This is a genomic window from Thalassobacillus sp. B23F22_16, assembly GCF_043496955.1.
GTDB classification, from domain to species: domain Bacteria; phylum Bacillota; class Bacilli; order Bacillales; family Halobacillaceae; genus Thalassobacillus; species Thalassobacillus devorans_A.
On sequence record NZ_JBIEKD010000014.1, the window covers coordinates 1 to 115,343 of the forward strand.

103 protein-coding genes and 1 riboswitch (1 of these 104 running past the window's edge) are annotated in these 115,343 nt (G+C 42.6%); of the genes, 13 read left to right on the plus strand and 90 right to left on the minus strand.

What is annotated here, in order from left to right:
* Positions 1–448 precede the first annotated feature (448 nt).
* The 10 genes from flgL to ACGTNI_RS12020 all read right to left on the minus strand — a co-directional run bounded on the left by flgL (position 449) and on the right by ACGTNI_RS12020 (position 9,342).
* Positions 449–1,330 carry a flagellar hook-associated protein FlgL gene (gene flgL, locus ACGTNI_RS11975; RefSeq protein ID WP_085505961.1) on the minus strand — a complete coding sequence of 294 codons (882 nt, stop codon included), beginning with the start codon at positions 1,328–1,330 and terminating at the stop codon, positions 449–451.
* Positions 1,331–1,339: 9 nt separating this feature from the next.
* Positions 1,340–2,926 carry a flagellar hook-associated protein FlgK gene (gene flgK / locus ACGTNI_RS11980; protein WP_394462683.1) on the minus strand — a complete coding sequence of 529 codons (1,587 nt, stop codon included), beginning with the start codon at positions 2,924–2,926 and terminating at the stop codon, positions 1,340–1,342.
* Positions 2,927–2,944: 18 nt separating this feature from the next.
* Positions 2,945–3,436, minus strand: coding sequence for a flagellar protein FlgN (locus ACGTNI_RS11985; RefSeq protein WP_176223924.1), 492 nt, complete (start codon positions 3,434–3,436; stop codon positions 2,945–2,947).
* A 13-nt stretch (positions 3,437–3,449) separates the two neighbouring features.
* The gene (flgM, locus tag ACGTNI_RS11990) at positions 3,450–3,716 is read right to left on the minus strand and encodes a flagellar biosynthesis anti-sigma factor FlgM (RefSeq protein ID WP_394462685.1); all 267 of its coding nucleotides are present in this window, start codon (positions 3,714–3,716) and stop codon (positions 3,450–3,452) included.
* 104 nt (positions 3,717–3,820) lie between these two features.
* A complete protein-coding gene (locus ACGTNI_RS11995; protein WP_085505965.1) occupies positions 3,821–4,081 on the minus strand; it encodes a hypothetical protein in 261 nt (86 codons plus the stop codon).
* Between the two features lie 64 nt (positions 4,082–4,145).
* Positions 4,146–4,829, minus strand: a complete 684-nt coding sequence (locus ACGTNI_RS12000) for a ComFC family protein (protein WP_085505966.1) — start codon at positions 4,827–4,829, stop codon at positions 4,146–4,148.
* Position 4,830: 1 nt separating this feature from the next.
* Positions 4,831–6,270 (minus strand): ATP-dependent helicase ComFA, encoded by a 1,440-nt coding sequence (locus tag ACGTNI_RS12005; RefSeq protein WP_394462687.1) that lies wholly within the window; start codon positions 6,268–6,270, stop codon positions 4,831–4,833.
* Positions 6,271–6,311: 41 nt separating this feature from the next.
* Entirely contained in the window at positions 6,312–7,154 is an 843-nt protein-coding gene (gene fakB, locus ACGTNI_RS12010) for a DegV family protein (protein ID WP_085505967.1), read from the minus strand.
* A gap of 194 nt (positions 7,155–7,348) precedes the next feature.
* Positions 7,349–8,029, minus strand: coding sequence for a response regulator (locus tag ACGTNI_RS12015; protein ID WP_394462689.1), 681 nt, complete (start codon positions 8,027–8,029; stop codon positions 7,349–7,351).
* A gap of 164 nt (positions 8,030–8,193) precedes the next feature.
* A complete protein-coding gene (locus ACGTNI_RS12020) occupies positions 8,194–9,342 on the minus strand; it encodes a sensor histidine kinase (protein ID WP_394462691.1) in 1,149 nt (382 codons plus the stop codon).
* Between the two features lie 159 nt (positions 9,343–9,501).
* Between ACGTNI_RS12020 and ACGTNI_RS12025 the strand changes: the two genes are divergently transcribed.
* Complete coding sequence (locus ACGTNI_RS12025) at positions 9,502–10,143, plus strand: YigZ family protein (RefSeq protein WP_085505969.1); 642 nt, start codon at positions 9,502–9,504, stop codon at positions 10,141–10,143.
* Between the two features lie 190 nt (positions 10,144–10,333).
* Here the strand turns inward: ACGTNI_RS12025 and ACGTNI_RS12030 are convergent, their stop codons facing one another.
* From ACGTNI_RS12030 to ACGTNI_RS12090, 13 genes are all read right to left on the minus strand, one after another.
* Positions 10,334–10,546 (minus strand): helix-turn-helix domain-containing protein, encoded by a 213-nt coding sequence (locus ACGTNI_RS12030; protein WP_085505970.1) that lies wholly within the window; start codon positions 10,544–10,546, stop codon positions 10,334–10,336.
* Positions 10,547–10,777: 231 nt separating this feature from the next.
* Entirely contained in the window at positions 10,778–11,269 is a 492-nt protein-coding gene (locus ACGTNI_RS12035; protein WP_085505971.1) for a hypothetical protein, read from the minus strand.
* A 299-nt stretch (positions 11,270–11,568) separates the two neighbouring features.
* On the minus strand, positions 11,569–11,730 hold the full coding sequence (locus ACGTNI_RS12040) for an anti-repressor SinI family protein (RefSeq protein WP_394462694.1): 162 nt from the start codon (positions 11,728–11,730) through the stop codon (positions 11,569–11,571).
* 26 nt (positions 11,731–11,756) lie between these two features.
* Positions 11,757–11,865, minus strand: a riboswitch (cyclic di-GMP riboswitch).
* A gap of 85 nt (positions 11,866–11,950) precedes the next feature.
* Entirely contained in the window at positions 11,951–12,244 is a 294-nt protein-coding gene (locus ACGTNI_RS12045) for a hypothetical protein (protein WP_085505973.1), read from the minus strand.
* A gap of 113 nt (positions 12,245–12,357) precedes the next feature.
* Complete coding sequence (locus ACGTNI_RS12050) at positions 12,358–14,082, minus strand: phospho-sugar mutase (RefSeq protein ID WP_394462697.1); 1,725 nt, start codon at positions 14,080–14,082, stop codon at positions 12,358–12,360.
* A 161-nt stretch (positions 14,083–14,243) separates the two neighbouring features.
* Entirely contained in the window at positions 14,244–15,200 is a 957-nt protein-coding gene (gene manA / locus ACGTNI_RS12055) for a mannose-6-phosphate isomerase, class I (RefSeq protein WP_394462699.1), read from the minus strand.
* A 176-nt stretch (positions 15,201–15,376) separates the two neighbouring features.
* Entirely contained in the window at positions 15,377–16,306 is a 930-nt protein-coding gene (locus ACGTNI_RS12060; RefSeq protein ID WP_394462701.1) for a manganese-dependent inorganic pyrophosphatase, read from the minus strand.
* Between the two features lie 275 nt (positions 16,307–16,581).
* Positions 16,582–18,357 (minus strand): AAA family ATPase, encoded by a 1,776-nt coding sequence (locus ACGTNI_RS12065; protein ID WP_394462703.1) that lies wholly within the window; start codon positions 18,355–18,357, stop codon positions 16,582–16,584.
* A gap of 234 nt (positions 18,358–18,591) precedes the next feature.
* Positions 18,592–19,458 (minus strand): ROK family protein, encoded by an 867-nt coding sequence (locus ACGTNI_RS12070; protein ID WP_394462705.1) that lies wholly within the window; start codon positions 19,456–19,458, stop codon positions 18,592–18,594.
* A gap of 28 nt (positions 19,459–19,486) precedes the next feature.
* Positions 19,487–20,944: a glycoside hydrolase family 32 protein gene (locus tag ACGTNI_RS12075; protein ID WP_394462707.1), complete on the minus strand. Its 1,458-nt coding sequence runs from the start codon at positions 20,942–20,944 to the stop codon at positions 19,487–19,489.
* Between the two features lie 76 nt (positions 20,945–21,020).
* Positions 21,021–22,418 carry a sucrose-specific PTS transporter subunit IIBC gene (locus ACGTNI_RS12080; protein WP_394462709.1) on the minus strand — a complete coding sequence of 466 codons (1,398 nt, stop codon included), beginning with the start codon at positions 22,416–22,418 and terminating at the stop codon, positions 21,021–21,023.
* A 188-nt stretch (positions 22,419–22,606) separates the two neighbouring features.
* Positions 22,607–23,596, minus strand: coding sequence for a LacI family DNA-binding transcriptional regulator (locus ACGTNI_RS12085; protein ID WP_394462711.1), 990 nt, complete (start codon positions 23,594–23,596; stop codon positions 22,607–22,609).
* A gap of 119 nt (positions 23,597–23,715) precedes the next feature.
* On the minus strand, positions 23,716–24,054 hold the full coding sequence (locus ACGTNI_RS12090; RefSeq protein ID WP_394462713.1) for a hypothetical protein: 339 nt from the start codon (positions 24,052–24,054) through the stop codon (positions 23,716–23,718).
* Between the two features lie 287 nt (positions 24,055–24,341).
* On the opposite strand from ACGTNI_RS12090, the gene ACGTNI_RS12095 reads away from it, so the two are divergent.
* Entirely contained in the window at positions 24,342–24,752 is a 411-nt protein-coding gene (locus tag ACGTNI_RS12095) for a hypothetical protein (RefSeq protein ID WP_394462715.1), read from the plus strand.
* 44 nt (positions 24,753–24,796) lie between these two features.
* Here ACGTNI_RS12095 and ACGTNI_RS12100 read toward each other — a convergent pair whose 3' ends face one another.
* From ACGTNI_RS12100 to ACGTNI_RS12120, 5 genes are all read right to left on the minus strand, one after another.
* Positions 24,797–24,955 carry an aspartyl-phosphate phosphatase Spo0E family protein gene (locus ACGTNI_RS12100; protein ID WP_085505983.1) on the minus strand — a complete coding sequence of 53 codons (159 nt, stop codon included), beginning with the start codon at positions 24,953–24,955 and terminating at the stop codon, positions 24,797–24,799.
* A gap of 40 nt (positions 24,956–24,995) precedes the next feature.
* A complete protein-coding gene (locus ACGTNI_RS12105; protein ID WP_394462717.1) occupies positions 24,996–25,718 on the minus strand; it encodes a hypothetical protein in 723 nt (240 codons plus the stop codon).
* 151 nt (positions 25,719–25,869) lie between these two features.
* Positions 25,870–27,711, minus strand: a complete 1,842-nt coding sequence (locus ACGTNI_RS12110; RefSeq protein ID WP_394462719.1) for a M6 family metalloprotease domain-containing protein — start codon at positions 27,709–27,711, stop codon at positions 25,870–25,872.
* A gap of 278 nt (positions 27,712–27,989) precedes the next feature.
* A complete protein-coding gene (locus tag ACGTNI_RS12115) occupies positions 27,990–28,352 on the minus strand; it encodes a hypothetical protein (RefSeq protein WP_394462721.1) in 363 nt (120 codons plus the stop codon).
* A 410-nt stretch (positions 28,353–28,762) separates the two neighbouring features.
* Positions 28,763–29,698, minus strand: a complete 936-nt coding sequence (locus ACGTNI_RS12120; protein ID WP_394462723.1) for an LCP family glycopolymer transferase — start codon at positions 29,696–29,698, stop codon at positions 28,763–28,765.
* A gap of 168 nt (positions 29,699–29,866) precedes the next feature.
* Here ACGTNI_RS12120 and ACGTNI_RS12125 point away from each other — a divergent pair, with 168 nt between their 5' ends.
* Positions 29,867–30,445 (plus strand): hypothetical protein, encoded by a 579-nt coding sequence (locus ACGTNI_RS12125; RefSeq protein ID WP_394462724.1) that lies wholly within the window; start codon positions 29,867–29,869, stop codon positions 30,443–30,445.
* Between the two features lie 52 nt (positions 30,446–30,497).
* On the opposite strand, the gene ACGTNI_RS12130 is transcribed toward ACGTNI_RS12125, so the two are convergent.
* The 10 genes from ACGTNI_RS12130 to ACGTNI_RS12175 form a co-directional block, all read right to left on the minus strand.
* A complete protein-coding gene (locus ACGTNI_RS12130) occupies positions 30,498–31,811 on the minus strand; it encodes a YjiH family protein (RefSeq protein WP_394462864.1) in 1,314 nt (437 codons plus the stop codon).
* A gap of 90 nt (positions 31,812–31,901) precedes the next feature.
* The gene (locus ACGTNI_RS12135) at positions 31,902–32,888 is read right to left on the minus strand and encodes an agmatinase family protein (RefSeq protein ID WP_394462726.1); all 987 of its coding nucleotides are present in this window, start codon (positions 32,886–32,888) and stop codon (positions 31,902–31,904) included.
* The gene (hutI, locus tag ACGTNI_RS12140) at positions 32,885–34,159 is read right to left on the minus strand and encodes an imidazolonepropionase (RefSeq protein WP_394462728.1); all 1,275 of its coding nucleotides are present in this window, start codon (positions 34,157–34,159) and stop codon (positions 32,885–32,887) included. Before hutI ends, ACGTNI_RS12135 begins: the two co-directional genes overlap by 4 nt.
* 16 nt (positions 34,160–34,175) lie before the next feature.
* Entirely contained in the window at positions 34,176–35,840 is a 1,665-nt protein-coding gene (hutU, locus tag ACGTNI_RS12145) for a urocanate hydratase (RefSeq protein ID WP_394462731.1), read from the minus strand.
* A 208-nt stretch (positions 35,841–36,048) separates the two neighbouring features.
* Complete coding sequence (locus ACGTNI_RS12150; RefSeq protein WP_394462733.1) at positions 36,049–37,512, minus strand: helix-turn-helix domain-containing protein; 1,464 nt, start codon at positions 37,510–37,512, stop codon at positions 36,049–36,051.
* A 136-nt stretch (positions 37,513–37,648) separates the two neighbouring features.
* A complete protein-coding gene (locus ACGTNI_RS12155) occupies positions 37,649–38,359 on the minus strand; it encodes a LutC/YkgG family protein (protein ID WP_394462735.1) in 711 nt (236 codons plus the stop codon).
* Positions 38,359–39,783: a LutB/LldF family L-lactate oxidation iron-sulfur protein gene (locus ACGTNI_RS12160; RefSeq protein ID WP_394462737.1), complete on the minus strand. Its 1,425-nt coding sequence runs from the start codon at positions 39,781–39,783 to the stop codon at positions 38,359–38,361. Before ACGTNI_RS12160 ends, ACGTNI_RS12155 begins: the two co-directional genes overlap by 1 nt.
* Before the next feature lie 21 nt (positions 39,784–39,804).
* Positions 39,805–40,518, minus strand: coding sequence for a (Fe-S)-binding protein (locus ACGTNI_RS12165; RefSeq protein ID WP_394462739.1), 714 nt, complete (start codon positions 40,516–40,518; stop codon positions 39,805–39,807).
* Positions 40,519–40,632: 114 nt separating this feature from the next.
* Entirely contained in the window at positions 40,633–41,340 is a 708-nt protein-coding gene (locus ACGTNI_RS12170; protein WP_394462741.1) for a FadR/GntR family transcriptional regulator, read from the minus strand.
* A 71-nt stretch (positions 41,341–41,411) separates the two neighbouring features.
* Positions 41,412–42,998, minus strand: a complete 1,587-nt coding sequence (locus tag ACGTNI_RS12175) for an L-lactate permease (RefSeq protein ID WP_394462743.1) — start codon at positions 42,996–42,998, stop codon at positions 41,412–41,414.
* A gap of 443 nt (positions 42,999–43,441) precedes the next feature.
* Here ACGTNI_RS12175 and ACGTNI_RS12180 point away from each other — a divergent pair, with 443 nt between their 5' ends.
* Positions 43,442–44,794, plus strand: coding sequence for a glucoamylase family protein (locus tag ACGTNI_RS12180; protein WP_394462746.1), 1,353 nt, complete (start codon positions 43,442–43,444; stop codon positions 44,792–44,794).
* Positions 44,795–44,877: 83 nt separating this feature from the next.
* Here ACGTNI_RS12180 and ACGTNI_RS12185 read toward each other — a convergent pair whose 3' ends face one another.
* From ACGTNI_RS12185 to ACGTNI_RS12240, 12 genes are all read right to left on the minus strand, one after another.
* Positions 44,878–45,861, minus strand: coding sequence for a quinone oxidoreductase family protein (locus tag ACGTNI_RS12185; RefSeq protein ID WP_394462748.1), 984 nt, complete (start codon positions 45,859–45,861; stop codon positions 44,878–44,880).
* Positions 45,862–46,562: 701 nt separating this feature from the next.
* Positions 46,563–48,179 carry a long-chain-fatty-acid--CoA ligase gene (locus ACGTNI_RS12190; protein WP_394462750.1) on the minus strand — a complete coding sequence of 539 codons (1,617 nt, stop codon included), beginning with the start codon at positions 48,177–48,179 and terminating at the stop codon, positions 46,563–46,565.
* A gap of 277 nt (positions 48,180–48,456) precedes the next feature.
* On the minus strand, positions 48,457–49,149 hold the full coding sequence (locus tag ACGTNI_RS12195; protein ID WP_394462752.1) for a YesL family protein: 693 nt from the start codon (positions 49,147–49,149) through the stop codon (positions 48,457–48,459).
* A gap of 26 nt (positions 49,150–49,175) precedes the next feature.
* A complete protein-coding gene (locus tag ACGTNI_RS12200; protein ID WP_394462754.1) occupies positions 49,176–50,144 on the minus strand; it encodes a sugar phosphate isomerase/epimerase family protein in 969 nt (322 codons plus the stop codon).
* 19 nt (positions 50,145–50,163) lie between these two features.
* The gene (locus ACGTNI_RS12205; protein ID WP_394462756.1) at positions 50,164–51,204 is read right to left on the minus strand and encodes a Gfo/Idh/MocA family protein; all 1,041 of its coding nucleotides are present in this window, start codon (positions 51,202–51,204) and stop codon (positions 50,164–50,166) included.
* A 6-nt stretch (positions 51,205–51,210) separates the two neighbouring features.
* A complete protein-coding gene (locus ACGTNI_RS12210) occupies positions 51,211–52,242 on the minus strand; it encodes a Gfo/Idh/MocA family protein (RefSeq protein ID WP_394462758.1) in 1,032 nt (343 codons plus the stop codon).
* A 21-nt stretch (positions 52,243–52,263) separates the two neighbouring features.
* Positions 52,264–52,983 (minus strand): ThuA domain-containing protein, encoded by a 720-nt coding sequence (locus tag ACGTNI_RS12215; protein WP_394462760.1) that lies wholly within the window; start codon positions 52,981–52,983, stop codon positions 52,264–52,266.
* A 63-nt stretch (positions 52,984–53,046) separates the two neighbouring features.
* Positions 53,047–54,069: a LacI family DNA-binding transcriptional regulator gene (locus ACGTNI_RS12220; protein ID WP_394462762.1), complete on the minus strand. Its 1,023-nt coding sequence runs from the start codon at positions 54,067–54,069 to the stop codon at positions 53,047–53,049.
* A gap of 20 nt (positions 54,070–54,089) precedes the next feature.
* Positions 54,090–54,911, minus strand: a complete 822-nt coding sequence (locus ACGTNI_RS12225; RefSeq protein ID WP_394462764.1) for a carbohydrate ABC transporter permease — start codon at positions 54,909–54,911, stop codon at positions 54,090–54,092.
* A complete protein-coding gene (locus ACGTNI_RS12230) occupies positions 54,911–55,771 on the minus strand; it encodes a carbohydrate ABC transporter permease (protein ID WP_062441566.1) in 861 nt (286 codons plus the stop codon). The genes ACGTNI_RS12225 and ACGTNI_RS12230 overlap by 1 nt, the downstream gene beginning before the upstream one ends.
* A 198-nt stretch (positions 55,772–55,969) precedes the next feature.
* A complete protein-coding gene (locus tag ACGTNI_RS12235) occupies positions 55,970–57,277 on the minus strand; it encodes an ABC transporter substrate-binding protein (protein WP_394462766.1) in 1,308 nt (435 codons plus the stop codon).
* A gap of 506 nt (positions 57,278–57,783) precedes the next feature.
* Entirely contained in the window at positions 57,784–58,218 is a 435-nt protein-coding gene (locus ACGTNI_RS12240) for a ferritin-like domain-containing protein (RefSeq protein WP_394462768.1), read from the minus strand.
* Between the two features lie 502 nt (positions 58,219–58,720).
* On the opposite strand from ACGTNI_RS12240, the gene ACGTNI_RS12245 reads away from it, so the two are divergent.
* Both ACGTNI_RS12245 and ACGTNI_RS12250 read left to right on the plus strand, forming a co-directional pair.
* Positions 58,721–59,962 (plus strand): dicarboxylate/amino acid:cation symporter, encoded by a 1,242-nt coding sequence (locus ACGTNI_RS12245; protein WP_394462770.1) that lies wholly within the window; start codon positions 58,721–58,723, stop codon positions 59,960–59,962.
* Positions 59,963–60,310: 348 nt separating this feature from the next.
* On the plus strand, positions 60,311–61,642 hold the full coding sequence (locus ACGTNI_RS12250) for a short-chain fatty acid transporter (protein ID WP_394462772.1): 1,332 nt from the start codon (positions 60,311–60,313) through the stop codon (positions 61,640–61,642).
* A gap of 86 nt (positions 61,643–61,728) precedes the next feature.
* Here ACGTNI_RS12250 and ACGTNI_RS12255 read toward each other — a convergent pair whose 3' ends face one another.
* Together ACGTNI_RS12255 and ACGTNI_RS12260 are read right to left on the minus strand one after the other, a co-directional pair.
* Positions 61,729–61,863 (minus strand): hypothetical protein, encoded by a 135-nt coding sequence (locus tag ACGTNI_RS12255; RefSeq protein WP_394462774.1) that lies wholly within the window; start codon positions 61,861–61,863, stop codon positions 61,729–61,731.
* 151 nt (positions 61,864–62,014) lie between these two features.
* Positions 62,015–62,206: a hypothetical protein gene (locus ACGTNI_RS12260; protein ID WP_394462776.1), complete on the minus strand. Its 192-nt coding sequence runs from the start codon at positions 62,204–62,206 to the stop codon at positions 62,015–62,017.
* Positions 62,207–62,415: 209 nt separating this feature from the next.
* On the opposite strand from ACGTNI_RS12260, the gene ACGTNI_RS12265 reads away from it, so the two are divergent.
* Positions 62,416–63,351 (plus strand): nucleoside hydrolase, encoded by a 936-nt coding sequence (locus ACGTNI_RS12265; RefSeq protein ID WP_394462778.1) that lies wholly within the window; start codon positions 62,416–62,418, stop codon positions 63,349–63,351.
* Between the two features lie 98 nt (positions 63,352–63,449).
* Here the strand turns inward: ACGTNI_RS12265 and ACGTNI_RS12270 are convergent, their stop codons facing one another.
* The 5 genes from ACGTNI_RS12270 to ACGTNI_RS12290 all read right to left on the minus strand — a co-directional run bounded on the left by ACGTNI_RS12270 (position 63,450) and on the right by ACGTNI_RS12290 (position 73,067).
* Complete coding sequence (locus ACGTNI_RS12270) at positions 63,450–68,132, minus strand: 5'-nucleotidase C-terminal domain-containing protein (protein ID WP_394462780.1); 4,683 nt, start codon at positions 68,130–68,132, stop codon at positions 63,450–63,452.
* A gap of 243 nt (positions 68,133–68,375) precedes the next feature.
* Positions 68,376–68,912, minus strand: coding sequence for a hypothetical protein (locus tag ACGTNI_RS12275; protein WP_394462782.1), 537 nt, complete (start codon positions 68,910–68,912; stop codon positions 68,376–68,378).
* A 23-nt stretch (positions 68,913–68,935) separates the two neighbouring features.
* Positions 68,936–70,564, minus strand: a complete 1,629-nt coding sequence (locus tag ACGTNI_RS12280; RefSeq protein ID WP_394462784.1) for a sodium:solute symporter family protein — start codon at positions 70,562–70,564, stop codon at positions 68,936–68,938.
* Positions 70,557–71,717 carry a glycerate kinase gene (locus tag ACGTNI_RS12285; RefSeq protein ID WP_394462786.1) on the minus strand — a complete coding sequence of 387 codons (1,161 nt, stop codon included), beginning with the start codon at positions 71,715–71,717 and terminating at the stop codon, positions 70,557–70,559. Before ACGTNI_RS12285 ends, ACGTNI_RS12280 begins: the two co-directional genes overlap by 8 nt.
* Before the next feature lie 153 nt (positions 71,718–71,870).
* Positions 71,871–73,067: a CdaR family transcriptional regulator gene (locus tag ACGTNI_RS12290; protein WP_394462788.1), complete on the minus strand. Its 1,197-nt coding sequence runs from the start codon at positions 73,065–73,067 to the stop codon at positions 71,871–71,873.
* A 289-nt stretch (positions 73,068–73,356) separates the two neighbouring features.
* On the opposite strand from ACGTNI_RS12290, the gene ACGTNI_RS12295 reads away from it, so the two are divergent.
* From ACGTNI_RS12295 to ACGTNI_RS12310, 4 genes are all read left to right on the plus strand, one after another.
* Entirely contained in the window at positions 73,357–75,468 is a 2,112-nt protein-coding gene (locus ACGTNI_RS12295) for a BglG family transcription antiterminator (protein ID WP_394462791.1), read from the plus strand.
* 13 nt (positions 75,469–75,481) lie between these two features.
* Complete coding sequence (locus tag ACGTNI_RS12300; RefSeq protein WP_394462792.1) at positions 75,482–75,748, plus strand: PTS sugar transporter subunit IIB; 267 nt, start codon at positions 75,482–75,484, stop codon at positions 75,746–75,748.
* Positions 75,749–75,787: 39 nt separating this feature from the next.
* Complete coding sequence (gene ulaA, locus ACGTNI_RS12305) at positions 75,788–77,152, plus strand: PTS ascorbate transporter subunit IIC (protein ID WP_394462794.1); 1,365 nt, start codon at positions 75,788–75,790, stop codon at positions 77,150–77,152.
* Positions 77,153–77,314: 162 nt separating this feature from the next.
* Positions 77,315–78,169: an STAS domain-containing protein gene (locus ACGTNI_RS12310; protein WP_394462796.1), complete on the plus strand. Its 855-nt coding sequence runs from the start codon at positions 77,315–77,317 to the stop codon at positions 78,167–78,169.
* 47 nt (positions 78,170–78,216) lie between these two features.
* On the opposite strand, the gene ACGTNI_RS12315 is transcribed toward ACGTNI_RS12310, so the two are convergent.
* From ACGTNI_RS12315 to ACGTNI_RS12400, 18 genes are all read right to left on the minus strand, one after another.
* The gene (locus tag ACGTNI_RS12315) at positions 78,217–79,014 is read right to left on the minus strand and encodes a carbon-nitrogen family hydrolase (protein ID WP_394462797.1); all 798 of its coding nucleotides are present in this window, start codon (positions 79,012–79,014) and stop codon (positions 78,217–78,219) included.
* A 165-nt stretch (positions 79,015–79,179) separates the two neighbouring features.
* Positions 79,180–80,637, minus strand: coding sequence for a sodium:solute symporter family protein (locus ACGTNI_RS12320; RefSeq protein ID WP_394462799.1), 1,458 nt, complete (start codon positions 80,635–80,637; stop codon positions 79,180–79,182).
* A gap of 34 nt (positions 80,638–80,671) precedes the next feature.
* Entirely contained in the window at positions 80,672–82,291 is a 1,620-nt protein-coding gene (locus ACGTNI_RS12325) for an N-acyl-D-amino-acid deacylase family protein (RefSeq protein WP_394462801.1), read from the minus strand.
* Positions 82,284–83,498 carry a YgeY family selenium metabolism-linked hydrolase gene (locus tag ACGTNI_RS12330; RefSeq protein WP_394462802.1) on the minus strand — a complete coding sequence of 405 codons (1,215 nt, stop codon included), beginning with the start codon at positions 83,496–83,498 and terminating at the stop codon, positions 82,284–82,286. Before ACGTNI_RS12330 ends, ACGTNI_RS12325 begins: the two co-directional genes overlap by 8 nt.
* A gap of 19 nt (positions 83,499–83,517) precedes the next feature.
* Positions 83,518–84,747 (minus strand): diaminopropionate ammonia-lyase, encoded by a 1,230-nt coding sequence (dpaL, locus tag ACGTNI_RS12335; protein ID WP_394462804.1) that lies wholly within the window; start codon positions 84,745–84,747, stop codon positions 83,518–83,520.
* A gap of 11 nt (positions 84,748–84,758) precedes the next feature.
* The gene (locus tag ACGTNI_RS12340) at positions 84,759–85,136 is read right to left on the minus strand and encodes a RidA family protein (protein ID WP_394462866.1); all 378 of its coding nucleotides are present in this window, start codon (positions 85,134–85,136) and stop codon (positions 84,759–84,761) included.
* A gap of 143 nt (positions 85,137–85,279) precedes the next feature.
* Positions 85,280–87,061 (minus strand): sigma-54-dependent Fis family transcriptional regulator, encoded by a 1,782-nt coding sequence (locus ACGTNI_RS12345; protein WP_394462806.1) that lies wholly within the window; start codon positions 87,059–87,061, stop codon positions 85,280–85,282.
* A gap of 138 nt (positions 87,062–87,199) precedes the next feature.
* The gene (locus tag ACGTNI_RS12350) at positions 87,200–88,063 is read right to left on the minus strand and encodes an ATP-grasp domain-containing protein (protein WP_394462808.1); all 864 of its coding nucleotides are present in this window, start codon (positions 88,061–88,063) and stop codon (positions 87,200–87,202) included.
* Positions 88,064–88,067: 4 nt separating this feature from the next.
* Positions 88,068–88,967 carry an ATP-grasp domain-containing protein gene (locus ACGTNI_RS12355; RefSeq protein WP_394462810.1) on the minus strand — a complete coding sequence of 300 codons (900 nt, stop codon included), beginning with the start codon at positions 88,965–88,967 and terminating at the stop codon, positions 88,068–88,070.
* A 16-nt stretch (positions 88,968–88,983) separates the two neighbouring features.
* Positions 88,984–89,625, minus strand: coding sequence for a hypothetical protein (locus ACGTNI_RS12360; protein ID WP_394462812.1), 642 nt, complete (start codon positions 89,623–89,625; stop codon positions 88,984–88,986).
* 599 nt (positions 89,626–90,224) lie between these two features.
* Positions 90,225–91,010 carry an SDR family oxidoreductase gene (locus ACGTNI_RS12365; RefSeq protein ID WP_394462814.1) on the minus strand — a complete coding sequence of 262 codons (786 nt, stop codon included), beginning with the start codon at positions 91,008–91,010 and terminating at the stop codon, positions 90,225–90,227.
* A 31-nt stretch (positions 91,011–91,041) separates the two neighbouring features.
* Positions 91,042–92,043 carry a 2-hydroxyacid dehydrogenase gene (locus ACGTNI_RS12370; protein WP_394462816.1) on the minus strand — a complete coding sequence of 334 codons (1,002 nt, stop codon included), beginning with the start codon at positions 92,041–92,043 and terminating at the stop codon, positions 91,042–91,044.
* 16 nt (positions 92,044–92,059) lie between these two features.
* On the minus strand, positions 92,060–93,592 hold the full coding sequence (locus tag ACGTNI_RS12375) for a tripartite tricarboxylate transporter permease (RefSeq protein ID WP_394462818.1): 1,533 nt from the start codon (positions 93,590–93,592) through the stop codon (positions 92,060–92,062).
* A 12-nt stretch (positions 93,593–93,604) separates the two neighbouring features.
* Positions 93,605–94,078: a tripartite tricarboxylate transporter TctB family protein gene (locus ACGTNI_RS12380; protein WP_394462820.1), complete on the minus strand. Its 474-nt coding sequence runs from the start codon at positions 94,076–94,078 to the stop codon at positions 93,605–93,607.
* Between the two features lie 56 nt (positions 94,079–94,134).
* Positions 94,135–95,145, minus strand: coding sequence for a tripartite tricarboxylate transporter substrate binding protein (locus tag ACGTNI_RS12385; protein ID WP_394462822.1), 1,011 nt, complete (start codon positions 95,143–95,145; stop codon positions 94,135–94,137).
* A gap of 124 nt (positions 95,146–95,269) precedes the next feature.
* Positions 95,270–96,436 (minus strand): UxaA family hydrolase, encoded by a 1,167-nt coding sequence (locus ACGTNI_RS12390; RefSeq protein ID WP_394462824.1) that lies wholly within the window; start codon positions 96,434–96,436, stop codon positions 95,270–95,272.
* Between the two features lies 1 nt (position 96,437).
* Positions 96,438–96,737: a UxaA family hydrolase gene (locus ACGTNI_RS12395; protein ID WP_394462827.1), complete on the minus strand. Its 300-nt coding sequence runs from the start codon at positions 96,735–96,737 to the stop codon at positions 96,438–96,440.
* A 15-nt stretch (positions 96,738–96,752) separates the two neighbouring features.
* On the minus strand, positions 96,753–98,009 hold the full coding sequence (locus ACGTNI_RS12400) for a nickel pincer cofactor-dependent isomerase, group 22 (RefSeq protein WP_394462868.1): 1,257 nt from the start codon (positions 98,007–98,009) through the stop codon (positions 96,753–96,755).
* A gap of 327 nt (positions 98,010–98,336) precedes the next feature.
* Between ACGTNI_RS12400 and ACGTNI_RS12405 the strand changes: the two genes are divergently transcribed.
* Positions 98,337–100,052, plus strand: a complete 1,716-nt coding sequence (locus ACGTNI_RS12405) for a dihydroxy-acid dehydratase (RefSeq protein WP_394462829.1) — start codon at positions 98,337–98,339, stop codon at positions 100,050–100,052.
* A 247-nt stretch (positions 100,053–100,299) separates the two neighbouring features.
* Here the strand turns inward: ACGTNI_RS12405 and ACGTNI_RS12410 are convergent, their stop codons facing one another.
* The 4 genes from ACGTNI_RS12410 to ACGTNI_RS12425 are packed head-to-tail and all read right to left on the minus strand — an operon-like array spanning position 100,300 to position 103,774.
* On the minus strand, positions 100,300–101,208 hold the full coding sequence (locus ACGTNI_RS12410) for a fumarylacetoacetate hydrolase family protein (RefSeq protein WP_394462831.1): 909 nt from the start codon (positions 101,206–101,208) through the stop codon (positions 100,300–100,302).
* Positions 101,209–101,241: 33 nt separating this feature from the next.
* Positions 101,242–102,315 (minus strand): Ldh family oxidoreductase, encoded by a 1,074-nt coding sequence (locus ACGTNI_RS12415; RefSeq protein ID WP_394462833.1) that lies wholly within the window; start codon positions 102,313–102,315, stop codon positions 101,242–101,244.
* Complete coding sequence (locus ACGTNI_RS12420; protein WP_394462835.1) at positions 102,308–102,991, minus strand: RraA family protein; 684 nt, start codon at positions 102,989–102,991, stop codon at positions 102,308–102,310. Before ACGTNI_RS12420 ends, ACGTNI_RS12415 begins: the two co-directional genes overlap by 8 nt.
* Positions 102,992–103,051: 60 nt before the next feature.
* Entirely contained in the window at positions 103,052–103,774 is a 723-nt protein-coding gene (locus tag ACGTNI_RS12425; RefSeq protein ID WP_394462837.1) for a FadR/GntR family transcriptional regulator, read from the minus strand.
* A gap of 199 nt (positions 103,775–103,973) precedes the next feature.
* On the opposite strand from ACGTNI_RS12425, the gene ACGTNI_RS12430 reads away from it, so the two are divergent.
* The gene (locus tag ACGTNI_RS12430; RefSeq protein ID WP_394462839.1) at positions 103,974–104,639 is read left to right on the plus strand and encodes a FadR/GntR family transcriptional regulator; all 666 of its coding nucleotides are present in this window, start codon (positions 103,974–103,976) and stop codon (positions 104,637–104,639) included.
* On the opposite strand, the gene ACGTNI_RS12435 is transcribed toward ACGTNI_RS12430, so the two are convergent.
* The 11 genes from ACGTNI_RS12435 to ACGTNI_RS12485 form a co-directional block, all read right to left on the minus strand.
* Positions 104,592–105,548 carry a hypothetical protein gene (locus ACGTNI_RS12435; protein ID WP_394462841.1) on the minus strand — a complete coding sequence of 319 codons (957 nt, stop codon included), beginning with the start codon at positions 105,546–105,548 and terminating at the stop codon, positions 104,592–104,594. The two genes, ACGTNI_RS12430 and ACGTNI_RS12435, sit on opposite strands and share 48 nt — an antisense overlap.
* Positions 105,549–106,059: 511 nt before the next feature.
* A complete protein-coding gene (locus ACGTNI_RS12440; RefSeq protein WP_394462843.1) occupies positions 106,060–107,022 on the minus strand; it encodes a 2-hydroxyacid dehydrogenase in 963 nt (320 codons plus the stop codon).
* A 33-nt stretch (positions 107,023–107,055) separates the two neighbouring features.
* Positions 107,056–108,090 (minus strand): LacI family DNA-binding transcriptional regulator, encoded by a 1,035-nt coding sequence (locus tag ACGTNI_RS12445; RefSeq protein ID WP_394462845.1) that lies wholly within the window; start codon positions 108,088–108,090, stop codon positions 107,056–107,058.
* Positions 108,091–108,300: 210 nt separating this feature from the next.
* A complete protein-coding gene (larC, locus tag ACGTNI_RS12450; protein ID WP_394462847.1) occupies positions 108,301–109,551 on the minus strand; it encodes a nickel pincer cofactor biosynthesis protein LarC in 1,251 nt (416 codons plus the stop codon).
* A complete protein-coding gene (gene larB, locus ACGTNI_RS12455) occupies positions 109,532–110,227 on the minus strand; it encodes a nickel pincer cofactor biosynthesis protein LarB (protein WP_394462849.1) in 696 nt (231 codons plus the stop codon). The genes larC and larB overlap by 20 nt, the downstream gene beginning before the upstream one ends.
* Before the next feature lie 24 nt (positions 110,228–110,251).
* A complete protein-coding gene (locus ACGTNI_RS12460; protein ID WP_394462851.1) occupies positions 110,252–110,887 on the minus strand; it encodes an urease accessory protein UreH in 636 nt (211 codons plus the stop codon).
* Between the two features lie 2 nt (positions 110,888–110,889).
* Positions 110,890–111,705, minus strand: coding sequence for an ATP-dependent sacrificial sulfur transferase LarE (gene larE, locus ACGTNI_RS12465; protein WP_394462853.1), 816 nt, complete (start codon positions 111,703–111,705; stop codon positions 110,890–110,892).
* Between the two features lie 92 nt (positions 111,706–111,797).
* Positions 111,798–113,060 (minus strand): nickel-dependent lactate racemase, encoded by a 1,263-nt coding sequence (gene larA / locus ACGTNI_RS12470; protein ID WP_394462855.1) that lies wholly within the window; start codon positions 113,058–113,060, stop codon positions 111,798–111,800.
* Between the two features lie 135 nt (positions 113,061–113,195).
* Entirely contained in the window at positions 113,196–113,996 is an 801-nt protein-coding gene (locus ACGTNI_RS12475) for an enoyl-CoA hydratase/isomerase family protein (protein WP_394462857.1), read from the minus strand.
* Positions 113,974–115,191, minus strand: a complete 1,218-nt coding sequence (locus ACGTNI_RS12480) for a CaiB/BaiF CoA transferase family protein (protein ID WP_394462859.1) — start codon at positions 115,189–115,191, stop codon at positions 113,974–113,976. Before ACGTNI_RS12480 ends, ACGTNI_RS12475 begins: the two co-directional genes overlap by 23 nt.
* Before the next feature lie 85 nt (positions 115,192–115,276).
* Positions 115,277–115,343 carry the final stretch of a Bug family tripartite tricarboxylate transporter substrate binding protein gene (locus tag ACGTNI_RS12485; RefSeq protein WP_394462861.1) on the minus strand. The gene runs 908 nt beyond the window's last position, so the window shows 67 of its 975 coding nt (coding positions 909–975); the start codon falls outside the window, past its right edge — the gene reads right to left on this strand; its stop codon occupies positions 115,277–115,279.

Sequence of the window (115,343 nt, forward strand, 5' to 3'; positions counted from 1 at the left end):
TCGACCGCGCATGCATAATGGGTTTTTTTAGCGATATCGATACCGATCACTAAGGATTCTCCAGAGATTTGATTTATTTTAGCATTCCTATTAGAATTCAAGGGGAAGTCCTCCTTTTGATGTTTGTTTGTATTTGGTTGTACAAATGCATCATAACGGAGGGCTTTTTTTCATTCAAGACCCCTCTACTGAATCCCACAGGAATCTCCCGCGGGAGGAGGATCTAGGCAAGACCCCGCAAAGGCGAAAGCCTGAGGAGGCTTGCCAGGTCCCCCGCAGGAAAGCGAGTAGTTTCCCGACCAGCCCTGACGCCATTATGGTAAAGAACCCTTGTTATCTTGAAATCAAGTCTTCGACTTTTCGGTCCTTTGGTTGAATAACTGACTTAGGGTAATTCAACTACGTTTAACAGAGCTTTATTAAAAAAAGCTATCTAATGTCAGATAGCTTATCGTAAAAAATCCATCAAGGTTGGCTGAATGATTCGCGCGCCTACGCCAAGTGCTGCCCGATGCACACTTTCTTGAGTTTTCAAGTTTGTGATTACTTTTTCCAAATCCGCATCTTCATTATCTGATAAAATTTTCGTGGCTGTTATTTCTTGCTGAGCCAGCCGGTCTTCCACCAGTTCCACACGGTTCATCCTGGCCCCTAGATCAGCACGCTCGTCCACAATATTATTGATATGCCCATCCACTATATTAAGGTAGCTGTTTAATTCCCCCTCTTCACCAGAAGACAGTGCTTCTTCCAAGCCTTTCAGATCACGAAATAAGTCTTCTGAAAATACTCTGCCTCCGTCAACATTGGCCTTTAAAGCATTACCTTTAGAAATCTCTATGTTCACTGTCCCTTTATTTTCACTAATATCTAGTTGGCCTTCTGTCAATTGACGGATAGGGGGGGTCAAAGTGTCATTACCATTGAAAATATATTTATTGTTCACTTTTGTATTAGCGATATCAATTAGATGATCCCGCAATTGGGAGATTTCTTTTGCAATATTTTCCCGTTGTTCTTTGTCATAAGTTCCATTGCTGGCCTGGACCGTCAGTTCCCGGACACGCTGCATCGCCTGTGTCGCTTTGTCCATGGCACTATCCGAATTTTCCATCCAGTTATGTATCTCTCCAAGGTTCCGCTGAAATTGCTTCACCTCATTAAGTTGGGTACGGTAATTCATCCCCTTCATAGCGACCACAGGATCATCAGAAGGGCGCGTGATTTTTTTTCCGGTGGAAAGCTGGTCCTGAAATTTCCCCATCCGCTCATAACTGTTCCCGAGGTTCCGGAGCATGTTATTACTTAACATTCCTTGCGTAACACGCACGTTACTCACCTACCTTCCCACTAATCCCATTTGATTGATGATACGGTCAAGTATTTCATCTACGGCAGTCATATTACGCGCTGAAGCGTTGTAGGCATGCTGGTACTTGATCATGTTCGTCATTTCTTCATCAAGGAAGACGGCACTGACAGATTGCCTGCGTTGTTCAACAGATTCTTTCAAAATTGTCGAGTTATCCGTCAGACGCTTGTATTCTTGTGCCTCGACACCCATCTTTCCAATTACGCCTTCATAAAAACTTTTTAGACTTACAGCCTTACCTAGTTCAGGAAGCACTTCATCCTTCACCTCTGCCATAGCGAGCGCATTACTTCCATCGCCCCCAAAAGGCTGAAGCCGGGATGCTGCAGCAATATTATCCGTATCATCCTTGATTGCCTGATGAACATTCAGACGACCAGCTGCACCAATAGATTCATCTTCATCCTGTGTCGAGTTTTTAGTACCAAAAGTGAAGAATGATTGGGAACGGAATGCTTTATCTGCCCCATTCGCTTTTTCTTCGATATCCTTCAAGGTTGCTCCGTCTTCGTGAACTTCATTGAAACGGTTGGCGAAAGCAAAAGCCATTTTATCCAAATCCTCAGACATACCGTGCAGCATTCCCTTTAATTCCCCTGCACTATCCTGGTACCCATGTGCTTCCTTCAAGGCCAGCAGTCTCCCTTGTGATAGGAAGTCTGCTCCTTCCTTTTCATTAGCGGATGGAACAAGGGATATTCCCGCCACCACTCTACGCCCTCCGACTTCTTCAAAAGTAACCTCGAATTGTGGAGTAGATAAAGACTCTTCATTAGAGCCTCCTTTTACAATGGTTTCCCTATCCCCCCCATTTACCAAAAAGACAGTTGCCTGTCCCATTGCTGCAGCATTGGGATTGCCTTGTCCTGACTCATATTTCACCTCTATATCAATCATCAGAGACAAGTCATCAATCAGTCTGTCGCGTTCATCATATAAATCATTCGGAACATACCCATGCGGTTCTACATTACCTATCTGGCGGTTAAGCTGATCGATTTGCTTCAAGGTGGAGTTAATATCTTTGATGGTGACATTCATCTCATTCTCCAAGTCTTTTTGAATTCCTTTTAACGAGCCGGAAAGGTGATTGAATGTTTCCGCAACAGCTATCCCTCTTTGGCGGACGACCGATCTCGCTCCGGCATCTTCCGGATTGGTCGCTAAATCCTGCAGTGATTCCCAAAAACGATCCATTGTCTTTGCCAGTCCTTGTTCGCTCGGTTCGTTCATCACTTCTTCCATTTTGCCGATCGAGCCAGCCAGTGTTTCCCAATAGGCAGTTTTATTTGATTCCCCGCGATATTGAAGATCGAGAAACTGCTCACGTACTCGCTCTATCGATCCTGGCTGGACGCCACTCCCTATTTGTCCCGGAATATTCGGCCGATTTCGTGAAGCAGGAGGAAAAGGAGCCGTCTGTTCAAAATTGACTCGCTGCCTTGTATAGCCTTCTGTATTAGCATTTGCTATATTATGGCCTGTTGTATGCAGTGCGGATTGCTGTGCAAACAGCCCGCGCTTCGCTACCTCTAATCCATGGAATGTCGACATCTTATTCAGGCTCCTCTCTTACGCTTTCGAATCGAATATGGACCGTTTATCACCATGTGGTATCTCCGTTTTTTTGCCGTAGTTCATTTGGTTGATATCCGGCTGAAGCATGTCCAGGGATATGTGAATGAACTGCAAGGATTGTTTAGTCAGCTCAGCATTCAACTGTTGCTGTCCCTTTAGTGCAAAAATGAGGGAAGTCATTTCTTCCAAATTATTTTGCAATATGTCTTTTTCCTCACCATCGTCTAAGATTTCAAGCAAACGGGATGCCTGGGGGGATTCTTCTACAATATTTTTCTGTCTGTACCATTCTGCTACTGCCTGTATGCGATCATTTTCTACCTTTTCTATCGCCTGCAGGTGCTTTCTTTCTTTCGGCAGCAATTGTTGGAGTTTATCCGTGTCCCCTGCTTTTAACACCCCTGTTCGTTCTTTTGTCAGCTGCAACAGGCTTACGTGTAATTGCTTCAGTTTCTCTATCTGCTGGTTTATCTTCACGATAGACACGGCAGGAGCCCCCTTATTTCCGACTGTTCCAGAATTCAATCATTTTCTGAGCCGTTTTCTCTGCATTTACTTTATATTCTCCCTGTTCAATTGACTGTTTGATATCTGCTACCTTCTTTTCTCGCGCAGGATCCGTGCTGGCGTTTTCTTGTAAACTCTTTGCCTTATGGGAGATTTCCACCTTGTCTTCCTGCTGGAAAGATTGCTTCATCGCCGTTTGCCTATTCAAATGTTTGTGATAAGGATTCAAATTAACATGATTTGATCCGTTTATTTTCATTCTCGTTCACCTCACTCTAATGTTTGCCGTCACTTATATTTACTCTTTTTATCGTCTTATCCACTCTATAGTTTAATGCTACTTTTTTCCCTTTTTCAAGGCTCTCAGGTTTGCGACTTATGCCTATCTGATACGATTGTACGTAGCCGCTCCTCCCTGACAAACTTCATAATACGGTCATGCGCTACACCTGTTTCGGCCATTACTTCGGCGACAGAGGCTTCACGGCTTTTCCGCTTCCTGATGAAATCATAGATTTTTCTATACTCGGCTTCTTCTTCTTGAAGACATTGCTGGCATAAAGCGTGCCTGTTTTGCACGAATATCTTCCCGCATCGGCGGCAATTAGATAGTTTGTCCTCCATACAAAACCCTCCTTGCTTTCCAGTTACTTAATATATCGGCAAACCAGCCATATCCGACAACCTTTTATCCACTCCGAACCAAAGTAAAGGAATAGACGGCCGGCGCTCCTCCTTCTTTCAACAGTTTAGCCGCATGTCTCAATGTGGTGCCAGTAGTATAAATGTCATCTACCAAAAGAACAGGCTTTGAGACTTGTTCTAGGAGTTGAAATGGGTTTTCCGTATTCACTCTTTCTTTTCGGCTCTTCTTCGACTGTTTTTCTCCATGGATGCGAGTCAGCACTTCACGCACCGGGGCCTTTATTAGTGATGCTATAGCCAAAGCCTGATTAAAACCTCTCTCACCCATACGTTCTTGGCTGAGAGGAATAGGTACAAGCAAAAGATCCTGTTGACTGAAATGCAGCTGAAATACCTCCTGGAGTTCATATTTGAACATTTCTATCAATATATAGTCGCCCCTATACTTCCAACGAGCTACGATACCTTTCATCGTTTCATTATAATTAAAAACAGCTACGTTTTTTTCAAGTATCCCCCGCCATGATTCTTCACTCTCCCAGCGCTCACAATCCTGGCAGATTCCATTAACATCCATAGGGCGGGCACAAATGGAGCATTGAGGGAGGCTGATCCTTTCCAACTGAGAAAAACAGTTTTCACATATTTTCTTATCGGATGGAGGGGAGAAGAGGTTGGACCAGGTAACCTGATGTAATATTATTTCATGACAGTTTAAACAATGCATGCTACATCCTCCGTCCCAGCTTGTTCATTTTCCAAATAGTCTCCACAGCCTTCACCATCGCCTCCGTTTTACCTTGATGAAAAAATATTACTTCTCCATCCGGGTCGTCCGGGCTTCGGCCAGCACGACCGGCAATTTGAATCAAGGCTGCCTGATCAAATACATGGTGTCCGCTATCAAATACCAGGACATCAACAGAAGGAAACGTAACACCTCTTTCTAAAATTGTTGTTGTAACTAAAGTTTCATAAGATTTATCACGGAAAGATTGAATTTTTTGGCTTCGCTCAGGGTCGGAAGCATGTACGGAAGTAATGGATGGGATATAGAAGGATAAGATGTCGGTAACGATAACTGCATCTTCAATCGTAGGAACAAAGATTAATAATTGACGGTCAGCATTAACTCGTTTCTTGAGCCAATTCAGGATTTTAGGTGAAAGCTCACGATGTTTTAGGGTCTTTCTGAAGTCAAAGGCAGTGATAAATTGGGGAACAGGTAGAGGGTGTCCATGAAAACGCCGCGGTACAAATACTACCGGAAGTCGTTTACGGGCAATCTCTCGTTCGTGTTTAGGACGGGGAGTAGCTGTTAGATAAATACGGGCCGCAGTTTCTTTTGTCGCACGGTCAGCAGCATAAGTTAGCGATTTATCCTTATGAAATGGAAAAGCATCAATTTCATCGATAATCATAACATCAAATGCTCTTCCAAAGCGGAGCAGTTGGTGAGTGGTGGCAATAATGAATGGAGCACTTCCACTTTTATCATCGCTGGTGCCATGCAGTGCCTGGATCTCTACGCTCGGAAATGCCGACTGGAAACGGGGAAGCAGCTCCTGAACAACATCAGCACGAGGCGTTGCAAGGCAAACCCGCTTCCCCTGGGCAAAAGCAAGGTTTAATCCTGGAAACAGCATTTCTGTTTTGCCGGCCCCACACACCGCCCAGACTAAAAGTCGAAGGCTGTCTTTACCAATGGCAGATAGAATTTGGTTTGCAGCATGTTGTTGAGCAGGCGTCAGTTCCCCATTCCATTGGCAGGCGTCAACATGCTTTGGCCATTGGACATCAGGTCGATAAGCATATAGGTGTTCCTTTTCGGAAACACGCCCCATCATAATACAGTTCCGGCAATAGACCGCTCCATCAGGAAGGGAAGCGAACAGATGACGTTTTCGATTACCACAGCGGCGGCATTTATATCCCCACGGGTGTTTTTCGATTGCGGGAATCGTGGCGAGCAGTTCAGATGATTCCATTTGCTGAAATGATTCATTATCTAAAGGAATTTCATTGCGTAGCAATAATTTGCCAGTCAAGAAGGCAGAGAAGTGCTCATGGCGAGGATCGGGAGGGGCTGTTGCTCTTTCCAGTGAGGAAGGAATCCAGGAGAAATCGTGGAAAAATAATTCCTGGAAGTAGGAGAATAACTTATTCAATTGGGATCACTCCAGTTATAAAAGGAGGGAGAAGCCCCTCCTTATTTTTTATACCAGCCAAGTCCAAGTGCGCCTTCACCAAGGTGCGTACCGATGACTGGCCCAAAATAGCTGGTTGTTACTTCAATATTAGGGAAACGTGATTCTAAATCCTGCTTGATCTCTTCTGCATCAGCTTCACAATTACCATGGATAACCGATGCTTTTATTGTATCTCCTTTTTTAGCGTCCTCTTCAAATAACGAAATAATCCGTTTAACTGCTTTTTTTCTCGTACGGATCTTTTCAAACGGGACAATTTTTGTATCGACAAAGTGCAGCACCGGCTTCACCTGCAACAGACTTCCGACAATTTTTTGTGCGCCTGATAGCCGTCCTCCACGATAGAGATTAGTCAAGTCATCTACCATAAAATAAGCACGCATGGTCTGTTTCATTTCTTCTAATCGAGACAAAATCTGCGCCGGTGTTGCCCCGTTATCTGCCATTTCAGCTGCCTCCAGCACATAAAAACCTTGCATCATAGCACTCAATTCAGAATCAAATGGATAGACATCGATTTCCTCGACCATTTCACCTGCTGTAACAGTCCCCTGGTAGGTTCCACTGATACCACTGGAAAGATGGATAGCCACAACCGCGTCATAGTCACGGGAAAGCTCCTCCAGTTTTTCTGTCACATAACCGATGGATGGCTGCGAAGTTTTAGGTAATTCTTCACTTTGACGCATCATGTCGTAAAATTCACCAGCCTGGATATCAATTTCTTCCCGGTAGGATTCATCGTTTATGATTACATTCAATGGAACCATATGTATATGATAGGCGTTGCGCAGGCCTTCAGGTATATATGCCGTACTATCAGTCAACACCGCTGTTTTCATAGGGCATCGTGCTCCTTCTGCTTATTTCTATTGCTTGCTTTCATTTTACATGAACGACAGCCACTTTTCATCAAACTGTGCTATGGAAATAAAAATAATACTCCATGTACTACAAAAGTGAGTATCACTGTTATATCAACACGCAGATCATTTAAAAAGCCTCTGGACGAGTCGTCCAGAGGCTTTATCCACAATTAAAGTACTTCAACCCAGCCATTCTTGATAGCTGTTACTACCGCCTGCGTGCGGTCGTTTACATTCATTTTTTGCAGGATATTGCTTACATGGTTTTTAACCGTTTTTTCACTGATGTACAATGATTCAGCGACGCCCCGGTTACTTTTTCCATCAGCCAAAAGCTGTAGAACCTCGCATTCGCGACGTGTCAGCAAATGTAATGGCTTCCGGTATTCAATTGTCTGGAAGGACTGACCGTTCTCAGCAGTTTCGGAGAGGCGACGGTATTCAGCAACCAGATTGTGGGTGACCTTCGGATGAAGGTAAGAACCGCCCTCGCTTACCACTTTGATAGCTTCAATCAGAGCATCGGAATCCATCTCTTTCAACAAGTAGCCCTGTGCCCCGGTTTTCAGCGCATGGGTTACATAGTTTTCATCATCATGGATAGAGAGTACAATCACTTTCAATTCCGGGTAACGGCTGATCAGTTCGGCAGTTGCCTCAACCCCATTCATATTCGGCATATTGATATCCATCAATACAACATCAGGATCATGCTGTTCCACCAAATCCACCGCTGTATCCCCATCGTCACCTTCTGCTACAACTTCAAAGCTGGCTTCAAAGTCTAAAATTCGCTTAACGCCTTCTCGAAAAAGTTTATGGTCATCAATCAATACGATTTGTGTTGGCATTGTCCTTTTCCTCCCCATCTCATAATTTCTGGGTAAACTACGTGACTAAATTCCCTATACTTCCGCTCAAAAAACTTCAAATTGAAGTATCGAACAAAATATAAGTCTATATTCCTATATTATTATTCATTATAAATCATTTTTTAAGATTTAGGTAGTCTTGCCTAAAATTCCCTTTCCAAAGGAATCTGGATAATAACGGCTGTTCCTTCATCAATCTTAGAATCAATGGTAAGCTCGCCTTCCAGCATATCGACACGCTCCTTCATTCCTAAAAGTCCGAATGATTTATCTTTTTTTACTGCAGTGTCAAACCCCTTGCCATTGTCCTTAATGATTAAAATAGCAGCCTTCTGCTTCAACTCTACTTTTACCTGGATTTCAGTAGCCTCCGCATGCTTCACTGCATTCTGAACAGCTTCTTGCACCAGGCGAAACAACGCAACTTCATATTTGCTGTCGATACGTCTTTCTTTACCCATATTGGTAAAAGGCACCGTTAAGCTGTCGTTATATTCCTCTACCGTGTGTAAATATTTTTTCAAGGTAGGGATCAAACCCAAATCATCTAACGCCATCGGTCTCAAATCATAAATAATCCGCCGTACTTCATACAAAGCAGATCGAACCATCTGCTTTACGCTTTTGATTTCAGCCAAGGCTTCTTCAACACCGCGTTCACGGAATGTCCGGTCCACCAGGTCAGATCGGATCATTACATTGGCGAGCATTTGAGCTGGTCCGTCGTGAATTTCCCGCGAAAGTTTTCTTCGTTCATCTTCCTGAGCTTCAATTATTCGCAACCCAAACTCCTGCTTTTCTTTAGCGTCTTCCAGCGCCTCCGAGACATTGCGAAAGTCTTCATTCAGATAATTAAGAACAACCGATATCTTGCTTACCAGTCCTTCCGCCCGCTGGACAGTTGACTCCAGGCTTTTCAGCCGTCGCTCAAGATCATTCCGCCGTTCCCTCAACTGTTTTTCTTTTTCTCTCTTAACAGACAGATCCATTTGCAATTGGTGTGTCTGTTCATAAACCTCACGGATCTGGCTTTCTGAATATTGATCGAAATATTTGCTGACTTCTGATAGACGCTTTCGGGATAATCGGACCCGCTGTTCGAGCTTGTCCCCCTCATCTATGAGAGAAATGACCTGTCTTTTTGTCTCTTGCAGCTCTTTTTGAAGTATCTCAAATTCACTTCGGGACTCTTCTCCTATATGGAAGATCTCATCCTTGCTGTTCGTGACATTCTCTATCATTTCTTCAATGACATCATCAAGTGCTTTTTCCTCAATTCTCGTCTCTTTCATCGCTCGACTCCTCCATCAATATTCACATACTCATTCGAATTTCCTAAGTATTTTTGTGGGGGTGTTGCTGGAATTTATTTATTGGTCATCTTATGGTTAATTCATTTGCCGGTAGATAGAAACCCTTATATAATAAAGTTCTTAGGAGGTTTTATTACTATGTTAGAAAGCTATTATACAGTAAAAGCTGAAGGTTCTGAAGAAATAACCATCCAAAAGTCACGGTTTATTGGTTACATAAAACGTTGCGAGACAGAAGAAGCAGCCCAATTGTTTATCCAGGAGATCAAGAAAAAGCACAACGACGCTACTCATAATTGCTCTGCTTATTTAATTGGGGAACACGATTTAATTCAAAAGGCGAACGATGATGGAGAGCCAAGTGGGACTGCAGGAGTGCCAATGCTTGAAGTCTTGAAGAAAAAAGGGTTGAAAGATACTGCAGTAGTTGTAACGAGGTATTTCGGCGGCATTAAGCTCGGGGCAGGTGGTCTCATCAGAGCTTATTCCAGTACGGTTTCCGCCGCTATCGAGTCTACCGGGATAGTTAAACGACAACTGATGAAGGAAATGAAAATCACCGTAGATTATAAACTGCTAGGGAAGTTGGAGAACAGCCTTAGAAATTCAGATTACTTATTAAAAGAAATAAATTATTTGGAAAACGTGGAATTCATTGTATTTGTTGAAAATGAACTAGAAGATTCATTTTCTAAATGGGTCATTGACCTGACCAGTGATCAGGCCACTATCCAACCAGGGGAAGTTAGTTATATAGAACAAAATGTCTCCGGTAAGTAAAACTAATTACCTTTAATTTTTGACAAAATATTTCCTGGGAAATAAAACTATGGCGATAAAAACGTCAAATACTGAAGCTTATTATGATATTTACGGGAAAATGATTATTTTAACCGACAAAAAACAAGCCAGGTTCAGTAATTATACCGAGCCTGGCTTGTTCAGATCTTTATATAAATACAATGATAACTCAATCGCCTTTCCCCATTTTCCATGCTGCCAGATCATCTAAGGGAACATCCAGCGTTTCCGCTAATTTTTTCATAACAATTAAAGAAGGGTTTGTCTGGATTCCTCGTTCAATATTACTAATGTAAGACTTAGAGACACCCGAATATTTAGCTAGAGCACTTAAGGACAGGCCACGCTTCTCCCGCAACTCTTTTATACGATCCCCAACCATGAATACCCCCCTCACCATTTTTCCTGAAAGACTTTAATATTAAAAATTCCTGTTCATTATAACGAATGATACTATAAGTATATAGAATTAACTTGGAAAAGAAAATAGTCAAATTATAATTCAGAAAACATTTTTCCTTCCAATCTCTTCACTTTATGTATCTATACTTATTTTTCTAATAAATAGTATTTCCAAAGAAAGACACTCCACTAAAAAGTGGAGTGCCTTTCTTCATGCAAAATTCTTTTTATCCAATAAATCATAAAATGTGTCCCGGTCTCGATTATCCAAAGCCATATCAATCATACGACTAAAATTAAGTTGCTCTAATTCCTTGAAAAGAACATCTAATTCCATTTCTTCCTTCTGATTTTTTGTTTTCATTACTGGATCTACCTTTCGTTTATTGCTTTTGGCTTCCGGTTTTTCATTCAAATACGGACGTACAATCGAATTTAAGTGAGTCAGAAAGTCAGGCAGTTGGAGAAGATCCGTGATCGATACATAAATCATCTTTTTACCTCGTTGAAATACAAAGATATCCAAGACATTGTGTACTTTCTTTTTATCGCGATCAATAATAATTTCTTTTGCTTCAAGCGGGACAAAATGATAGAGCTCTCCATCGACATATAACGAAAAATACTGGTAGGCCAGAACGACACGGACATAGTGCTCGTCGTCTTTAACATAATAGGGCTTCAACATCTTAATAGATAACATATCTGACCACCCTCCATTTAAAATCTGAATATTCAGTATTTTATATATATTATGACGTATTTTGAAAGATATGAAAAGTAAAAAATACTGGTAGTTAGAAAAACTTGGTTTATCGCCAAATTCTTACGGCTAAGTTTTAGTTTTACTTATTTATTTATAGAGATAAAAAGACAAGCCATGTGCTCTGAAGCCAACACAGCTTGTCTTTTTACTTTATATTCTCTTGAATTGTTCCTTGCTTGTACCAGATGCTATCGTTATATGGGCTGATTTCCAGCCGATCTTTATCTAGTATTCTATCATTTGGTGAAAATCATATTTAGTGGCTTCTCCTGGGCACTTGTCTCCCGCAACTTTAAAAAATGCTCCACTTCCGCTTTCGTAATCCCTAAGGCTCGGGCTTCTTCCATCAGCACTATCCATTCCAAATCCAACCGACTGTCCAGCTGATTTCTTTTCATGAATGATCCCTCCATCACTCATCACCCTAGGCAGCCCGGCGATCGTAGCCCTTAAATATGTAGTTTTCCTCGTATGCAGGCCTTAGACCCGTAGCTTTGCGTCCTTATCTTTAGATAAGTTTGCCTTTTCAAAAGCGACTTATTAAAATATTCTGATATCTTTTATTCTACTATGGTTCCCGTCATTTATCTAGTAAAATATCATCATTTTCGTAGTTCATTAGTCCTGTTTTTCATCCGGAAACATATGGAATAAGTAGACATTTTCATGTTCTTCTGAAGAAAGCTGGAAGGATTCGATATCAACATCATCAAATTGCGTACCATCTTCCTGGATAAAACTGATGGATGTAACGAAACTATCCTCCTCGCTTGAAGGGGAAGGTGCAGGGTTTATGACTTCGATCACCCATTCGTAATCAAACCTTTCGATGCATGCTCGTTGAAAGGAAATACGTTGATCATCAAGCCGGATTTCTTTAAGTTTAAGAATATTCCTTTTGTTTTGGAGCATTTCTGTCCCTTCTTTCTTATTTCGTGATATGTTTATTTTCCCTTTTCAAGCACATCAGAAACTAATGAAAAGGGACAACGCCCTGCCAATATATGGAGGGCGTGTCCCACTCATCATAGTGCTGGTAAATAGGCGGCTAATGCTTGCTTTAATTTCTCCAGTCTTTCCAGGCTATCAGCTTTTGAAGATGACTTCACGCCGTAATAAAATTTTATTTTCGGTTCTGTGCCAGATGGACGGAGACAGAACCAGCAATCATCCTCAAGTACAAATTTCAACACATTCGATGCAGGAAGAGTAATGGTCTCTTCTACACCAGTCTTCACTATCAATCTGCGGGAAGATGCATAGTCTTCGACAGCTAGAACTTTCAAGCCGGCCACTTCGGTCAGCTTCTCCTGGCGAAAAGTATCCATGATTGCTTTGATTTTCTCTTCGCCTTGTTTTCCATCTAATTTGATAGATTGCAAATCTTCCATATAATAGCCGTGGCGTTTGTATAATGCATCCAGCGCTTGAAGCAGCGTTTTTCCTTTTACTTTCCAAAACAATGCCAATTCTGTTGCCAGTACAGCTACCTGCACGGCATCCTTATCACGAGCAAAATCTTTAGCTAGAAATCCGTAACTTTCTTCATAACCAAATAAAAATTCATATTCTCCAGTCCGTTCGAATTCTCGGATTTTCTCTCCAATAAACTTGAATCCTGTTAAAGTGTCGAGCGTTTCGATATTATAATAGGATGCAATTGCGCGACCGAATTCAGAAGTGACAATGGTTTTGATCATGATTCCATTGTCAGGAAGGTCGAGGTGCTGGGAAAGCAGGTAGTCAAGCATCAATGCCCCCAACTGGTTACCTGTCAGAACACGGTATTCTCCATGTTCATCGGGCACTGCTACTCCAAGTCTGTCCGCATCCGGATCTGTTGCGATTAATATATCGGCACCTACTTGTTTCCCTTGGGTGATTGCCATTTCGAACGCCTGATGCTCTTCAGGATTCGGTGACGCTACTGTGGAAAATTCAGGATCCGGGTCGGCCTGCTCAGCAACTACATGCACGTTTTTGAAACCGGCTTGCTCCAGTCCTTTACGTACCAATACATTTGCCGTACCGTGCAAAGGAGTGAAAACTACCTGAAAATCTTCACCGGCATCATGGGTAATATGCGGGTTCATATTGACCCCTCGAAGCTCCTTCAGGTATGCCTCATCCACTTTTTTATCAATCCATTCCAAAAGGCCGTTGGCTTCCAAATCACCTTGATCGGCTGCTTCTACCTGTAATTCATTTTCAATCTGATTCACCATTTCGATCACTGCGCCGGCTTCAGCGGGCGGCAGTTGTCCACCATCTTCATTGTAAACCTTGAACCCATTATATTCCGGAGGATTATGACTTGCCGTTATGACGATACCACCAGCCGCATATAAATAACGCACCGCATAAGACAACACCGGTGTTGGACGAAGAGAAGAAAATACATACGCTTTAATGCCATGAATGCCTAAGACTTTCGCAGTCTCTATCGCAAACTCCTTAGACATATGACGGCAATCATAGGCAATGACAATACCGTTCTCCTTCCATTCTTCACCGCGAGCTTCTATGTATCTAGCAAGACCTTCCGCTGCACGGCGGATGGTATAAATATTCATCCGGTTGGTACCAGGCCCTAATTTGCCACGCATGCCTCCTGTACCGAACTCCAAATTTTTATAAAAAGCATCTTCCAGGGATTGTTCATCTGTTTGAATCTGGTTCAATTGAGTTCGCATTTCTGCTTCTAACTTATCAAAATCGTTCCATCGTTGATATGAAGTCTGCCAGGTCATAGGATCATCCTTTTTTGTTAGAATAATATACTCCTGCTCATTATATCAGAGTCCATTCGTTTTTTTATGACATATCATGTCGAAAAGTATTAAAAAACAATTGTTATTGTGACGAAAGATCCCGAAAGCCCCGAGGTGATGGTTACACCTCGAGGTTTTTCCTATTTATTGGACCAGGAAACGACCATTTTTGCCTTTCCTTCCAGCTCGAACGGCTCCATCGTTGTCGGAAGAATGAAATGGCTCCCTTTTTTGACAGCATGACGCTGATTGCCGACTTTGACCATTCCTTTTCCTTCAATGACACTAACTAAAATATACTTTTCAAATCGAAATTCAGGAGAACGACCGTCCAGTTCCCACAGTACGACACCAAAGTAATCCGCCTTCACCAGACTCTCTTCCTTCAAGCCTTTGTCTTTGCTCGACTCACGATCCAACTGAGGATCTTCATGTGGGACAGTAGTTACTTCTAATGACTCACTTAGATGGAGCTCTCTTTTATTCCCATCAGCTCCGACACGATCATAGTCATAGACACGGTATGTGATATCCGAACTTTGTTGGGTTTCAAGAATCTGGACACCTGCTCCAATCGCGTGGATCGTACCGCTCGGAACATAAAAGAAATCACCAGGATGAACTTTTACTCTTCGCAGAAGTTTGTCCCATTCACCATTTTCTACCATCGCCTGTAATTCTTCACGGGTTGTCGCATGGTGGCCGAAGACAATTTCAGCCCCTTCCTCACAATCGATAACATACCAGCATTCTGTCTTGCCATATGCTTCGTTTTCTTTTTCCTGTGCATAAGTATCATCTGGATGTACCTGTACAGACAAGTCTTTTTTCGCATCAAGAATTTTGACCAGTAAAGGAAACTCGTCACCTGCTTGATCGCCAAACAGCTCTCTGTTCTCCTCCCACGCTTCCGTTAGCGTTTTACCTGCGAGCGGGCCGTTCATGATTTCATTCGGACCATTCGCATGGGCTGAAATTCCCCAGCATTCTCCAGTTTGATCGGAAGGAATGTCATAGTTGAACAATTCGTGCAGCTGTTTCCCTCCCCATATTCTTTCTTTGAAGACAGGCTTTAAAAAGATAGGTTCGTTATACATGAATTCTGCTCCTTTTGTCGATAAGTCATAGTATGTTAATAAGAATTTTACTACACCACAGGAATGATACAAGTCATAGATAGAAAACAAAATAAAACAGGTTAAATCGAACTTGTATTAAAATGCTTTGAAATGCAAAAAAGCTTCCCCTTCATAATGAAAGAGAAGCTGATTTTTTATGAAGACAAAGCTTCTGTCAATGGAGGTACAATTTGTTTTTTACGGGAAACAACGCCTTCGAGGACTGCTTTGTTTTCAGATAAGGTCACCTCAAAGGCTTTTTCGACAGCTGCGGACTTATCTCCCAATACAACCGCAGTAGAATCGTTTGAAAGGATGTCCGTTACGACGAATACGAACAAGTCCAGACCTTTTTCATCGATGGCTTTTTGCATTTCCGCTTCGATGTCCGCCTGGTTTTCAAGCACTTCACTCGTGTCGACCGTATTAACCTGTGCAACTTCTACGTTGGCTCCGCCCATATCAAAGTTTTTCGCATCCAGGCTGATCAACTCTGCCATTGTTTTATCGCTGATATCCGCTCCTGCTTTCAGCATGTCAAGTCCGTATTTTTCCGCATCAATTCCGGCGATTTTTTCCAATTCTTTTGCCGCTGCCACATCTTCTTCCGTGCAAGTCGGCGATTTGAATAATAGAGAATCAGAGATAATAGCAGAAACCATCAGTCCGGCCATTTGCTTGCTGACTTCAACATTATGTTCCTTATACAGTTTATTTAAAATAGTAGCGGTACAGCCTACAGGCTCTGCGCGGTAGTAAAGCGGACCTTGTGTTTCAAAGTTAGCAATCCTGTGATGATCGATGACTTCCATTACCTGTACCTGGTCGATGTCATCTACACTTTGCTGACGTTCGTTATGGTCGACAAGGATCACCTGCTCTACTTCATCTGATACCTTTTCGATAAGACGAGGGGCTTCTACACCGAACTGCTCGAGTGCGAATTGAGTTTCGCCATTCACTTCGCCCAGGCGAACCGGTTCGACTTCTTCCCCGATTTTAGACTTCAGATCAGCATAGACAATTGCTGAGGTAATGGTGTCGGTATCTGGATTTTTGTGCCCAAAAATTAACTTCTTTGCCATGATAAAACCCCTTTTTTGATGATATATGTCGCTATTATAACAAACATTTTCTCCAGAAGGGAGAGAAAAACTGAAACGAATGCCGAGGCGCTTCCATACAAAACTTTCACTAGAAACTATACCCAGGTATAATATTACTTCTTTATGGATGGTGATAAAGTATAAGCAATGGATGCGCAAAGCGAAATATATGGGAAAGGTGGGAGATGATGGAATCTCAAGATGTAAATCAGACCACTGGTGCTGCTGCGAGGCAAGATGTAGAAAGTAATAAGTTAATGGCTATCCTCGCTTATTTTATTTTCTTCTGGACCATAATCATAATGGGTTGCTCTTGTCACTTTTTCAAAACCAAACAACTGGATCAAGCGCTGAAAAAAAGGAATGGGGGTAGAGATAATGATTCTTTCCCCCGATAACAGTAAAGGAAACAAGTTATATAACAGGTAAGAACGGGTTCCAGCATCACTCGTATCCAGGCAATCCAGCATCCGGATAAACCAGCCGGACCGTGCGTCAGATGGAACGGCGTATTCTTTTTCCTCTTTGGCAGTCAAACCAGTGAAATAAGCACGTGAAACCGGTTCTTTTTTCAGATGAGGGAGCGTTTGCCGATTAATTGGTACAATTATAGAAACCCCTATCGTCTCTCCCTGTCCGCTCTTTACCAGCCTGCAGACATTGTATCCTAACCTCTTCACATAATCCGCTCCGATAAGCTCGGATTCTTTTTGATTGTGCTCGAATGATACATAGTAATTATAGGTTTGGCGGGAGTCACGGTGATAATAATGAGCAATACTCTCAGAAAATTGCTTACCCCTTCTTTCAAAGTAAGCTTCTACATCTGTAAAGTTGTGATCCCCAACCGGCTCTGTATAAACATTCGTAGTGACGGGGTCCTGAAAAAATGCTGACAGTATCATTTCTTCATCCAGGTGATAAAAAAATTCAGCAATCTCACGTTCTTCTGCCTCGTTGGAGTGGATACGCTCCATATAATAAAAAGCACTATATTTTTTTAATGCTTTATACCGATTTGGATCCCGGTTCTTTAGATCGAGCGAAATAGAAGAACGGACCAGATCATGGAGCGCCCATCCACGCTTATTTCTTCTAACAAAGGAAAGGCGAGTAAGTTTTCCAAACGTAGAAGCCGACAATTTTTCTTTTCTTACATAAGACAAAACCTCCTGATCAAAGTGCCTCAGAATCGCCGCTGCTTCCAATAGTTCTTGCAATTGCTGATCTGCGACTTCACTCATCCAGCGGTGCACCAAATAAGAAAACAACTCATTTCTTTCTTCCTGCAGCATATCACCGAAGCCTTTGTCACAGGTGCTGACACTCAAAGATAAAGTTAGTGGATGACCTTTGGTGTAATACCAATATTCCCGCATGGTATCTTCCCGGCTTATGCCTGCATTGTAAAGGTATTCACGCGTTTGTTCTTCATCAAAGGAGGAAATTTCTATTTGCTTAATCACCCTGCGCCAGGAGGGAGATTCAATCCAGGGTCCTGTCAGCGGTTGACGACCTGCCAGGATAACCGAAACGTTGCCCGGAAGTTGTCTAAGAAAAAATTCGCGAAACCACCGATCAAGGTTTTCCATCTTTTCATACGTATCAACAGCAACAATGATACGGTGGGTTTCTGCGGCTTGCTTCAATAGTCCGAAGCAATGATTCATTGTGGTTGGAGAAAAACTAACAAACTCATTTGAATAGTGGATAGCTGCTTCTAACATGGTAAGAATCTGCCCTGCGAGGATAGTGGGAGATTGAAATAAATCTTCGCTATCTAAATGCAGGTAAATCGTGTCGGCATTAGCTTTTGTTAAGCGATGAAATGCCTGCAACAGGAACGTTTTACCAACTCCACCGGTTCCATAAAAATGGAGGATTCGTTTATTAGCTTTATTGCTAGCGATAAATTCCTTAAATTCCTCTATCTCCTGTTTCCGCCCAATGAAAACATCATTCTCGATCATCATCATATGTATATCCAAACCTTCAACGGTCGTCTCTTTATCAGGTTTAGAAAAATGCATGCCCTCCTTATTTATTCGGATGTAATAACCTCATGCATCGATATTGGATAACTGGGTAGCAATGGAGTTTAAGAATGCCTGGTTGAAGATAACATCTTTTAAAACGAATAATATTGATTAGTATATTAGTTATATTTTGCCTTATCGGTATAAATTCCTGCATTTTAGTAAAATAGTTCTAGTAGATGAATTTCTCATTAAAAAAAAGCGTGGAGCCGTCTCCACGCTTTCTAATTATTTAGCAGCTAATATTAAAGCTCCTTTTATACCAGCCTCATTTGTCAAGCCAGGCGGCACGATATAGTTATCTATGCGATCGGGAGTCAATAACGGAGAGCTGACATAGCCATTCAGCATGTCCACTACATTTTTTCTGATTAAATCGAACAAGTGGGTCTGCTGCATAACCCCACCGCCCATAATCACACGTTCCGGTGACAAAATGTAAATGTAATTAACGATTGCCTGCGCTAAATAATAGGATTCAATTTCCCATACCAATTCATCGTCTGCTAAGTCTTTACCAGGTCTTCCCCAACGTTGTTCAATCGCAGGTCCTGCTGCCATTCCTTCCAGACAGTCGCCGTGATAAGGGCAAGTTCCGGCAAAATCATCTTTTTCATGCCGCCGGAGAGCAATATGGCCCATTTCCGGGTGGGACAATCCTTTGAGTGTCTCCCCATTTACAATTGCACCGGCACCTATGCCAGTACCAACCGTAATATAAAGACAGGAATTAACATCCGTCGCATTTCCCCATCGGGATTCAGATAAAGCTGCCACGTTAACGTCAGTGTCGACTACTACAGGAACCCCTGTATGCTTGCTGACTTCATCTGCCAAAGGGAAGTCAACCCAATCCGTCTTTGGAGTCTTTTGAATCGTTCCATAGGTTCCTGTTCCTTCATTCAAATCAATCGGTCCAAAGCTGCCGATTCCAACCCGTTCTATATCACTGTTTTCAAAAAACTCATAGACTTTCGGCATGGTGATTTCCGGTTTTTCTGTCGGTATAACCGTTTTCTCAAACACTTCGCCTTTTTCATCGCCAATTGCGCACACAAACTTTGTTCCACCAGCTTCGATTGCACCAAGTTTCATAGACTTCTTCCTTCCGTAAAAGTTTCTATTATTCATTATACCAGTTGCTTATATCCTGTTGGATGCAATTATCCTTCAAACCCCAGGCTGTCAGCTTGAGTTGTTCATTTCCTTTTTGTTTCACTTTCAAGAGGCGCTCCTCTGGATCAGCAAACATTCGGGTAGTGAAGACTTCTTTACCCTTGTTGATGAAAAATTCTACGGAGGAACGATCAATGAACACTTGCACATGTTTTATCCCTTCGATCAAGCGGCAGCTCCGATTTTCCATTTCCCCTGATGCTAAGTTCGGACGTTCCAAGGTTAAATACCCTTCTTCTTTACTATAGGACAAAGTAAGAAAGTCAAACAGTTTAAGCTCCAAATGATCCAGGGAGCCATCTGTTTCGATTATCAATTCGGAAGTGCGGGCGATCTCATGAGAGATTTCAGAATCAACCGCCTGCTCGAACAGTTTCTTTTCTCTCAACTGCTTCATTTCCTCGACTGGGAGCTGATAAAGGCTCCCCTGTTCCAGTCTAAGTTCCCGCGGCAACGTCAAATTATGAATCCAATGATGCTTAATAGTCGGATGATGCTCCTCACCTTGATCCGGGACACCCATCCATCCGACAAGAAGACGTCTCCCTTTCTCGTCTACCATCGACTGAGGCGCATAAAAGTCGAAACCGCGATCTAATTCGGTGAAACTCCCATGTTCCATTTTTCCATATTCATAATCAATCTTCCCAATCACATAACCTGTCTGGTACTGATTGTTAAAATCAATTCCTTGCGCCGTGACACCCTGCGGGGAAAAAATCAATACATCCTTACCATCCAGTTGAAACGCATCTGGACATTCCCACATATAACCGAGCCCGTCAACAGGACCAGCCAGTTCGCCTTTATGTGTCCATTCTTCTAAATCATCGGATTCGAAGAACGCTACTGTACCTTCTTTTCCTGAAGTTTGAGCGCCGATTACCATATACCATTTGCCCTCTTGCTTCCATACTTTAGGATCACGGAAATGAGCAGTGTACCCCTCAGGCAGTTCAACTTGAACACCTTTTTTTATAAAATCAATGCCATTATCTGATTCTGCCAGGCACTGATAAGTTTCCCGATCCCCTTTGTCATTACGTACATTTCCGGTATAAAAAACTTTTAACTTGTTATCGTGATCAATGGCGCTGCCAGAATAGCAGCCGTTTTTATCAAACCAGTCACTTGGTGTCAGTGCAATTGGCTCCAGTTCCCAGTCTACCAGGTTATCCGAGCTGTAATGCCCCCATAATTTGGCGCCATGACCAGTATGAAACGGCATCCACTGAAAATACATGTGGTACTTCCCTTGCCATTGGATCCAGCCATTCGGGTCATTCAGGAGACCGACCGGGGGAGTCATATGGAACCCCTGACGGTATGGGTCTTGTTGTGCTGTTTTCAATGATTTTTCTACCGCCTGATAGGCTTGTTGTCGCAAATCTTTGTCATTCATCATAGCTGAACTCTCCTAACCTTCCAATCTATAAATGGAAGAAGACCCAGGATACCGTGCCCCAGGTCTTCGTGTTCTATTATTTGTTGTCTACCATTTTATCGTTGAATCCAAACAGATAAGTCAATACAAACGCTGTCCCGATTGCAACGAGATTGACTAAAATGTACCCGAAAATCTGGCCATTCAAGTACAGCAACGTTCCTGGAATTACCGTAATCGCCATACCAGTTGCTTTCAATCCCATAATTGCAGCAAGGAACCCGGATACACCGCCTCCGATTAATCCCATAACAAATGGCTTCATATAGCGGAGGTTGATACCGAAGATAGCCGGCTCGGTGATACCTAAGAATGCAGACAATGCTGAAGGATAAGACAATGCCTTCAATTTCTTGGATTTCGTTTTAACACCGACAGCAAGCGCGGCCCCACCCTGTGCTGCGATTGCACCTGTAATGATCGGATTGAATGGGTTAAAACCGAGGCGTTCCAGCAATTGAATTTCCATAAAGTTAAAGATGTGATGAACCCCAGTGATAACAATAATTTGATTGAAGAAGCCAATCAGAAGGCCACTCAGTCCGAACGGCAGTTCCAATAAGAACATTGTACCTGCGAAAATCCAATTTTCTACCGAGTGGAAAACCGGACCAATCGCAAATAATGCCGCTGCGATCATAACGAGTAATACTAAGAATGGCGTAAGAATCAAATCAAGTGCTTCTGGAATTCGTTTACGCAGCGCTTTTTCAAGCTTTGCCCCTAAGATACCGGCAATGAAGGCGGGCAATACCGATCCCTGATATCCGACTACCGGGATAAAACCTAAAAACGTTAGTGGTGATGCATCACCGGATGCTACTTCCCAGGCATTCGGTAACGCCGGTGACACAAGCATCAGACCGAGCACAAGACCGATGACTGGTGTTCCCCCGAATACTCGGAACGTCGACCAGGCGACAAGTGCCGGTAAGAAGATAAAGGCCGTATCTGTCAAAACTTCTGTAAATAGAATGAAGTTTTCCGGTACGCTTTCAGGCGTTAAGCCGAATAACGAAAGAATCGCTTCCTGCATGACAAGCCCACGTAATCCCATGAAGAGACCGGTCGCTACCAGTACAGGAATGATAGGGACAAAGACATCACCAAATGTTCGAATCGCTCGCTGGAAGGCATTCCCCTGCTTGGCTGTTTCTTCCTTCATTTCTGATTTCGATGTGCCATCCACATTGTATTTCGTTATTTCTTCATAAATACGATTGACCGTACCAGTTCCAAAGATAATTTGATATTGACCAGAGTTATAGAATGCACCTTTGACCTTTTCAATTCGTTCCACAGCATCAACATCCACTTTTTCCTTATCATAGACCATTACCCGCAGCCGGGTAGCACAGTGAGCAATAGACTGAACGTTTTCTTCGCCTCCGACTGCTTCAAGCACCTCTTTGGCAATTTGATCATTACTAGCCATCGTATAAATCCTCCTTTGGTAATCCTCTTGTGTAATCGATTACACACCCAAGAAAAAAATAATAGCAACATTTAGGGAATCGATTCCATATAAGTGAAAAAATAAAAACCATGTAAGCGGTTTACATTTTTGTTAAAAAAAGAGAGAGATGTGTGTGTAATCGATTCCATATCGCTTGTTGATTTGTACTATACACTATCTCTCTTAATCAGTCTATAATTTTGCGTAATTTTTTTTCTGGTATTTTTACCCTGCAACTGTTCAAGCAGCAATTCTGCTGCTTTACTCCCGGCATCTTTGTTGAAATAATCGATAGTCGTTAATGACGGAGTAATATACTTCGACATGACTGCTGCTCCAATACCAGTAATGGCGATATCTCCCGGAATGCGGAAACCCTGTTCTTTCAAATATTCCATGGCACCTATTGCCATACGATCGGTAACCACAAATGCTGCTGTTGGCGGATTTTCTCGGTTGTTATTAATGATTTGTTTCATACTTTCGTAACCGGATTCCATACTGAAATCACCGTAACTGCACCATTTTTCTTCAACGGTAATCCCGGCTTTCTTCATCGTATCCATAAATCCTTTTTTTCGAAGCACACCAACCGCTGGATCTTCTTCCCCGACACCGATATAGGCTATTTTTTCATGGCCTTTTTGTAGAATCATAGTTGTCATATCTACCGCTGCGTGGTAATCATCATAAACGATGGAAGTGACCCCAGGAAGTTCCTGACCAAGGGAAATGAAAGGCAGTTTCGACTCCTCAATCGCATGCAGCAACCGATCGTTGACGTTCGTTGCTAATAAGATAATGCCATCAACATGGCGGCTTTGGAGCAGTCGGATATACTCAATTTCTTTATCATGATTTAATTCGGTATCTGTCAAAAGAATCTGGAAGCCTTCTTTGGAGACTACTTCATTGATGCCTCCCACCACCCGGCTGGCTGTTTCCGTACTGATTTTAGGAAGGATGACTCCGATGACACCGGAACGTTTGGTACGCAATGATTTAGCGGACACACTAGGAATATAGCCCGTTTCCTCTACTACTTTCATAACTCTTTTGCGAGCCGATTCACTGACGTACCCATTATTATTTAACACTCGACTGACCGTTGTGCGTGATACGTTTGCCATTTTTGCAATATCATTGATCGTTGTCATAAAACTTTTCCTCCATACCAATGGAATCTATGTACATATTATTGCAAATACACCCGAATGTCCATCACAACAACACACCCCGGGTCCTCCAGATTCTGGAGGACCCGGGGTGTCCAGTATTAAAAAGCAATTTTCTCTCCATCCAGCTCAATTACACGCTGGACCGGTTCCTGGAGGGGAGCACGCCCGTCCATGTATGCATCTTCCTCATACAAATTTTTAATCTTCACTTTCCCTATAAACACAGTAGACTCCCAGGTAACCATCGTAACTTCAAATTCCTCTTTATCAGCAAATAACTGCTTCGTTTCTTCCGTTACAGCAGCATGATTCACCATAACAAACCAATTCTTATTATTTTCTTCATGAACAACCAACAAGCCATGGTCAAATACTAACGGGTCTCCATTCGGCATAAGGATTGTTTGTAGTGAAAACGACAATGACATCCGTACCATCACTCCTTCTCCCTAACCATTTCGACAGATTCCGCCTAAATCCTCTCCTTCCATTTTCATATTTTCGTCTTACCTAATTTCTTAAAAAACTAATACATTTATCCCATCAATTGATACACACTGTTATGCTGATCGATAATACCATGTATATACTCAAAAAATATTCTACAATATTAATTATTTACCAGTTGTAATCTGTCGAAAAAATTAATATGACAAATATAAAAAATTCGTTTATGATAAAATAATACTATTCCATTTTAAAAAAATTATAAAGGAGCATTCAAATGGCAAAGGGTAACAAAAAATACGATTATGACCTCAACCAAGTCAAACAACTCCTCGAAGAATCAGACAAAAACTACCGCCAGATTGCTGCAGAAACAGGCTGTCCCTACTCCAATGTAGTTTACCATGGTCGAAAAATCCGTGGAAAGCGATACAAAAACAATGTACAGGAAATGGTGTCCTTCGTAACCTCTGAAGATAAGGCAAAAGTATCAAGTGACGTGCAAGTAAATACTTCAAAGGTCACTGAACAAAAACAAAACAATATCGCAACGCCTTCTTTTGAAATTACAACAGCTAATCTATCTCTTGAACAAGCAGAGGCAAAAGCGAAAAACATGATCGAAGCAGCACGCGTGCTCGGTGTCGACAAAGTAACGTTGCAGATAAGCAGCCATGATGAAAATTAGAAAACAGCCGATGGTTTAATACCGTCGGCTGTTTTCTAATGTTTTTATATTCCGTGATTCATATACTGCCATCTGTTCAACAGTTCATCCAAAGCCTGGGAAACTGAGACGAGCTGAGGGTCGGAGGGATTGTTCTTATATAGCCCGTACATCTTTTGTCTTAACTTTTCAATTTCAACTTCCAGCTCTGCTGGTGCTAACATTTCCGATCCTCCTCTTTTGAATTTCACTAATTTTTTTGAATTATTCAGCATTTTCTTCGGACTCTTCTTCTAAGTCTCCGTTTTGGTCATTCTCCCTCTTTTCTTTTTCCTTTTCATCCTCTTTATCTTTTTCCAAGTTATCTTTTTCTTCCTCAGTTAAAGGACCATCATCGACCACTGTTTCTTTTTTATCTTCTTCTTTTTGCACAGGATTTTCTTCTTTATTCCCTGTATCAGTATCTTTTTCTTCCTTATTTTCTATCTTATCTTCCTCAGTGGATTTCTTCCCATTATTTTTGCTTCTATCAGGATCTGTCGATGAGGATTTATTTGAATTACCAGAATTACTAGAACTGGCAGGTATGGAAGTCGAGCCAGAACTTGAGGTGCTCGTTTCTGAATTAGTAGTAGTGGTATTTGATTCCCATGTGGAAGTTCCATTAGACTCTTCTTCTACTATTATTTCACTCTCTTCCTCTACGCCCTCCTCCAACAGAGTATCTTCAGTTTCTAAATTTTCTCCAGAAGTTTCTTCTTCCTCATCAACAAAAAAATCTTCATCAATTATACGTGTATGTAATTCATAGTTGTATTCTTTTTCCCTATGTATATTTGCTTCACGTGGAAGTTGATAATTTGACTGGGCCGTTAGAACTGTCCGCCCATCTTGAATGCTTTTGACAATAAAGAAACTGCTAACCACCAGTCCAATTGTCAAGAAGACAGTTGCCACGATAGCAACTGTTTCTTTATTCATTTCCATTAACTTTCCACCTCCTTTTCAACTCTATTATAACCTGTCTTAATAGATAATGCTTTTATCTTATATTTCGACAGAATTATTAAAAAGTTAAGTTCCCATTCAAAATGAAAGGCCAGGCGTCAAATTCCGCCTGACCTTGATGCTGAATTATTTACTTTTTTCCTTTATCTCCCGGAAACTCATAGAAGAATTTAGCTGTAATAGAGCCATCTTCATTTTGCTGGATGTCAGTGACATGGATGCCGGAATCAGCTGGTACAGGATTATCTTCTCTCCAGAAGTAATAGGATCCTGAATGAACATTTCCTGAATTCGGAGTGATTTGATTGCCAGTAGTGAAGAAGTCAGCTTCGTCACCACGGTTGTTATTACGCTCCAGGTCATACTCTCCATCTGCCTGCAATACGGACAATCCATAATGCGTGATTAACGTTCCATCAGAAGCTGTTGCCGATTGATTGTACTGGAAGCGTTTGTTCATCCAATTTTCAACGTTGTTTGGACGTAAACCTGCTGTCTTATACTTATTGATGACATTTTCATCAACATGCCAGGCAACCAGGCCTTCCGCGTTTTCACCAACACGTGCCAGTCCTTTGTTGAAGCCTTCCTGCTGTACATTTTCAAATAGGAAATACTCGGTGCCGTTAGAGCCCGGTACGTCCATCTTTACGACATCTTCGTATTCGTTAACAGGTCCAAGTGTCAACTCCTTGACGCCATCTTCTGGTGTAACTTCTTGCGGCTCCAGCCAGCCTAAGAACATTTTAGAAAATGGATCAAAACCGGTCGGTGAATTTCCGGAATAAGCGGCATCATTTGGATAACGCATCCAGGAACCACCCGCCATCATGGAGAAGTTTCCGACGCCTTCTGAAGTGTATTCTGTGTCATAGAAGTCAGGTAACCCAAGGGCATGGCCAAATTCATGAGCGAATACCCCTGGTTGTGCCGGATAAGGTCCAGCTTCTAGTTCTTCTTTGTATGTGTCGTTTGCAAAGTCATAACCAGCTACATTTCCTCCGATTGCCGGTTCGACTGTGTAGTTGTTAACGACTACGCCATCATAAGTCAAATCTTCTTTAATAGTTTTCTCTATCCATTCATCCATAGTCAAGCCTTCTTTTTGATTTGCGGGGACCCCATCATCATAATATGGACCATAATACAATGCACTGAGCACACCCCATTTATGTGACCAAATTTGAGCAGGATCACGACTGAATTCGGCCCCTGTTCCTTCATGGACGACAAAGATATTCGGAACTTCTCCGTCTTCTGCATATTGAGAGAAGTCTACATGAGGGTCAGCTGCTTTCAAGAGATCACGCACCAATTCACCCATGTGAGCATCTGCGTTCGCATTCCCATTTACATACGTTCCGCCATTAGCATACTCACCAGTCTGATCAAGGTAATAGGAAGCTCCTCTTGGCAATTCAACCCAGCCGATATCGGTCATATCGTCATATGTAGTCAGTTCGACTTTATCATAACTGGATTCTTTATAAATGTTTTGCATGGTACTGTTTGTTGGTACTTTTTGTCCTTCAAACTCGGCATATTCCTTAAATTCTTCCAGCTCATAAGGGTTATATTCATCCCCGAAAATGAGATCATTCAAGTACTTAGCTGGCACTGGCTCATCCAGTGCCCCTTTCGGCTGGTCGCCATCCTTATATTTGGCTAACAGAACAAGCACCGGAACTTCTCCTTCTGCTTTTTCGTAAGCTACATGGTCTCCGGCAGCTTGTTCAAATTTTGAACCTTGATTGGCAAACTTTTCAGCTGGGTCATGTTTAGAAATATCGATACCAGCTTCTTTCGCCTGTTCAGCCAGTTCCGGTGTGGCCGGAACATAATGCGCTGGTTCCAGGTTATAATCATTGGATGCCTGTACATCACTTACCCCTCCGCCAGCAAGCCCTGTCGTCAGTCCAGATACTAACAACAAGGAAGCAGCAGCGGATGATAGAAATTTTTTGTTCAACATTCTTTGTTCCTCCCCCAAATTTCTAGTTGCTTCCAGTTAATTATAGAATATTCAGAAGATTTATGATACAGAATATGACAAAATAAGCATGATAGACTACCATTACTTGTTAATTCTACAAATTCCGACAATCAGTAACGGACCCTTTTATCCATAGGTTGTCAGTAGCATATCTACAATGTCCTATATTACAAACAGTTCTATAGAATCAGTTATCTAAAACAAAATACCCCCCTTAAAGAAACAATATCTTCAAGGCAGGCAAATGATTATTCCTCCTATTCTTCAATTCGATATTTTTGGTGATAATAATCTTTATTCTTGTTCCAGTCTTCCAATGTTGTTTCAAACACCTTATTATCCTGATCATCAAATACTGAAACGGTACCCTTTTGTTTTTCTACGGTATAAGACGGTGCTTCATTTGCACTTGTTTGTTGGATTGCATCCATGTCGATCTCTTCGATAGTTGCTGCCGCTCCATCCGTAGGCTTTACACTCTCTGCGGCTTCTTCTATGTACTCTTCCATCTGTTTTGTCTCTTGACTGTATGGCGTGTCCGCTCTTTTCACTTCAAACATAGCTGCGAACGTCAATCCTATCAGTAAAAAAGGTAAAGATAAAAATATTACTTTCTTCAACGGGATCTCTCCTAACTTAAAGTTGCCTGGCTAATTCCACGTTAATTATATGAGTGAAAAACAACGCCTTCAATATAATCCTGTAAAATGAATACCCCTATTACAGAATATAAATATTTCTTACTAACCTATGTAATATATTTAATATTCTCTTAATCGATTTCTGGATTTTTATTTATATTTTTTTATTTTCTGGAAGAAAGTTAGTTTATAAACCCGATTTTTTAAATATAATCTGGCTATTAATAGAAGCAGAGGCTTTTATACTACAAAAACTAATAGAATAGCTTAGCTGATCTGGATTTCTTTGCTAAGGATGAAGAAAAGCGGCGATAAGAATTCCCTTTAACTTTCGCAAACTAAAAAATCGAGCAGGAAACTCAATGAGTTTCCTGCTCGATTAAATGACTTTAAGATTGATAATCCTCTATCATTCCATTAACTTTTTGTACTTCTTCATCCGGGACAATCAAATAGTAGATTCCCCCGATGTTCGTCCCACTACCCTGCATTTGATAGGTTTCTGTATTTTTGCGGGCACTTCGATAATCGGTTCCTAGTTTTCTCATATCAGAAAAGTCCATGTTGGTACTTACATTAGAACCAAGTACGTCCATGATATCGCCAATTTTATTGACGCCGCCGATGCTGGCACCTTTTTCGATGACCCCTTCGATGACTTGACGCTGTCTTTCATTACGTCCGGCGTCCCCCTGAGGGTCATTTTTTCTCATCCTTACAAAAGAAAGAGCTTCTTTCCCACTCAAATCAAGCTGTCCTTCCGAGAACGTAATGCCGTCCTGTTTGAACGCCATATTATTATTGACGGTAATTCCTCCTACAGCATCAACAAGCTGTTCGAGGCCTTCCATATTCATCCGGACATAATAATCGAGTTCGATATCGAGGAAGTTTTCTACTGTATCAACGGACATATCACTGCCACCAAAAGCATAGGCATGGTTAATTTTATCCTCGGTACCTCTACCTACAATCTCGGTACGTGTGTCCCGTGGGATGCTGACCATTTGCATCCGGTCATTGTCCGGGTCAAGCGTCAGGACAATCATCGTATCCGAACGGCCTTTATCATAGTTTCGTTCATCGACCCCAAGTAATAATATATTAAGAGATTCTTTGCTCTCTACTTTTTTCTTTGTAAGATCATTATCAATAGAGGAAACAGGTTCATGTAAATCTTTATCGACTGTGTTTTTCACATTACTATAAATTGAAAAAGCATAGGCTCCCACTCCTATTAAAATCAGAAGCATGACCAGTAAAGTGACTTTCCACCACTTGCCTTTTTTCCGCTGCTTTTTCTTTTGATCTTTACGACTTCTCATTCGTCCACCTCATTAACTAAATATAAAACCACCATTACATTATACTTAATTAGTCGAATCTTGTAAAAGCAATAATCCATTTTCTGGAGGACCCGGGGTGTTTATTTTCTATCGAATTTACCCATACTTGTGATAATACTATTTGAGCTATGGTGGGTGGGGTGAATAATGAATAAGTTAAGAGGGATGCTGGCACTGGTATCGTTTATGGTTGTCCTTGCTTCTATTGGAACTTTACTATTATTAATGGTAAAGATGCCGGAAGAAGCAGGCAATGAGGGTCAGAACAATCTCCTGCACGAAGAAGTAAAACAGATAATTCAATGGGATGAACCAATTACAGAAAAGCCATTCAGAAGCCTTCATTACGAAGACAAAGCACTAGGGGAAGAAATTACGAAAGAAACCATTAAAGATAATTTCGAGCCGAAATTTGAAGAGTTGGAAAAGCAAGTCAACTTGCAGGTTGACCAACTCATTCAGGACGCGGTAACTGATTACCAGGAACAAATCCAAAGCGGTAAAGAAGGATCGCTTATCCAGCTCTACCAAAAATATACGAAAGCAGCGCAGGAATTGGAAGATAAGACGGATGAAGCATTTCTTCAAATCTATAACGAGTATCAAGAAGAATTGAAAGTCAACGGATATAGTACCACCGATGCTGATGATTTAAAAGCACAATACGAAGAAACAAAGGAAACCATCAGGTCCAATCTCCTACGCGAAGTCGCCAGCAGAAACTAACGCAAATACCCCGGGTCCTCCAGATTTTGGAGGGCTCCGGGGTATCTTCATTTCAAAGTAGTAAATAGGCGATTGGTGTCACGATGATGATGGTGAGAATGGTCCGTTCAATCCAGATGACAATCAGCTTCGGTATACTGACTGGAATTTGTGTGGATAGTATACATGGGATTAACGCTGAGAAAAATAGAATAGCCGAAACCGACAATGTTCCAATGACAAATTTAGTGATCATTGGCGCTTCCGTCACAAGTAGTGCGGGCAAGAACATTTCCGCTATCTCAATCGCAGAAGCTTTAGCGGCAAGCAACGGTTCCGGAACTTGCATCAATAAAGTGAATGGATAAAAGATGTAACCTAAAATATCAAATACAGGCGTAAATTCTGCCAACACTAATCCCAGCAGTCCTACTGACAGAATCGAAGGCAAGATCGCCATCGTCATGATAAAACCTTCTTTCAGATTCATCCAAATATTTTTACCTATGGATGGCGATTGTGCCGCTGCCTCCATGGCCTGAGACCAAGCGGCTTTTATTCGATTCTTTTTTATCACTTCCTCGGGATTACCTTTCCCATCTACATAGGAATCACTGATTTTGTTCAATGGCCAGATACGAACGGTAATAGCAGTCACTAAAAAAGTGACGAACAATGTAACCCAAAAGTACGTATTCCATATTTCCATTAAGCCTAGCGTTTTAGCAACAACAATCATGAATGTAGCAGATACAGTGGAAAATCCAGTCGCAATGATGGTCGCTTCTTTGACCGTATACTTCCCTTCTTTAAAAACACGATTGGTGATTAGGAGGCCAATCGAATAACTACCGACGAATGAAGCAACCGCATCAATCGCTGAACGGCCAGGTGTTTTCCAAATCGGACGCATAATAGGCTGCAGCATGACACCGATAAACTCCAGCAGACCGTAGCCGACTAGCAATGCGAGAAAGACTGCACCAATAGGGACAAGAAGTCCAACCGGGATTACCAGTTTTTCAAATAAGAACGGGCCCATGCTTGGGGCGAACAGCCAGCCGGGACCAAGATTGAAAATAAGCATAGCAGCAACGGCCACACCAAGAACTTTAAAGAAGGATAGAGTTATATTAACTGCGTCTTTATTCCAGGATTGATTATAAAAAGGGTAAGCCGCTCCTAACACGATAACTAAAAGAGCGTAATAAGGAACTAAACTGCCGAATGATGTCTGAATGAAGGTAACCATATGATCGAGTGGTATGGATGAGGTTTCATTGATGGTGATCGGGATAAAAAATGTAAATATACCAATCAAGCTGAAAAGAAAGAACTTAAGTATAGTAGTTCCACTCGGAGATTTTGGGGTCTCCTGGATATTCATATCCTTTTGAACGTTTTCCATGCCTTCAGCCTCCTATTGTGTGAATTAAATTTTGGTGAAGGAAGAGCGAGACTCACTCTCGCTCTTCCTTCACCGTTTACAATATCCCGTTAAAAAAGAAAGCATCACATGTACAGCGCTTTTCACTGCCATCTCACCAACATCCTTTCTCGGATCGAGACAGACGATATCCATTGCTTTCACTTTTGGGTGCTCACCGGCAAGCTGTACTGCTTCGAATAATTCTTCGGTATACATCCCTCCCGGCGTTGCTGCGGGCGCCGCAGGATTGTGTGAAATGTCGAGAACATCCATATCGACGGTAAGATAAATTGTATCCACCTGACCTGATAATTGCGCAAGTGCACTGGTCACCACTGCAGCCATGCCTTTTTTTCTCGCCTGCTTCATCGTCGTATAATGCAGCCCAACTTCATCAGCGTAATCTTTTAGTTCTTTGGCATTGAAAAATCCATGGAGACCGATATTATGGACATGCTTTCCTTCAATAGTTCCACTTTCAATTAAATTGCGAATCGGTGTTCCATTGGCAGGCCCCAATTCACTCAGATCCCGCAAATCGAAATGGGTATCGAATTGCAGAACCCCCACCGTTTCTTCAGGATGAGCCTCTTTCCAACCTTTCACCAGCATCGCTGTAATGGAATGATCTCCACCCATCGCAACAGGTATCGTATGCGGATGATATTTCCTCATAGCAGTCATCGCTTCACTGATCTGCTGGTGAGTGTAAGCAATATCGGTTACATGCTGTTTGACGTCACCTAAGTCAACGGCCTTCAATCGGGCAAGGTCAATAGCTTCATCTAAATTATAAGTACCGAAGGATTTCCATACTTTTCGCATCGCATCCGGGTTTTCGCTGGCAGCGGATGTACTGATTGATGATTTGGAAAGTGGCACCCCAAAAATCGTGACATCGATCTCCTTCCAATCAGGTTCTTCATCGCCAAGTGTTTCAATCCATTCATGAACTTTAAGGTCAGCCTGCTTATCCGTTTGTTTCGTCCAAACCATGCCTGGCCTGTCGAGCATTGGATAAGGATAATCCGTCATTGCAGCTGCCCTCCCACAACCAGCGGCTTGCCTGCTTTTACGACTGTATCCACATGATTCATGCCATATTGATAAGACAGCACAAGGTAATTCGGCACATCAAAAATAGTTACATCACCTTTTTTACCAGGCTCCAGGCTGCCGACCTCCCCTGCTGCTCCTATCGCATGGGCAGCATTAATCGTTGTTGCCGTTAAAACTTCTTCCGGGGTCATTCCCATTTTCAGACATCCCAGGTTCATGATGAATGGAAGCGAAATCGTTGGAGAGGACCCTGGATTGGCATCGGTCGATAAAGCGACAGCAACTCCGCCATCGATCATCTTTCTGGCCTCAGCAAACTCTGCCATCAGGAAAAACGCAGTACCTGGCAGCAAGACACCTACGACCTCTTTTTCCGCCATGTCTTTGATGCCCTGATCGGACGCTTTCAACAAATGATCGGCTGAAATCGCCCCTACTTGTGCGGCGAGTTCAGCTCCACCGTATGGTTCAATTTCATCGGCATGAATTTTCGGAATCAGGCCATGTTTATTTCCTGCTTCCAGAATTCGTTTCGATTGCTCCGGTGTGAAAACGCCTCGCTCACAAAAAACATCATTGAAGACGGCCAGTTTACGCCGGGCCACTTCCGGTATCATTTCGTTGATGACCCTGTCAACGAACGGCTCCGGATTATCTTTTTCATCCATTGGCACCGCATGGGCGCCCATAAAAGTGGAAACCACATCAATTGGATGATCTTCATCCAACTGCTTTGCTACTTCTAATTGCTTCAGTTCATGTTCCAGCGTAAGACCGTAGCCGCTTTTCGCTTCAACAGTAGTCACCCCATGCAGCAAAAACTGATCGAGCCGCTTCCTGGATTCTTCAAATAATTGTTCATGCCCGGCTGCCTGCGTTGCCCGCGTTGTTGCGTGAATACCGCCACCGGACTGCATGATTTCCATGTACGTTTTGCCTTTCAACCGCATCGCATATTCATTTTCCCTTGTACCGGCATGGACAAGGTGAGTGTGTGGGTCAATCAACCCAGGTGTGACGACCTTCCCTGTAGCATCTATATGCGAATTCGTACCGATCAAGTCTCCATAATTTTCGCTGAGTTCTTCATCAGGTCCTATTGCCACAACTTTCCCATCTTCGATATAGACAGAGCCATTTTCAATTATTTCTAACTGCGCCATCGCCTCTTGTTTCGCTGGCTGATCGTTATGACCGGCCATCGTAATCAATTGGGCTGCATTGGTAATCAATAATTTTTGTGTCATAAAGCTCTCCCTCCAGTTACTTTTTTAGCATTGGTATATGAACGCCTTTTTCTTTCGCTGTCTTTTCCGCGAGCTCATAGCCTGCGTCAACATGTCTCGCTATCCCCATTCCTGGATCTGTTGTTAATACGCGTTCCAGTCGCTTTTCTGCATCTTTTGTGCCATCAGCAACAATCACCATTCCGGCGTGAAGAGAATAACCCATTCCGACACCGCCGCCATGGTGGACACTTACCCAGCTGGCACCACCGACACTGTTGATGAGTGCATTCAGAATTGGCCAATCAGCTACAGCATCACTTCCATCTTTCATCGCTTCTGTTTCCCGGTTTGGTGAAGCGACAGAACCGGAATCAAGGTGATCCCTTCCGATGACGATCGGTGCCTTCAACTCCCCAGTCGCCACCATGTCATTGATGATTTTTCCAAATTTCGCCCGCTCTCCATAACCGAGCCAGCAAATCCGGGAAGGGAGACCCTGAAAGCTTATTTTCTCCTGTGCCATCCGGATCCAGTTGCACAAGTGTGTGTTATCACTGAACTCTTTTAAAATCACTTCATCAGTTTTATAAATGTCTTCCGGGTCACCCGATAATGCTACCCAGCGGAAAGGCCCTTTCCCTTCACAGAATTGCGGGCGGATGTAAGCAGGGACAAACCCTGGAAAATCAAAGGCATTAGTAACCCCTTCGTCCTTTGCGACCTGGCGGATATTGTTACCATAATCAAATGTGACTGCACCTTTACCCTGCATCTCAAGCATCGCTTTGACATGGGCGGCAATACTCTGTGTTGAAAGCTTGATGTACTCCTTTGCGTTTTCTCTTCTTAAACGGGCAGCCTCATCCAGCTCCATGCCCATGGGGACGTACCCATTCAACGGGTCATGTGCGGAAGTCTGATCTGTGAGTACATCTGGAATGAAGCCTTTCGCGATCATCTCCGGTAAAATTTCAGAAGCATTACCGAGAAGTCCAATGGACATGGCTTTTCCCTGGGCACGAGCTTCCTCTGCCATCCGGATCGCTTCATCAAGTTTGTCAGTTGAAGTATCCAGGTACTTCGTATCCAGGCGCCGCTGGATACGATGCGGGTCCACTTCGACAGCAATACAAACACCACCATTCAAAGTAACTGCCAGTGGCTGGGCACCACCCATGCCACCCAGTCCTGCCGTCAAAGTAATCGTGCCGGACAGCTTTCCATCAAAATGCTGGCGGGCACATTCTGCAAATGTTTCATACGTTCCCTGGACAATTCCCTGGCTGCCGATATAAATCCAGCTTCCAGCCGTCATCTGACCGAACATCATTAATCCTTTTTGATCGAGTTCATGGAAGTGATCCCAATTCGCCCAGGCAGGCACTAAATTAGAGTTGGCAATCAGCACTTTCGGGGCGTCCTTATGAGAGCGGAATACTGCAACCGGCTTTCCGGACTGGATCAGTAATGTTTCATCTTCTTCCATCGTCTTTAATGCCTCTACGATTGCATCGAAGCTCTCCCAGTTCCTTGCTGCCTTTCCAATCCCCCCGTAAACAACCAGCTCATCAGGGTTTTCTGCTACCTCTGGATGCAGGTTGTTGCTCAGCATACGCAGTGCTGCTTCCTGTATCCAGCCTTTTGTATGCAGTTCGGTTCCCCGATACTGCTTCACTCGTCCCGATTTCGTATCACTCATCTCATTCATCCCCTCCTGAATTATCTTTAATTAAAGCTTAGCAAGGAGAGGAAAAGGATAATAGATAACTAACTTTAGAATAAGGATACTTTGTTATTAAAAGGATAAATAAACATTGTTAAACGCTTTCATAAAATAGCATTAATTTTAGCTAAAGATAAAAATAACCACCCCAGGTCCTCCAGATATTGGAGGGCTCCGGGGTGGTTTATACTTTTATGTTCCGATATTCCCGTGGGGTTTTACCCGTCATTTTTTTAAAAACACGACTGAAATAATTAGGCTGGTTGAAACCGACCTCACCAGCAATTTGCTGGATATTTTCATCTGTCGATTCAAGCAATACCTTCGCCTTCTGTATGCGTACCTGTAATAAAATTTCCCGAAAAGTCTGGTTATATTTTTTGGACAATAAGTGACTGAAATAAGCAGGACTACGGTTGATATAACCAGCCACCTCACCTAGCGACAGTGCCGGATTCCTATAATGTTCTTCTATATAGGAAAGCGCAGCTTCTCCTACATTTATAATCGCCCTTTCCGATTGCTCTCTTAGTGTATGAATCAGTTCATTGATGAAAAGGACCATTTCCTGGACAATTCTGTATAAAACCGGACCATATAAAATACTACAAAACACCTGTTTATAACGAATATCCCTGTCAGGCGAGTCCAGCCCTTTGCGGATCATGAACCTACGCACTTGCGCCAGAATGCTAGTCAGCCTGGTCCGGAGTAAGCCGGGATTTGGGTAAGGGGCTCTGAAATCCAAAAACTCCCGATATAACCAGGATTTAATTTCATCTACCTGCCCATAATCCAGATGGTGGACCCAGAAACGTTGTTCATCCATCGTTAAAAACGGGTCCATATCACGCCACAGATATTTTTCTTCATACCTAAGCACTTGTTTATATCCAGTAAAAAAAGTAGCTTCCATTACCTTGCGCAGCTGTTGGTAAATACTATGGATCGATTTCCCGTTATTTTTATCATGAACAGCGACTGCCACTGGCCCACCATTGTTTCGCTCCCATTCACTTAGAAAACGCTGCGCTTGTTGAAAAGGTTCTGGTAATTGCTCGTGAAAGACAAGTGTGATTTGGTCCGTCGTCGAAAATACGGTCGGAGCATCATAAAAATCGAACTGTACAATGAAATCTCGCAAGTTATTTAGCTGCTCCCCATATTCCGGCCTTATTAAATATACCGGGTGCGGATAAGGAAGGTCGCTTTCAATAAAAAGATCTTCATAAAAGATAGTATGAGTATGTATTTTCGGGTGGCTATTATCCTCTTTAACTGCCAGCTGGCGACATCCCTGCTGAATGGTATTCTTCAAGCGGGAAGGTGATAGGGGCTTTACTAAAAGGTCGACGGCACTGATTTCAATTGCCTGCATGGCACGTTCAAATGTTGGTTCTATGGTTAAGGCAATAGTTATACCGGCATGTCGTAGAATAAACTTTTTTACGATTTCCCACTTTCCTTCAGGAATCATATCAAGTTCTATACATAATATATCCGGCTGTTCACTCTCAAGTATATTCAATGTTTCCGCTAAGTCACCGGCTTGCTTGATATCGGATATAGGAAAAGAATATTTCGATAGCAGCCATTCGATGCCGGAAAGCTCCTGGCGATCACGATCAGCAATTAACAACTGGTACATAAGCCACCCTCCTTGTCTTTAATTGTAACGTAAACACCCCGGGTCCTCCAGATATTGGAGGACCCGGGGTGTTAAAATTCAGTGTCGATTTCCCAGGAAATAAAGTATTTTTTGTTTGATTGTGTCATCCAATCATTTATTTATCTTCAACGACAATATAAGTTACTTTGATCGGTCCATGAACACCGACAATCAGGTTCATCTCAATGTCGGCACTATTGCTTGGTCCTGTGATGAAGCTGACACAGGAAGAGACTTCGTGCCCTTGCTGATTCGCTTCATGGATATGTTTTGCTGCCTGGGTTATCCGCGGGACGATTGTGCTTTTTGGAATGACGGCAATATATGTTTTAGGCAGAAGGCTGATTGATCTTCCATTGCCTTTATTATTGAACAATGTCACAGTCCCGGACTCAGCTAAGGTCACATCACTGAATGTAATGCCAACATCCGCCCGTTCTGCGAATACTTGATTCTCTTTTCCTTTTGCAGCATCCCAAATGTGAACTTCCAACCCTGTGGCATCGAGCTGCTGATATAGACTGTCCAATTGGTATTCGGAATTACGCTCATCATCAGCGGCTATAACCGCCCTTCCCTCGTAATGATCAATTGTTTCCCGTAGTACTTTATCCAAACCAGCTGCGCTCGTTTTCCGAAAATCGGTATGGATGACTTTACATTGTTTTTCTAGTACATCCACTATTTCATCCTGTGTGGCCCCTTTAAATACTTCCCATTGAGGACGGACACTCCATTCCGGACGCTCTACTCCTTCCGTCCGACGGCTTCTTCCAAGGTTCTCCGCTAAGTTATCCAGGAAAGACTCTCTATTTTGAATGGTCATCAGGATTCATCTCCCTTCTTACGGGATTTATACCACGAACGGAACGACTGCTTGCTTGGCGCCGGGAAGTCACGGACATTCGTCCAGCCTTTCATCGGTCCCGGACCATTTTCAATTTTTTCGTCCTTCGTCCATGGTTTCAAGGCGGTACGTGCCATTTTTGTACTCATCTTATAAGCGGCCGGGCTGGATCCCCATTTTGCAAAACCTTTCATGGCAAGCTTTTCACCTTTGGAGGCTTTGTTTTCCTTTTCCACGATGATTTGACGATGTCTGATCAAATGTTCATGGAGAGGTATTTTCACTGGACACGCTTCTGTACAGGCTGCACATAAAGTCGAAGCATAAGGCAGCTCTTTATGGTCGTCATACCCATCAAGCAGTGGCGTCAAAACCGCTCCGATAGGTCCAGGATAAATCGATCCATAGGAATGGCCACCGACATGGCGATACACTGGACAGGCATTGATACATGCGGCGCATCGGATACAGTGAAGAGCCGATTGGAACTCAGTTCCCAGAATTTTCGAGCGGCCATTATCTACGATTACGAGATGAAATTCTTCCGGTCCGTCCACTTCATCTTCCAAACGAGTACCGGTCAGTGAAGTGACATAACTGGTCAATTTTTGACCGACAGCAGACCTGGTCAATAAACTGACTAATACCTCAAGATCTTCCCATGTCGGTACCAATCGTTCCATCCCCATGACGCTAATCTGTGTATCGGGAAGCGATGTGACCAGGCGGGCGTTTCCTTCATTGGTTACCAGGGTTACTGCTCCTGACTCGGCTACAGCAAAATTACAGCCCGTGATCCCTATATCGGCCGACAAAAAGTCTTTCCGCAATTGTTCCCGTGCGAATAATGCAAGCTCTTCCGGTTTATCGGTTTTGTCATAGCCTTTTTTCGCAGCAAATGTCTCCCGTATTTGTTCTTTGTTTTTATGCAGGGCGGGTGTCACGATATGGGAAGGAGGATCTTCATCCAGCTGCAGAATCCACTCGCCGAGGTCTGTTTCAACTACTTCGGATCCTGCTTCTTCTAATGCCTTGTTCAAACCGATTTCTTCCGTAACCATTGACTTCGATTTTACAACTTTCTTCCCGTTCTTCTTCTTGATGACGTTCTGGATGTATTCATTCGCTTCTTCCGCAGTTTCCGCAAAGAAGACATTTCCGCCACGTTTCGAAACCTGGTCGCTCAACTGTTGAAGATAATAATCAAGATTTTCCATCGTATGGTTACGAATCTCTTCCCCAAGTGTACGCCAGTCTTCCCAGTTGCCCAGTTCTTCTGCCGCCTTCAGACGCCCACTGCGGAACCGGCCTTGCGCTGACGAGACAGCTCCTCGCATAAAGTCATTTTTGATGCCTTCCTGGATCCGGTGTTCAAACGAATTCGTGCCAATCCGGATACTCATAGAATCCCCTCCATTCTATTATTACTGATTAAGTATATTGGCGATATGCAGGACTTTGACAGACTGCCCGTTACGTGTCAGGCGACCGCCGATATTCATCAGACACCCCATATCTCCGCCGACTAAGTATTCTGCTCCTGTTTCTGTCACATGCTCTGTTTTTTCCTGTACCATCTGTTCCGAAATCACCGGGTTCTTCACAGCAAACGTTCCCCCGAATCCACAGCAGTCTTCTTTGACGGGAAGCTCGACAAACTCAAGTCCCTTCACATTTTCCAGTAATGTCATCGGAGCGTCTTTAACACCCAATAACCTGGTCATATGACAGGAAGGATGGTAAGTTACTGTTCCTTTAAATTTAGAACCGACGTCGGTCACACCCATGATATCGACCAAAAACTGGGTCAGTTCATAGGATTTCCCTGCCAGGTCATTCGCCGCTTCTTCCCATTCCGGGTCTCCTTTGAAAATGTGCGGATATTCATGAAGCATCGAGACACATGACCCCGAGGGGCCCACCACATATTCGGAATCTTGGAACGCCCGCATCATCTGTTTCATCGATTCTTTTGATTCTTTTAAATAACCACTGTTGTAAGCGGGCTGTCCACAGCAGGTCTGCAATTCAGGAAAGTCCACTTCACAGCCCATTTTTTCTAATATTTCCACCGTATCTTTTCCCACATCGCTCGACATGATATCACACAAACACGTAATGAATAAGGACACCTTCATGTCTGTCACTCCCCTATATTTAATAAAAGACGAATTAATTTCGAAACCTCCCTAACCGCCATGATAAAAAACAGGTCATCTGATGACTTATACAATAGAAAAGGCGGTATCTTTTTATTCGATATAATCCGCCAATGCCTGCTCTACGCCTACGAGATGGTCCAGCATATGCTTTTGCGCCAGATCAGTATCTCTTTGCTTGATTGCTTCGAAAATTTTCCAATGCTCTTCTAACAGCCTGGCTGTACTTTTTTCCGAATGCAGCCAATGCCTTCTCGTTTCCCTCATCGTTTCCATCATGATTTCGGAAACACTGTTCATCAGGTTGATCAGCATTTGATTATCGGTCGCACGAGCTATTGCCATATGGAACGCCAAATCAGCTTTCTCCCCAAGCTCTCCATTCCCTTTGGCTTGTTCCATTGCTTGGAGTGCTTCAACCATAGCCGATAAGTCTGCATCCTCATGTCTTTCGGCAGCAGAACTAACCGCCCCTGCTTCGAGAATCTTTCGTACTTCCAGCAGTTCTTTGACATCCTCGCGTTTCATGATAAGAGCCGCGGCCACAGGCAGTGAAAACCGGGAGGCATCAAATTCTTTGATATACGTACCTTCTCCCTGCCGCATTTCTACAAGCCCCATCGCCCGCATAGCACTGAGAGCTTCTCTGATCGCAGACCTGCCGACATCGAAGTTCTTTGCCAGTTTTTCCACCGAATCTAACTTATCACCAGGTTTCAGATCACCGTTTTTCAACATGGCAACCAATGAATCTGCTACTTCTTCATATATTTTTCGTGCACGTATCCGTTTATATTCCACTAGTTCTTCCTCCAACTGCTTAATACCTTTATTTTAATGGAAACAGAAGAAATTGGAAAGGTGAAGCTCATTTACAAAAATTGTATCAGAACAAATCCTCCGACACCGGCAAGTAAACCATATAACAGAGCCGGGCCTAAAGTCTTTCGGATAATGTCACCTTCTTTACCGGACAATCCGACGACTGCTGATGCCGCAACGACATTGTGTACACAAATCATGTTACCTGCTGCCGCACCAATCACCTGCGCCGATAGGACTACCTCAGAATTCAGTCCAGTTTGGTTAGCAATACTATATTGAATGGGCGAAAAGGTCAGTGTTGATACCGTAGCGCTCCCGGTAATAAAAGCACCTAATTCCCCAAGGAATGGGGCAACAAATATCCACATTGGACCGAACCCTTGAGCAAGTGCAAGTGCGATATATTGCGGCATGCTCAATAAATCATTCATATTCATGCCGGAATTTGTGAAAACCTGTACCAGGGCAAGCGTGGAAATTAACGCAAGTCCTGCATTTTTAATGGAATGGAGTGACTCTTTTGATGCTTTTGTAAAATTAGAAAAAGATTTCCGCTGAATCAGTACAGCTAAAATAGCGGCCAGTACCAGTACCGTTCCAGGTGAATATAAAAGCTGCCAGTCCGATGTAATACCCTCAATACCGAGTATATTGCTCCACGTAAGGTCGATCGCCCTCACCGTAAATTCTTTGACAACCGGAATAATCCGGGTAACTAACAACAATCCTACAACAACCAGATACGGAGACCACGCTGTAACCAGCCCCATCTCGGATTTCTTCTGTTCAGGTTTGAACCCTTCCTGTAAGGCATCCGTCCATTCTTCCTTCGGCAGCAGGAAACCCTTTTTAGCGGTAGCAGTAGCTACGATAAGTCCTGTCAGTGATCCTAGAATAGCAACGAATTCATGGCCGAACAGCGTAGCATACAGTAGTGCGGAAGCCGTATATGTAACTCCGATTAATAACGTCCATGGCAGCATAGCTGCAGCGTCTCCAATTCCTTTTCTTTTTCCAAAGAAAACAGTCAAAATAACAATTAGAATGAATGGAATGAAGGTCCCCGCGAACATATCCATCATAGCAATCTTAACACCGATATTTTGAAAGAACGGAATATCTGCCCCTGGTATGTTACTTAACCCTACTTGAATCGGCGTCCCTACAGCCCCAAACGAAACGCCAGGGCTATCTGCAATAAGCGCCAGGGCAGCAGCCGCCATTGGGTTGAATCCTAAGGCCACCATTAGCGGACCAGTTACTGCAGCGGGTGTACCAAATCCTGCAGCCCCTTCTATCAAAGCACCAAATAAGAAAGCGACAATGATTACCTGGACACGCATGTCACCCGAAATACTCCTAAATCCCTGGTTGATCCTATCGACCGCACCTGTATGACGAAGTGTATTCAACAGTACAATAGCCCCAAATAAAATCAATAGAATCGTAAAAGCTTTATGCGTCCCCTGTAAGATGGATGCGATGACAACTGACCCTTCCATCCCCCAAGTCGTAAGCGCTAACAAAATAACGATGATTGCACTGAAAAACATTCCTTTGAGCGCTGACATCCTTAATAACACCAGGAAAATAAATGGCGCAATGATGGCACTCAAAGCCACGAGCAGCAACATAGCTGAAAACTCCCTTCTGGTTGATTACTAGATTCATACTAAATCGTTTTCAAAAATATATAATCTTATGGTCATCTGATGACCTGTTAACTAATTTTATTCTAGACTCAGAAACACCAAAATACAAGCAATTTTTGAAAACACTTTCATTCCCTATTTTTGATCCTCGTTACTCTGATGCTGGTGGCACTATCTTATACGCCAGCCTGCTTGTAACCAGTCGAAACGTTTCGCAAACATAAAGAATAAATCATCTTCAGTAGGAAAGAATCCAAGTTCTCTTCATTACTTTCCTCACAGATTGTACCATCAATAGAACTACAACCTATTAACCATTTTGAATTTTCTGATTAATTTCCTATGAAACTCATTTACGGGTTATTTTAGATCCTGTATACTTTTAATCGAAACGTTTCACCAAACTACCTAAAGGAAGTGTTACTGTGCACAAAGTATTTTCGATTTTATTGGTGCTTTTATTAGGACTAACTGCAGCTTTACCCGCAGGAATATCTGCAAAATCCGAAAGTAAAGGAAAAGAAGCTGCTTTATCCAAACAATTGAAAGCGGTATCAAAGCAAACCTACCGTTACTTCGAAGATTTCACCAATGAAGAAACCGGGCTCACAGATGATGCTGTCAGGCTGGACGATGGCACAATTAAACCTCAAACCCATACGTCTCCCACCAATATTGGTATGTATATGATGAGTACGATTTCCGCTGAAGAAATGGGCCACATCTCAAGAGATGATGCAGTGGATAGAATTCAGACTACATTAAATACAGTAGAAGAACTGGAAACATGGAATGGGTTATTTTACAACTGGTATAACACCGAGGATGGATCCTTAATGACTGACTGGGGACAGTTCATTTCCACCGTGGATAATGGCTGGCTGTCTGCAGGCTTGATCGTCGTAGGACAAGCCTATCCAGAATTATACGAACAAACCAACAACATTGTAGAAGCGATGGACTATTCCACACTCTACACTCCGGAAGTAGGACAGATGAGAGGCGGTTATGATGTAGAAACAGAGAGCTACACCCCACACCATTACGGTGCTTTTTACACAGAACCCCGTGTCGCCAGCTACATTTCTATCGGGAAAAAAGACGTTCCAAGCGAACATTGGTGGAAGATGGAGCGAACCATGCCTGCCAGCTGGGATTGGCAATCACAGGAGCCTGAAGGCTATATGGTAACTTATGATGGTGTGGACGTATTCGAAGGGCATTATAGCTATAACGGTACGAAATATGTTCCAAGCTGGGGTGGCAGCATGTTCGAAGCATTGATGCCTCAACTTGTCCTGAAAGAAAAAGAGCTGGGTAAAAACGCCCTTGGCCTCAACAATCAACGCCATGTCGACATCCAGATCGAATATGCAAAAGAACAAGGGTATGATGCATGGGGCATGTCACCAGCAGCAACGCCTGAAGATTATTCTGAATTCGCGGCAACTCCGTTAGGTATGGATGGTTATGAAGCTGATGGCACGGTTACGCCACATGCCACTTTCCTTGCACTCGAATATGCGCCAATGGAAGCTCTTGAAAATATGAAAACACTAAGAGAATATGATATGTATGGAAAGTATGGTTTTCTTGATTCCGTCAATGTGGAGACAGGAGAAGTTACCGAGGCTTACCTGGCATTAGATCAGGGTATGACTATTGTTTCTATAGCAAATTACTTGAAGGATGGGGTCATCCGGGATTACTTCCATCAAGATGAAACCGGAAAATCGCCGGAGGAGCTACTAATAAAAGAAGAATTCTCAATTAAATAGAATGCTATTCCTTTAGCACGTTTAACAGAACCAAGTAAAAAGGCCAGAGACTCTAATTATAGAGATCCTCTGGCCTTTTTACATTATGGTTTTAAAATCAATTTTCCTTTTGTCTTTCTACCTTGCAGCTTTCGGTGTACTTCCGCAGCATCTTCGAGAGAAAATACCCCGCCGATTTCTAATCTTATTTGACCCGCTTCAATATAAGCTAGTATTTCTTTTAAACTATCAAGGAACAGGTCCGGCTTTTTCATGATTTGTGGCAGAAAAAAGCCAGTAACTGTCTGATTTTTTGCCATCAAACGAGATGGATAAAAGTGAGGCTGCTCTCCGCTTGCAACACCATAGATGACGAGTCTTCCAAAAGAGGCAAGACAATCAAGCGTCTGATGAAAAATGTCTCCTCCTGCCATTTCCAATGCGACATCCACACCTCTGCCATCATTCAGTTTGCGTACCTCTTTTTCCCATCCTGCTTTGGTATAATCGACAACCTCGTCTGCTCCGTATTCTTTCGCAAGCGCTCGTTTTTCTTCACTGCTTGCTGTTCCTATAACTCTTCCAGCACCGAAAAGCTTCGCCAGCTGAATGGCAAATAACCCGACGCCTCCAGCGGCAGCATGAATCAGAATCGTTTCTCCTTTCTCCAGCCGGCCCATCGTTTTGATAATATGATAGGCGCTCAACCCTTGGAGCGGGATGGCTGCAGCATGGTTTTCATCCACTCCATCCGGTATTGGAATAAGCCCGCGCTCATCAGCAACAGTGTATTCGGCATACCCGGTTGCCCGTTCATTCCCTATTAGCGTAACGACTCGATCGCCTTCTTTAAAATGCTGGACACCGGTTCCTACTTTTTCGATAACGCCTGCTACTTCTGATCCTGGTACATAGGGAAGTTTTGTTTCAACTACATACTGGCCTTCCCGCCTTGCCGTATCAGCGTAATTTACGCCGATGGCCTTTGTTTTTATTAATACTTCTTGCTCGCCAGGCTCTGGAATTTCCATATCAATCAGTTCCAATACTTCAGGCCCGCCGAATTCTGTGAATTGTATTGCTTTCATAATTACCTCCATATTCTCTATTACAGTTATAGCTCCCTTTAATTGAAGACTCAGTTTCGAGAGAAACTGTTTCCGTTACTGTAGTAAGTGTTTGGAGGTCCGGGAAATCACTCGCTTTCCATGGGTGTACGGTGAGCTTCCTCGGGCTAAAGCCCTGCGGGATCTCACCATGTACTATTCTCCCATTGGAGTCTCGCAATTTCCCGGACCTCCTTGCTTTGGTGAGGTAAACGGAAACGTCGATATGCAGTTCTTCAACCAAAGGAAGAGCTACTCATAAAAGCGCGTTTGTAACTTTCAACCTTGTGCATATTAGCGGAAGACCTCTACAGATATGGGAGGGTTCGTTTCTCCCATTCTTCAAATGGGGTGCTTGGTAAACTGCGAGACTCCCGCGGGAGAAGGATCTAGGCGAGATCCCACAGGGCGATAGCCCGAGGAAGCTCGCCAGTTCCCCCACAGGAAAGAAATGAATGCGTAATCGCCTTGGGAGACACGACACGCATAAGCAGAACAGCAAAAGGGAAGTGGTCTTTCTCCCGTTGATGGACTGCTTATGTCGCGAGTGTCTAGGCGATGAAGCTGGAAAGCGATTAGTTTCCCAGCCGCCCCTGACACTCTTAAGGTGAAGAACCGTAGATACCTCGAAATCAAGTCTTCGACTTTTTGGCTGAATAGGCATCTTATATTTTTTAAAGGGGCTATTGTTTCGCTTTGCTTACGGCTTCTTCCCGGATTTTCCGTCTAAGGATTTTCCCGACATTCGTTTTTGGTAGTTCACTTCTGAATTCTACGGATGAAGGAACTTTGTAGGCCGCCATATTGTCACGGCAATATGCGATTAGCTCCTCCTCTGTTGCTGATTTTCCATCTTTCAACACCACAACAACTTTCACGGTCTCCCCGCGATATTCATCCGGCACTCCAACTGCAACCGCTTCCTGCACGGCTTCGTGTTCGTAAAGGATCTCTTCAATGTTACGGGGGTAGATATTAAAGCCGCCTGCGATGATCAAATCCTTTTTCCGATCGAGGATATATAAGTATCCTTCATCATCGACACGGGCGATGTCCCCAGTGTAAAGCCAGCCGTCACGAAGGGCAAGCGTTGTTTCTTCCGGCATGTTCCAATAGCCTTTCATCACCTGAGGCCCCCGGACAATTACTTCTCCGGTTTCCCCTATCGGGACCTCGTCCACTCCGTTGCCGACATCGACAATTTTATAGTCAGTCGATGGTACACCTATTCCAACACTGCCAGGTTTTCGTTCGGCAAACATAGGATTGCAGTGAGTGACAGGGGCTGTTTCTGATAGTCCATATCCCTCATAAATACGGCCGCCTGTTTTTGCTTCAAAACTTCTCATCAATTCCTGAGGCATCGGCGCACTGCCGCTGTTACAGACGCGGATACTGTCTATGCCATATTGCTCTGCTTTCGGATGACTGGTGATGGCAACATACATGGTCGGTACACCTGGGAAGTACGTTGGCTGTTCACGCTTGATTGTTTCCAATACTTCTTCCAGCTCAAACCTTGGCAACAGAATCATACTCGAGCCAGAATGGATCGCCTGATTCATACAGACCGTCATTCCGAACACATGAAATAGAGGTATAACTGTTAGGTAACGTTCCTTTCCAGGTTCAATATCATCTTTAAAATATTCATGGGTCTGAATCACGTTAGCGACCAAATTCCGGTGAGTCAGCATCGCTCCTTTGGATCTGCCTGTTGTTCCTCCTGTATACTGAAGCACAGCGACGTCTTCCGCAGGATTGATTGCTACTTGTTTGGGAGGACCTGGCGCGGTTTGCAGGAAAGTGGTAAATTCGATTTCATCGTTTACCGGTTCATACTTTTGCGCAAAGTCTACCACGATGACTTTTTTTACTGGCGTGTTTTCTTTGATTTTTTCTAAAACAGGTACCAGCGGAGCATAAATCACAAGTGTTTCCGCTCCTGAATCCGTTAAAATATGCTCTAATTCCCGCCCCACCAGCATCGGGTTGACCTGTGTGACAACAGCTCCTGACTTTAAGGCTCCATAAAAACTAATGACATAGTGAGGACAGTTCGGCAGCATAATAGCGACCCGGTCACTTTTTTGTACTCCGCGATGCTGCAGTGACGAGGCAAAAGCCGCCACTTGCATACTTAATTCTTTATAACTGATCGTTTTGTTAAAAAAGGTGATAGCCGTGTTGTCGGGAAATTGCTCGACTGACCTTGTTAAAAACTCTGTAAGTGCTATGTCAGGAATATCAACTTCGCTCTTGATACGATCTGGATAATGCTTTTTCCATACCTTCTCCAAATATGTAACCCCCTATAATTTAGTGAAAACGCTTACAAAACAATCTGTATATACCTTCTTGCAGTTACTTCCAACTATATAATAATAGTTCAGAATATTCAATTAAAATAATCAGCATAATTGCTCGTTTACTGAGACAACTTCCACCATTAAGACCGTAACTCTCACGGTTAGGGGATTTGCTCACATAATTAGTCGGATAGGTCATACACTCACTTACAGTTTTAAAAGAAATCATAGAAAAGCTGCAGGCACTTTAAGGTAACCTGCAGCACGACTATCGTTTCAATTTTTTCGCTACTATTTTTAAATACAGCCGGTAGAAGGCAGAGAATGCCAGGAAAGCAATCAAACTTCCTGAAAACAGCGGTATGATAATCGGGAATACATTAAGACTAATATACAAAACGATGCCACTTGTTATCGAAACTGCCAGAAATAAAAGTGGACTTCCTACGGTGATGAAAAAAGCCTGGCGTAACAGCCCACGGAGTTTCATATTATAGTGAGCACTAACCGAGAAGAAATTCACGGTAAAAATAAACAGCAATATTCCCAGTACAACGAACAGATTCATAATCACCTGGTTCTTATCGGAAAAGTAATAAATATCAGCAAGCCAGACGACCCATAAGGTGACAAAAACAATGCCTGCGAGTAGGCTGGTTAGGTAATTTTCTTTATAATAGCTGATATATTTCCGAGGTTCCCTTTCCATTTCTGCCTCACGTACCCATTCCCGTGCTTTGGCGAACATCGCGTTCGTTGCCGGGAAAAACAACACGGGTATAAGCACGATAAGAGGCACCGCTAAATAAAAGAGGTCTTCTGTTTTTTCTACATATAACATGCTGATTAGAAGGAGGGCAATCGGTAAGTTGAAGACGACCCATTGTAAGTTGACGAGGGAAAATCGCATAACCCACTCGCTTACAACATAGAGTCCTCCCATAAATCCTGATGGCTTCACCTGATCTCCTCCTTCAACTCATCAACTTACGCCCACCACATATCTGCCGGCGGTTCTTCGATATTGACTGCTTTCAAATTCTTCACAGCTTGGTTGAACCCTTCATTGATCGACATGATTGGATCCTCATGCTCAATCGAGATGACATGGTCATACCCATAAGTTCTCAGCGCACTTACAATATTAGACCATTCCTGAATACCATGTCCATAACCGACAGAGCGGAAACTCCAGGCACGTGTCTGAACATCACCGTACGGCTGCATATCAGTAAGGCCATACATGTTGACGTTCTCCTGATCGATATACGTATCTTTGGCATGGAAATGATGGATAGCGCCCGCTTTGCCAAGAATTTTTACAGCGGCGACCGGATCGATTCCCTGCCACCACAAGTGACTCGGATCAAGGTTTGCCCCGACGGCATCACTCGTCTCTTCCCGAAGCTTCAGCATCGTATATGGTGTGTGCACAAGAAAGCCGGCATGCAATTCCAAACCGATTTTCACACCATGTTCTTCTGCAAACTTGCCTTGTTCCTTCCAATAAGGAATCAGCTTTTCTCTCCATTGCCATTCCAGAACATCAGAGTATTCGCCCGGCCATGGAGTGACAGGCCAGTTTGGTGTCTTATCTCCCTCTGCCCCTGCCGGTGTGCCGGAAAATGTATTGACAACCGGCACGTCCAGCAGCTTTGCCAGCTTGACCGTTTTCACAAAAATATCGTGGGATTCTTTTGCGAAATCCTCATCCGGTGATAACGGGTTGCCATGACAGCTGAATGCGCTGATCGTCAAACCGCGGGAGTGAACCTTTTCCAGATACTCTTGACGCTTATCTTCGCTTTCCAAAAGTTCATCAACATTACAATGAGCATTACCTGGATAGCCGCCGGTACCGATTTCGACAGCTTTCAAACCGGCATCTCTCACATGATCCAGCATCTCTTCAAAACTCTTATCAGAAAATAACACGGTAAATACGCCTAATTTCATGGTACTCTCCTCCATCCTGTTAAGTTAGCTTAATACTTGAACCAGTTTCACTGCTTAAATAGATCGCTTCCATCAGTTCTGTCACTTTCAATGCCTGTTCCGGCTCGACTACCAATCTGGCATCGCCGTTACAGCTCTCGATGAAATTTTTCGCCTGCAGCACACCTGGATCTGTCTCTTCTTCCGGGACTTTGACCTTGCTGTCCCATACGGCTCCATACTTGGCCTGATAAAGCTCGAATGGATAAACATCAAGACCGCCATCAACGCCTGAAATGCTTAATGACGTGTTATCTTCCTTAATATTGGCTGCCCATGATGTTTCGAACTGCATCGACATACCATTTTCAAATGTGATATAGGCGGTCACATGGTCATCGACATCAAACTTTTCATGATCAAATGGACCCCAGTCATTGACCTGGCCTGGAACTTTGCTGAGTCGATCATAAGTTTTGCCGATTACTTCGACTGGCTTTGGATTATCAAGCAGCCAAAGTGATAAATCGAGTAAATGGCAGCCAAAATCAATCAGGCTTCCGCCACCTTGCAATTCCTTATTCGTAAATACGCCCCACCCTGGTACTTTGCGGCGGCGAAGTGCCTGGACACGGGTTACCAATGGATCACCGATCTCCCCATTGGTTACGACCTCTTTTGCCAGTCGAGCCTCCGGGGTATAGCGGTAGTGATAGGCGATCGATAGCAGCCGGTCGTTCTTCTTTGCCGCTTCAAGCATGGCTGTTCCTTCCTCGGCTGTCATCGCCATCGGCTTTTCACACATCACATGGACCCCTGCTTCCAAAGCCGCAATAGAAATTTCGGCATGGAACTTGTTTGGCGTACAAATGGTGACGGCATCGACATGTTCAAACAGGTCATGGTAATCGTCTACTACATGAGGAATGCTGAATTCTTCAGCAACTTGTCTGGCACGTTCGTTATTTACATCGTGTACGGCGGTTAATTCAACTTGGTCTTGTAGTGATTGATAGGCAGGGATGTGCCGTTGTGTGGCAATCCCGCCTACTCCAATAATCCCCATTCTAAGTTTTTGCATCAGTGATCACTTCGCCAACCTGGTAATTTGTTTCGTTTCTCCTGATTCCACGGCTGCAAGGATGATTTCCAACGAACGTTTACCTTCCTCGCCATCGATCAATGGCTGTTTGTCTTCAACAATACAATCAACAAAATGATCAATCACCCCGGTATTGGTTTGACCGCCCTCTTCGTTAGACTGAATCTGGCCAAGCTCGTACTTCACTACTTCTCCATTCGTATATTGGACAACCAGTGAATAGTCAGGATCATCTTCCAAACGCAATGTCGCCTTTTCGCCATAGATGACGGTCGAATTATCTTCGTTCGCGTTATAGGCCCAGCTCGCTGTTAACGTACCCACAACCCCGGACTCGCTTCGTAAAATGCAGACCGCATTGTCATCGACGGTCACATTTTCTTTGGCATTATTTTCGACAAAGCCGGCTACTTCAACGAACTCTTCACCAAGAAGATAGCGCAGGAGATCAGCTTTATGTACTCCTAAATCCCCCATCGCACCGATGAACGCTTCATCTCTTTTGAAAAACCAGCTGTCCGCGCCATCAACACTCCAGCCTTCTGGCCCGCCATGGCCGAAAGTTGTACGGAAGCTGTAGATCTTTCCTGCTTCACCTGATTCAATCAGCTTGCGTGCACGCTCATGAGAAGAAACGAATCGCTGGTTGTGAGCGATCATCAATTTCTTTCCATTACGTTCCGCCGCTTCGATCATTTTCTCTGCTTCTTCACTGGATGTCGCCATCGGCTTTTCGCAAAGTACGTGGCAGCCTGCTTCCAATGCTGCGATCGACACCGGGGCATGTAAATAGTTCGGCAGACAAACACTGACTGCATCGATTTCTTCCTTTTCCAAAAGATCTTCATAGTTTGTGTATGATTGGGCGCCGAACGCCTCTGCTGTCACCATTGCTCGTTCTTCCACAATGTCGCATACCGCAGTAATATCTACATGTTCATTTGCTTCAAATTCCAGCAGGTGACGATTTTGTGCGATGCTTCCGCAACCGATAATTGCAACTTTCAATGTATCCATTTTTCTGCCTCCCCTGATTGATTATTTTTCAGAAATGTTTTCTAATGGCTGTGCATTACCATAAACATGCTTTGGAGTTCCCTGGTTATAAGCCCATTTCACACCATTTTGTATGACTTTTTGAATTTCTTCATTATGGTAAGTCGGATACGTTTCATGACCAGGACGGAAATAGAAAATCTTCCCGCGACCGCGTCGGAATGTCGCTCCGCTTCGGAAAACTTCTCCGCCTTCAAACCAGCTGACAAATAAAAGCTCGTCCGGTGCCGGGATATCAAAATGCTCTCCATACATCTCTTCTTTTTCCAACTCGATATACTGGCCTAATCCTTCGGTAATCGGATGGCTCGGATCAACGATCCATAACCGTTCTTTTTCATCCGCTTCACGCCATTTCAAATCGCAGGTCGTTCCCATTAGCTTTTTGAAAACTTTAGAAAAGTGGGCAGAATGCAGGACGACAAGTCCCATTCCATCCAGTACACGCTGCTTCACTTTTTCTGCGATTTCGTCTTCCACTTCGTCATGAGCTTTGTGGCCCCACCATAATAAAACGTCGGTCTCAGCCAACACGTCATCAGTCAGCCCATGCTCTTCTTCATCTAGTGTCGCAGTTTTCACCTGGTGGCCTTCTCCTTCAAGAAATCCGGCGATCGCTCCGTGGATGCCGTTTGGATAGATATCAGAAACTACCTCATTCTCCTTTTCATGACGAAACTCGTTCCAAACTAAAATATTCATTGACTTCTCTCCTTTAATTACAAAATGGCAAACGTTTTCACTTATTAAGATAAAATTTTATTTCTATTTCCTGGTCATGCAGGAAGCTCTCTCCACAATCACTGTTGGTACGATGACACTTTTTTTGAAAATCTCGTCGCTTCTAAGTTGCCCAACGAGGCAATCCGCAGACTCATATCCAAGCTGATAGGGCTGAGTATCCACTGTTGTCAGTGGCGGGTTGGCCAATCGGGAGATAATCGTATTATTGAAACTGATCACACTCATCTCTTCCGGAATTCGAATTCCTTGTTCCTGGAGCGCCAGCATAACAGTTAACGCATTAAAATCATCGGTAACTATCAATGCTGTAGGTGGTTCATCAACGCCCAGCAATTCTCCTACAACTTTTTTAGCATCACCACTGCTTAGTTGGATATTTTTATAAAACCTATTGGGAATATCGATACCGTAGGCAACAACAGCTTGTTGGAAGCCAGCTAACCGGGCGGTTGTGACCTCAAAATGAGTATCCCCGCCAATATAGCCAATCTTTTCATGACCGAGATTAATCAAAAATTCTGCTACTTCTTTACTTGCCTGCACATTATCATTGTCCACATATATAATATCGTTGGCATCTGCCGTAGGTTTCCCAATCATGACAAATGGAAAATTACGCTCGCGCAAATACGGCACTACTTGATCGTCTTCCTTTGAATAAAGAACGATCACCCCATCCACTCGTTTTCCTTGAACCATCTTGATGACATCGCGATAAATCGCATCTTCAGAATCACCTGTTGTAATATTGATACTATAATCATGTTTATGACAGGAAGCACTAATTCCTCGCAATACATCGGAAAAGAATGGATTGTCGAATGAATGGCTGGATGAACCCTTCATCACTATTCCGATCGTCTGAGTCGATTGCTGTACAAGCATCCGTCCACTGAAATTCAAATGATAGCCCATTTCCTCCATGACCTTCCGTACTTTCCGTTTCGTCTTCTCACTGATCCTTGGGCTGTCGGTAAGGACGCGTGATACCGTGGATGGCGCCACATTCGCCTGTTTCGCTACATCTTTGATTGTAACTGACACCTTCTATCCACTCCTGTCTATTATTTTACCGCGCCCTCAGACACACCATTGATAATCTGTTTTTGAGCGAAAAAGTACCCAATGATAACTGGAATGATGGCAATCGTCAGACCAGCCAGAGCCAAATGCCACTGTTTCGTATACTGACCAAAGAAATAAAACATTTTCAATGGTATCGTTGCATTTGCTTCGCTTAATACAAGGGACGGAAGCAAGTAGTCATTCCAAATCCAGATGACATTCAATATCCCGACCGTCACCGATATCGGTTTCAACAATGGGAAAATGATTTTCCAGAATAACTGGAAGCGGCTAGCTCCATCAATGATTGCCGCTTCATCTAGAGATCTCGATACACCGGTCATGGCACCATGGTATAAGAAAATAGACAAGCTGCATCCAAACCCTAAATACATGAAAATCAACCCGGTGGCATTAAGCATATCTGCCTGCCCAAAAATTGAAATCAATGGAATCATGACGGATTGGAAAGGAATCAGCATAGCTGCCACGAAGACAAAGAATAAGAAGCCGCTGAACTTACTTTTATTTCTTGCCAGTGCATAGCCAGCCATTGATGAAAAAATGATGATGATTCCTACACTAAATCCAGTGATCATTACGGAATTGAATAATGATTTCAAGAAACTGAGATCAATGAACGCCTGGATGAAGTTATCGAATTCCCAGGTTTCAGGAAGGCCAAGTACTCCGCTGAAAATATCCCGTTTCGTTTTAAAGGCATTGACGATCATGAGATAAAACGGTGCAATCCACAAAAGTCCCAGAAGGATACCGAGAATTTCGATTGAGAATAAGCTTTTCTTTTCCTGGTTTTTCATTACATCTCAACCTCTCGTTTCTTATTGTAGTAAACCTGTGTCAGCGCCACGACAGCAACAATCAAGAAGAAAATGACTGCTTTTGCCTGAGCATAGGACATTTGATTATCGGAAAAGGCAGTCCGGACAATCTCCATCGCTACCATCTGCGTGGAATTAAAAGGCCCGCCATTGGTCAGTGATAAGTTCTGATCATATATCTTGAAAGATGTCGATAAAGTCAGGAACATACTGATTGTGAAAGCTGGTGCCACAAGCGGGAAAGTAATATTTTTAAAGCGTTGAAAGCTGCTGGCACCATCGATTTTAGCTGCTTCGATCAACTCTTTCGGAATATTTTCCAGGTAGGCGATATAAATAATCATAATGTAACCAGCCATTTGCCATGACGTCAGAATGACCAGACCCCAGAAACCGGTCTCGGTCGTTGAGAGCCAGCCTTTCATACCTTCAACGCCAAGCAGATCCCCCACATCACCAAATACACTGATAAAAATAAATTGCCAGATAAAACCTAGAATCAGACCGCCTATCAGATTTGGCATGAAGAAGACAGTTCGAAGCAAGTTATTCGTTTTAATATTACGAGTAACAATCAATGCCAAAGCCAGGCCAAAAAAGTTCAACAATAACACGGAAGCTACCGCAAACTTTATCGTAAACCAGATCGAATTCATAAACTCTTTTTCCTGGAACAGATTTATGTAATGTTCCAACCCGATAAACTGTGTCGCTCTTAAACCATTCCAATCGGTAAATGAATAGAACAGACCATAAATGAATGGAATGACGACAACGATTCCTAATGCCAGGATTACAGGGGTAAGGAATAGCCAAAAAGCCGGACTGCGATTTTGCATGTGTATCTCCTCCAATAACTGAGCACGATAACCACTATTGCTATCGCTCGTGGTTTGTTGCTTCTGGTGCAGAACGGATGAATAAATGAAAACATCTCAACTATCAGGGAAATCGGTATCTGACCGATACCTGACAGAAGAGATATTTTCAGTAGTTGTCCAAAAACGAACAACCTTTATGACAGCATGATTATTTAATTACTGACGTGATTTTTCCCAATCATTACGGGCATTCTCTTCTACTTCGTCCCATGTAATATCTCCGCTTAAATATTGCTGCATATTGACTGCCAGACTTCCTTCTGTCCAGTTCGTTGGAGCACCAAGGAAGACCCAACCTAATGTATTGCCTTCCGCTGCATATTCATAAATATCTTTGGAAATTGGATCAGCGATTTCCTGATCTTCATACCCTTCATATGCAGGGATGAACTTGAACTCTTCTGTTACAAACTTTTTACCTTCCTCGGAAGTATACATCCAGTCCAGGAAGTCCTTACTTGCCTGAACGACTTCTTCTTCTGACTCTTTATTAACAGACCAGTACATTGGTACACCTACAGGAAGGCTGCCTTCATATCCTTCTACAGGAATTGGCATGATGCCTACATTATTCTCTGCCATTTCTGGATCCATTTCCAGAATAGTATTATACACCCAGTTCCCTTGCTGAATCATAGCGACGTCTCCAAGAGAGAACAATTCTTCAACTTGTTGAGAGTAATCCAGGCTCAATGTAGGTTGTACGGAATATTCGTTCTGGAGATCCAGGAAGCGTTTCATTTGATCTCCCATCGCAAATTCAACGCTATCGGCATTATAAGCTTCCATAACATCATGATTGAATTCATCTGCTAAGAATGCGTTTGCTAAATGGTTTCCGATAACCCACGTTTCTTTAGCAGGCAAAGCGAACGGAGCCTGAATACCCAGCTCATCTTTTTTGCTTTCCAATAATTCTGTTGCTTCCACTAAATCTTCATGTGTCTTAATCTCAGCTGGATCGATACCTGCTTCTTCAAAGATTTGTTTATTATAAAGGATACCGTAACCTTCCTGGTTGAACGGCAAACCAAGTGTTTCTCCATCTTTATTGACACTTGTGAGCGTGCCGTCAAGAGCTGCATTAGCAGCATCGGTGTCGGAGAGATCTGCCAGGTAGTCTTCATATTGCTCCAAGTCGGAAGGTCCGCCAATGTTAAAAATGTCCGGTTCTTCTCCGGAAGAGAACGACGTTTTCAAAGAGGAACCATAATCATTACCGCCACCGACTGTTTTGACATTAATATTTACATCAGGGTTTTCTTCTTCATACTTGTCTGTCAGCTCTTCAAATTGGTTTTTGAATTCTACTTTAAATTGGAAAATATCAATGGTTACCTGATCTCCCGAATTTTCGTCTGAATTGGAACTTGAACTGGAATCTTCACCAAAAGAACAACCAGTCAACGCAATTGTGGATGCCAATAAAGCAGAAGCTATCCCGTAAAACTTTTTCTTCTTCATACTAGACACTCCTTTTAGGATGGTTTGATTGTATGCGCTTCCACGTATCCACAAAAAAAGTCAACGAATCAGTAGATTAATAGAAACACTTGGTTTATCGCCAAGTCCTTATGGCGAAAGCCTAAGTGTTGCTTATACTTTAATCCTTCAACAAAGTTAAACTTTCATAAAGTACTAGAAAAAACACAGTGCATACGTTTGCATTCTGGTATGTAAAAAAATGCAAACCATTAAAAAGACACTCAATAAAGCTATAAACTATTCATTGCGCAATTTTTGTGAATACGTTTGCATAAAATCATTAATCAAATAATATCATGCATAAAATAGAAAAACAATAGTAATTTTCAGATAAATTGTCGAATGCCCTTGTAAAACAGGGAAGCAGATAAAGAGTCAAAACACCCCGGGACCCTCCAGATTTTGGAGGGTCCCGGGGTGAACGATCAAAGCAATAAAAAAACTCCAGCGAGTCCTTTTCAGCATTACTGGAGTTTTCTACAGTATTACTGGAGACGTGGATCTGCCAGGAGGCGATCCATTTCTTCCATATGGTGTGTTTCATCGGCGATCATATCGTCAAGCTTTACGACTAGTTCTGTAAGACCCAGATCTTCCGCTTGTTCTTTGCGGATTTCGTAACGCTTGATCGTTTCTTGCTCTGATTTACGCGCCTCTTCCAGCATCTCCTTTACATTTTCCAGCTGTTTGACTTCTGCCGGCTTGGTTGTCGGGGTTCCACCTAATGTTTTGATTTTTTCGGACAAGTACAGCGCATGTCCCTGCTCATCACCAATTTCTCCTTCAAAGAATGGTTTCAGTACAGAATAGTATAAACCATCAACTGTAGCTGCATTGAAGGTGTACATAATTGATGCTGCATACTCATGTGCCAAGTCTTCATTCAAACCGTCAATCAGTTCTTTCATTTTTGCATCCATTAAACAACATCCTTTCTAAAATAGTTGATTCGTTCATTCCATTATACCTATCCCCGTATCATCCTGTACTTAAACCTTTCTCTCTCTATGTACCATTGTAGAGAAATGTAAAACATCAAGAAGTGAGAAACATCACAGTTAGTTAGCACCTGTACCACTTTATTCTTAACTAAAACACAAATCAAATACATGAAATCTAACGGTGCACCCCATTTCCTCCAAATATTGGATAACCCGGGGTTGTTTACATTTTTTGATTCTAATTGTTAGTTCTATTACGTATTAATTACATAATTATTAAATTATTCCCACATTAATCGAAACCTTTTTACGTGCAATAATTTTTATGGTAGTTTATAAAAGGGGAAAAAGCGACCCAGCCTCGAGTTCGGTCGTTTTTATAGAAAAACACCCCTGCGAGACTGGTCTCACCCACTATCCATTCCAACCCGCAACCACAAACAATTGAATATCATCACTTAACACAGGAGGGAACAAAACTATGAAATTGACAACCAAGATTCTCATCGGTCTTCTTCTCGGTGCTGCTGTAGGTTTATTTCTGCATTTTTCCGCACCGGAGTTGTTCACTACATTAGATACCTATATCTTCAGTCCGCTCGGTACCATCTTCCTTAACCTCATCAAGATGCTCGTCGTACCGATCGTATTCTTTTCAATTACTTTAGGGGTAGCGTCACTCGGTGATCCAAAAAAGCTGGGTCGTATCGGTGGTAAGACCATCGGCTTTTTCCTTGCTACGACGACAGTTGCCATTACAATTGCTATCGCACTGGCGTACATTTTCCAGCCTGGAAGCGGCGACTTCAATACAGCTGGTGCTGAGTATGAAAGTCAGGAAGCACCAACCGTAATTGAAACATTTACAAATATCATACCGACTAACCCCATCCAGGCGATGACAGAAGCCAACATGCTTCAAATCATTGCATTTTCGATCTTTATCGGTTTCGCACTAGCCATGCTTGGCAAAAAGACAGAAAGTGTCATGAGAGTCATTGAACAGGGTAATGAAATCATGATGTTCCTGGTAAATGTAATTATGAAATTTGCACCATACGGGGCGTTCGGTTTGCTTGCATCCGCTATCGGAACCATGGGATTAGATGGTGCTGTAGCAATGCTTGCCTATATGCTCGTCGTAATTGCGGCATTATTTATCCACTTATTTGCCGTTTATGGTTCAGCAGTGTCTTTCTTAGGTAAAATGAGTCCTATCTTCTTTTTCAAGAAGTTCTTCCCGGCAGCAACCGTGGCTTTCAGTACATCTAGTTCCAGTGCCACCCTGCCAATTTCCATGAAAACAGCACAAGAAGAATTGAAAGTCCCTAAGCCTGTCAGCAGTTTCGTACAGCCATTGGGAGCTACGATCAACATGGACGGAACAGCAATTATGCAAGGGGTTGCAACCATTTTTATTGCTCAAGTCTATGCCACCGACCTGGCATTCAGTCAGCTGGTCATGGTCGTAGTCGTTGCCGTACTTGCAAGTATCGGTACAGCGGGTGTTCCAGGGGTTGGATTGATCATGCTGGCAATGGTGCTTAACCAGGTCGCACTGCCTGTGGAAGGTATTGCGTTAATCCTCGGTATCGACCGTCTCCTGGATATGGTTCGTACAGCAGTCAACGTCTATGGCGATGCTGCATGCGCAGTAGTCGTTGCAGAATCTGAGAAAAAACACGGGATACCTGAACAGCCTGCGGCTGAAGAAATTTCGTAGTACAGTTAAAGGAACAGGCAGTACGCCTGTTCCTTTTTTATGCTTTAATAACTCCATAATTACTTAAAGTAACGATAGGCTGTCGGTAAGTCAGTATGTTATTGAGACAAAGACGGTATTAGGATTAGGTATAGCCGGGAATTAAGGCTGCATGATCCATCCCCAAAAATGTATATGTTTATATTCACACATATAGAAAACCCTCTTGCTTTTTCGACAAAAGTTTAAGACACTATTATTAGTCTGAATTTTCCTTCTAATCCGAATAATGAACGGGTTTCTTTATTATTTTTAAGATAAGAAGGATACAGACTTTTGTAAACGATTACATATCAGAGGAGGATTTTTATGTTAAAAGGAGTTACTTCTTTTTTCGACCGCCTGGTACAGCGCTATCTGCCAGACGCATTCTTATTTGCTATCATACTTACACTTGTCGTATTTTTGCTGGGAATCGGAATCACCGGAAGTTCCCCTGGTGAAATGGTGCAATACTGGGGCGATGGTTTCTGGGATCTTCTGGCGTTTGCGATGCAAATGTCACTGATTGTTGTCACTGGTTACATATTAGCCAATACACCAGTTGTAAAATTCATCTTAGCAAAAATAAGCAGGCTGGCCGACTCACCTGGCAAAGCGATTGTGCTGGTCACCTTCGTCACCGCAATTGCCTGTCTGATTAATTACGGGTTCGGACTTGTTGTCGGTGCCTTGCTTGCTGTTCATGTTGCTAAGCGGGTACCGAATGTCGATTATCGCCTTCTGATGGCCAGCGCTTATGGCGGGTTCCTGCTATGGCATGGCGGCTTATCAGGGTCGATTCCCCTTACCATTGCCACAGATGACCATTTTTTAGTCGACAGTATCGGAAGTATCCCGGTTACAGAAACACTATTCAGCGGATTGAATATCACGATAGTACTTGTATTGTTGGTGTCTTTGCCCCTATTGAACTTATGGTTATTGAGAACGAGCGGGGATTTAAGCAAAAACAATCTCGACTTTTTAGAAACAGAGTCAGCTGAAGAAGAACTGGCCGCAACCGCGGTCAATGATTTGACACCAGCGGAGCGCCTGGAAAACAGCATGATCATTTCTTTATTGATTGGAATTTTAGGGTTAGCTTTCATCGTATATCATTTTATTCAAAACGGACTGGACTTGAACATTAATATAGTGAACTTCATTTTCTTGTTTCTCGGCATTATTTTTTATAAGACACCGAGAAGGTTTTTGAACAGTGTTACCGACGGTGTTAAAAATGCAGGCGGAATCATCATCCAGTTTCCCTTCTATGCAGGAATCATGGGGATGATGGTGGCTTCCGGCTTATCCGAACAGATGTCGATGTGGTTCGTAAGTATTTCCACTGAATTCACATTTCCGCTGTTTGCCTTCCTAAGTGCCGGAATCGTCAACTTCTTCGTTCCATCCGGAGGCGGACAGTGGGCTGTACAGGCTCCAATCATGATACCTGCTTCCCTGGACCTTGGAATCGATACAGCAAAAACAGCAATGGCTGTCGCCTGGGGAGACGCCTGGACAAACATGATCCAGCCATTCTGGGCATTGCCGCTCCTTGCGATTGCAGGTCTCAAAGTAAAAGATATTATGGGTTTTTGTGTGATAATCCTGTTTTGGAGCGCCATACCTATTTCCTTAGCATTGCTATTCATTTAAACAAAAAAGACCGTCACTCTTTGGAAATGCTCCAAAGTGACGGTCTTTCGTAATATATAGTATAAATGCTGGTGACTTCGAATGGTTTAGTTCTGCAAACGATACCCTTCAAGATTAGTAACAATTTGTTTGATCATTTCTTCTGACGATTGAATTTCCTTTGTTTCCGTTTTTTGAATCAAGTTTTGCAGCATTTCCGTCAGTTTCCGCTGTTCTTCCAACTACTATCCCTCCTAATCTATCAAACTTCCGTTTTGTCAATAATAAGAATATACCATAGATTAGAGAAGATTGCTGTAGTTTTTTGTAAATATTTGTTTCTATTTTGGAAATGGCACCCCGGGTCCTCCAAAATCTGGAGGACCCGGGGTGTCATTTGGTAGCTTCTTTATAGAAGTCATAACAATCGGGACATAATTCTTTCCAGTATGTTCTGCCGTCTGTCACTGTAACTACTTCTGACATATCCACGGATTCACGGCATCTCCAGCAGTTCGTCTGATAGTCATCCATCAGTTCCCGGAGTTCTTCCTCGCGTATTTCCTCTTTCAGATCTTCATACATCCCTATCTCTCCTCTACATATTTTTATGGTTCCATCTTACTCTCTGTGTACCTGCTTGGCGAAACATGATAAATACGTTTCTGTCAGGTTATTTCATCAGATAATTTAATTTTAGAGGGACGAAAAAATGAAAATTATCTTTCCTTGTATAGAAAAATATTAATCTTCTACAATTTTCTATATAATGATTAACTACAGGAGGGATAATAATGACGACACGGACCAATGTCATACTAGATTGCGACCCAGGTCATGATGATGCTATTTCTATCATCCTGGCCGCTTCTAGTAAGAAGATTAATATTGAAGCGATCACCACTGTCGCAGGTAATGTGGAAGTGGAAAAGACTACCTTGAATGCCCAGCGCATTTGCGACCTTTTGCAGTTAAATGACATCCCGCTTGCCATGGGAGCAGAACGGCCATTAGTGAAACAAAGTGAAATCGCAGAAGAAATCCACGGAGACAGCGGATTGGACGGCCCTCAGTTTCCTGACGCCCCTGTCAAAAAAGTAGAAGAGATCCATGCTGCTGATTTGATTATTGAAAAGGTTTTACATTCCGATAAACCGATCACGCTGGTACCGACGGGACCACTTACTAATATAGCTCTGGCTATGATTAAGGAACCAAAGATTATCACGAAAATAAAAGAGATTGTCCTGATGGGAGGCGGCACATTCGGTAATTGGACCCCGGCAGCAGAATTCAACATCTACGTGGATGCCGAGGCAGCCAAGGTCGTATTCGAGAGTGGCGTGCCGATCACCATGTTCGGACTCGATATTACCCATCAGGCACAGGCAACCGACAGCATCATTGAAGATTTAGCCACCATTAAAAACCCCGTCGCAGAAACCGTCGTAGAGCTGCTTAACTACTTCAAACATACATACCAGGAATACTTCGGGTTTGAGGGCGCTCCGATTCATGATGCCTGTACAGTTGCATACCTGATCGACCCGTCGATTTTTGCATTCAAACATGTGAATGTAGCGATCGAGACAAAAGGGGAATTTGCATATGGTATGACATGTGTGGATTTACTTGGGGTTACCGGTCAAGAGCCTAATGTTCATTTCGCACATGAGATAGATCAGGATAAATTCTGGAACCTATTAAAACAAGGTTTATCTTCCTATTAATATATATCACAGGAGTATAGCTCCTGTGATATTTTTTTCGAACGTAAAAACACCCCTGAGCCCTCCAAATTCTGGAGGACCCGGGGTGTTCGTGATTATTAATTTACGTCGACAATTCGTCCTTCTACCTCAGGAGCAACTGTTTCTAGAGATGTAACATGATCAATGAACATCTCATAATCGATGAAACCTGGTTCACTGACGCGGTTCTCTTCAAAAGCTTGTGCGAATACGTCATAGCCGTCGCCGCCTTTTGCCGTGAATGCGTTGGTTGCAACGTAGTAGTTTTCATCTTCGTTCAACGGTACATAAGATCCGTCTTCCTGTTCAACTTCTACATTGACAACTCGCTCACCCGCAGGCTGGCTGCTGTCATATTCGAATTGCATGCCGGCAACATGAAGGAATGCACCACTTGCATTCGGAGCCTGGCTGACACTGTGTTCCAACGCTTCCATAACTTCAGCACCAGTAAGGTTCATGATGGCCAGTGAGTTTCCGAACGGCATCGTCGTCAATACTTCACCGACTGTGATATCCCCTTCGTCAATGGAGTCACGGATACCACCACCGTTAGTTACTGCAATTGTTGTTTTCGGGTTAACGGATTTTGCTTTGGCAAGCATGCCATCGGCAATCAAATTACCCAAGTTCGTTTCGCCTGTTCTGACATCTTCACGCTCGCCATCCAAGTGTACTTCAGCTTCAGCGCCAATTGATTCGTTCTTAACTGCTTCCACTTGCTCTGCATATGGCGCAAGCATTTCTTTCACTTCTGGGTCTTCTTCCAAATCACCGATGTCCACCAATTCACCTTCGTAACTGATGACTTTACCTTTTTTATTAAATGTGACATCAAGGGTACCAAGGTTGTCGTTATATTCACCAGTCTGAACAATAACCGTTGGTTCTTCGCCTGCTTCTACAAAACGCGGCTCAATCAATTCACTGTGCGTATGACCGCCGACAATGATATCGATGCCATCTACTGTTTCAGCTAGAGTAAGATCGTTATCGTAGTCAGCATTATCATCGAGACCAAGATGTGTCAGTGCGATGATTTTGTTAACACCTTTATCTTCAAAAGCATCGACCATTTTTTCTGATTCTTCGATGTAATCTTCAAAGGTAACATCTTCTGGACTAGAGATGTCAGCTGTCTCTTCTGTTGTCAAACCAAAGATACCAACCTTTTCACCTTCCACCCGCTTGATGATACCACCATAGATATTTCCATCTTCCGCCTTATGGGTAATAACATCCTCATAGAACATACCGTCGAATAGAGCATCGTCCGAAAAGTCGACGTTCGCTGCAAGGAATGGGAATTCCGCATTTTCTACAAAGTCAGCCAATGCCTGATGGCCTTCTTCGTTAGAACCTAGATCAAATTCATGGTTACCGAATGCCATAGCATCATAACCAAAGTAGTTCATGAACTCCAGGTCTGCCTGTCCCAGAAACTCATTAAAATAAAGAGTTCCAGAGAATACATCACCTGCGCTCAGCAATAAAGAATCTGGATTTTCACTGCGATAGTCTTCAATAGCTGTTGCTGTTTTTGCAATATCATCCAGGTTTCCGTGAGTATCATTGGTGTGCATCAATGATAATTCATACTCTTTATCTTTCCCTGGCTTTTTACCTTTTCCTTTTCCAGGATGATCGTTATTGCCTTTCCCTTTCTTCTCACCTACTGTTTTCTTCGGATGGATTTGAGCGACAACCGGGTCGTGGTCGCTGGCCCGTCCATGTTCCTCAGAAAAATCAGCATTGATGTTTACGATATCGGCTTTCGTGCGGTGTGCCAGATTGTTACTGACTAAAATATGATCCAGCACTTGAGAGTTTCCTTGGTAGATATAAGTGTACCGCTCTTCTTCCGGAAGCTCTTCGATCATATTGGTCAGGATATCACCTTTTAATGTCTGAACTGGAACAGAGAATTCAAAGTCATTCAAGTCACCTAGTACGACTACGTTCGCATTAGGATCTTCATTAACTAGATCTTGTACAAAACCATTCACAACTTCTGCCTGCTGCAGACGCTGCTCTTCACTTCCAAGAACGACCGGATGCTCTGATCCGAATAACGCTCCATCGCCGCCTTTTGAATTAAAGTGGTTAGCGATTACGGTAATTTTCTCACCATTGAATTCAAATTCACCGGCAAGCACTTTACGAGAATCTTCGAAAGCTTCGTTTGTCGGATCGATGCGTCCAGGGTTCAGTGTCAAACCATTATCGTCAACCGCTACTGCTGTCGTCGCATCGCCAGCCGGTTTATCTGTCATGGAGACACGATCAGGGTTGTATAGGAAACCAACACGAATATTTCCGCCAGGCTGACCACCATCTACTTTATCTTGTGGAGCAATATCAGAAAACTCATAGCTTGGACCGCCAGCCGCTTCGATTGCTTCAATCAAAGTCTGATAGCTTTCAGAAGCATCTACCGTACCATCATCAGTCGGACCATTGTTGTCCTGTACTTCGACAAGTCCGATAATATCCGGTGTATTCAAGTTTTCTACCATTGTTTCTGCAATACGTTCCACTTTTTCTGGATTCGTTCCAGCATGGAAATTCTCCACATTGTAGGTTGCGACCGTCAATTTGGGCTTCAAGCCTTCCAACTCTGTACTATCCGGCTCTGTGCCTCCGTCCTGGATCTCAGGAAAATCACCTGTCGGACGAATTTTGAAGTTGCTGAAGTCATAGCTGACCACGCCTGTGATCGGCTCTTCAAAATAATCACCCGTTTTCGCACTGATATCAACGCCATCAACGTCAACGAGCAGGCGTTCTGGATTGTAATCATCTGGTGAAATCAACAGTCCGCCAGCTTCTGTGCGAAGTTGATCTTCACTTGTTTCCACCACTACTGGAAGCTCATCATATTTGATTGGACCAGTCGCAGTCGCATCGTTCAACTGAATCAGCATACCTTCCAGGCTCTCATAAAAGTCGAGACCATCTGTTTCAGGGTCGAAGGATGTCATCGCATCGTCTTCAATTACTTCGGTAGGCTGGATGCGATCTTCACCAATCACGACCGGATCAGGAACTTCCACACCAGACTCTACTACGGATACCTCTGATCCTTCAATTTGAGTAGTCAGTAAATCATTCGCATCAGAATAACCTTCTTCACGCCATTCCGTAACTTCACCATCAATCGCAACCAAGTCGCCGACTTCGACACCATGGTTTCGCTGATAAACATAAATACCTTCAGATGTAGCAATATCATCATCCGGGTTCACGCTTTGCATATAAAAACCATTGTTACCATTTACTTTTGTCACAACGCCTTCCACACCGGAAACGGCACTGCCTTCATAAGGAGAGGTGTGACCGGCACCCTGGATGTCGTGAATTTCCACTTCATCCGCTGGCTTCAAAATCGTGTAGTCGAATGTGGCGACTTCACTTGTTTCACCGTTGTCACGAGCGGCAACCGCTTTGATTGTCGTATCTTCTGTAATTTCAATTGCTCCGTCATAAAGCTCACTATCAGTAGTAGGTTCAGAACCATCGATAGTATAATAGATTTCTGCGCCTTCTTCATAAGTCTTCAATTCTACTTCTGTACCTTCAAAAACCTGGCCGGAAGCAGGGGTTGCTTTTACAGAGAAAAGGACATCGATAACGTCTTCCCCAGAACGAGGAACCAGCTTATACTCATTAAAACTATAATCTACTACACCTTGTACTAATTCATAGGTTTCTCCAACTTCTAATAAATCCTCATCGTTAGGAGTGATGGTGAACGTACCATTTTCATCCTGTGCTGTGAAATCGCCATAACCGTTTACATCTGTGATTTCAACGTTTTCTGTAGAAACAAATTCACCTTCAATGTTTTCTCCATTTTCCGCTGAGAAAGCATTGGATGTTACGGATTGTGCCTCAGGTACTCCGACACCTTCATTTACAACTTCTACGGTTGATGAAGATGCTAGAATCTGCTGCATGCCATAGTAAGAAGAAAATTCACCTTGTGCTTCTACCTCATCACCCGGCTGTACATTCAGACCTGGTGCACGGACAATGATTCCTGCTGTTTCATCTTGTATGTAAAGGTTCGTTTGTCCGCCTGCTTCAAATGCTGCAGTCGCAACACCTTGTACTTTTACATCTGTTCCTTCTTCAGCCTGGCGTGCTTCTTCAATGGTTTGAAGTTCTACCGGCTCAACCTCAGGCATTTCATAGGAACCAAGGTAGTCAAAAGTATCACGTGGATATGCATCCCATTCTGCGCTTGCGTCAAAACCATCACTCGGATCAGTGTCTCCGCTTGTCACATCGTCACTGCGGACAAGTGTTACGTCTTTCGCATATTCGGCATCGTTGCCAACCTGACCAAATGAATCCACAACCTCTTCCTGTTTTTTCAGGACAAGAGCGTCATTGCCATTAAACCCAGTGACACTATGGATCACATCTGCTTTAGCTTTTAGCTCTTCGCCAGCCTGGCTGTCAACAATAACTAATACTTCGCCACTGGCTAATGTACCTTCAGGAGTAAACGTGGATTGGGTGTAATCATTCCCATTGGAGTACAATTCCAACGTATACTCTGATAAATCTATCTCACTGCCTGTACCATTGTAGAGTTCAACTGCTTTATTGTAGCTGCTTCCCTCTACATATTCAGAAATAATCAAATCATTCATGTGCTCATCCGCATGTACCGGTGCGACCGGTGCCAAAAGTCCGAGCAGCAATACAGCAATCAAACTCAATGCCTGAATCCGATTACTTACGACCTTTTTCATCTGCATACCCTCCATTAATGATTTATGGTCATACGTCTAACGATTCTAGTATAAAGAAAATCTTACAAAATGAGTATATATATGACAAATTTCTATGAAAACGGTTCCATGATACTAGGACGATGAAACCAAACAACTATACCCTCATGGAGCATTTGGTCTATGAACTGCTTACCATTTTCTTGCAGAGTAACCCAACTAAAAACCCCGTCCCTCCACTGCAGGAAGGACCGGGATTAGAATTTAAATAGACGTTGTGAGCTGCAACAAAATCGTTTTTTTAATAGGTAGGTCTATTTTACCTGTGACGGCATCGACACAAAGAATATCATACTCTTTCCCTTTTAAATAACCAACCCAATAAGGCATATATAATATCCATGGAGTATGAACCTCGACATCAATAGACTTTCGCTGCTTCTCTTTGCTAAAAGCCTCCCAGTAGATCGCTTTGTGAGCAGCCTCTCGATTTTCTGGCTCATTTAATGGAAGGCAATTTAATCCTTCTTCTACTGGATGAATCGGATATTCAGCTGGGAGGATGGCGGATATTCCCGTAATCGGTTCCATAGCAAGTTTCCCCTCTACTCCCCCCTTTAGTGAGGCACTCTCTAAGTGATAGGGGTAGCACCAAAACGGAAGGTAAACAAGTTCGATTGATTTTAACGAAGCTTTCTTATGACCAAATAATTTCATTATAACACCTGAGCTGTGTTGATGAATGGCGTTTATTGCCTTGTTTTCATTGATTTCCGGCTTGATATAGGATTGTTGATTCATGGCTCACCCGCCTCTTCATTTAATTATAACGACTGTAAGAACAACAGGAATAGAAGAGCTACAACGAAGTATCCTAACAATAGATATGGCCACTTGCTTGTTTTACGTTCTTCCTCCACTTCTATTTCCACTGTGGCTGCTGCCTCGGAACGCGCAGCCAGTGCCTTTTGAATATCAGCTTTCCGATCCTGCATCGTCAATCCACTCAATTTTTCCCGGATAGGCTTTTTACCCAATAGACTGATCATATAGCCTACAATAACAGCAACTAACGCGCCGACAAAATTATTATATAACCAGGAAATATCCAGGAAACGTTCCGTAGCCCAAACTGCAATCATACCAGCTACAATCCCTGAGAAAGCACCTGTTCCATTACTCCTTCTTGTGAAAATGGCGAGCAGGAATACACCAAGTAAAGCTCCGTAGAAATAAGATCCAATTTTATTTACAGCTTCAATTACCGGGCCGAGGTTAGAAGCAAAGAAGGCAAAGATTGTTGCGTACACACCCCAGAAAACGGAAGCCCAGCGTGAAGCTTTCAAATAATGTTTCTGTGATCCATTTTTCTTAAAGAACTTACTGTAAAAATCACGGACCGTGACGGCAGATAAAGAGTTCAAGGCTGAATCAAGACTGGACATTGCTGCTGCAAATACACCTGCAATGATCAGCCCGGAAACACCCGCAGGCAGTTCATTCACCACGAACAGTGGGAACAATTCATTCATATTGTCGACATTCGGATCTCCTGCATGCTGATAAAACGAGAATAGCAGAATACCAACAAACAAGAAGAGAAGCATTTGCGGAATCATCAGAAACCCGCCGAGCATCAGGGAAAGTTTACTTTCCCGAACGGATTTACTCGTCAAGACACGTTGAATCTGACTCTGGTCCGTTCCAAAATAGGCAACGTGAAGGAAGAAACCGCCTATTACACCAGCCCAAATGCTATACTCTACCGATAGGTCAAAAGAAAAGTCCAGCGAATTCAACATCCCCTCAGCAGAAGCTGTGGAGATGACCTCTCCCCAGCCACCGGGAACATTGGCAAAAATAACACCTATACTGATCGCTGCACCAAGCCATAGAACGAACATTTGAATCACATCTGTCCAGATAACCGCGCTGATACCACCAAGTACTGTGTAAGCAACAGAAATGACTGCCATTAAAATAATAGTAATAGTCAAATCCCAGCCTGTTACTACGGATAAGACGAGTGCCGGAGCGTATAATACTACCCCAGTCGCAAGCCCCCGCGCTACCAGGAATAAGACAGAAGCTAATGTTCTGGTTTTTACATCAAATCTTTTTTCTAAGTATTCATAAGCCGTGTATACTTCCGTCCGGTAAAAAAACGGAACAATCGTAGCAATTAAAAACGCCATTGCTAATGGAACGTTAATAAACGTATTGATTCGTTCCAAACCACCTTCATACCCCCAGCCCGGTGCACCGATGAAGGTAATCGCACTTGCCTGTGTGGCCATGACGGATAACCCGATTGCCCACCATGGAATGTTTCTTCCACCAAGGAAGTAATCTTTAGTTGATTTTTGCTTTTTCCCGAACGCTGCTCCCATCCAGGCAATGCCTAAAATGTAAACGACCAACACAATGTAGTCTAACATGGTAAAGTTACTCATTTATCGTTCCTCCCTTAAGCTTTTTTGAAAAGTGAATCGTTTCTATAAAACGCCTGCTTGCTCTATATAAGAGTTCCTTTCCATTAGTCAATGCATCATCAAGTGACATCGCAGCATCAACTATCGGCAGTACCAGCTCTAAACCTTCATCTTTCACCAGTGTCAAGTCACCTTCTATTTTTCCGGTAAAAGCTATGGCTGGAATATGATTTCTTTTGGCTAGGCGTGCAATCCCAATCGGAACTTTTCCAAATAGTGACTGTGTGTCTAGCTTCCCCTCACCGGTAATCACAAAGGAAGCCGCCTTGATTTTCTCCTCTAAATCACTCAATCTGGCCATCATTTCGAATCCGCTTTCAATAGAAGGTTCAAGGAAGGATAACAGACTGAATCCAAACCCTCCGGCCGCACCGCTACCCTCTTCTTCCGCGAAATCCTTTCCGGTGTGGCGAATAACTTGTTGCGCGTAGTGAGCCATCCCTCGCTCGAATTGACTGATCTGGTCATTTTTAACTCCTTTTTGTGGACCGAATACGGCAACCGCTCCTTTTTCACCTAACAGCGGGTTGGTAACATCAGAGGCCACCATAAATTCCACATTTTCTAACCTCTTATCTAACTTAGTAGAATCAATGGATGCGATTTTTGATAGAGTGCCACCTGATGCACGGATTTCTTCTCCATTATCACCAAGAAATCGAACTCCCAGAGCCTCTAGGAAACCAGTACCAGCATCGACCGTGGCGCTTCCTCCGAGGCCAAGAATAATCCGTTCAGCACCTTTTTCCAGTGCTTCCTTGACAAGCTCCCCTGTTCCATAGGTAGAAGCATTTACAGGATCCAGTTCTTCCTCCATCAGCAGCGGTAAGCCTGAGGCAGCAGCAGTTTCCACCACAGCTGTTTTCGATTTCGGTACCCAGCCAAATTCCGCATCTATCAAACGACCAATTGGATCATTTACCTGCTTTACAACCTTTTCTCCTTGAAGAGCGATGGTAATAGCATCTACGGTGCCTTCGCCGCCATCCGCAACCGGGATCATAGAGATATCCAACATGGGGTCGACAGCTAATATCCCTTGCTTCATTTGTTCTGCAGCTTCCACACTTGTCATCGAACCTTTAAATGAATCTGGAGCTATAATAATTTTCATGAACATCATCCTATTTGTTAGTTGGCTCTAATGATACTAAACAGATATTCCACAAACTATGGTATAGAAATTAAAAAAACCGTTTTCAAATAAGCTTTTTTTGTTACAAATAACAAAAAAAGAAAACCCTCGTACGCATCGAAGGGTTTCCGTTTAATCAGTATTCGCTTGTAGGAAAGCTAATGCTACTTTCAATAAAACAGCATCACTCAATTTGCGCGGGTCATATCCGAGTATTTCATGGATTTTATTAAGACGGTATTGCAGCGTATTTTTATGAATGTAGAGCTGTTGTGATGCTTTTGAAATCGACCCATTTTCCCTGAAAAAGACGTGCAGTGTTTCCAAGTATTGTTGCTTCTTAGGAAAAAGGTCCGGTTGGAGTATCCGCTCTACAAAATCGTTTCGGATCTCCTTGTCTAAATGATAGATAAAAGATTCCAATCCTAGCTGATCATAATAAAATAAACGCTTTTCCATAAAGTCAGCGCGTCGCAGCGCCAAAGCAGCTTCCTCGGCAGACTTTTTCATTTCTCTGGGGGAGGTATACATACGTCCAATTCCTGCAATCGAGTTGAATTGATGGTTATTCTTAATGGCAGACTGAATTTTATTTAAGCGATAAGTAATTTTTTCTTTTCTTTTATGGAGAGGCAATTCTTCGTCCGTTGCAAGTAATAAGGTATATTTGGTACTTCCTGAAGGAACGATGACATGTTCACTTTTTTCCGGAAAATGATCCTGTATGACTGACAGGATATCGCGGCGGGCACGCTGTACTTCCAACTCCCCCTTCACATTTGCATGGTGGCTTTTCAACTTTTGATAAATCCAGTCATTGAAACCGGTCAAATCCAGAATCACAGCTACTCTTGGGAGATGAATATTGATTCCCATAATCCAGCCACGCGAGGCGAATAATTTATCATCCTCCCAATCACCGATAATCCATTCCTCGATATACGATTGCTTGGCGCGACTTTCTAATTCAATTTGTTCTTCCAGATAGGCTTCTTTAACGAGAACTTCCGTCATTTTTTGGATAATTTCGGCTATATGTCCAACACTGCTCGGTTCACCTGTCACTCCAATAACCCCAACTACTTGATTATGTAAAAAAACAGGCAGATTGATGCCATTCTTGGCCCCCTCCAGCTTAGTATCCTCAGAAATGATCACTTTTGCTTTAGAAGCAATGACATTCCTGGCCCCCTCATGAAAATCACCGATTCGCCTGTCATCAACGCTTGCGATGATTTTGCCTTCTTCATTCATAAAATTAATATTAAAATCCGTCACTTTACTCATTTCATCTACGATAGATTGCGCAACTTGGGAAGAAATAATCATTGGTTCACATCCTGATGTATTAATAGCAGTTTAAGTATATCAAAATTAGTTACTCACCTGAGATAAAATTCATCACACAGACAAGTTTATCCACCACAGGAAAAGTTTACCGATAAACGCCCTTAGTGTTTACTTTTGCAAAAACGCACATCTACAATCCTTTCACTGCGAAACCCCTTTCAACCCGATTGTTAAGCAGTTATAATAGTAACCATAAGATGATCATCTTGAATATCTGTTACAATTTGCAAATTTAAATAGAATAATCCTAACCCGGGAGGATTAACCGATGGTATTAGATGAACGAAGAGTTTCTATATTAAAACTGTTCTTTGAAACAGAATCCCCTATACCCACCAGCGGTCTCGAAAAGAAACTGGGTGTATCGCAACGTACGATCTATTACGATATCCAGCAAATTAATAATTGGCTGGAGCAACAGGGGATCGAAAGTATTAAGAGGAAGCACGGAGCTGGTTTCTACCTTACAGAAGAAGCTCGTACGAAGCTTCCTCACCAGGCACAATGGTCTGATGAATGGGGCTACCAGTATTCTCAGGAAGAACGGAGAATACTCCTAATGATTTATCTGCTTACAGCAAAAGGTCCATCCTCTATGAAGATGTTCATTGAACTGGTACATGCAAGCAGAGGAACGATCGTTAAAGATTTAAAACAGATCAAGAAGCATTTTGCAAAGCATTCTATTCAATTAGACTATCAGCCTAATAAAGGTTATGTGATAACTGGACAAGAGACCGCGAAACGCGAGATTCTTTCTGATTTAGTAGCAGAAGTATATGTGAAGCAGGAAGCTGAGGTGCTGAAAGAGCAGGTGCATCATTTACTTCTTTCCCATGGTGATTCTGCTGATCACGATAATGAATTGCAGGAACGTATCAAAAATCATCTTTATGAAATGGAAGACTTGCTGCACCTGACTTTCACGGAAGAAACCGTCGAATTACTGTCGATTCAAATTCTGATCACCTTAAAGCGGCTGGATACCGCTCCTTCTTTGAAGGTGGATGGGGAAGAAAAAGAAGTACTGCGAACAACGAAGGCTTTTCAAGTTGCGAAGGAAATGATCGAGAAACTGCACACGAAAGAGAGTACCACCATTCCTGAAGATGAAATCTGTTTCATTGCCATGAACATTCTTGGCGCCAAAGTACACCGAGATGATCTTTCAAGCGATAGTGAGAAGGAGCTCGAGGGCCTTCGAAATGTAGTGAAACGCATGATCAACGATTTCCAGGCGCATGCATGCATTATTTTCGACGACCGGGAAGGGCTGGAGGATAACCTCATCGCTCATATCAAACCCACCTATTACCGTTTGAAATATGGAGTGAAAATAGCAAATGAGCTCGCAGATTCTATCCAGGAAAACTATAGTGAACTAATCCATCTGACAAGAAAAGTGATGATTCACCTGGAGTATTTTGTGGGAGTTGAGATTCCTGATGAAGAAATCGCCTATATCGCGCTTCATTTCGGTGGATGGTTGAAAAGAGAAAGAAAGCAGGTTCCTGCTGACTACCAGGCAATCATCGTCTGTGAAAACGGTATCGGTACTTCTAATATGTTGAAATCACAATTAGAAAACTTGCTCTCAGGGATAAAAATCACGCAAACATTCTCCATGAGAGAATTCGAGTCACAAAAAGATGCACTGGATGTCGATATCATTTTTTCAACAAATTTCATTAAAGAAAAAGATACACCAGTCATCCATGTCCCTGCCATTCTCTCCAATACAGACAAAGAATTTGTCATGCAAGAGTTGAACAAGCACCTTTCTTATCAAGGCAAACAAAGAAATGAAGCTGAAAAACTGATGGCTATCATCGAGCGTCATGCCACCATTCATGATCGCGACCGGCTTCTGCAAGATTTAGAAGGATATGCACCAAAGAATTCAATTGCTGGAAAGGAGCGTCATTCTCCCGTGTTACAGGAACTATTGACCTCAGATACTATACAGTTTAAAGACAAAGCCTCCGATTGGATGCAAGCTATAAAAATAGCCGCCCAACCGCTGGTAGATAAAAAATTCATCCATGCCAGCTACGTGGATGCCATGATTGAAAATGTAAATGAATTTGGCCCGTATATTGTTATTGCCCCCAAAATCGCTATCCCTCACGCACGCCCTGAAGCGGGAGTTGAACGATTAGGGATGAGCTTACTCAAGCTGGAAGAACCGGTTGGTTTTTCTGAACAAGAAAAACACCAGGCGAACCTTGTCATTGTGTTAGCAGCTATTGACAATGAAACGCACCTGAAAGCTTTATCCCAGCTGACAACCATGCTGTCAGAGGATGGAAACATCGACAAAATTTTAAATTCCCAAGATAAAAATGAAATCACTGATTTAATAGAAACTTACTCACACTAAGGAGGAACTAAAAATGAAAAAAGTACTTGTAGTATGTGGAAACGGATTAGGAAGCAGTATGATCGTAGAAATGAACGTAAAGAGCATTTTGCAGGAGATGGGGAAGGAAGCAGAAGTATCTCATACGGACCTTTCAAGCGCAAAGTCTGAGCCAGCTGACCTTTACCTGGGTTCAGAAGATATCGTCGGAAGCCTCGAAGATGGACAAAAGAATGTCGTCAAATTGCAAAATTTAATGGATAAAAATGAACTTCGCGAGGCACTAACCAACAACCTGTAAAACAGCACGAATCAAACATTTTGAGGAGGGAATTAACAAATGGTCGATTTAATTATGGTTGATATATTAGGTACCCCTTCCATTCTGGTCGGTCTATTCGCCCTGATCGGACTGCTTATACAGAGAAAAAACATTGCAGATATCGTGTCAGGAACATTGAAGACCGTGATGGGTTTTGTCATCCTTGGTGCCGGCGCTAACGTACTTGTCGGCTCCCTGGAACAATTCAGCAGCATGTTCGACGAAGCCTTCAGTGTCGGAGGAGTAATTCCTAATAATGAAGCTATTGTAGCACTGGCTCAGGAAAGCTTTGGAACCGAAACAGCAATGATCATGCTGTTCGGTATGGTAGTAAATATTGTGTTAGCCCGTTTGACACCATTTAAATATATCTTCTTGACTGGACACCATACGATGTTCATGGCTTGTATGATTGCGGTGATCTTAGTAACTGGCGGTATTACCGGACCAACAATGATCATTGTCGGATCCATCATTCTTGGTGCATTGATGGTACTGTCTCCAGCTATGCTCCAGCCATTTACCCGGAAAATTACCGGATCTGATGATTTTGCTGTCGGCCACTTCGGCTCATTCGGCTATTTCATTTCAGCGTCTGTTGGTAAAGCCGTCGGTAAAGGATCACGTTCTACAGAAGAAATCAAAGTCCCTAAATCGCTTGGGTTCTTACGCGATACTTCGGTATCCGTTTCCTTGACAATGGTTATTCTCTTCTTTGTCGTAGCAGGAGCTGCCGGTCCAGCATTCATTGAAGCAGAACTAAGCGGCGGACAGAACTTTCTAGTATTCGCGCTTATTCAAGGGATCACCTTTGCAGCCGGTGTCTACATCATCCTTGCTGGTGTCCGTATGTTACTGGCTGAAATTGTCCCGGCATTTAAAGGGATCGCAGATAAAGTCGTACCAAACGCGAAGCCGGCGCTCGATTGTCCTGCCGTCTTCCCATTCGCAAGTAACGCAGTGATTATCGGATTCTTAACCAGCTTTATCGCAGGACTTGCCTCCATGTTCTTATTGCCGGTCTTCGGCTTGAAAGTAATCGTGCCGGGACTTGTCCCACACTTCTTCACCGGGGCAGCAGCTGGTGTCTTCGGGAATGCCACCGGCGGCCGTCGCGGAGCGATATTTGGTTCAGCGGCAAACGGTGTCCTGATCAGCTTCCTGCCAGCTCTGCTGTTACCAGTACTCGGAACACTCGGATTCGAAGGAACCACATTTGGAGACTCTGACTTCGGTGTAGTTGGAATTGTACTTGGAAACCTGATTAATTTCATCCAATCTAATATATTCTTTATCCTGGCCACGTTTGTAATTCTAGCCATCCTCTTTCTTCTCGGCTGGAAAAACAAACACACGATCGATGGCTCGGACAAAGCAGCATAATTAAAAAGTGACACCCCGGAGCCCTCCAAAATTTGGAGGGCTCCGTTTTTTTGGCCATACGCCTTTTCATCCTTTTCATTAGTCCATTCGGAAAATCATGTGGTATGGTGAAAGAAAGTGTTTAATCGAATTTTATCGATTATTGTAGGAGGAAATAAACGTATGGCGAGTGGATATAACTTATCTTCTACTGATTTTCATTCATTACAAACAGCCTCCAAGAAAATGTTTGAAGCAATCAGTAAGCAATTAGGTGTCAATACAGCTTATGTCACCCAACGAGGACCGACAGCAATGACGGTGCTCAGTTCGTATAATGATAAAGAAGAAATTATTCCGGAGGGTTACTCCGTCGAATATGGAGGTACATATTGCCGGCTGATCATCGGAAATGAAGAAGATACCATGAACACCGTCAACTTGACGAAGGATGCTTTGACCAGGGAGTTAGAAGTTACTTCTCAATTGCAGGTCAAAGGATTCTTAGGAGTAACACTGAAGAAACTGAACGGTGAAGTTTTTGGAACATTATGTGTCATGGATAAAGAAGAAAAGAACTTCAATGATGAAGACATCGAATATTTGAAGTCAATGGCTGAAGTCTTATCCCACATTATCGAACTTGACCAGACTAAATATAATATGGCTTTTCTTAATGTCCCCATCATCCCGATCACCAAAGGAGTTTCTATTCTTACCATCCAAGGACTCATTGATGAAATTCGCGCAGAAAAAATCACCAGCGTAGTCCTGGATTACGGTACTAAAAATGATATCGAGTATTTCATTGTAGATCTCTCAGGCTTAATCATATTGGACGGAACCTTCCCGCCAGTACTTATGGAGATTGTCACTGCTCTTGAAGTAATGGGCATCAAAACGATTATCACGGGGATTTCCCCCGAGATAGCACGGCATGAATTATGCGACATCCAGCAGTTGCGTGAAAAATCTAAAACTGTGAGTAATCTCGAGTCCGCTTTATCTTTCATTGGTTTTCAACTGACGGAAAAATAAAGCATTCAAAAACAGCGCGTTCCCCATTCCAGAACGCGCTGTTTTTGTTAGAGTTCTTTTTTATATAAATGAGGAACCCGGCTTGTGAAAATAGGAACATCTTTTCTTACTGACTTAACCTTTTCCAAATCCAGTTCCAGCGACAGTGACTCCTCCTTATCCACCGTTCCCTCGGCTAACACATCGCCCCATGGATTGATGACCATCGAGGTGCCTGCAAAATCCACATCATCGTATGAGCCGATCCGGTTGCTGGAGCATACATACATCTGGTTCTCAATCGCACGCGCCATTTGAAGCGTGCGCCAGTGGTCTCTCCTTGCCAGCGGCCACTCGGCTACAATGATGAGTACTTGAGCTCCTTCTAATGCAAGAGAGCGAATCAATTCCGGGAAGCGCAAATCATAACAAATGATCAAGCCCATCTTCAGGCCATCCAGCTCAAAAACTTCCGCAGGTTTCTGCCCGCCAGCGAGGAATTTTTCTTCCTTCAGCATCGGAACGAGGTGGACTTTGTCATAGTTATAAACCTCTTCCCCATTGGAATCAATCACATAAGCAGAATTGTAGATTCCACCCTCTTTTTTGTTGGCAATCGAGCCTGCGACTATGTTCACTTCATGCTGTCTTGCCAGTCCTTTGATGAACGGGATGGTCGGTTCACCGTCAACGTCTGCATATTCGTCGAGCTCCGGCAAGGTGTAAGCGGTCGTCCACATTTCCGGAAGAATAATTGTATCTGGGTTATTCTCTTCGACTTCTTTCTGTATCAACTCTTTTACTTTGATCCGGTTTGCTTCTGGATCACCTGGTACGATGTCCATTTGAAGAATGGAAAATTTCATACGGCCTTGCTCCCTTCCTAATATATGTAGGTTAACTTGTTATTTCTGATTGTATCATGAATCTATTAGAAGGCTACCAATGGCTACACTTTTTAAGTAGAGTAAACGTTATTAAGCCACAAAAACAAATGCGCTCCCTGAATAACCAGAGAGCGCAACCTTCTATTATTCTACTTTTGCTTTAGGGTCCAATTCCTCAAGCACATCTACTGAGGCCGGCCGACTGGTCAGGTGAGAAACAACATAGAAGGAAATCGCACTGACGATAAGGGCAGGATATATCGGATCCAGTCCGAAAAATGGTATAATCCCACGTTCAGCCAGCACTACTGTCAAACTTCCCAAAATCAGGGAGGTCATACTTCCGGCAGCAGTTGCCCGTTCCCAGAAATGCCCGACCACATAAGGTAAGAATGCTCCACCCGCCCGGAGCGTGAAGGAGAACATGAGCAACGCAATCAGATTAGCAAAATCGAAAACAGCAATAGCAAAGCTTAACCCGCTCACAAGAAGCATGGTATAACGAACCATCTTCAAAAGCTCCGCATCCGTTGCATTTTTCTTAATATAAGGATGATAAATGTCATTGGTGAATATCGAGCCAGCGGCCAGAAGGTTACTGGAAGCACTGGACATGGTTGCGGAAATCAATGCCGCAAACAGAATTCCTACTACAGCGGATGGTAATACTTCGATGGCCATGACAGGAAGTGCATACCTGGCACCTTGCTCAGCGATAATAGCACCATCGATAAGACCATTTTGTACCATGCCATACATGAGAATACCAATGAAAGCCGGAATGAAGGCAAAAATGACATATACGAAAGAGGTAATGTAAGAAGCGTGCTTGGCTGCTTTTGCATCTTTTGCTGAATAATAGCGCTGGACCGCTTCCTGTCCTACGGTGAAGGAAGCCACATACATGACGATCAAGGCAAGGATAGTACCGAAGCCGGCCCCATCGACCATACTCCATTTTTCAGCTGGTACATTGGCAGTGAGTTCTGTAAATCCCCCGCCATAATCAAGGGCAAATGGAATGATTAATGCCATACCGGCAAGGATGAAGAACCACTGGACAACATCCGTATAAACAACACTGAACATTCCACCCATAACACTATAGGCGCCCACTACCACCGTTACAACTGCAACAGAAAGTGTATAACTCCAGCCAGTCATAACGGAAAGAATAGTGGCTGATGCAATCAGCTGAACGGCAGTCAGACCTACCATTGGAAGCAGCATGATAACCGCTGTCACAAAGCCATTTTTCTTGCCATACCGCTTAGTAAAATATTCAGGAACCGTTTTGACAAGTGCTTTTCGTAAATGAGGTGCAATAAAAGCAAGGATTATAAAAGCTACGGCCATGGCGGTGACATACCAGAAGGCTGAGAATCCCCAGTCGCCAAAAGCCATTTCGACAACACCGAGCGAGGATCCGCCTCCGACCTCGGTAGCTGCTAAACTTCCAGCCAGCAGCCACGGGCCCATTTTACGGCCTGCAACGAGGAAATCCTCATTATTTTTTATCTTTTTCGAAGCGATGAATCCGATCAGCACCATAATGGCTAAATAAATGACAACAATCCCGATTACCGTTAAATTAACTCCCATGTTAGTTCCTCCTCAAAAGTTTTACTTCCATGGCTTACGAACTGACATTCAATGGCGCAGCAGCATATGAACGGCGAATTACCTGTCCGGCAGGTTTGCGGTAAGCTTCTTCTCCACGAATGACTATCTGACCATTAACGATAACCATCTCGATGCCCTTATTGAATTGACGCGGGTTTTCATAGGTAGCCTGATCGATGACCTTGTTCGGTTCAAATAGCACAAGATCAGCAGCAAGACCTTCCCGGATAATTCCCCGGTCCTGAAGACCGATGATTCTCGCTGGCTGTGAAGTCATCCGGCGAATCATATCCTCCAACGGTAAGACCTTTTCTTCCCTGACGTACTTTCCTAAAATTCTAGGAAATGACCCATACGCTCGTGGGTGCGGCTCCCCTCCCAATAAACCGTCACTTCCAATCGTTCCTGCCGGATGGGCCAAGATCTTCTTTACAGACGCTTCGTCCATGACAAAGTCAATCATACCGACAGCATTTTTCTCTTCTAAAATCAAATCAAGAGCAAGTTCAGCATAATCTTGACGCCCCTTCATAGCCCCTATTTGTTCGATGGTCTTTCCGACAAACGAATGGTTTTCAGGAGAAGCTACAGAAGTGATGACAATGCCATCCCAGCCTGCCCATTTCGACATGCTGTCCCAGCCTTTAAGGGCGCTGGCCATTTCTTTCACGATCTGCTTTCTAAGTTCCGGTGTTTCCAACCGCTCCAGCATCGCTTCTGTTCCACCATCATGTGCCCATGGAGGGAGAATTGCACTTAGCATCGTACTTCCTGCCGTGTAAGGATACTGGTCAAAAGTAACTTCCAGTCCATCCGATCGAGCCTGATCGATTTTGGCCAAAACATCCGGCGTTTTGTGCCAGTTATCTTTCCCGCAATTTTTCAAATGGGAAAAATGGAGATGGGCCCCGCAGCGTTTCATCATATTGATCAGTTCCTGCATCGATTCCAGGATTTCATCGCCCTCACTGCGCTGGTGGATGACTAGTGGTACGCCGTATTCAGCGATTACCTGACATAACGCCTCCAGCTCTTCCATTTCCGCAAAACAGCAAGGCGGGTAGATCAGGCCGGTCGACAATCCGACCGCTCCTTCATCGAGCGACCTGCGCAAAACGTCTTGCATTTGTTTGATTTCTTCTGCGTTAGCGGGACGGTTATCAAGCCCCATCACTTCCATCCGGATGTTTCCATGGGGAGCGAGGGTTGCCAGATTATAGCTCGGTTCATTACGTTCAATTTTATCCAGGTAGTTCTCTACTGTATTCCAGTCCCACTCAATTGGGGGTGTTCCGTCCAGGCCGGCAAGGTTTTTTCTCCAGGGTGATACATAGTTTTCCGGTAATGGTGCTGCTGCAATCCCGTCCTGGCCCAGGAGGTCGGTCGTGATTCCCTGCCTGACTTTTGCTTCAATCAATGGTTCATCAAGGATGACAAGGTCCGAATGGGTATGCATATCGATAAAACCTGGACTGACGATTTTCTGCTTGGCATCCACTACTTCCGCGGCCTCAATATGATCAAGTTTTCCGATCCTGGCGATTTTTCCATTTTCTACTGCAATGTCTCCGTAATACCAAGGGGAGCCTGTTCCATCGATGATTTTTCCGTTACGAATTAAAAGATCATACATATTTCGTTTCCTCCTTCTTAGCTTCTAATTGACTTAACGCATGCATAATGGCTGCATATCCCGCTGTCGCTTTCACTAATTGGTCGACTTCAATATACTCATCATCGATATGGGCAAGCGACTCAGGTGATGGACCGAATCCAATAGTCGGGATGTCAGCTTCCCCTGCAAAATGACTACCGTTGGTACAGAAGGAATAATGGGAGACTTCCGCATTCAGGCCCAGCTCCTGCAGCTCATTTCGGGGAGATTGGACAAATGCTTCCTTATCGTCATATAGCCAGCCAGGAAAGAACCGTTCATCGCCAATGATTTCCCCCGTATAGCAACGCTCCTCTCCAGTTGCATAACAGACACTCGCTTCAAAAGTTGGATCTTCTTTTTTAATCCTGGCAATCAAATCTTCGATTGGAGCCAGTACAGATTCTTTCGTTTCATTTACCAATAATCGTCGATCGAAAGTAGCCTTACAATGTGATGGAACGACAGATGCGCCAGGGTATGGAGAAGACTTGATATCGGTCAATTCCAGTATTCCTTCTCCCATCACCTCATGTTTTGCAACAGGCAGCTCACGAATTTCATTGACTAACTTCGTCATTTGGTAAACAGCATTTAGTCCTTTTTCAGGGTTCGATGAATGGGCCGGCTTACCAAACGTCTCGACTAAGATCTCCGCCCGTCCCCTTTGGCCGCGGTTTAGATTTAAATTAGTAGCTTCCCCAATGACGACGAAATCCGGTTTCACCTTTTCACTGACGAGGCGGGTTGCCACTCCTTCAAAGCACTCCTCATGAACACTGCAGGAAACAACAATTTTTCCTGGGAAAGAGTGGTTGGCAGCTTCCACGAAATTTACACCGGCAGAAATCATCGCACTCACAGCACCTTTCATATCAGAAGTGCCGCGCCCGTAAATTCTTCCGTCCTTCACTTCTCCTGAAAAAGCACCGACGGACCATTGCCTCTCCTGTACGGGGACGGTATCAATATGGCCATCAAACAAGACAGTCGGTCCCGGACGATCGCCATTCCAGACAAGCAGCACATTCCCGTACTCATCCGTCACTACCTCATCAACATTCCTTGCTTTCGCATACTCCTGAATTGTATTGGCGACCTGGTCTTCCTCACCGGAATAGCTTTTGATTTGTACTAACGTTTGGCATAACTCTATAACATTTTGTTTTTGGACTTCGTTTAACATGTAAGGTTCCTCCCTTGATTTATTGATTTGGATAATGACCTTTCCAAACGACATCACGATAATGCTTCGCGTCGGTATCCCCCTCGGTACTGATCAGTAACACTCGTGAATTTTCATCTAATCCCACCTCGTTGTTTGCCCGTATATAGTTTGAATCAGATCGCAAGTAATGAAACAAACCAAGTGTTACTGCCCCTGATTCTCCAGAAATGATACGTGAATCATCCCCGATTGGACTGCTGTATATCCGCATTCCCAATGCGGAAACTCGGTCGTCACAGGAGAAGGAGGCGCTCGCATACTGTCTAAGCACCCGAAAAGCCCTTGTGTTCGGCTCTCCACAAGCCAGCCCAGCCATGATCGTATCCATATCTCCAGTCACCAGTTCTCTTTGGCCAGTCGGAGAAGAAAATGAACGATAATAACAGTCAGCCTGATGAGGCTCTACTACCATGATTCTCGGAGCCTCTTCCCTGTAATGCTCCACCAAATAGGCAGCGATCGCTCCCGCAAATGAACCCACACCCGCCTGAAGGAAAACATGGGTTGGCGGCTTGCCGTTACTGGCATCAAGTTGCTCCGTCACCTCTTTTGCCATCGCAGCATATCCCTGCATGATCCATAACGGAATTTCATCATATCCCTCCCAGGCTGTGTCCTGCACCATGATCCAGTTATTTTTTTCCGCAAGGTCCGCACAATAACGGACTGCATCATCATAGTTCAGGTCCGTAATATCCGCTTCTGCCCCTTCCTTCCGTATAGCATCCAAACGTTCATGTGAAGAACCCTTCGGCATATAGATCACTGAATGATAACCAAGCTCCCTTGCCGCCCAGGCTACTCCTCTGCCATGGTTGCCATCCGTAGCCGATATGAAGGTAAGGTCCCCGAGTTGCTCTTTGACTTGTTCCGATTTCAAGATATCGAAAGAAAGATTCTCAATGTCTTCCCCTATTTTGTCAGCGATACATTTTGCCATCGCATAGATGCCACCCATCACTTTGAATGCATTCAATCCAAAGCGGTACGATTCATCTTTCACCCGGATATCTGCTACATTTAATTCTTTCGCCAGGTTTTTTAATTGAAATAATGGTGTCTCGGTGTATGCTTCGTGAGTTTTTTGAAAGGCATGTACTTTGGCAATCTCTTGGTGACGGAAAAAGGACAGCTCCATCTGGTTATAGTCACTGGAATAAAAATTGTTTTTCGTCCAGGCAATCGTCTTCGTCTCTGTCTTTTGCATGTGATAACCTCCTAGTTCAGTTGGGCAATAAATTCTATTTCAACCAGGGCGCCTTTTGGAATGGCAGCCACCTCCACGCAGCTCCTGGCCGGTTTATGATTTGAAAAATAATGGCCATAAACTTCATTGACTTGCTGGAATGATTCAATAGAATCAAGAAATATCGTCGTTTTCACCACATCATCTAAGCTAAGGTCAACTTCTTTTAATAAACCAATAATATTCTCCATCACCTGCTTTGTTTGTTCTTCCACGGTAGTTGCGGTGATTTCTCCGTTTTCCGGATTGATCGGTAACATCCCTGAACAATATATCTGACCGTTTGATAGGACAGCCTGTGAATAAGGACCGACTGCAGCCGGGGCTTTGGTTGTTTCTACAGGTTTCAACATGCTTCTGCCTCCTTTTTGTTTTCACTTATATATCTTGCAATTATCGTGCCAATATTAAGAATATTGAATTAATAGTATTTCCTAAAAAAAATAACACCAGCCTTCGTCTCAATATGAGACCAGAGCCAGTGTATTTCGCATCATCCTGCCGAAGTATCAATATGAGACGATGTATCAATTTGATACTTCTTTATTTTCCTGAACAACGTAGCCCGTCCAATATTCAACAATTCACTAGCTTTATCAATAGGTAAATCATTCTTTTTCACATAAATAAGAGCTTTCTCGATTGTTTCCTTTTCTACTTTTTCTAAGGAAAAGAAAGGGAGTTCCTGTTTGTCAGCCTGAGGCTTAACTTCCAATTTACGTGATATGATCGGACCCGCTTCGTCTAATGTGATCCAGCCATCCTGAATGAAGTTAAATACATATTCAATGAAGTTTTTCAGCTCCCTGACGTTACCTTTCCAGGCATGTTCGAGCATTAATTCTTTGACTTCTTTTCCAAACCCAAGCACATTCGCCTGAAACTCTTCATTGAATTGTTTAATGAAATAGTCGCTTAAAGCAAGAATATCTTCCTTCCTGCTGCGGAGCGTTGGAATCATCATTGGGATAACGTTCAGTCGGAAGTATAAATCTTCTCGAAATAATCCATTGTCGACCATTGATTGGAGGTTTCGATTTGTTGCCGCTATCACCCGAACATCAATCGGTATTGTTTTAGTTCCACCTAACCGCTCTACCTCCATCTGCTGGAGGACTCGCAACAATTTCACTTGTAACTGTGCCGGCATTTCCCCGATTTCATCTAAAAATATCGTTCCGTTATTGGCTAACTCGAATTTACCAGGCTTCCCGGATTGATTCGCTCCGGTGAACGCACCTTTTTCATAACCAAATAATTCACTTTCTAATAAATGATCAGGGATAGCACCGCAGTTAACCGTGATGAACGGATGTTCTTTTCTGGGGCTCGCCCGGTGAATGGCTTTAGCAAATTCCTCTTTCCCTGTACCACTTTCTCCCATGATCAAAATACTGGAGTGAGATTGCGAGGCTTTAAAGGCATAATCTTTCACTTCCTTCAACTGAGGACTGATACCTACGATAGGTTCGAATGCTTTCTTCTTCTCTTCCACCACTTGATCGGCAAGGTGCTGAATCTCCTCCACAGCCTGAAGGATTAATAAATATTCGGTAGATTTTTGTGAGGTGATGAGTTTTTGTAACGTTGCGAATAACGGCTGTTCCTGTCCATTTATATTTAATTGGATCGTCTGGCGTTTATCATGTAGACCGTAATCTATCTCGTTCAATAGTTTACAAACCCCATCTTTATCTTTTTCTTCATTAAAACCAAGCAGCATCTTAGCCTTTACATTCATTTCCGCCAGATTTCCCTGCTCGTCGATAATGATGATGCCCTGTTCGACCAGGTTCATCATTTTCGCCATTTTCAGTGAGTTATTGGTCAGCTCCTCCAGCATTTCATGTTCATGAAGTTTACTGACCAGTAAATTCGCCATCTTTTCGAGGAAACTCAATATATCCTTGGTATTTTCAAACAGACGTGTCCGCTGTTCCTCGTTAAAGGCAAGCAGCCCGATAACTCCGATCGGTTCCCCCTTATAAGTGATAGGAGAACAGATTTCCCCTGTCTCCGAACAGTTCTGATAAAAGAAGCACCGCTCACAAACGGATTCAAAGCCAGGGTTTTCGATGATGACAGGCCGGCCGGTACGTACAGCTGATTGATAAACCAGATCGCCTTCCATCTGTTGGAGCACTCCGCTTTCCTGTTCTCCAGTCCCCGCCACACGGATAAAATCCTGGTTGGCAATCTCGACTTCTATTTTCAATACGGAAGCAATAGCATCTGCAATATTTTGTACCGTCGGCTGAATATCCATCAGATTCATACTCGATCCCTCCTTTGTTGTGTAATAGTATAACACGACAAAGTTCGCAATTTTCTAATATCTTGTTAGAAAATCATACAGGGAAAAGTACAACACCCCGGACCCTCCACAATATGGAGGGTCCGGGGTGGCATAATTTCAATTAGTTAAAACCTCGTATATATAGTTCATAAAAAGGTGAGTTATATCTATGTCAGTAATCTGATAGAGGGATCGCGTCCCTACAACATCTTCCACTTCATTAAGAATAAGCGAACCATCCGAATCAAATAAAAAGTCAATACCAATGAAATCTGAATCTAATTTTTCAGCTATTTTATGTACTAACTTTTTCTCTCTTTGGTTCAAATCATAGAGATCGGCGGTTCCACCTAAAGAGAGGTTGGCTTTGAAGTCGTGCTTATTAGTGCGAAGAACTGCAGCAATAATTTCCTCACCTAACACATATACCCGCAAGTCTTTTCCAATAACTGGAGCCAATTTCTGTACGATTAATTGCTGGTCAGAATGAAATTTAAGCAGTACATTTTGTAACTCTCCTTCATTAGCAGCCAGGTGAACTTGACTGCCGCCATGGCCTTCCACGCATTTTACTACAACCGGATATGGAATGAATGTGGCGTTCTGTCCGCATTCTTTTACGTTCATGAAATAGGATTCCATCATTGGAATTCCGAAGCTTGCGAAATATTGATGGGTGTTTGCTTTGTTGTTTCCGATTTCAGATACAAACGATTTATTGAATACCCGAATGCCAAGATACTCTAATTGTTTACTCAAAAAAGAATCCCGGCTTCTCATAATAACAAAGTCAGGTAATTCTACGTCTTTTCCATTATAGGTAACTAGATGCTGTCTATTTTTCACCCCGTGGAGTAAATTTTCTTTTACCATTGAGGTTAAGGACATGTCCAATTTCCTCGCATTTTGAACCAGGGCATTTTTAAAGAAGTGATTGCGCTTCAAATCCTTCTCATCATAAATAATCCAACCGTTGTACATAAGCTCACCTATTCTTTAATTCCTCTAAGATAAAATCGATGATATATTCCGTTACATCTATCCCCGTGCAATCATAAATGTTTTTCATATGAGCGTTAGAATTCACTTCACAGACAATCGGTTCACCATTTGCTCCAAACAGAAGGTCTACGCCCGCGAAACTGGCCCCTACAGCTTGTGCCGCGTCAATTGCCAACTGTTTTTCCGCTTCCGAAGGAGTATAACGATGCATCTTCCCGCCGTTACTAACATTGGCTCTGAAATCGACTTCTGAGGTTCGCAGCATAGAAGCCACAACTTTACCTCCAACCACATGCAGACGGACATCTTTGCCGTAGCTGGACTCAATCATTTCCTGAAAAAGGTGGGCTTTGTTTCCGATTTCTTTCACTTTCTCAATCATTTCGTCATAATCCTGGATTAGGTAGACCTGTTGGCCAAACGAACCAAATACTTCTTTAATGATCATTGGGAACCCGATTTCATCCGCTATATACTCATAATTTTCGAATGATGACACTTTATAAAAAACCTTCGGACCAATAACTGTTTTTGGCATAGGGACACTGTTCTCAGCCAGTGCCTGATGCGTCAACGCTTTATCATCACACACCTCTATAGCCGAGGCACTATTATAAAGTTTCAGTCCCATTTTCTCTAAATGGTTAGCCAAATAAATATCTTTGTCCCAAAAAATCACGAAATCAGGCAGAGCTTTTCCCTCATGTTTGCCTTTAATAATACTTTGGCCGTTTTCCATGGAAACAACCAGTTCATTATTCTTGATCAATTCTGTCTCTAGACCTTTTTCCTGTGCAACCGTATCGATCCATTTTACTAAATTATAAAATTTTTCATGAGTAGAATTTCCGTTATAAATAATCCAACCATTCGGCTTGCCCATTACGCTTATTCTCCTTCTATCGTCGTACTATTGCAGCCAAGCTATTGTATACGTTCAGGAAATTTTCCAGTCCTGGTTCTGTATCTAATATTCTCCAATTCATTTCTACTTGAATACACGGGATATTGCATTCCCTTGCAATGGTGGCAGAAACTGTGTGAGGATAACTGGCTGGGAAGTTTTCGTCTACGATGATATTTTCTATACCGTTTTCCTTAAAGCTATTGATACATCTTTCAATCAAGTATGTATTATAGGAGATGTTCTCTCCATGGCCAGTACCAAGTTCGATATCCGCTTCTCTTTTCGGCGACATAATATGGAGGTCGATCAATAGTTCAATTTGGTTATGTTTTATCGTTTCGATGAGCGCTTCTTTATACTCACAAGTTTCATCAAAATTAGCATCGTCGCCATTATTTCTGGTTTTATACATGCTGAAACAACCGAGATCTTCATGTAATTGAATTGCCAGCACCCCCGTCCGGTATTCCCCTTGCTTAAGGTTTCCTTTTCTTAATTGTGGAACACTGTGCGGAGCAGACACTATGATAGGGACAGTTCCTGAGTGCTGGTAAAAATGAGTTTCCTCCGCTAAGTTTTGGTTAATAAATCTTTTTTCTATAGATTGTATTTGTTCATTAGTAATTAAATTCATACGATACCCTCTAGTAATAAATTTTATATCGGATATCGTATCAAATTACCACTTAGTAATCTATAAAATAGAGTGGATTTAATTTAACTTACATAAAAAAACACGTCCCGGATTCCAGGAGACGTAATTCCTTATTTTACTCTAGTTTAGCTTAGTATTCATGTCCTTCAGTAATTCGATTTTGGTGGGACGAGTAGTAAGATGAGAAACAAAATAGGAGGAAATAGCACTCACGATCAAGCAGGATAAATCGGCTCCAGCTCAATGAATAGAATGCCCCCCCATTTAGCCAGAACAACTGTCAGACCCCCTAATATCAAGAGGTGATGTTTCCTGCAGCAGTTGCCCGTTCCCCAAAATTGCGTAACACATAAATAGAAGGCACCACCAGCACATATGGTAAAGGAGAACATAAGCAGAGCAATCAGGTTAGCAAAATCAAACACAGCAATGGCAGAATTCAATACACTTATATAAATTAATACTTTAAAAAGATGATCCCCATATAAAATAAAGAGATCACCTTATTGAAGCTCCTAATTTTCTTTACAAATTTCACACGATTGCTATACCTCACTATAGCTCTGATTTATTCAAATTTAAATTGCCTTAACCATCCCTCCATCAACCACAAAGGAACTACCTGTCATATATGTACTCGCCTCAGACACAAAAAATGTAACTACTTTTGCAAATTCTTCCGGCTTACCATAACGGCCTAATGGGATGTTCTTTTTAGAAGCTTCCTCGATATCTTCTCTAGAAACCCCTTGTTTCTCAGCCTTCACCTGATCCAGGTGAGCAACCCTATCGGTAGCAATTCTGCCCGGTGCAATAGTATTAACTAGGATATTATAAGGAGCCAGCTCCTCAGCCAAACTTTTAGCCAGGCCTACAACACCTAAGCGAAAGGTATTGGATAAAATCAACCCTGGTATTGGCTGCTTGATAGATGATAAGGCAATATTTATAATTCTTCCACCATTTTTTTTCATATCAGGAAGTACTTCACGGACAGTTCTTACATAACTTAACAGGTTTAACTCAAATGCATTCTGCCAATCTTGATCACTGAATTTCTCAAATGTGCCTCCCGGCGGTCCACCGGCATTATTTATAAGGATATCAATTTTTCCGAATTCTTCCCTTGTTTTAGTTACAAGATTTTGGATATCCTCAATTTTTGTAATATCTGCAGGGCAGTAAGAAACATTGCCTTTTCCAATTTGTTTAAGCTCTTCATAGACAGTTTGCAATTTTTCTTCATTTCGACTGGTGATCATAACGCTAGTACCTTCAGTGACCAGTTGTTCAGCTATTGCTTTTCCTAATCCCTGGCTTGACGCAACTACTAATGCCACTTTTCCATTCAGTTTCAAATTCATATAAAGCTCTCCTTCTGAACAATTATTATTTCTATTCTGTAGAAACTTTAGGCTCCCTAAGCTTTTTCACATTATTAACAACGAATGCGGGCGATTGGCCTTTCTCTACTCTTTCAATATTTTGAAATGCTGTTTGCAATACCCTATTTAAAGTGTCTCTTGTTCCTGCTCCAATGTGAGGAGTAGCAATGACATTTTCTAGGTCAAACAATGGATTATTAACCTGTGGCGGCTCTTGTTCCCATACATCTATGCCTGCGCCGGCAATTTTTCTTTCCTTTAGCGCTTGATATAAAGCATCTTCTTGAACGATTCCTCCACGCGCAACATTTACTAAGATAGAATGCTCCTTCATTAGTTCCAACTCTTGTTTCCCAATAAGCCCCTTCGTTTCAGGTAAAAGTGGGATATGAAGACTAATGATGTCCGCTTGGCTCAATACTTCTTCCAACGATAAAAATTTTGCATTCAGCTCTTTCTCATGTTCTGGTGCAGCTTGGAAGGCATCATAGTAAATAATGTTCGCTCCAAATGCATGTGATCTTTTCGCTGTTTGACGACCAATGTTACCAAACCCGATTAACCCATGTGTTTTACCTTCCAGCTCAAAGGATGTTGGTCGATGCTCCCACATTTCCCATTTACCAGATTTGGTTGTTCTGTTCATTAATGGTAATTTTCGATATAAAGCTAGTAGCATTAAAATTGTCAGCTCAGCTACGCCGGTGGCATTGGCACCTGGAGTGTTGCAAACAGGGAATCCATAGGTATCGGCAGAGGAAAGATCTATATGATCTACACCTATCCCTGTCTTTTGAAGAAATTTCGCATTAGCAGCTTTTGAAAAAATCTCTTCTCCCGTTTTGTGGGTAGCAGCTAATAAATAATCAGCCTCTGGAAGAATTCTTTCACGTTCGTTATCATCCATCTCATGCCAGAAATACAAATCGAATCCGGACGGTTTATGCCCTAATAAGATAGCTTTAAATTCTTCCGTCGTTTTATCAAAATAAAGAATTTTTTTATTCCCCATGATTTCCTCCTATTTATTAACTGATTTTTGTTTCCTGAGTATCTTTCAAATTGGTCGCATTCCTTTTTTCCCACCATTTCATAACCAGTGGTGAAAATAGAGAAATTACAGTAAGTGCAATCAGTACCACAGAAATAGGCCGTGTAAAGTAATAAGTCAACAAGTCGGTTTTAGCCATTAACATAGACTGTCTCAACCCGTTTTCGGCAATTGGTCCTAGAATCATCCCCAGGATAACCGGTGCCGGATGGAAGCCGGTTTTTCTCATAAAATATCCGATTACACCAAAAACCACCATCACCCATACATCAAAGATATTATTATTGATGGCATATGAACCCACTACACAAAGGCCAATGATAATTGGGGCCAGTAACTTTTCAGATACGCCAGATATCTTTACAAAGAACCTTGCGCCCAATAACCCGATCACACCAAGCAATAAGCTGGCAATAATAAAACCAAATATGACAGAGTAAGTGATGTTGGCATGCGTAGTGAATAGTTCATGCCCAGGCACAAGCCCCTGAATCATCAACCCTCCCAAGAGTACAGCAGTGGTAGAACTTCCAGGTATTCCAAGTGTTAACAAAGGAATCAGCGCACCACCGGTAACCGCGTTATTAGCAGACTCTGGTGCAGCAACCCCCTCGATATACCCTGTTCCGAACTTTTCCTTGTTTTTAGAAAAGCGTTTTGCTTCATTGTATCCGACCCAGGACCCGATATCGCCGCCTGCTCCAGGAAGCATCCCTACGAATGTCCCTATCCCTGAAGACCGCAAAATGGTTACCCAAACCGTTTTGAGTTCTTTTTTGTTCGGCAGAACTTTACCAGTCATTGCTTCGGATGAAATTTTTTTCTGTTTCTTTCCCCGGTTTTCCGCCTGGATCATCACCTGGGATAAAGAGAACAGCCCAATCATTGCCGGGACTAGTGCAATACCTGATTCTAGTGACATGCTCCCAAATGTAAATCGTGGATAACCAGTCAAAATATCAACGCCGATAGCACCAATTAATAACCCAATTACCCCAGCTGCTAATCCCTTTACCATGGACTTTGCTGCAAGACTACCGATAATTGTCAGTCCGAACACCGCAATAAGAAAATATTCAGGTGCACTGAAGGCTAATGATATTTTAGATAGTGGAGGAGCGAGGAATAATAAAGCCAATGCACTGATTGTCCCCCCAATCATGGAAGATATAGTAGCCATCCCGATTGCCTTGGCTCCCTGCCCTTTCAGGGTCATCTGATAACCATCCAAACTACTGGCCGCAGAAGCCGGGGTACCTGGGGTGTGAATTAAAATAGCAGAAATAGATCCCCCGTATAATGCGGAGGTATAAATAGCTGTTAACATAGTTAGACCCGCTACCGGTTCCATTCCAAAAGTAACAGGAACCAGCAAAGCAACAGCCATTGTGGCACTTAGTCCTGGCAGTGCTCCGATAATGATACCACCGAAAACTCCCAGAAATAACGCAAGAATGGTTTGAAATGATAATAGGTTTTGAGCAACTTGTCCTAAAATTTCAGCGTTCAAATTCAGCACCTCCTATTCGAAGAAAATTCCAGCTGGCAGTTGTACGTTCAGTTGCATGACGAAAACTAAATAAATGAATAAGTTTAAACCTACAATAGTGAAAGCATAAGCTTTCCAGCTTCTTACTTGCATATAACCAAGGTAGGAAGCCATAAAGAGAATTGTAGCAGGAAAAAAACCGATGAAAGATAACAGCCATACATAAACGACTACTATCGCAACTGTTATAAGTGGGGATTTAAGTAGTTTCATATTTAATGGGGCTTCATCCCCGTCATACTTTAACTCTTCGCCCTCTCTTAGTAATTTCGTTTTCTTTATTCCTTTTAAAATAATAAAGATCCCAAAGAGCGTAAATAAAACCAATAATCCTTGAGGGTATCTGGCAGCCTCTTCAATCAGTCCTTGCGTTTTGACAAAAAGGAAGATAGACACGCCAATAACTATTACTCCTACATATAAATCCTGGTGGAGTTTACTGCTCATTTTTCCTTCCTCCTTCTATGTATCAACCGGGCATTTCTGCCCGGTTGATGTTATGATTACCACCCCATAAGATCTGACAGAGCTTTAACTCCATCTTCATCCTCTTTTAATAGCTGGTCGTAATCTTCTCCATCTAAATATTCTACCTGTAATCCCATTTCACCCATTTTTTCTATTTGTTCCTCGTTTTTAATTCCTTTTTCAAAAGCTGCACGTAAGATTTCAAGTTTTTCCTCATCTATTCCCGCTGGTGCGGCTAGCCCCCGAGCAGACCAGGAAAATACATCTTCATATCCACTTTCACCTAAAGTTGGTACATCCTCCAAGAATGGAGACTTTTCTTTGCTCATGACAGCAACAATTTTAACCTCTCCATCCTTATGAAGGGATGCCAGTTCCCCTACGTTGGCAAATAAAACATCTACATGACCACCTAGGACTGCTGCGCGACTATCTGCAGCCCCACTGTTATGAACAGCCTTGAATTTGGTACCGAATTTGTCATTCAATTTCAAAGATGCGTAATGGTCATCACTACCTGCTCCAGTAGAAGTTGCAGTTAATTCATTTTCCTTCGCATATTCCATAAGCTCTTCAACGTTCGAAAAACGATCATCATTTGGACGGATTGCAATTGCACCTGGGTCAGTCACATGGTTGGCAATCGGAGTGAAACTATCAAGACTTTGATCGCGGTTGTATTTCGGGTCAAGATATCCAGTCATCAAGTTAGGGGTATTGATATAACCGATGGTATATCCATCCGGATCTGCATTAGCAAGTTCTGTCCAGCCGACCCAGCCTCCTCCACCAGGTTTGTTGATGACATTTATATCAACTCCCAATTCTTCCTCAACATATGGAAGCAAGATACGAGCACCCGTATCGGTGCCTCCCCCAGCTGCATAAGAAACAATTACGTTAATCGGTTTATCGGTAAAACCTTCTGCACTTCCACCATCTGATCCACTACTATTTTCCGACGAAGTGCCACTCGCGTCCCCATTACAAGCGGCCAATAACAAAATAAGTCCAAGCAACATAAATGCAGATAGTAATTTTTTCAAATTATTCAGCTCCTTATTTAAGTTTTAAAGCGGTTGCCAACAGCCTGATCATGCATTTTTTATGTATGAATCCCCCCTTTTATTAATATTGAATCAACACTTATAAAAGCGCTTTCATTTAATCCTACGGAAGACGAGTTACACAAAATTGTTCATCATGTCCTAATATCTCTGCTTTAACTTGTTTTCCAGAAGCGACTTCCAGGATTTCCTTATAGATTTCTTCTCCTACTTGCTCGATAGTCTTTTCTTGCTTCAGAACAGCTCCTGCGTTAATATCGATGTTCTCTTTCATTTTGATATATGTTTTTGGATTCCCGGTAATTTTTATTACTGGTATTCCAGGAAAACCAGTAGGAGTACCACGCCCGGTCGGGAACAAAATAATCTGCGCCCCCGCTGCAACTTCGCCAGTTGATACTTCACCATCATGCCCTGGAGAGTCTAACAAAAACAAACCTTTGTTATCTGGCTGATGTCCATACTGAATCACCCCACTGAAAGGAGCATTTCCAGACTTCTTCATACTTCCCAAGGATTTTTCTACTACACTTGATAAGCCTCCGTCATAGTTCCCTTTAGAAATAAGGTGGGTACGGTCCTTGTTAGTCGAACCCTTGGTTTGCCTACAAAGCTTTTCTTCGGTAAGATTGATCGTCTCTCTTATCAACCCTGCAACCTCATCATTCACTGCTCTCCTGGCTAATATGTCTTCTGTTCCTATTAATTCCGTGATTTCACTTAATATCGAGGAGCCTCCCTGGCTCACAAGTTTATCGGATGCATATCCCAACGCTGGATTGGCTAGAAGCCCAGAGGTCATATCTGAACCACCACAGTTCAACCCAACCATTAATTCACTGACTGGAAATTCCTCTCTCGTTTGCCGGGAAGCGATTTGCTGCATCTCTCGTGCGACCCTGCTTCCTGTTTGAATGGCAGCTAAAGAATCCCCCTCTTCTTGAATCACTACCGTTTCTAACATTTTTTCAGAAGGAGCGATGCCTTTTGCCAGTTCATAGGGTGAAAATCGTTCACAACCTAACCCAACTACCACGACACCCGCAAAATTCGGATTCTTTCCTATCGCAATTAATGTCTTGGCTGTTACCTCTAGATCCTCTCCTACCTGACTACACCCAACCGGATGTCTGAAATAAACGCAGCCGGGTACTTGGTAAGCAATCCGTTCCGCTACCTTAGCGGCACAAAACACGGATGGTATAACAGCAATCTGATTTCGTATCCCTACTCGTCCATCTTTTCTGGCATAGCCCATAAAAGTGTCCAATTTACTTCATCCCCCTTTCACAATACATGTTGTGGGTATGTATCCATCCCCCTGTATTGACAACTTCACTCATCTTCCCTATTTCCTCTCCATACTTTAAGACGCTCTCATCTTTTCCAATTGGACAAAGCGCCAATTTGTGACCAAAACTTATGTCGGCTAAAACAGTGACCCTTTGCTCTGATTCTCCCAGTCTAACCGAACACTTTTCCCCTTTTTGCAAATCCGAGAGAGCTACAGCAACATTGTCCTCAGGATGTATGACAAGCGCCCCTTTTTTCGTTTGCGTAGCTGTTTCCAAGATCCTCCCTCCTTTCTAATAAGAATAAACCGTAATTTTTTTGGCTAGATTGCCATTTTCATCATAGGAAAGCTCATGTTCACCTAGTATTTCGAAACATCCTTGATCGTCTTCCATCTGTTTTAACACTGCTTGAGAAATGAATATATTACTTAAATGAAGGGTATTTGGAATTTGGACGATTTTACTATCATTTACGTCTTTATCTGGTCCGAGACTTTGGATGGCGGTTTCAACGGTTCCTTTTTCAGTTTCATATATTAGTGGAATCATAGCTCGTTGAAGGTATGTACTGGTTAGTGCATTCGTGTAGGTAGATTTTTTGTCAATCTTGTCAAACAAACGTTTAGTGGTGAAATCAGCAAGCCCAACTCCTTGAGCATTACCAAATGAGGCATCATTAAGGTCTAATACAGCAATTTTACTTATCCGAGGTTTTGTTGGTTCAGGTACACCATTGATCCTCCATCTTCCAATGATATTGGGATCCATGCCTGTACCACTGAAACTCTTTCCCATTTCTTCTACAATTAATAGATCAATATCTTCAATCGGAAGCCGTGGCATCATCTTTTTTGACCACTTTAACAGGTCGGCTTCTTTTTGATGCCATTCGGATTTGTTTATCGCTACGATGTCGGCAGTTTCATCGTAGCCATTCTCGATGATAGCTAATCCCATCAGTATGTTTGTATTTTCGAGGGCATACTTGGATACGCTTTCAATATTTTCCGCCATTTGTAGTGCTCCATCACTATGTACAAAAGAAGCACCTTTTCTTTTTCCTAAACCGATAGTGACCATTTTACTGAGCCCACTTTCAACATTGCCGCGAAATGCTGTATGAGCTTTGACACGATTGACAACAATTATCCCATCAGCTTGATACGCTATTTTATCCATATAGACGGGTTTACCATTGGGTGTTATGCCAACGTATTCTGTTTCCATGGATGACCGTATTGGGGCTCCCACAGAATCTTCCGTAATGCCCAGGTGCTTTAATACTTCCAACTGACCTTCTTTCGTGGCACCTCCATGACTCCCCATAGCTGGCACTAAGAAAGGGTTAAAACCCATGGAATTAAGCGTATCCACTGTCGCTTTTAAAATTGATACTATGTTAGTGATTCCTCTGCTCCCCGCAGTGATAGCTATGTCTGCAGATGGAGGCAACTGACTTACAGATAAATTTTTCATAATTTCTTCTTGAACTTTACGCTCTACAGAACTCAGTTTTTCATTTGAGAATTTCTGTTTAATCTCCATCATTTTCACCATCATTTCCTCCTTTCTACTCTAAATCAAATTATTATATTACTATGGTCAGACCAATTTAAGTGAATGAATATAAAATTTTGTGAATCATATTAAGTTGTTGTTATCTTATAATATTTCAGAAAATTTTGTCAATAGGATTTATACAACTTTTTAAAATGTATATAACGGTTTATGTGCTACAGATCCGCATTTAACTCCATAATATTCTGAATTTTATTTCTATTATTCCAATTTTATGATAGTATATGGATAAAGGTAGTACACATACATATTGGTCATACCATAATATAAAATGATTTTTATTAAGGAGGAAATAAATTGACTGGGAAACAAAAAGAAAAAAAACTTACCTCTTATGGAGATGCGGGGTTCAGCAAATTCATAAGACAGGCATTCAACCGACATCTGGGGTTTGAAAAAGAAGATTTCGAGAAGCCTGTAATCGGTATTTGTAATACAAAAAGTGAAATCAACCGCTGCCACTCCCACATCCAACCGTTAATTGATGCCATTAAAAAAGGTGTATTAATGGCTGGTGGCATTCCTTTGGAGTTCCCTACTATATCCCTTGGGGAAATCAATACTAGTCCGACAACGATGCTTTACCGTAATATGGCCGCAATGGATACAGAAGAAATGATAAAAGCCCAACCTATTGACGGAGTTGTTCTAATTGGTGGGTGTGACAAAGTGACCCCTTCCCAACTGATGGGTGCAGCGAGCGCCGACATTCCTTCTATCATGATTACAGGCGGACCCATGAACAATGGTGAATATGAAGGGAAAACGCTTGGAGCTTGCTCAGATTGCCGGTTCTTCTGGCAAGAATATCGTGGCGGAGAAGTTGATGAGGAAAGTATTGAAGAGATCAACGCATCTCTGGCACCTACAGCTGGACATTGTATGGTAATGGGAAGTGCAAGTACGATGGCCGTTTGTTCTGAAGCGATGGGAATGATGCTCCCTGGAGGCGCGGCCATCCCAGCAACAGAGAATAAACGAATGAAACATGCTATTGACACAGGAAAAAAGATTGTAGAACTAGTGGAAAAAGACGTGAGCCCTTCCCAAATTATTACAAGAAATTCTCTTGAAAATAGTATCCGGGCATTAATGGCGGTTGGCGGCTCAACGAATGCTGTCATTCACCTCACAGCGATCGCAGGACGCCTGGGTATCGAATTACCCCTTGACTTATTCGATCAATTAAGCAGGACGACGCCTTTTATTGCTAATTTACGGCCAGCTGGGCAATACCAAATGGAAGACTTTTATAAAGCAGGTGGAACTCCTGCTGTTCTCAAAGAATTAGAGCCACTCCTTCATTTAGAGGAAATGACAGTAACAGGTTATCCTTTAAGAGTCAGCCTTAATGATGTCAAAGTATCGGATGTTTACCGAAACATTATCACCTCCTTTGAATCTCCTTTACATAAAGAGGGTGGAATAGCTGTTCTGAAGGGTAACCTTGCACCAGATGGCGCTGTCATCAAGCCTAAAGCAGCTTCTTCAGAATTATTAAAACATACCGGGAGAGCAGTAGTGTTTACCTCATCTCAGGATCTGGAAAATCGGATTGATGACCCTGAACTGGATATCAGCCCCGAGGATATCATGATTTTGCAAAACACCGGACCTGTAGGCGCACCAGGGATGCCTGAGGCCGGGATGCTGCCAATCCCCAATAAGCTGCTAAAACAAGGGGTCCGCGATATGGTGAGGATTTCAGATGCACGAATGAGTGGAACAGCATTTGGAACAGTAATCCTGCACGTTGCTCCCGAATCAGCAGTCGGTGGACCAATTGGATTGATTAAAACTGGAGATATAATAGAACTCGATGTGGAAAACCGCAAACTGGAACTTCACGTATCAGAGGAGGACTTAGAGCAAAGAAAAGGCGAATGGACAGCTCCCGTATTTGAGGACAGGGGGTACACGCGCCTCTACCAAAACCACGCCTTACAAGCAGACAAAGGGTGTGACTTCGACTTTCTGCTGGCAACAAACAAGAGTAAAGTAAAAACAGAATAAAAATATTAGGATTTCAATTTCCATCCCTAAAGACTCTTTAAAATGAGAAACCACGAAGAATTTTATTTTTCTTCGTGGTTTTTTCGTTAGCCGTTTTTAGTCTGTTCTACCTGGACACCTACCTGCTGGACTGCTGGACTACTTATAGTTAGCCCTGTCCTACTTTTAGGGTATCAATAATAACAAAAGGCTGCCCCAGTAAGTCTATTAAGACTTGTAGGACAACCCTTTTTTATATGCACGACTCTTACTTGTTGACTATTTCTACTTTATCCCGTACAGACGATACTTTTAAATCCTTGACCGGATTTACTAGTTTATTAAACCCATCAATCTGACATTCTACAATGTCGCCATCTCTTATTACGACAGCTCCAGGAGTTCCTGTAGAGATAATGTCACCTGGCAACAGTGTCATAACTTTGGAATGAAAAGAAACCAGATCCCAAGGTCTGAAAGTCATATTGGAAACGACATTCTTACGATGTAATTCCCCATTGATAACAGTAGAAACATTTAAGTCTAATACCTCATCGACTTCATCAGGAGTAACGAGTTCCGGACCAAAACTGAAGAAAGAATCAAAGCTTTTCGATCTTGTTAAATACCGTGGGTTATGCTGCAAAATATCTTCAGCAGTCATATCAATGATCGTAGTAAAACCTGCAATGACATTCGGCGCATCCTCTTCGCTAACATTTTTACACTCTTTCCCGATAATAATGCCCAGCTCAGCTTCAGCGGTTGTCCGTTCTGATTGGTGCGGGACTTTAATATGGTCACCAGGGCCAATGATTGTTGTATCTGGCTTCATAAAGCTTGCTGGCTCTTTATTGGGTGCTTGTTCGCTTAAGTCAGAGGCATGTTCTACATAGTTCAGGCCTATTCCCCATATTTTTCGTGGGTGCCTATATAAAGGTCCGTATTCAGTATCTTCGTTAGAAATGACTTCAAAGAAGCTATCTAATTTACTTTCACCTTCTGCCTGGTACCATTCCTGTAAATGGTTGACTTGTCCTGATTGTATTAAGTCAAATAAGTTAGTACTCCAATTGAAATTAAGATTGCGGTTGATGGATTCAATTAATATAGTACCCTTCTTTGTAATGACAGCAGCCTTTTCTTCTCCGTTTCTTTTTACAGTAGCTAATCTCATACTTACTCTCCCCTTTAATTTAATTATTTTATTTTAGACATAGGTTTTAATAAGCGTGGGCTCTATTTTATATCGTTGTGCAACCTGAACTAGTTCATCGATAATTTCCAGTGATAATGGAATACCATTTTCCTCTCGTTCCTTTGCGGTTTCTATTTCCATTTCCCCAGGAAGATATATCTTTTTTGCACCATCCATTAATGGAACTTCCCTTACCTCCCTGATGATTTGATCCATTCTCTTCTTAAATGTCTCCAGCTCTTGGAATAAGTCGGCTCGCATGACTAAAAAGAACTGCCCTACGTTTTGAGAATGATTTAATTCCTTATATAAATCGCCAATATAAGGGCCGAATGCAGCCCCGGTAAAGAGTGCAGACAAGGTTTCCACTAAAAATGCTATCCCATAGCCTTTATGTTCCCCTACAGGTAACACCACGCCATCCACCGCTTTACTTGCATCAGTGGTGGGAGTCCCTTCAGGCGATAACGCCCAACCTATTGGAATCTCCTGTTTATTTTTTTCTGCCAATAGTATCTTTCCTCTGGCCACCTTACTTGTAGCCATATCAAATAAGATATTAGCTTCTTCCCCAGCAGGCACCCCATACGAAAATGGATTGGTACCAAAGAAACGTTCCTTTCCGCCCCATGGAGGCATATTGGAAGGAGCGTTAGTGGTGGCAATGGCAATACAATCGTTATCAACAGCTTTCTTAACGTAATCAGCCATCATCCCACAATGATTGGAATTGTTGATTCCTACAATGCCAACTCCTGACTTCTTAGCTTTTTCAACTGCCATTTCCATTCCATAGGTGGCGACAGGGATCCCCGAGACATTCTGAGCATCAATTAAAGCACTAACAGGAGATTCACGCTTGATAACCGGATCAAATTTTTTATTCAACAGATTCTTATCCAGGCGTTTAGTATAAATGCCCACTCTGCTGACACCGTGAGAATCTACTCCTCTCAAGTTTGCGAACACCAGGTGCCTTGCAATTAATTTAGATTGTTCCTCATCCAGTCCACCTTTAAGAAAGATTTTCTCAACAAAGGTTTCTAGATTTTCTTTAGGAATTCGTTCCCCTTGATAATTATTCAAATACTAAGCACCCTTTCTTTTGAAGGACCTCATCCACCCATGTTCTATCCCATGTACCATCATAAATAGACTTGATAATTTCCACTTCTTTTGCTGCTAACTCTTTTGCATCACTAGCTACAGCAGTAACATCTTCCTTAGGAATAATAATGACTCCATCATCATCTGCTACGACAATATCGCCCGGTGAAACAGGCACGTTACCACAGCTGATTGTCGTATTAATTTCTCCCGGTCCTTCTTTATAGGGACCACGAGGGGTACCTCCTCTAGCAAAAACCGGGAATCCCATATCGGCAATACCCTTCAAATCCCGGACAGGACCATCAACAATATAGCCCGCAATTCCTTTAACTTTCGCATAGTGACACATGAGTTCCCCTAAAATCGCATTTCCCATGTCGCCGCAGGCATCAATTACAATAATGTCTCCAGGTTTAGCAAGATCCATGGCTTTATGTACAAGGAGATTATCAGAAGGATGTGTTCTCACGGTGAATGCGCTTCCAACAATGTGCATGCCGGGATGATTAATTGGTTTAATAGAGTGATGCATCGCCCACTGTCTTCCCATCACATCGCCAATATTAGGGGTGGGTATATCTTGAAATCCTCTTATAACACCTTCCTCTAATCTCTCAAAATTTTCCTTGATCCGGAACCCTACGTTTCTCATTCGCTACTTCCTCCTTTATAATTTTATTATGGTCTGACCATTTTATGGTGAGAAGAACCATTACATCGGTTCTTTACTCTGCTTAATATTTGCCCAAATTTTCTTCTCATTTTGTGTAAGGTGATGCCTCATTGCTTCGGAGGCAGCCTGTGGATCTTTTAGTTGAAGCGCATTCAGTATTTTTTCATGTTCTTTGTAAGCCTCTAAAAATCTTCCCGGGACATTAGAAGATTGCATTTTACTTATTCTCATGACTTCCTCAAATTTATTAGAAACCCTGTCAAACACATCTTTATAAATAGAGTTGTGGGAAGCAAGTATGATGGAATAGTGAAAGATATAATCCTCTTCCAAACCTAATGAGCCGGCCTTATGGGCATCTACCAGGTTTTGATGCGCTTGACGAATCACTTCCATATCTTTATCTGTAGCTCTGATAGCAGCCAAAGCAACAGCCTCTACTTCCATTCCCCGGCGAAACTCTAAAACTTCCTGCATTTCACTGCGATCAAGCAGGTTGTTTGTTACCCTCTCTGCAATACTCTCCCCGTATAACTCTTTTAAAAAGATTCCAGCTCCGGTCCTTTTTTCAATGATCCCATTGGCATGCAGTACACTCATTGCTTCTCTGACAGCTGTTTTACTTACTTGGAATATTGTTGAAAGTTCATTTTCAGACGGCAGCCGATCCCCCGGCCGTATTCCCTCCTCATGAATGTATTCTTCTATTGCCAGAATAATTTCTTCGAATAATCGTTTTTTTCTAATCGGCTTCAATGCCATTACTATCACCATCTTATTAGTTAATGTATTATCTTCATCCTGTTATTTGTTATGATGGTCTGACCAATATTCAGAAAATTTTAACTCTTACTAATTACTTTATATAAAATCTATCGTTGAGTCAATACCCTGCTCACTATTTTTGTATAAAGCTTTTTGGTAAAATATATTACACAAAGGAAAAAAGACGGTGATGATAATGAGTAAAAAATATCAACTAGAGACAGTACCACGAATGTTTGAGGAAGTCATACGACAAATTATCTTTTATATTCAGGACGAAGAATTAAAAAAAGGTGATAAACTGCCACCAGAAAGAAAATTAAGTGAATTACTTGAAGTAAGCAGATCTTCGGTAAGAGAAGGTTTGAGAATATTAGAACTTCTGAAATACCTGGAATCAAGACAAGGTGGAGGGACGTTTGTGTCTGAACCGCCTCCTTTTTTGATACCTATGACCATTACACAGAACCAAGCCGACTCGAAAGAATTGACTAAATACTTTGATATAGCTTTAATGAACGCAGAGAAAATTATCATTACAACTTTAAAACAGGATACTTCCATCAGTCTTCAATCAGGAAAAAATGAAGATTTCTGGAAGGAATTTTCCGTATGGATCAATGAACTTGGAAAAAAACTATCGAATGAGTATTACCTCTCCTTATGGAATAACATTTATGTCCTGTTAACCAATCATCATTTCTTCCAGACTGTTACATCGCCGTTGAAACTTGATGACCTGAAGATTGCTTTCTATAAAAAAGATCGACAAACCCTGCAGGAATTTTTTCAATCCTTTCAGGAACAGTCTAACTCAGTGGACGGCATAAACGAAGATGGTTCCTATGACGAACATCGATAAAAGGTAGATACCATTCCACTTGAACCCTACGTCCACTCCTGAATGTTTGACGGAACCACTAACGAGTAGATTCAGTGGGTTAACCGGACTTAATACTGCTGCCATTGACCAGGAAATCATAATCAAAAGTGCAAGAACTTCAGGTGTAGTACCAATAAAAGATGAATCCATTTGGGTGACAAGAACGGTAACTACAACTATCTGGTGAATACCGATGAAGCATAAGGAAACAATGATTCCCATCACTGCCAGTATGAATAAGAGAAAAGACATCGAGGCAATATCGTTTAGAGATTTACGGATAAATACTGCAATAATTGTACCTTGCAACGCTTTTCCAAATAAGCCTGCACTAATGAACAAAACAACTTCATTGTTCATACGTGGCAGTGAGCTGTCTTTAAATTCAATAAAGTGGTTCTCTACACTTTTCCATTGCCTGGTGACAAGTGACCAGAGGAGTGGATAGCCTACCGATACCACGCTTACTAAGAACATCATCGGCCATTTTGTAATGTATTCCAATAAGAAAATGGATCCCATTAATAAGATGATAATACCAATTAATGACCATAATTTTTTCTTGTGAATACTATTTTGTTGGCTATTCACCTCTCTAAGTTCCGTTACGGCAGCCTCTTCCTGCTTTCCTTTCTCGGTATCATTCGCCTTGGTATAAAACCGGAACAGCAGATTACCTATGAACATTTGTATAACGGCCATGCTTAAACCAAGCGGTACATAGTTTGCAAAAGGAACTTCAAGGTAATACAAGACCAGGGCTACGGAGGCAAAATACGGCGACCATAAAATAACAGTAGAAAACCCAACCAGATAAGACTTAGCCAATAGTACAGATGAAAGTTTTATATCTTTGATGGTTTCGTGTAAAACTCGAATAGAGCCCAAGTTTAAAACAGGCCCCATGCAAAAAATAAAAAAGGAGATACTTCCAAATATTTTCTTTGTATCTACCGCCATATTCTCCAGAAAGAACCGTACAGTCTTGAAATATCCTCTGACCTTTAAAGGGATGGATATTAATGGTACTAACAGGACTAAAACTAACAAAGGGAGATTCATCGTAATCCCACTTGAAATCTCTGCTATACCCTCCCCTTTTGACAGCGTAAAAAATATTCCCAGAACAAACATAATACCAGCAAACACACGAGGTGTACTTTTTGCATGACGTAAACTCAAAAGGAAAACACTCAAACTGAGGAGTGATAAGGCTATTTCAAAGTTGATTGCTTGTATAAAAAAATTTAAAAAATAAAAAAGGCACATTCCTATAATCAGGTTACTTTTCAATCCGAAACTTCTATTTGCTATTTGTTCTGCGTGCACCTGTGCCACTTTCACTCCACCTTTAATCCCTTTATAAAATTCCTTTATGGATGTGACGTAATAATACTGCTTAAACGACTACATGCTCTGGCGTTTGCTTTGTTACTGCTCGTAATAGGTTTTCAGCTGCAAGATCAGCCATTTTTAATCTTGTTTGAATACTGGCACTCCCAATGTGAGGAAGCGTAACGACATTAGGCAAGGCTAGAAGGGGATGATCTAAAGGTACTGGCTCCTGCTTAAACACATCCAGCCCTGCTGCCCAGATTTTCCTATTCTTAAGTGCATGATAAAGAGCCTCTTCGTCCACAATCCCTCCTCGTGCCGTATTAATAAGAACGGCCGTTTCCTTCATCAAGGATAACTCTCTTTCAGATATTAGATGATGCGTTTCTGGAGTATAAGGGGTCAGGACGCAGACAAAATCCGAATTACGTAAGAGCTCCTCCAGCTCTTCATAAACAACTCCCAGCTCTTCCTCTATATCATACTTTCGATTCCGATTGTGATATAAGATGTTCATATCAAACCCTTTTGCCCTTTTTATAACCGCTTCACCGATTCTTCCCATTCCGATTATCCCCAGTGTCGCCCCATGAATGTCTTGCCCTGTCAGTTGCATGGGAGACCATGTTTCCCATTTTCCATTTCTTAAATAGTCAGATGATTCTACAATTCTTCTTGCTGTTGCCATTAACAAGGTGAACGTCAAATCAGCAGTCGTTTCAGTCAGTACGCCAGGTGTGTTTGTTACCGTAATGCCTCTATTTTTCGCTGCTGTTATATCGATGTTGTTATACCCCACGGCCATATTACTGACAACTTTTAAGTTTCTCGCGCCTGAAAGCAGCTCCTCGTCGATTTTTTCTGTCAGCATACAAAGCAAGCCATCGACTTCTTGCACTTCTTTCAATAAATTTTCCCGAGGTACCTCCACATCTTCTTCTTCCCACATTTTCACCTCACAAATTTCTTCTATCTTTTTCACTACGCGGCCATTCAATTTCCTGGTAATATACACCTTTGGTTTCACTGACTTACCTCCGATTCTTATATTATATATTTTTTATTCATTGGAAAGGTCTGCATGCTGGTTCCCTCCACAAGATTCTCGAATGATGAGGCGGGGATCTAGTGTAGTTACATCGCTTTGTGTACTGTCTGGATTCTTGGTCAATTGGATCACTTTGCTGGCAGCAATCTCACCCATCTGGTAAGCAGGCTGATAAATGGTTGTGAGGGGTGGATCAAGATGCGGCGACCACAAAGTTTCATCATATCCAATTAAGGAAATATCATCTGGAACATCGAGGTTTGAAGTTTTTATGGCTTGAAGAATTTCTAAGGTCATTAAATTATTAGTCGAAAGGATAGCATCCGGACACTGAGGAGCTGATAATAGCTGGCATGCCTGCTTGAATGCTTCGCCTTGCTTCTCCTCTACTACCTGGATCAGGTTGGAATCGACATTTATCCTATTCTTCAAATGCCCTTGTTTATAACCAGTAATTCTTTCTAAACGCGGGCTAATTTGTGATGGGGAGTAAACGAACATGGCAATTTTTTGCTTACGTTGTTTAACAAAATGATCAATGGCCAGTTTAGTCCCTCTCACATTATTCATGACAATGTTTGGGATCGGGAGACCTGGCAGGCTGCGATTAATCGTAATAAGCGGCATTTTGGAATTCACTAACTTTTCATACAAGGGGAAGTTTTTCACTGTGGGGTTAATAATCATGCCATCCACTTGCTTCAGCTGAAAAGAACGGATATGTTTTTCTTCCAAATCAGCATCTTCATTTGAATTACATATCATTAAATTGAATCCATGCAATCTGGCAGCATCCTCAATCCCTTCCAAAACATCCACCCAGAAAGGGTTTTTCAAATTAGAAAGTAACACCCCTAAGACGTTTGTTTTTCTGGATTTTAGGCTTTTAGCAAGTTCATTCGGCTGATAATTCAAATCTTGAATCACCTTTAGAACTCGTTCAATGGTGTCTTTTTTGTTGTGATTATAATTGCCATTAATAATGCGGGAAACGGTTGCTTTAGAAACGCCAGCTTGTTTAGCTACGTCCCCAATGGTCACTTTCATAGGGAATCATCCACCTCAATTCATGGATTAAGTAAAAGGGAGAAGCTTGGAAAACGATTTAGGAAAACGGTTTCTAAAAAAATCATAGCAGTTAGATTGGTTAATTGCAAGATTTTTCTGACTTTTAATGCGATATATATGAAGATTAAACAAAAAAGCAAAAAGGAAGCTGAATAAATTCCAGCTTCCTTTTTTTGTGACCATGAAGGACTAGATCGTTATTTGTTCTGCGGCTATCTGCTCAACCAATTTATACACCTTATTAAAAGGAACTTGATGCTTGATGGAAATGTCTTTAATATCCTCATATTCTGGAGTGATTTTATAAATGTCTCCGTGTTTATATCCGATTTTCACACTTATTATCCCATAAGGAGTATCCACCTCTTGAAAACTCCGTTCAAGTATGTTCCTCTCCCATTTTGACTTACGTACTCCAAAGGTGCTGGTTTCACTCAATAATAAATCCTCAAAAATTAAAGCGTCATCCGGTTTGCTTAACAAGGTGATCAATATACCAGGCCGGCTTTTTTTCATGGTTATCGGTGTATAATATAAATCCAATGCTCCCTTAGCCAGCGCTTTTTCCATTAAATAGCCCATTGCCTCTCCTGCCATATCATCTATGTGACATTCAATCACTGTAATTGACTCCACGTTAGCATGACCTTCTGCTTCAAAAAGTACCGCTCTTAATACATTGGGATGGTTAAAATCCTTCTTCCCTGCTCCGTATCCGATATTTTCTATACGCATGGCAGGCAGGGGACCAAATTCCCCAACTAAAGCTTTTATAAAACCGGCCCCGGTAGGAGTCGTCAGTTCACCTTCCACCTGGAAGTCAGCTAAAGGCACCCCTTTAAGTATTTCTGCCGTAGCAGGAGCAGGAATTGGATATAGCCCATGTGCCATCATTTGTTTTCCATAACCTGTCGGAACAGGTGAAGCGATTATTTTATCGACTTGTAAACTCTCTAAGGCGAGACTTACACCGATGACATCGATAATGGAGTCCATGGCTCCTACTTCATGGAAATGCACTTCAGAAGGATCCATTCCATGTATTTTCCCTTCTGCCCTGGCAATCACTTCAAAGACAGAAAGGCTTCTTTGTTTCACTCGCTCAGGCAAGTCACTTTCTTCAATCATCCGGAAGATCGTTGAAGCATGGCGGTGTGGATGATCATGATGATGGGTCGATTGATGATCATGAGAATGGGTATGAACAGAAGACGCTTCTGTATGAACATACTCATGAGCAACTTCATCAAATTGAAGTACTAACTGTTTAGAAGAAATCCCCTGTTTATCTGCCTGTTTTATGTCCATGGTAAATGGATCAATGGACAGCTTTTTTAACTGAGATGTAATATACTCTATATCAGCGCCTAAATCGATTAGCGCAGCCAAGGTCATATCTCCAGAAATACCAGACTGACAATCAAGATAAAGGTTTTTCATGTTCGACCCCCTCTGAGGCAAGCTGTAAAATTAACACAGCCTGATACGCAGCTCCAAAGCCGTTATCAATATTTACAACACTCATTCCAGAAGCACAGGATGTAAGCATCGAAAGAAGCGGAGTCAACCCTTCCATATGCGCTCCATAACCTACGGAAGTCGGGACAGCAATTACAGGTCTTTTGACCATCCCGCCTACAACACTTGGCAGAGCCCCCTCCATACCAGCGACTACGATAAGCACACTTGCCTGGGTGATTTCTTCCCGATGAGCAAGTAAACGATCAATCCCGGCGACCCCGACATCATAAACCCTCTTCACTTTACAACCCATCCATTCGGCTGTAAGCGCAGCTTCTTCTGCAACAAATAAATCGGAAGTACCCGCACACAACACTAATATTTCTCCCGGATACCTTTGGGTCGGTTCGCCATATAATAAAATTCGTGAAGTTTCATCATATTTCGCTTGAGGAAACGATTCTTGCAATGACAACGCTTTCTCTTTGGATAAACGGGTGACCATCACTTTTTCATGGTGGTCGATCAACCGGCTCATTATTTGAGAAATATGGTCTGCTGACTTTCCTTCTCCATAAATCACTTCAGGGTAGCCTGTCCGCTGTTCGCGATCAGTGTCTACTTTACAAAAACCTAAATCTTCGAATTTCTTCATTTGGTTCACCTTCTGTCTTTTTACTTATGTAAATAATCCATCTATGAAACCCACCATATAGATATAATAGAGTCCATAACCAATACTTAAAACAGCAGTCGCTTTTGTAAGAAAAAAGCTGATCCGGTCCTTATTTACAGCGAATAGAAACGGAATACTAAGGGCTAATGTAAATAAGAGCATTCCTAATATCGTTCCAGTTCCGAACGTGCCGATATAAAGAAGCGCATCCTGGAGTGAATCAACCATGGAAACAACCAGGAGAGTCATCGCCGCACTCCCTGCAAGTCCATGGACCTGGCCAATAAACATAGATTTGAGAAACAAATTGCCTGATGTTTTTCCACCTACCTTTGGAGGATGATTTTTTGGTGGAAAAAACGTAGAAATCCCTAAATAAACCAGCATAATACCAACACCTAATTCAAACGTCTTTTCCCAGGTTCCTGAAATACTGGTTTGGGTGAAATGCAAAACTAAAAAGATGAACAGTAAAGTCAGCGTATGTCCAATCCCCCAAAACACACCTAAGAACCCTGAGCTCCATGGAGACTTATTTTTTCCAACGATTGTCGACACAGCTACAACATGGTCCGGCTCCAAAGCATGTTTGATACCAAGTAGAAAGCCGAACCCTAGAATCGCGAATAGACTTTCCATAGCTATTGCTTCACTGCTCGTTGTATGGTTTTGTTCATGCTGCCGCTTTTATAGCCGGATAAATCCATCGTAACGTACGTATAGCCGAATTCTTGCAATTTAGCGGTAATCTCACTATGGTGCTGAAGTAAAACAGGCATATCCTGTGGTTCAACTTCGATTCTGGCGATTTCTCCATGAGTACGAACGCGAACCTGACGAATCCCTGTAGACCTGACTACTTGTTCGGATTTATCTATTCTCCTCAGTTTTTCGATTGTTATCTCTTCTCCGTATGTAATCCGGGAAGAGAGACAGGCAAAGGAAGGCTTATCCCAAGTTCGTAAACCCATCTGCTGAGATAATTCCCGAATCTCATTTTTATATAGATCGGCTTCCTGTAAAGGCCCCCGGACATTGTATTCCCTGGCTGCTTTAGTGCCAGGCCTATGCTCTCCAAGATCATCTGCAATCAACCCAAAAGCAATGTTTTTATAATTTTGTGCTTTCATAATCGGGATAAGATGTTCAAACAGGCTTTTCTTGCAGAAGTAGCAACGGTTGGCCGTATTCTCTGAATAACCGGGTATATTCAGTTCGGAAGTTTCAATTACTTCATGCCTGGCGTCAAGCTGTGCTGCCAGTTGATTTGCTTCCTGAAGTTCTTCAAGTGGATAGGTTTCACTATCCGCTGTCACTGCGAGTACATTTTCTCTTCCGAGTGTATCCAGAGCTACTTTCAACAAAAATGTACTATCCACTCCACCAGAAAATGCAATCACAACCGTTTGCATTTCATTAAGAATTTCTTCCAACTTTTCTAACTTATGATTTAGCAATTAAACCCTCCTCCTCTATTTCTTTTTTAAAAACTAATTATTATTTACTCTATATTAACACTATTCCGACAATTTCTGCCATCGTTTTTCCATTATTCATCAACAAAAGGAATAGTTAAAGGTCCTAATGGCAAAACGGCAACACTCATATTTTCACCATAAGTATTTTTTAAGTCTTTTAATGTATGAGTAATATCCCTGGTCGGTTTCAGCATTGCCTGTTTCACCTGTTCATCTGGAAGCTTCGAGTAAACATATACATCAGCCCATACTTGTGTTACTGCCTGCTTTTGCACCTGCCACTGGTCAAACATTTTAAAATCGGGATTATTTATCATGTCCAGTAATGCCTGAGGAGTTTTTGCCATTTCAAAAATTTTCGAGTAGTTTCCATGGTCAGGAAGTCCATCCGCACATTCGGCAGCTATGATGATGGCTCCTCCATTTTTTACGATCTTTTGAGCGGCACTCATCCCTTTGACAGCCTGATAAAGGTTTTGATCAAGAGGGTAACCGGAGTTTGAAGCAATGACCACATCAAAACGTTGTTCGCACTGAACCATAGCATGTTCTTTAGCAAACCTGCAGCCTCTATCATGTGCTTCATAGAGCTCGCCAGCAAATACAGCCGAAATTTCTTTTTCCCTGTTTAGTGTCACGTTCAGCATAAAGTGTGGTTTACACATTCGGTTGATTTCTCGAGTCATTTCCTGCACAGGGTTATCATCCATATTCCCCCATGTCGAACGTGGGTCCCCTATCATTCTGGCATTATGAAAAGTCATGATCGTTTCTATGCCGGCAATACCAGGCATGACCCCCTTTGGGCCACCAGAGAATCCGGCAAAAAAATGAGGTTCAATAAAGCCAGTTACAATTCGAAAATCCGCTTCCACATAATCTTTATTTAAATATACATCGCATCCGAATTTACTTCTCCCAAGGTTGACGAGACTATCTTTATCATGACAATGATTATTTACGATACGAATATTCTCAACTACCCACTCGCCAAGCATTTGGACAAATTCTTCTCTTGTTTGATCCCGGTGTGTTCCTGTCCCATTGATGATAACAAAATTCTCTAAGGGAACATGGTTCAGTTCTTCTATCAATCTCGGAACTAACAGGTGATTAGGGGTTGGCCTGGTGATATCACTGATGACAATCGCCACCGTATCACTGGATTTAACCATATTCTTTAAGGGTGGGGTAGCAATCGGATTAGCAAGAGCCTGGCGAATCGCTTTGTCTTCATCTTTAACTTTGGGCAGGTTTTTCGGTTCTACTAAAAACGATTGTTCTGGTAATTCCAGATGCAGTCCTTCTTTGCCATAAAGTAATCTTGTTTGCACCTAAAAACCTCCGTTATCTTTTTCTATCATTGTATACTGTTTACTACTCTTCGTCATGAAATAATTCCATATTCGAAGGTTAAAAATAAAGCAGCCTTATAACCAAAAAACGATAAGGCTGCGGGATTAAAACTTTTATTTTCTTTTCATTTTTTCTATCGCTTTTTGGTGGTCCTCATGAAACACACTGAGGGCCATCTGTGAGGAAACATAATCCAGGGATTGACGAAGGGACATACTCATCCCTTCTTTGACGACCCTTTTCATCATTTGGATGACTTCTTGAGGGCCATTAATCAGTTTTTCGACATAATCACTGGTAAAGGCTTCCAGTTCCTCATGCGGGACAACATGGGTCACCAGGTTCATCTCTTTGGCTTCCTTGGCAGTCTTTACCTCTCCACTCCATAACATTTCCAATGCTTTGTCCATCCCAATGGTTCTTGGGAGGTAATAACCGCCACCATCTCCAGGAACGATACCTGCATGGATATACGCTTCCCCAAGTTTTGCCTTTTCAGAACAGATCCTTATATCACACATAAGCGCCATATCCAATCCCGCTCCCATGGCGTGTCCGTTGATCATTGCAATCATAGGCTTATCAATTTCATCCATTAATAGTGGAATTCGCTGGATGTTCTTCCAAAGGCTGTTTTTTACATGAAGCGGGGTGCTAATAAAATCATCGTACTCATCATTCGTTTTTCCGATAAAACCTTCTCCGGCTATCATAGACTTTACATCGCCGCCTGCGCAGAAAGCACGTCCTGCCCCTGTCAGCACACCAACTCGGATATCAGGGTCATCTTTAATCTCTGTCAATGCCGCAATCCATAAATCGATCATTTCTTTACTGAAAGCATTTAATTTATCAGGACGATTCAGAATAATATAGGCTATTGATCCTCTTTTATCCAGTAACAGTTCGCTCATAAGAAGTAACCACTCCATTTTCTACTAATTTATCAATTTCGTTATTGCTGTAACCAAGTTCCTCTAAAATTTCCCGTGTATGTTCACCTAATAGATTGGAAGAAGATTGTACTTTAACTTCTGATCTCGAGAAATGGATAGGTGTCTTAATGACTGGTACATCTCCGAGCTTCGTATGTTTGCTATTGGCGATCACTTCATGCCCCTTAATCAAATCACTGTTCAGCAGTTCATCGATTCCCCACACCGGCCCGTGGAGAACATTCCTTTCTTCAAATATTTCACACCATTCTTCAGTTGTTTTCTGTTTGAACACTTCGTCTAAAATAGCTGCTAACTCAGAACGATGGTTGACGCGTTTGTGATTGGTATCATATTCTTCAATCAGTAAGTCTTCTCTCTCAATCGCCCGGCAAAAAGGTTCCCATGCATGGTCCGCTTGTGCCCCGGCCATTATCCAGCCATTTTTTGTAGGGAAAGCCTGGTAAGGGACTACCTGAGAATGCTGATTTCCCATCGGTTGTGGGTTTTCGCCTGTGGCAATATACTGGCCAAATCGGGTTGATAAGTTTAAAACCATCATATCAATCAAATTAATATTTATTTTCTGTCCCCTATTACTTTTTTCCCGCTCGTATAAAGCTGCAGAAATAGCTCCAAATCCAATAAAGGCGGTTGTGTTGTCTGCAATCGGCACACCAGGAAGGATAGGAGGAGACTTTTCATCCTCTGCCGTCATACTCATCACTGCCCCCATCCCTTGAATGATAGGGTCCATGCCAGGTCGCTTGGCATATTTAGGATCATACCCAAACGCCGAAATACTGAGGTAGATCAGTCTTGGATTAATCGCTTTTACTTTCTCATATCCCAATCCCAGCTTATCCATAGTACCTGGACGGAAATTTTCTATAATGACATCTGCCTCTTTGACCAGTTTTAAAATGGCTTCATAACCATCCTCTTCCTTCAAATTGACAGAAAGGCCTTTTTTCCCATGATTATACGCTACGTAAAGAAAGCTCTCACCGTCTTTGAAATAAGAGCCGGACTTCCTTACTTGATCTCCAGCCGGAGATTCTACTTTAATTATTTCTGCCCCAAGGTCTGATAAGATGTTTCCACAATATGGGGCTGATAACCAGTGTGTAAACTCCAGCACTTTGACCCCTTTAAATACCCCTTCATTCAACATTTATTTCCTCCTTACTTAATAACCGATTGGAAAATTTCATACTAAACAAAAACCCAGACAGGATTGTCCAGGTATTTGTCAGATCTTAATATCCTAATAAATCACTTAAATCTTTTACCGAGCTTTCGTCTTCCTTAAGCATGCTCTCATAT

What these genes read in the sequence shown, in the direction of transcription:
- ACGTNI_RS12325 (WP_394462801.1), bottom strand. Translation starts at nt 82,291, where the DNA reads ATGTATGATCTTTTAATTCGTAACGGAAAAATCATCGATGGAACAGGC.
- ACGTNI_RS12185 (WP_394462748.1), bottom strand. Translation starts at nt 45,861, where the DNA reads ATGAAAGCAATACAATTCACAGAATTCGGCGGGCCTGAAGTATTGGAA.
- ACGTNI_RS12085 (WP_394462711.1), bottom strand. Translation starts at nt 23,596, where the DNA reads ATGACAACGATCAATGATATTGCAAAAATGGCAAACGTATCACGCACA.
- flgK (WP_394462683.1), bottom strand. Translation starts at nt 2,926, where the DNA reads ATGTCGACATTCCATGGATTAGAGGTAGCGAAGCGCGGGCTGTTTGCA.
- ACGTNI_RS12135 (WP_394462726.1), bottom strand. Translation starts at nt 32,888, where the DNA reads ATGACGGATTATCCTTATCCAATGCTCGACAGGCCAGGCATGGTTTGG.
- ulaA (WP_394462794.1), top strand. Translation starts at nt 75,788, where the DNA reads ATGGTCGATTTAATTATGGTTGATATATTAGGTACCCCTTCCATTCTG.
- ACGTNI_RS12070 (WP_394462705.1), bottom strand. Translation starts at nt 19,458, where the DNA reads ATGAAACTTGGTGCAATCGAAGCTGGTGGAACAAAGTTTGTGTGCGCA.
- hutI (WP_394462728.1), bottom strand. Translation starts at nt 34,159, where the DNA reads ATGACACAAAAATTATTGATTACCAATGCAGCCCAATTGATTACGATG.
- larC (WP_394462847.1), bottom strand. Translation starts at nt 109,551, where the DNA reads ATGAAAAACCTTTATCTTGATTGTCAGTCTGGTATTTCTGGAGATATG.
- ACGTNI_RS12230 (WP_062441566.1), bottom strand. Translation starts at nt 55,771, where the DNA reads ATGCAAAATCGCAGTCCGGCTTTTTGGCTATTCCTTACCCCTGTAATC.
- ACGTNI_RS12150 (WP_394462733.1), bottom strand. Translation starts at nt 37,512, where the DNA reads ATGTACCAGTTGTTAATTGCTGATCGTGATCGCCAGGAGCTTTCCGGC.
- ACGTNI_RS12400 (WP_394462868.1), bottom strand. Translation starts at nt 98,009, where the DNA reads ATGATGGAGATTAAACAGAAATTCTCAAATGAAAAACTGAGTTCTGTA.
- ACGTNI_RS12000 (WP_085505966.1), bottom strand. Translation starts at nt 4,829, where the DNA reads ATGCATTGTTTAAACTGTCATGAAATAATATTACATCAGGTTACCTGG.
- ACGTNI_RS12320 (WP_394462799.1), bottom strand. Translation starts at nt 80,637, where the DNA reads ATGGGAGTTAATTTAACGGTAATCGGGATTGTTGTCATTTATTTAGCC.
- ACGTNI_RS12445 (WP_394462845.1), bottom strand. Translation starts at nt 108,090, where the DNA reads ATGAAAGTGACCATTGGGGACGTAGCTAAACAAGCTGGCGTTTCTAAA.
- ACGTNI_RS12210 (WP_394462758.1), bottom strand. Translation starts at nt 52,242, where the DNA reads ATGGATACATTGAAAGTTGCAATTATCGGTTGCGGAAGCATCGCACAA.
- ACGTNI_RS12245 (WP_394462770.1), top strand. Translation starts at nt 58,721, where the DNA reads ATGAAATTGACAACCAAGATTCTCATCGGTCTTCTTCTCGGTGCTGCT.
- ACGTNI_RS12090 (WP_394462713.1), bottom strand. Translation starts at nt 24,054, where the DNA reads ATGGTACGGATGTCATTGTCGTTTTCACTACAAACAATCCTTATGCCG.
- ACGTNI_RS12080 (WP_394462709.1), bottom strand. Translation starts at nt 22,418, where the DNA reads ATGGCTAGTAATGATCAAATTGCCAAAGAGGTGCTTGAAGCAGTCGGA.
- ACGTNI_RS12160 (WP_394462737.1), bottom strand. Translation starts at nt 39,783, where the DNA reads ATGAGTATCCGGATTGGCACGAATTCGTTTGAACACCGGATCCAGGAA.
- ACGTNI_RS12100 (WP_085505983.1), bottom strand. Translation starts at nt 24,955, where the DNA reads ATGTTAGCACCAGCAGAGCTGGAAGTTGAAATTGAAAAGTTAAGACAA.
- ACGTNI_RS12480 (WP_394462859.1), bottom strand. Translation starts at nt 115,191, where the DNA reads ATGTTGAATGAAGGGGTATTTAAAGGGGTCAAAGTGCTGGAGTTTACA.
- larB (WP_394462849.1), bottom strand. Translation starts at nt 110,227, where the DNA reads ATGAAGAAATTCGAAGATTTAGGTTTTTGTAAAGTAGACACTGATCGC.
- ACGTNI_RS12355 (WP_394462810.1), bottom strand. Translation starts at nt 88,967, where the DNA reads ATGGGCAAGCCGAATGGTTGGATTATTTATAACGGAAATTCTACTCAT.
- ACGTNI_RS12105 (WP_394462717.1), bottom strand. Translation starts at nt 25,718, where the DNA reads ATGGAAATGAATAAAGAAACAGTTGCTATCGTGGCAACTGTCTTCTTG.
- ACGTNI_RS12060 (WP_394462701.1), bottom strand. Translation starts at nt 16,306, where the DNA reads ATGGCAAAGAAGTTAATTTTTGGGCACAAAAATCCAGATACCGACACC.
- ACGTNI_RS11995 (WP_085505965.1), bottom strand. Translation starts at nt 4,081, where the DNA reads ATGGAGGACAAACTATCTAATTGCCGCCGATGCGGGAAGATATTCGTG.
- ACGTNI_RS12285 (WP_394462786.1), bottom strand. Translation starts at nt 71,717, where the DNA reads ATGAAAATTATTATAGCTCCAGATTCATTTAAAGGTTCGATGACAAGT.
- ACGTNI_RS12095 (WP_394462715.1), top strand. Translation starts at nt 24,342, where the DNA reads ATGGCAAAGGGTAACAAAAAATACGATTATGACCTCAACCAAGTCAAA.
- ACGTNI_RS12275 (WP_394462782.1), bottom strand. Translation starts at nt 68,912, where the DNA reads ATGAATCAACAATCCTATATCAAGCCGGAAATCAATGAAAACAAGGCA.
- ACGTNI_RS12265 (WP_394462778.1), top strand. Translation starts at nt 62,416, where the DNA reads ATGACGACACGGACCAATGTCATACTAGATTGCGACCCAGGTCATGAT.
- ACGTNI_RS12365 (WP_394462814.1), bottom strand. Translation starts at nt 91,010, where the DNA reads ATGAATTTGAAACTGAATGGAAAAGTGGCATTAGTAGTTGCGTCAAGC.
- ACGTNI_RS12020 (WP_394462691.1), bottom strand. Translation starts at nt 9,342, where the DNA reads ATGAAAGAGACGAGAATTGAGGAAAAAGCACTTGATGATGTCATTGAA.
- ACGTNI_RS12025 (WP_085505969.1), top strand. Translation starts at nt 9,502, where the DNA reads ATGTTAGAAAGCTATTATACAGTAAAAGCTGAAGGTTCTGAAGAAATA.
- ACGTNI_RS12035 (WP_085505971.1), bottom strand. Translation starts at nt 11,269, where the DNA reads ATGTTATCTATTAAGATGTTGAAGCCCTATTATGTTAAAGACGACGAG.
- ACGTNI_RS12330 (WP_394462802.1), bottom strand. Translation starts at nt 83,498, where the DNA reads ATGTTAAACGAAGTCCAAAAACAAAATGTTATAGAGTTATGCCAAACG.
- ACGTNI_RS12425 (WP_394462837.1), bottom strand. Translation starts at nt 103,774, where the DNA reads ATGGCATTGAAGCCGATTAGAAAAAAACGATTATTCGAAGAAATTATT.
- ACGTNI_RS12065 (WP_394462703.1), bottom strand. Translation starts at nt 18,357, where the DNA reads ATGCATTTTTCTAAACCTGATAAAGAGACGACCGTTGAAGGTTTGGAT.
- fakB (WP_085505967.1), bottom strand. Translation starts at nt 7,154, where the DNA reads ATGAAAACAGCGGTGTTGACTGATAGTACGGCATATATACCTGAAGGC.
- ACGTNI_RS12345 (WP_394462806.1), bottom strand. Translation starts at nt 87,061, where the DNA reads ATGAATCTGATGGATATTCAGCCGACGGTACAAAATATTGCAGATGCT.
- flgM (WP_394462685.1), bottom strand. Translation starts at nt 3,716, where the DNA reads ATGAAAATAAACGGATCAAATCATGTTAATTTGAATCCTTATCACAAA.
- ACGTNI_RS12155 (WP_394462735.1), bottom strand. Translation starts at nt 38,359, where the DNA reads ATGACCATTCAAAATAGAGAGTCTTTCCTGGATAACTTAGCGGAGAAC.
- ACGTNI_RS12215 (WP_394462760.1), bottom strand. Translation starts at nt 52,983, where the DNA reads ATGAATATTTTAGTTTGGAACGAGTTTCGTCATGAAAAGGAGAATGAG.
- ACGTNI_RS12225 (WP_394462764.1), bottom strand. Translation starts at nt 54,911, where the DNA reads ATGAAAAACCAGGAAAAGAAAAGCTTATTCTCAATCGAAATTCTCGGT.
- ACGTNI_RS12200 (WP_394462754.1), bottom strand. Translation starts at nt 50,144, where the DNA reads ATGAAATTAGGCGTATTTACCGTGTTATTTTCTGATAAGAGTTTTGAA.
- ACGTNI_RS12130 (WP_394462864.1), bottom strand. Translation starts at nt 31,811, where the DNA reads ATGAATATCCAGGAGACCCCAAAATCTCCGAGTGGAACTACTATACTT.
- ACGTNI_RS12410 (WP_394462831.1), bottom strand. Translation starts at nt 101,208, where the DNA reads ATGAGATTAGCTACTGTAAAAAGAAACGGAGAAGAAAAGGCTGCTGTC.
- ACGTNI_RS12165 (WP_394462739.1), bottom strand. Translation starts at nt 40,518, where the DNA reads ATGAAGGTGTCCTTATTCATTACGTGTTTGTGTGATATCATGTCGAGC.
- ACGTNI_RS12295 (WP_394462791.1), top strand. Translation starts at nt 73,357, where the DNA reads ATGGTATTAGATGAACGAAGAGTTTCTATATTAAAACTGTTCTTTGAA.
- hutU (WP_394462731.1), bottom strand. Translation starts at nt 35,840, where the DNA reads ATGAGTGATACGAAATCGGGACGAGTGAAGCAGTATCGGGGAACCGAA.
- ACGTNI_RS12030 (WP_085505970.1), bottom strand. Translation starts at nt 10,546, where the DNA reads ATGGTTGGGGATCGTATAAAAGAGTTGCGGGAGAAGCGTGGCCTGTCC.
- ACGTNI_RS12015 (WP_394462689.1), bottom strand. Translation starts at nt 8,029, where the DNA reads ATGCCAACACAAATCGTATTGATTGATGACCATAAACTTTTTCGAGAA.
- ACGTNI_RS12350 (WP_394462808.1), bottom strand. Translation starts at nt 88,063, where the DNA reads ATGTACAACGGTTGGATTATTTATGATGAGAAGGATTTGAAGCGCAAT.
- ACGTNI_RS12050 (WP_394462697.1), bottom strand. Translation starts at nt 14,082, where the DNA reads ATGACCTGGCAGACTTCATATCAACGATGGAACGATTTTGATAAGTTA.
- ACGTNI_RS12110 (WP_394462719.1), bottom strand. Translation starts at nt 27,711, where the DNA reads ATGTTGAACAAAAAATTTCTATCATCCGCTGCTGCTTCCTTGTTGTTA.
- ACGTNI_RS12125 (WP_394462724.1), top strand. Translation starts at nt 29,867, where the DNA reads ATGAATAAGTTAAGAGGGATGCTGGCACTGGTATCGTTTATGGTTGTC.
- ACGTNI_RS12120 (WP_394462723.1), bottom strand. Translation starts at nt 29,698, where the DNA reads ATGAGAAGTCGTAAAGATCAAAAGAAAAAGCAGCGGAAAAAAGGCAAG.
- ACGTNI_RS12235 (WP_394462766.1), bottom strand. Translation starts at nt 57,277, where the DNA reads ATGAAGAAGAAAAAGTTTTACGGGATAGCTTCTGCTTTATTGGCATCC.
- ACGTNI_RS12420 (WP_394462835.1), bottom strand. Translation starts at nt 102,991, where the DNA reads ATGAGAAACGTAGGGTTCCGGATCAAGGAAAATTTTGAGAGATTAGAG.
- ACGTNI_RS12380 (WP_394462820.1), bottom strand. Translation starts at nt 94,078, where the DNA reads ATGAGCAGTAAACTCCACCAGGATTTATATGTAGGAGTAATAGTTATT.
- ACGTNI_RS12475 (WP_394462857.1), bottom strand. Translation starts at nt 113,996, where the DNA reads ATGAGCGAACTGTTACTGGATAAAAGAGGATCAATAGCCTATATTATT.
- ACGTNI_RS12290 (WP_394462788.1), bottom strand. Translation starts at nt 73,067, where the DNA reads ATGATTATTTCTTCCCAAGTTGCGCAATCTATCGTAGATGAAATGAGT.
- ACGTNI_RS12460 (WP_394462851.1), bottom strand. Translation starts at nt 110,887, where the DNA reads ATGGAAAGTCTATTCGCGATTCTAGGGTTCGGCTTTCTACTTGGTATC.
- ACGTNI_RS12280 (WP_394462784.1), bottom strand. Translation starts at nt 70,564, where the DNA reads ATGAGTAACTTTACCATGTTAGACTACATTGTGTTGGTCGTTTACATT.
- ACGTNI_RS12260 (WP_394462776.1), bottom strand. Translation starts at nt 62,206, where the DNA reads ATGTATGAAGATCTGAAAGAGGAAATACGCGAGGAAGAACTCCGGGAA.
- ACGTNI_RS12175 (WP_394462743.1), bottom strand. Translation starts at nt 42,998, where the DNA reads ATGTTGCTGCTCGTGGCTTTGAGTGCCATCATTGCGCCATTTATTTTC.
- dpaL (WP_394462804.1), bottom strand. Translation starts at nt 84,747, where the DNA reads ATGCAAAAGACAGAGACGAAGACGATTGCCTGGACGAAAAACAATTTT.
- ACGTNI_RS12310 (WP_394462796.1), top strand. Translation starts at nt 77,315, where the DNA reads ATGGCGAGTGGATATAACTTATCTTCTACTGATTTTCATTCATTACAA.
- ACGTNI_RS12040 (WP_394462694.1), bottom strand. Translation starts at nt 11,730, where the DNA reads ATGAAAAGAAATCAGCTGGACAGTCGGTTGGATTTGGAATGGATAGTG.
- ACGTNI_RS12270 (WP_394462780.1), bottom strand. Translation starts at nt 68,132, where the DNA reads ATGAAAAAGGTCGTAAGTAATCGGATTCAGGCATTGAGTTTGATTGCT.
- ACGTNI_RS12205 (WP_394462756.1), bottom strand. Translation starts at nt 51,204, where the DNA reads ATGCAAAAACTTAGAATGGGGATTATTGGAGTAGGCGGGATTGCCACA.
- manA (WP_394462699.1), bottom strand. Translation starts at nt 15,200, where the DNA reads ATGTATAACGAACCTATCTTTTTAAAGCCTGTCTTCAAAGAAAGAATA.
- ACGTNI_RS12045 (WP_085505973.1), bottom strand. Translation starts at nt 12,244, where the DNA reads ATGCTCCAAAACAAAAGGAATATTCTTAAACTTAAAGAAATCCGGCTT.
- ACGTNI_RS12360 (WP_394462812.1), bottom strand. Translation starts at nt 89,625, where the DNA reads ATGAATTTAATTACTAATGAACAAATACAATCTATAGAAAAAAGATTT.
- ACGTNI_RS12075 (WP_394462707.1), bottom strand. Translation starts at nt 20,944, where the DNA reads ATGATGAATGACAAAGATTTGCGACAACAAGCCTATCAGGCGGTAGAA.
- ACGTNI_RS12370 (WP_394462816.1), bottom strand. Translation starts at nt 92,043, where the DNA reads ATGGGGAATAAAAAAATTCTTTATTTTGATAAAACGACGGAAGAATTT.
- ACGTNI_RS12430 (WP_394462839.1), top strand. Translation starts at nt 103,974, where the DNA reads ATGAGTAAAAAATATCAACTAGAGACAGTACCACGAATGTTTGAGGAA.
- ACGTNI_RS12300 (WP_394462792.1), top strand. Translation starts at nt 75,482, where the DNA reads ATGAAAAAAGTACTTGTAGTATGTGGAAACGGATTAGGAAGCAGTATG.
- ACGTNI_RS12250 (WP_394462772.1), top strand. Translation starts at nt 60,311, where the DNA reads ATGTTAAAAGGAGTTACTTCTTTTTTCGACCGCCTGGTACAGCGCTAT.
- ACGTNI_RS12240 (WP_394462768.1), bottom strand. Translation starts at nt 58,218, where the DNA reads ATGGATGCAAAAATGAAAGAACTGATTGACGGTTTGAATGAAGACTTG.
- ACGTNI_RS12315 (WP_394462797.1), bottom strand. Translation starts at nt 79,014, where the DNA reads ATGAAATTTTCCATTCTTCAAATGGACATCGTACCAGGTGATCCAGAA.